The 115,343-nt window shown below is 44.2% G+C and carries 81 protein-coding genes and 4 tRNA genes (1 of these 85 running past the window's edge); 48 read left to right on the plus strand and 37 right to left on the minus strand.

What is annotated here, in order from left to right:
• Positions 1-43: 43 nt before the first annotated feature.
• From EAG18_RS03270 to alr, 17 genes are all read left to right on the plus strand, one after another.
• Positions 44-119 (plus strand) — tRNA-Gly (locus EAG18_RS03270).
• 206 nt (positions 120-325) lie between these two features.
• Positions 326-401 (plus strand) — tRNA-Gly (locus tag EAG18_RS03275).
• Positions 402-607: 206 nt separating this feature from the next.
• Positions 608-683: transfer RNA gene (locus EAG18_RS03280), tRNA-Gly, on the plus strand.
• Between the two features lie 206 nt (positions 684-889).
• Positions 890-1,231 carry a 30S ribosomal protein S6 gene (gene rpsF, locus EAG18_RS03285; RefSeq protein WP_010368810.1) on the plus strand — a complete coding sequence of 114 codons (342 nt, stop codon included), beginning with the start codon at positions 890-892 and terminating at the stop codon, positions 1,229-1,231.
• Between the two features lie 38 nt (positions 1,232-1,269).
• The gene (gene priB, locus EAG18_RS03290) at positions 1,270-1,599 is read left to right on the plus strand and encodes a primosomal replication protein N (RefSeq protein ID WP_088531731.1); all 330 of its coding nucleotides are present in this window, start codon (positions 1,270-1,272) and stop codon (positions 1,597-1,599) included.
• A gap of 11 nt (positions 1,600-1,610) precedes the next feature.
• A complete protein-coding gene (rpsR, locus tag EAG18_RS03295; RefSeq protein ID WP_002962753.1) occupies positions 1,611-1,838 on the plus strand; it encodes a 30S ribosomal protein S18 in 228 nt (75 codons plus the stop codon).
• A 35-nt stretch (positions 1,839-1,873) separates the two neighbouring features.
• Positions 1,874-2,326: a 50S ribosomal protein L9 gene (gene rplI / locus EAG18_RS03300; RefSeq protein WP_099640397.1), complete on the plus strand. Its 453-nt coding sequence runs from the start codon at positions 1,874-1,876 to the stop codon at positions 2,324-2,326.
• A gap of 324 nt (positions 2,327-2,650) precedes the next feature.
• Positions 2,651-3,061 carry a type IV pilin protein gene (locus EAG18_RS03305; protein ID WP_125250983.1) on the plus strand — a complete coding sequence of 137 codons (411 nt, stop codon included), beginning with the start codon at positions 2,651-2,653 and terminating at the stop codon, positions 3,059-3,061.
• Positions 3,048-3,506 carry a GspH/FimT family pseudopilin gene (locus EAG18_RS03310; protein ID WP_125250984.1) on the plus strand — a complete coding sequence of 153 codons (459 nt, stop codon included), beginning with the start codon at positions 3,048-3,050 and terminating at the stop codon, positions 3,504-3,506. The genes EAG18_RS03305 and EAG18_RS03310 overlap by 14 nt, the downstream gene beginning before the upstream one ends.
• The gene (locus tag EAG18_RS03315; protein WP_125250985.1) at positions 3,497-3,916 is read left to right on the plus strand and encodes a prepilin-type N-terminal cleavage/methylation domain-containing protein; all 420 of its coding nucleotides are present in this window, start codon (positions 3,497-3,499) and stop codon (positions 3,914-3,916) included. Before EAG18_RS03310 ends, EAG18_RS03315 begins: the two co-directional genes overlap by 10 nt.
• A complete protein-coding gene (locus EAG18_RS03320) occupies positions 3,916-4,395 on the plus strand; it encodes a prepilin-type N-terminal cleavage/methylation domain-containing protein (RefSeq protein ID WP_125250986.1) in 480 nt (159 codons plus the stop codon). The genes EAG18_RS03315 and EAG18_RS03320 overlap by 1 nt, the downstream gene beginning before the upstream one ends.
• A gap of 4 nt (positions 4,396-4,399) precedes the next feature.
• Complete coding sequence (locus EAG18_RS03325; protein ID WP_125250987.1) at positions 4,400-6,133, plus strand: polymer-forming cytoskeletal protein; 1,734 nt, start codon at positions 4,400-4,402, stop codon at positions 6,131-6,133.
• Positions 6,134-6,392: 259 nt separating this feature from the next.
• Positions 6,393-6,944 carry a sigma-70 family RNA polymerase sigma factor gene (locus EAG18_RS03330; RefSeq protein WP_125250988.1) on the plus strand — a complete coding sequence of 184 codons (552 nt, stop codon included), beginning with the start codon at positions 6,393-6,395 and terminating at the stop codon, positions 6,942-6,944.
• Positions 6,937-7,416 carry a hypothetical protein gene (locus EAG18_RS03335; protein WP_125250989.1) on the plus strand — a complete coding sequence of 160 codons (480 nt, stop codon included), beginning with the start codon at positions 6,937-6,939 and terminating at the stop codon, positions 7,414-7,416. The genes EAG18_RS03330 and EAG18_RS03335 overlap by 8 nt, the downstream gene beginning before the upstream one ends.
• 10 nt (positions 7,417-7,426) lie before the next feature.
• Entirely contained in the window at positions 7,427-8,365 is a 939-nt protein-coding gene (locus EAG18_RS03340) for a DUF4097 family beta strand repeat-containing protein (RefSeq protein WP_125250990.1), read from the plus strand.
• 123 nt (positions 8,366-8,488) lie between these two features.
• Positions 8,489-9,868 (plus strand): replicative DNA helicase, encoded by a 1,380-nt coding sequence (gene dnaB, locus EAG18_RS03345; RefSeq protein ID WP_125250991.1) that lies wholly within the window; start codon positions 8,489-8,491, stop codon positions 9,866-9,868.
• 19 nt (positions 9,869-9,887) lie between these two features.
• Complete coding sequence (gene alr, locus EAG18_RS03350; RefSeq protein WP_125250992.1) at positions 9,888-10,967, plus strand: alanine racemase; 1,080 nt, start codon at positions 9,888-9,890, stop codon at positions 10,965-10,967.
• A 32-nt stretch (positions 10,968-10,999) separates the two neighbouring features.
• Here alr and EAG18_RS03355 read toward each other — a convergent pair whose 3' ends face one another.
• From EAG18_RS03355 to EAG18_RS03370, 4 genes are all read right to left on the minus strand, one after another.
• A complete protein-coding gene (locus tag EAG18_RS03355) occupies positions 11,000-11,428 on the minus strand; it encodes a secondary thiamine-phosphate synthase enzyme YjbQ (protein ID WP_125250993.1) in 429 nt (142 codons plus the stop codon).
• A gap of 22 nt (positions 11,429-11,450) precedes the next feature.
• Positions 11,451-11,924: a chemotaxis protein CheX gene (locus EAG18_RS03360; protein WP_125250994.1), complete on the minus strand. Its 474-nt coding sequence runs from the start codon at positions 11,922-11,924 to the stop codon at positions 11,451-11,453.
• Between the two features lie 79 nt (positions 11,925-12,003).
• Positions 12,004-12,438: a zinc uptake transcriptional repressor Zur gene (gene zur / locus EAG18_RS03365; RefSeq protein WP_125250995.1), complete on the minus strand. Its 435-nt coding sequence runs from the start codon at positions 12,436-12,438 to the stop codon at positions 12,004-12,006.
• 72 nt (positions 12,439-12,510) lie between these two features.
• Positions 12,511-14,985 (minus strand): EAL domain-containing protein, encoded by a 2,475-nt coding sequence (locus EAG18_RS03370; protein ID WP_125250996.1) that lies wholly within the window; start codon positions 14,983-14,985, stop codon positions 12,511-12,513.
• 267 nt (positions 14,986-15,252) lie between these two features.
• Here EAG18_RS03370 and EAG18_RS03375 point away from each other — a divergent pair, with 267 nt between their 5' ends.
• From EAG18_RS03375 to EAG18_RS03435, 13 genes are all read left to right on the plus strand, one after another.
• On the plus strand, positions 15,253-18,174 hold the full coding sequence (locus EAG18_RS03375; RefSeq protein WP_185745544.1) for an EAL domain-containing protein: 2,922 nt from the start codon (positions 15,253-15,255) through the stop codon (positions 18,172-18,174).
• Positions 18,152-18,769 carry a biliverdin-producing heme oxygenase gene (locus EAG18_RS03380; RefSeq protein ID WP_125250998.1) on the plus strand — a complete coding sequence of 206 codons (618 nt, stop codon included), beginning with the start codon at positions 18,152-18,154 and terminating at the stop codon, positions 18,767-18,769. Before EAG18_RS03375 ends, EAG18_RS03380 begins: the two co-directional genes overlap by 23 nt.
• A 132-nt stretch (positions 18,770-18,901) precedes the next feature.
• Entirely contained in the window at positions 18,902-20,917 is a 2,016-nt protein-coding gene (locus EAG18_RS03385) for an amidohydrolase family protein (protein WP_125250999.1), read from the plus strand.
• Between the two features lie 986 nt (positions 20,918-21,903).
• Positions 21,904-31,830 (plus strand): non-ribosomal peptide synthetase/type I polyketide synthase, encoded by a 9,927-nt coding sequence (locus EAG18_RS03390; RefSeq protein WP_125251000.1) that lies wholly within the window; start codon positions 21,904-21,906, stop codon positions 31,828-31,830.
• Positions 31,830-41,657, plus strand: a complete 9,828-nt coding sequence (locus tag EAG18_RS03395; protein ID WP_125251001.1) for a non-ribosomal peptide synthetase — start codon at positions 31,830-31,832, stop codon at positions 41,655-41,657. Before EAG18_RS03390 ends, EAG18_RS03395 begins: the two co-directional genes overlap by 1 nt.
• A complete protein-coding gene (locus tag EAG18_RS03400) occupies positions 41,657-53,713 on the plus strand; it encodes a non-ribosomal peptide synthetase (RefSeq protein ID WP_125251100.1) in 12,057 nt (4,018 codons plus the stop codon). Before EAG18_RS03395 ends, EAG18_RS03400 begins: the two co-directional genes overlap by 1 nt.
• 32 nt (positions 53,714-53,745) lie before the next feature.
• On the plus strand, positions 53,746-54,714 hold the full coding sequence (locus tag EAG18_RS03405; protein WP_125251002.1) for a TauD/TfdA family dioxygenase: 969 nt from the start codon (positions 53,746-53,748) through the stop codon (positions 54,712-54,714).
• An 86-nt stretch (positions 54,715-54,800) separates the two neighbouring features.
• Positions 54,801-56,177, plus strand: a complete 1,377-nt coding sequence (locus tag EAG18_RS03410) for a serine hydrolase domain-containing protein (protein ID WP_125251003.1) — start codon at positions 54,801-54,803, stop codon at positions 56,175-56,177.
• Between the two features lie 266 nt (positions 56,178-56,443).
• The gene (locus EAG18_RS03415) at positions 56,444-57,004 is read left to right on the plus strand and encodes a DUF697 domain-containing protein (RefSeq protein WP_125251004.1); all 561 of its coding nucleotides are present in this window, start codon (positions 56,444-56,446) and stop codon (positions 57,002-57,004) included.
• Between the two features lie 78 nt (positions 57,005-57,082).
• Entirely contained in the window at positions 57,083-57,259 is a 177-nt protein-coding gene (locus tag EAG18_RS22115) for a hypothetical protein (RefSeq protein WP_167508250.1), read from the plus strand.
• Between the two features lie 153 nt (positions 57,260-57,412).
• A complete protein-coding gene (locus tag EAG18_RS03420; protein WP_125251005.1) occupies positions 57,413-59,074 on the plus strand; it encodes a cyclic peptide export ABC transporter in 1,662 nt (553 codons plus the stop codon).
• Entirely contained in the window at positions 59,071-60,150 is a 1,080-nt protein-coding gene (locus EAG18_RS03425; RefSeq protein WP_125251006.1) for a prohibitin family protein, read from the plus strand. Before EAG18_RS03420 ends, EAG18_RS03425 begins: the two co-directional genes overlap by 4 nt.
• Before the next feature lie 333 nt (positions 60,151-60,483).
• Positions 60,484-61,545 (plus strand): DUF6765 family protein, encoded by a 1,062-nt coding sequence (locus EAG18_RS03435; RefSeq protein WP_125251008.1) that lies wholly within the window; start codon positions 60,484-60,486, stop codon positions 61,543-61,545.
• Positions 61,546-61,588: 43 nt separating this feature from the next.
• On the opposite strand, the gene EAG18_RS03440 is transcribed toward EAG18_RS03435, so the two are convergent.
• On the minus strand, positions 61,589-62,335 hold the full coding sequence (locus tag EAG18_RS03440) for a hypothetical protein (protein WP_125251009.1): 747 nt from the start codon (positions 62,333-62,335) through the stop codon (positions 61,589-61,591).
• A gap of 656 nt (positions 62,336-62,991) precedes the next feature.
• Here EAG18_RS03440 and EAG18_RS03445 point away from each other — a divergent pair.
• A complete protein-coding gene (locus EAG18_RS03445; protein WP_125251010.1) occupies positions 62,992-63,237 on the plus strand; it encodes a helix-turn-helix transcriptional regulator in 246 nt (81 codons plus the stop codon).
• A complete protein-coding gene (locus EAG18_RS03450; RefSeq protein WP_125251011.1) occupies positions 63,221-64,252 on the plus strand; it encodes a type II restriction endonuclease in 1,032 nt (343 codons plus the stop codon). The genes EAG18_RS03445 and EAG18_RS03450 overlap by 17 nt, the downstream gene beginning before the upstream one ends.
• Here the strand turns inward: EAG18_RS03450 and yhdJ are convergent.
• From yhdJ to cutA, 7 genes are all read right to left on the minus strand, one after another.
• On the minus strand, positions 64,241-65,149 hold the full coding sequence (gene yhdJ / locus EAG18_RS03455) for an adenine-specific DNA-methyltransferase (protein ID WP_125251012.1): 909 nt from the start codon (positions 65,147-65,149) through the stop codon (positions 64,241-64,243). The two genes, EAG18_RS03450 and yhdJ, sit on opposite strands and share 12 nt — an antisense overlap.
• A 148-nt stretch (positions 65,150-65,297) precedes the next feature.
• A tRNA-Ile gene (locus EAG18_RS03460) sits at positions 65,298-65,374 on the minus strand.
• Between the two features lie 594 nt (positions 65,375-65,968).
• Entirely contained in the window at positions 65,969-67,315 is a 1,347-nt protein-coding gene (accC, locus tag EAG18_RS03465) for an acetyl-CoA carboxylase biotin carboxylase subunit (RefSeq protein ID WP_125251013.1), read from the minus strand.
• 20 nt (positions 67,316-67,335) lie between these two features.
• Entirely contained in the window at positions 67,336-67,809 is a 474-nt protein-coding gene (gene accB, locus EAG18_RS03470) for an acetyl-CoA carboxylase biotin carboxyl carrier protein (protein ID WP_125251014.1), read from the minus strand.
• Positions 67,810-67,828: 19 nt separating this feature from the next.
• A complete protein-coding gene (aroQ, locus tag EAG18_RS03475) occupies positions 67,829-68,290 on the minus strand; it encodes a type II 3-dehydroquinate dehydratase (RefSeq protein WP_125251015.1) in 462 nt (153 codons plus the stop codon).
• 195 nt (positions 68,291-68,485) lie between these two features.
• Positions 68,486-70,297 carry a protein-disulfide reductase DsbD gene (locus EAG18_RS03480; protein WP_125251016.1) on the minus strand — a complete coding sequence of 604 codons (1,812 nt, stop codon included), beginning with the start codon at positions 70,295-70,297 and terminating at the stop codon, positions 68,486-68,488.
• Positions 70,297-70,617, minus strand: a complete 321-nt coding sequence (gene cutA / locus EAG18_RS03485) for a divalent-cation tolerance protein CutA (RefSeq protein ID WP_125251017.1) — start codon at positions 70,615-70,617, stop codon at positions 70,297-70,299. The genes EAG18_RS03480 and cutA overlap by 1 nt, the downstream gene beginning before the upstream one ends.
• 129 nt (positions 70,618-70,746) lie before the next feature.
• On the opposite strand from cutA, the gene EAG18_RS03490 reads away from it, so the two are divergent.
• The 4 genes from EAG18_RS03490 to EAG18_RS03510 all read left to right on the plus strand — a co-directional run bounded on the left by EAG18_RS03490 (position 70,747) and on the right by EAG18_RS03510 (position 75,462).
• Positions 70,747-71,259 (plus strand): FxsA family protein, encoded by a 513-nt coding sequence (locus EAG18_RS03490; RefSeq protein WP_125251018.1) that lies wholly within the window; start codon positions 70,747-70,749, stop codon positions 71,257-71,259.
• Positions 71,260-71,415: 156 nt separating this feature from the next.
• Positions 71,416-71,703 carry a co-chaperone GroES gene (locus EAG18_RS03495; protein WP_010368755.1) on the plus strand — a complete coding sequence of 96 codons (288 nt, stop codon included), beginning with the start codon at positions 71,416-71,418 and terminating at the stop codon, positions 71,701-71,703.
• Positions 71,704-71,753: 50 nt separating this feature from the next.
• On the plus strand, positions 71,754-73,400 hold the full coding sequence (gene groL / locus EAG18_RS03500; RefSeq protein ID WP_125251019.1) for a chaperonin GroEL: 1,647 nt from the start codon (positions 71,754-71,756) through the stop codon (positions 73,398-73,400).
• A 1,576-nt stretch (positions 73,401-74,976) separates the two neighbouring features.
• On the plus strand, positions 74,977-75,462 hold the full coding sequence (locus EAG18_RS03510) for a DUF3016 domain-containing protein (RefSeq protein ID WP_275557220.1): 486 nt from the start codon (positions 74,977-74,979) through the stop codon (positions 75,460-75,462).
• 68 nt (positions 75,463-75,530) lie between these two features.
• On the opposite strand, the gene EAG18_RS03515 is transcribed toward EAG18_RS03510, so the two are convergent.
• On the minus strand, positions 75,531-75,824 hold the full coding sequence (locus tag EAG18_RS03515; RefSeq protein ID WP_125251022.1) for a prephenate dehydrogenase: 294 nt from the start codon (positions 75,822-75,824) through the stop codon (positions 75,531-75,533).
• Positions 75,825-76,009: 185 nt separating this feature from the next.
• On the opposite strand from EAG18_RS03515, the gene EAG18_RS03520 reads away from it, so the two are divergent.
• Positions 76,010-76,219 (plus strand): hypothetical protein, encoded by a 210-nt coding sequence (locus EAG18_RS03520; protein WP_125251023.1) that lies wholly within the window; start codon positions 76,010-76,012, stop codon positions 76,217-76,219.
• 95 nt (positions 76,220-76,314) lie between these two features.
• On the opposite strand, the gene epmB is transcribed toward EAG18_RS03520, so the two are convergent.
• The gene (gene epmB / locus EAG18_RS03525; protein WP_125251024.1) at positions 76,315-77,331 is read right to left on the minus strand and encodes an EF-P beta-lysylation protein EpmB; all 1,017 of its coding nucleotides are present in this window, start codon (positions 77,329-77,331) and stop codon (positions 76,315-76,317) included.
• Positions 77,332-77,373: 42 nt separating this feature from the next.
• Here epmB and efp point away from each other — a divergent pair, with 42 nt between their 5' ends.
• Positions 77,374-77,940, plus strand: a complete 567-nt coding sequence (efp, locus tag EAG18_RS03530; protein WP_125251025.1) for an elongation factor P — start codon at positions 77,374-77,376, stop codon at positions 77,938-77,940.
• 207 nt (positions 77,941-78,147) lie between these two features.
• The gene (gene epmA, locus EAG18_RS03535; RefSeq protein ID WP_125251101.1) at positions 78,148-79,122 is read left to right on the plus strand and encodes an elongation factor P--(R)-beta-lysine ligase; all 975 of its coding nucleotides are present in this window, start codon (positions 78,148-78,150) and stop codon (positions 79,120-79,122) included.
• Positions 79,123-79,172: 50 nt separating this feature from the next.
• Here the strand turns inward: epmA and EAG18_RS03540 are convergent, their stop codons facing one another.
• The 3 genes from EAG18_RS03540 to EAG18_RS03550 form a co-directional block, all read right to left on the minus strand.
• Entirely contained in the window at positions 79,173-80,399 is a 1,227-nt protein-coding gene (locus tag EAG18_RS03540) for a methyl-accepting chemotaxis protein (RefSeq protein WP_176032409.1), read from the minus strand.
• An 81-nt stretch (positions 80,400-80,480) separates the two neighbouring features.
• Positions 80,481-81,203 (minus strand): glycerophosphodiester phosphodiesterase family protein, encoded by a 723-nt coding sequence (locus tag EAG18_RS03545; protein WP_125251026.1) that lies wholly within the window; start codon positions 81,201-81,203, stop codon positions 80,481-80,483.
• Positions 81,200-82,063, minus strand: a complete 864-nt coding sequence (locus EAG18_RS03550) for a DMT family transporter (RefSeq protein ID WP_125251027.1) — start codon at positions 82,061-82,063, stop codon at positions 81,200-81,202. Before EAG18_RS03550 ends, EAG18_RS03545 begins: the two co-directional genes overlap by 4 nt.
• 109 nt (positions 82,064-82,172) lie before the next feature.
• Between EAG18_RS03550 and EAG18_RS03555 the strand changes: the two genes are divergently transcribed.
• The 5 genes from EAG18_RS03555 to rlmB all read left to right on the plus strand — a co-directional run bounded on the left by EAG18_RS03555 (position 82,173) and on the right by rlmB (position 89,765).
• Positions 82,173-83,267, plus strand: a complete 1,095-nt coding sequence (locus tag EAG18_RS03555) for a histidine kinase (protein ID WP_125251028.1) — start codon at positions 82,173-82,175, stop codon at positions 83,265-83,267.
• Positions 83,264-83,866, plus strand: coding sequence for a response regulator transcription factor (locus EAG18_RS03560; RefSeq protein ID WP_125251029.1), 603 nt, complete (start codon positions 83,264-83,266; stop codon positions 83,864-83,866). Before EAG18_RS03555 ends, EAG18_RS03560 begins: the two co-directional genes overlap by 4 nt.
• Positions 83,867-83,974: 108 nt before the next feature.
• Entirely contained in the window at positions 83,975-86,161 is a 2,187-nt protein-coding gene (locus EAG18_RS03565) for an ATP-binding protein (RefSeq protein WP_125251030.1), read from the plus strand.
• Positions 86,162-86,516: 355 nt separating this feature from the next.
• Positions 86,517-89,003 carry a ribonuclease R gene (rnr, locus tag EAG18_RS03570; RefSeq protein WP_125251031.1) on the plus strand — a complete coding sequence of 829 codons (2,487 nt, stop codon included), beginning with the start codon at positions 86,517-86,519 and terminating at the stop codon, positions 89,001-89,003.
• 21 nt (positions 89,004-89,024) lie between these two features.
• A complete protein-coding gene (rlmB, locus tag EAG18_RS03575; protein WP_125251032.1) occupies positions 89,025-89,765 on the plus strand; it encodes a 23S rRNA (guanosine(2251)-2'-O)-methyltransferase RlmB in 741 nt (246 codons plus the stop codon).
• An 886-nt stretch (positions 89,766-90,651) separates the two neighbouring features.
• On the opposite strand, the gene yjjG is transcribed toward rlmB, so the two are convergent.
• The 3 genes from yjjG to EAG18_RS03590 form a co-directional block, all read right to left on the minus strand.
• Complete coding sequence (yjjG, locus tag EAG18_RS03580) at positions 90,652-91,329, minus strand: pyrimidine 5'-nucleotidase (RefSeq protein WP_125251033.1); 678 nt, start codon at positions 91,327-91,329, stop codon at positions 90,652-90,654.
• A complete protein-coding gene (gene yjjX / locus EAG18_RS03585; RefSeq protein ID WP_125251034.1) occupies positions 91,329-91,862 on the minus strand; it encodes an inosine/xanthosine triphosphatase in 534 nt (177 codons plus the stop codon). The genes yjjG and yjjX overlap by 1 nt, the downstream gene beginning before the upstream one ends.
• Positions 91,863-91,959: 97 nt before the next feature.
• Positions 91,960-92,859: a phosphoribulokinase gene (locus tag EAG18_RS03590; RefSeq protein WP_125251035.1), complete on the minus strand. Its 900-nt coding sequence runs from the start codon at positions 92,857-92,859 to the stop codon at positions 91,960-91,962.
• Between the two features lie 135 nt (positions 92,860-92,994).
• Here EAG18_RS03590 and EAG18_RS03595 point away from each other — a divergent pair, with 135 nt between their 5' ends.
• From EAG18_RS03595 to EAG18_RS03610, 4 genes are all read left to right on the plus strand, one after another.
• A complete protein-coding gene (locus EAG18_RS03595) occupies positions 92,995-93,879 on the plus strand; it encodes a hypothetical protein (protein WP_125251036.1) in 885 nt (294 codons plus the stop codon).
• 23 nt (positions 93,880-93,902) lie between these two features.
• On the plus strand, positions 93,903-94,916 hold the full coding sequence (galE, locus tag EAG18_RS03600) for a UDP-glucose 4-epimerase GalE (protein ID WP_125251037.1): 1,014 nt from the start codon (positions 93,903-93,905) through the stop codon (positions 94,914-94,916).
• 353 nt (positions 94,917-95,269) lie between these two features.
• Entirely contained in the window at positions 95,270-96,376 is a 1,107-nt protein-coding gene (gene phnW, locus EAG18_RS03605; protein ID WP_125251038.1) for a 2-aminoethylphosphonate--pyruvate transaminase, read from the plus strand.
• A gap of 196 nt (positions 96,377-96,572) precedes the next feature.
• Positions 96,573-97,256 carry a hypothetical protein gene (locus EAG18_RS03610; RefSeq protein WP_125251039.1) on the plus strand — a complete coding sequence of 228 codons (684 nt, stop codon included), beginning with the start codon at positions 96,573-96,575 and terminating at the stop codon, positions 97,254-97,256.
• Positions 97,257-97,283: 27 nt separating this feature from the next.
• Here the strand turns inward: EAG18_RS03610 and EAG18_RS03615 are convergent, their stop codons facing one another.
• The 17 genes from EAG18_RS03615 to EAG18_RS03695 all read right to left on the minus strand — a co-directional run.
• Positions 97,284-98,231, minus strand: coding sequence for a helix-turn-helix transcriptional regulator (locus EAG18_RS03615; RefSeq protein ID WP_125251040.1), 948 nt, complete (start codon positions 98,229-98,231; stop codon positions 97,284-97,286).
• A gap of 27 nt (positions 98,232-98,258) precedes the next feature.
• Positions 98,259-98,867, minus strand: coding sequence for a VTT domain-containing protein (locus EAG18_RS03620; protein ID WP_125251041.1), 609 nt, complete (start codon positions 98,865-98,867; stop codon positions 98,259-98,261).
• 11 nt (positions 98,868-98,878) lie between these two features.
• The gene (locus EAG18_RS03625; RefSeq protein WP_125251042.1) at positions 98,879-99,601 is read right to left on the minus strand and encodes an SDR family NAD(P)-dependent oxidoreductase; all 723 of its coding nucleotides are present in this window, start codon (positions 99,599-99,601) and stop codon (positions 98,879-98,881) included.
• The gene (locus tag EAG18_RS03630; protein WP_125251043.1) at positions 99,602-100,303 is read right to left on the minus strand and encodes a hypothetical protein; all 702 of its coding nucleotides are present in this window, start codon (positions 100,301-100,303) and stop codon (positions 99,602-99,604) included.
• 101 nt (positions 100,304-100,404) lie between these two features.
• On the minus strand, positions 100,405-100,587 hold the full coding sequence (locus EAG18_RS03635) for a hypothetical protein (RefSeq protein ID WP_125251044.1): 183 nt from the start codon (positions 100,585-100,587) through the stop codon (positions 100,405-100,407).
• Positions 100,587-101,876: an FAD-dependent oxidoreductase gene (locus EAG18_RS03640; protein ID WP_125251045.1), complete on the minus strand. Its 1,290-nt coding sequence runs from the start codon at positions 101,874-101,876 to the stop codon at positions 100,587-100,589. The genes EAG18_RS03635 and EAG18_RS03640 overlap by 1 nt, the downstream gene beginning before the upstream one ends.
• 1 nt (position 101,877) lies before the next feature.
• Complete coding sequence (locus EAG18_RS03645; protein ID WP_125251046.1) at positions 101,878-103,458, minus strand: GMC family oxidoreductase; 1,581 nt, start codon at positions 103,456-103,458, stop codon at positions 101,878-101,880.
• Positions 103,448-103,861 carry a gluconate 2-dehydrogenase subunit 3 family protein gene (locus EAG18_RS03650; protein WP_125251047.1) on the minus strand — a complete coding sequence of 138 codons (414 nt, stop codon included), beginning with the start codon at positions 103,859-103,861 and terminating at the stop codon, positions 103,448-103,450. Before EAG18_RS03650 ends, EAG18_RS03645 begins: the two co-directional genes overlap by 11 nt.
• Positions 103,858-105,498 carry an AMP-binding protein gene (locus tag EAG18_RS03655; protein ID WP_125251048.1) on the minus strand — a complete coding sequence of 547 codons (1,641 nt, stop codon included), beginning with the start codon at positions 105,496-105,498 and terminating at the stop codon, positions 103,858-103,860. The genes EAG18_RS03650 and EAG18_RS03655 overlap by 4 nt, the downstream gene beginning before the upstream one ends.
• Positions 105,489-105,725, minus strand: coding sequence for a phosphopantetheine-binding protein (locus EAG18_RS03660; protein WP_125251049.1), 237 nt, complete (start codon positions 105,723-105,725; stop codon positions 105,489-105,491). Before EAG18_RS03660 ends, EAG18_RS03655 begins: the two co-directional genes overlap by 10 nt.
• A gap of 16 nt (positions 105,726-105,741) precedes the next feature.
• Positions 105,742-108,147 carry an aminotransferase class I/II-fold pyridoxal phosphate-dependent enzyme gene (locus EAG18_RS03665; protein WP_125251050.1) on the minus strand — a complete coding sequence of 802 codons (2,406 nt, stop codon included), beginning with the start codon at positions 108,145-108,147 and terminating at the stop codon, positions 105,742-105,744.
• Between the two features lie 645 nt (positions 108,148-108,792).
• Entirely contained in the window at positions 108,793-109,485 is a 693-nt protein-coding gene (locus EAG18_RS03670) for a UTRA domain-containing protein (RefSeq protein ID WP_125251051.1), read from the minus strand.
• A 92-nt stretch (positions 109,486-109,577) separates the two neighbouring features.
• On the minus strand, positions 109,578-110,126 hold the full coding sequence (locus EAG18_RS03675; RefSeq protein WP_125251103.1) for an HD domain-containing protein: 549 nt from the start codon (positions 110,124-110,126) through the stop codon (positions 109,578-109,580).
• The gene (locus EAG18_RS03680; protein ID WP_125251052.1) at positions 110,123-111,541 is read right to left on the minus strand and encodes an FAD-dependent oxidoreductase; all 1,419 of its coding nucleotides are present in this window, start codon (positions 111,539-111,541) and stop codon (positions 110,123-110,125) included. The genes EAG18_RS03675 and EAG18_RS03680 overlap by 4 nt, the downstream gene beginning before the upstream one ends.
• On the minus strand, positions 111,541-112,350 hold the full coding sequence (gene phnX, locus EAG18_RS03685) for a phosphonoacetaldehyde hydrolase (RefSeq protein ID WP_125251053.1): 810 nt from the start codon (positions 112,348-112,350) through the stop codon (positions 111,541-111,543). Before phnX ends, EAG18_RS03680 begins: the two co-directional genes overlap by 1 nt.
• 17 nt (positions 112,351-112,367) lie before the next feature.
• Complete coding sequence (locus EAG18_RS03690) at positions 112,368-113,714, minus strand: DUF5690 family protein (protein ID WP_275557222.1); 1,347 nt, start codon at positions 113,712-113,714, stop codon at positions 112,368-112,370.
• Positions 113,715-113,799: 85 nt separating this feature from the next.
• On the minus strand, positions 113,800-115,343 hold the 3' portion of the coding sequence (locus EAG18_RS03695; RefSeq protein WP_125251054.1) for a TonB-dependent receptor. Its footprint extends 1,252 nt past the window's final position; the window shows 1,544 of its 2,796 coding nt (coding positions 1,253-2,796); its start codon lies off the right edge, out of view; the stop codon is at positions 113,800-113,802.

Consider the following 115,343-nt stretch of genomic DNA (forward strand, 5'->3'; position numbering starts at 1 on the left):
ACCTAGCGTAGTTACCAACAAATCCAGAGCTAAATAATGTGATGCGGCACTAGCTCAGCTGGTAGAGCGCGACCTTGCCAAGGTCGAGGTCACGAGTTCGAACCTCGTGTGCCGCTCCAAACTTCTCAGTTTATATTCGACTGGAAAGATACAGAATATGATGTAATGCGGCACTAGCTCAGCTGCAGTAGGTAATCAACGCGACCTAGCGTAGTTACCAACAAATCCAAAGCTAAATATTGTAATGCGGCACTAGCTCAGCTGCAGTAGGTAATCAACGCGACCTAGCGTAGTTACCGACAAATCCAGAGCTAAATATTGTGATGCGGCACTAGCTCAGCTGGTAGAGCGCGACCTTGCCAAGGTCGAGGTCACGAGTTCGAACCTCGTGTGCCGCTCCAAACTTCTCAGTTTATATTCGACTGAAAAAATAAAGAATATAATGTGATGTGGCACTAGCTCAGCTGCAGTAGGTAATAAACGCGACCTTGCGGAGTTACCAACAAATCCAGAGCTAAATATTTTGATGCGGCACTAGCTCAGCTGCAGTAGGTAATCAACGCGGCCTTGCGTAATTACCGACAAATCCAGAGCTAAATATTGTGATGCGGCACTAGCTCAGCTGGTAGAGCGCGACCTTGCCAAGGTCGAGGTCACGAGTTCGAACCTCGTGTGCCGCTCCAACTCTTCTAAATTTCTATATTCATCAAACACTTCCTATTCGCTTTTAAAATACACACATATTCCACCAAATTTTTGCAATAAACTGATTGCTTAATTTTAGTTCGGCACGTAAAATACGCGCTCTTTCGGCCCTACTATTATCGTTCCTTGCCTTACCCCGACTGGCCGAAACGGGACAAGGCTATACTAACCGTAAGGAATATCCATGCGTCATTACGAAATCGTATTCATGGTTCACCCAGATCAAAGTGAGCAAGTACCTGGTATGATCGAGCGTTATACTGGTGCTATCACTGAAGCTGGCGGTACTATCCACCGTCTAGAAGACTGGGGTCGTCGTCAACTGGCTTACCCAATCGAAAAGCTTCACAAAGCACACTATGTTCTATTGAACGTTGAAGCACCAACTGAAGTAATCAACGAGCTTGAAACTTCTTTCCGCTACAACGATGCAGTGCTTCGTAACCTAGTTATGCGTACTAAAAATGCAGTAACTGAAGCATCTCCTCTTGCAAAAGAAGAGAAAAAAGAAGCAGCTTCTGCTTAATCGTTGTTGATTTCGGATTTGACTAACCTTTCGAGGTAATGGTGAGTACTCAGGTTGACCTGTATACCAATCAATATCTGCTCTCGGGCGTGATTTGTAAAACACCTAAATTTAGTCAAAGCCCAGCTGGGATCCCGCACTGTATATTTGTACTTGAGCACAAATCAATGCAGCTAGAGGCTGACCTAACTCGAAATGCCTACGTGCGTATTCAAGTGGTTGCCAGTGGAGAACAGTTCCGAAACCAAACTGAGCATTTATACGTTGGGCAAGCATTACAAGTTCGCGGTTTTATAAATCGCCACGAGAGCCGAAATGGCTTAAGTCAGCTAGTATTGCACGCACAACATATTGAAAGAATTAATTGAGGAAATTACTCATGGCACGTTATTTCAGACGTCGTAAGTTCTGCCGTTTCAAAGCGGAAGGCGTACAACAAATTGATTACAAAGATCTGGCTACTCTTAGAAACTACGTAACAGAAAGTGGCAAAATCGTACCTAGCCGTATCACAGGTACTAGCGCTAAATACCAGCGTCAGCTAGCAACTGCTATTAAGCGTGCTCGCTACCTAGCCCTTCTTCCATACACTGACTTACACAAGTAAGCAGCTGATTACTAGTTTTTAAAAGGTGTAGAGACATGCAAGTTATTCTACTAGACAAAATTGCAAACCTAGGTAGCCTAGGTGATCAGGTTAATGTTAAATCTGGCTTCGCACGTAACTTCTTATTCCCTAAGGGTAAAGCAGTTCCTGCAACTAAAGCTAACATTGAAACTTTCGAAGCACGTCGCGCTGAGCTTGAAGCGAAAATCGCTGAAGAGCTAGTTGCTGCACAGGCACGCGCTGAAAAACTAGAAGCACTAGCTGAAGTAACTCTAGTTTCTAAAGCGGGTGACGAAGGTAAGCTATTCGGTTCTATCGGTACTCGCGATATTGCTGATGCTATCTCTGCAGTAGGTGTTGAGGTATCTAAGTCAGAAGTTCGTCTACCTCTTGGTACTATCCGTGAGACTGGCGAGTTCGACGTAGCTATCCAAGTACACTCTGACGTTACAGCTACGATCAAAGTAATCGTAATCGCTGAAGCTTAATTTTTAATTAAGCCCAAAAAAGCCGTGTGTTTTTATACACGGCTTTTTATCACTTAATTGACCTATATTAAGTACCCCTTCAAAAAAATCATAATAATAATCTTAATCATACCAATTTCAGGTATGACATGGATGATCCTCTCGCTAACGGATACCTCTACAAACGAGGTAGTTCAGTTGTAATATGGTGTAATAAGTTTCTTTTTTAGAAACTTTGGCTTCATGTTATGTTTACATATTATAGGCTTGTCCTTTTCTTTGTCTTTTGTCTGTCATAAAGTAATTATAATGACAGCGCTATCAAATTGGTGGTGGAATATATAAATGCCTGTGAATAAAGGTTTTACATTAACTGAGTTGTTAATAGCAGTGGCTATCGTGACGATTACAGCAAGCTTTGCATATCCGTCGTATGTGCAATACGTTCAAGATGCAAATCGTTCTCAAGCACAGCAACAGTTGCTAGAAACTGCTGCTGTGATAGAGCGCATTTATAGTCGCAATGGTGGCTACCCTGATGCGGACTTGATGCCTAATTTGCCACAATCAGATCTGTATTCCTTTGCTTATATTCCGCTGGATAAACCTAATGGCGCTGTAGGTCAGTACCGAAACTTAAGCTATCGGCTCACCGCCACACCAATAGCAGGTAAGGCACAAGCAGCTGATAGATGTGGTGTGTTAAGTATTAACCATCAGGGAAACCAAGGAGCAAATAATAATGACTGTTGGTAAGTGTCGCCGCGGCTTTACCTTGCTTGAGTTGTTAATCTCTATGGCTATATTAGCCATTTTGGCTTCAGTAGCTGCACCTAGTTTTATTAAACAAATTCAACAAGATAGAGTGACCACTCATGCTAATGAATTACAAGCTATCTTTCGTTTAGCTAGGAGCGAAGCCGTCAGACGTGAACAACAAGTTGCTTTGGTTGTTGAAAGTGGTGATTGGGTAATTAAAACGACAGAAAATGGTCAGCTAACAGAAGTGGGTCGTTTTACGATTAAGCACAGCTCAATAGAAGTGTCGTTAGCCGAGCAAATAGTGCGTGAAAGTGGTGAGGTATTAGCGACAAATAACATACTTATTACAGATAACCTGACAAATACGCAGGACTACCGGTTGTGCGTACTGGTGAGCGGTCAGAGTTGGTTAGATGAGGCAGAGCAAAATTGCAGCTAAATAAAGGGTTTTCACTTATTGAGGTTGTGGTATCTATGTTAGTGGCAGGGTTGATGCTGCTAGGCCTTGCTGCAACACAATTAAAGTCACTGCAGTTTGCTTCCAATAGTTTTCAATACACTATGGCATTAATACATGGGCAAAATGCGATTGAAAGAATATGGCCTTTGCTGTGTGAGTTACAGCACAATAATAGTGATTTGACCACTGCAAACCCTTTGATCCAGCAACTACACCCAATTGATGATCGTTTTACGCTGATTCTGCCTGCGATTTATAGTAACAACATGCAGATTACGGTGAGCTGGCAGGACAACAGAGTAGACAATCCTGCAGAAAATCAAGTTTCTCTAACTGCTAGCTATCCAAATGTTGCGAATACATGCCCACCACCGCCTGGAGGTAGCTAATGCGCCATAAAGGATATACGCTGCTTGAGCTGATGATTGCTATGGTGGTTGGCCTGATATTAGTTACGGGAATCGCTGCATCTTATACATCCATTAAAGAGACTGTAACAACAAGCCAGCGACTTGCGGCTTCACAAGAAATCATTCGCTATACCAATCGGGTAATGATGCGCAGCATTAAACAGACACAAAGTATCCCTACAGTGTCTGCGACAGACATTCGTATCGACCAGTTAGCTGGTGTCCCTGCTTGTGATGGTAGCGTTCCATCAACTGATTATACTGAGCGTTACTTTTTACAAGGTGAGTATTTAGTATGTGACCGTGGCAACGGAGATGTGAATTTATTAAAAGGCGTGACAGGGTTGGCATTTACCATCAATGGCCAGCTGATCACGGTGACAATCCAAGGTAATCGTTTTCCTTTGCAGTATGGTGCAGGCATACAAATGAATTTTTACGCTGGATTAGGTAGCTAATACAATGAAACAACAACAAGGTTTTACACTAGTAAAGGTGATGCTGCTTGGTGGCATGGCGAGTGTTGTCGTATTTGCTTCTCTCAAGGAAGGTGTTGTACAAGAGAGATTAAGCGGTAATTTCCAAAAAGATATTAATGCCCGATTAGTAGCTGAGCAGGGGATAAGAGAATACCGCCAGCGATTGGAGCAGTCATTAATAAATAACCCGACGAGTGTTGCTCAATTGGTTGCTGGCGTTAGTACAACAGGTGATGGTGCCATCAATGACTCGCGTTTTAATATATCGGTAACCACAAGTGGTAATGAGTTCAGCGTTGAAAGTTTAGGTCAACGCTATGGTGAACATGCTAATCATAGATTAGTTGCACGCTTTGAGCTACAGCCAGCCCCAAAGGCATCTATTTTTCAAAATGCGGTAACAGGCTGTAAAGGTGTTAACCTGTCAGGTAGTGGCGCAGTAGACAGCTATGATTCATCAAAAGGCACTTACGAAGAAACCAAAAGCAACGATGGCGATGTGCATACTGTAGTTGGTGATGCTGATGTAGTGCTGTCTGGACATTCGCCAATTAAAGGTGATGTGCAAGCATCCGGGATAGTCTATTTAAAAGGTTCATCCCCGATCCTTGGCGATGTAAGATCGAATACTGGGGTGGATATTTCGCCTTCATCCAGTGGTATTCGAGTTGAAGGAAATGTCTATAGCCGTGGCTTTTTCAAACATAGAGGTGGAAAAATAACTGGCTATGTTCGCGCAATGGGAGATGCGCAAATGGAGTGGGGCGCTGAGATACTTAATCAGCAGGGGGATGCTTTTGACATCCAGTATGCCGATAGTGGTCAATTTAAAGATACAGGGCTACAGCTACAAGATGGAGTGCATTACTCGGATCCTAGGTTTAGGGTGCAAGATTTAGTGGTTGAGCCGGTAAAAGTCTATGACCCAGATTCTCCAGATTATGATCCGGCTAAGCCCAATAAAGAATGTGATCCGCTCGCTTTGCCGTTCAACATGAATAGTATTATCGATCCTAATAATCAATATACAGATTTACAGGTTGGCGCCCGACAGATCTTACACTTTAAGCCAAAGCAGGCGGTGTATGAGCGTAATGGCACTCATGTTTATGTCGCCAAAGAAAAAGCAATTTACTTATTTCAAGGCATTGATCAAAACTTAGGAGCTGCAACAGAACGCACTCAGCTAGCATTTCCATTTAAAAGTTTAAAGCTTGGTTCTGATGGTCAAATAAAGGTCTCAGGCGGTGATGTGATCTGGCTGGTTGATGGTGACATGACATTATCGGGGAATACCCAAATTTGGATCGAAAAAGGCAGCTCGCTCACTGTTTTTACTACGGGAAAAGTGTCAATTGGTGCAAGTGCAAAAGTAGTCGCAGAGCAAGAGGGGTTGACTGAGAGCGGATTACCAGTATTTAGTGTTTACTCCTCTTTTGATGAGCCAAATGGATTTGTGTTTAGCGGGGCCTCTTCTTTGTACGCTGCAATTTACTCGCCTTTGACTACTATCTTACTAAATGGCAGCGGTCAATTTTATGGGACAGTTCGAGGCGCTTCAATTACTGGTACTGGCGGCACAGGGATTCACTTTGACCAAGCACTGAAAAATGCAGGAATTGGTGTGCAGCCACCATCAGGTGGAAAGCCGAAGTTGATCTTCAAAGGCTGGCACTACAAACCGTATGAGGTTGAAGATCAAGAAGCATCAAATTGATACCATTCATTCGCATAAGCAAATTGGTATTATTTGAGTTGTTGCACATTTTTTTTATCTTTCTTTAAACCATTTCTCATTTAGCTTGCGTCTAAACCTGTACTTATACCAATTAGTCTTGATACTTGCTTAAAATAGAAAGTTTAGTTGAGCAATTTGGTATTAAAGAAAAAGCTGAAATGAGTAATTGGGCGTTGGTGGCTTTGTTTGTTTCATGTGATATGCGAAGATGAAGGTATCAACCCAAAGGAACAAACGCATGATAATTAATGCCAAAGCGGCATTTTCACAAGAACAAACTGATGCGCTAGTGGCTAGATGTCAACAGGGGGATCAAGGTGCATTCCGTGAGCTATTTGAACAGCACCACCGTCGAGTTTATGCATTATGCCTGAGATTGTTAGCTGAGCCTGCTCACGCGGAAGATGCTTGTCAGGAAGTTTTTGTGCAAGTGTGGCAAAAGATTGATCAATTTAAAGGGCAATCACAATTTTCGACCTGGCTCCACAGTGTGGCGAGTAATATTGCTATCAGCTACCTTCGAAAGCAAAAAAACTGGTTTCAAAAGGTGGTGAGCTTTGAACAATCGGGGCTTGATGAACAAGGTGCTGAGCAACTTGGAGAGCTAAACGGATTGGACAAACTGATTGTGAGATTACCTGAGCGTGCACGATTGGTTTTTGTATTACATGCCGTTGAAGGGTATCGCCACGAGGAAATTGCCAATATGTTGAATATGGCTGTAGGTTCGAGTAAATCGCAATATCACAGAGCCAGAAATCTATTACAGGAGTGGTACAACAATGACTAAACCATCATTTGATGAATTTATGCATACCGCACTGAATGATGAGCAGTCGCAGCCAGCACCGCAGCGCGATTTATGGCAAGGTGTTGAGCGCGCGATTAATCAAGCGCAGCCTGTGCAGTCGCCAAGACAAAGTAATTGGCAAAAGCTTTCTGGTATTGCCGCTTGCACTTTTGCGGGTCTTCTTGCTTGGCAAGTAATAATGAGTCAACCAAAGCAGGATTCATTGGCAAATATCAGTGCTTTTTTTGAGCAGCAAAAACAATCTTTGCTTGTGCAGTATGAGGCGCAACCAGCCCTAACCTCAGATTGGCAAACTCAGTTGCAAGAACTTGAACAAGCTGAGCAGGCTGTAAAGCTTGCGTTAAAGCAAGACCCTGAAAACGCTGCATTACTAAATATGCTTGCTCAGGTTTATCAACAGCAACTCGATTTAATTAATAAGGTTCATGAACCTCGTTGGCAACAAATTTAGGAGAACTAAAATGAAAGCATTAATTTTTGGCCTTGCAGCACTGCCAACATTGGTATTGGCTGGAGAATCTATCGATAAAGAACTGTCCATCCCTGCTAACGGCAAAGTTATTATTGAGAACCAACGTGGTGATGTCATCATTAAAACATGGGATAAAAACCTGTTTAAGGTGAGCGGCAAGCTTGATGATAAGGCCGAAGGCTATAAGTTAGAGACCTCGGGTGAGATCACAGAGTTTATCGTAGAAATGCCAAAACGCTACAATAGCTGGGGAACAGGTGGTGGCTCGAATTTAACGATTTATATGCCGAGTACCAGCGAGCTTGATTTTGAAGGTGTTATTGTTGATGTCGAAGCGGCGGAGTTAACCGCAGGAGCCAGTATCAAAACAGTGAATGGTAATATCAAAGTCAATAAGATCAGCGGCAAGATCTCACTAGAAACTGTAAATGGCGACATAGATAGCCAAGAGTTAAATGGTAATATTCAGTTTGAAACAGTAAATGGTGATATTGAGGATGTAGCTTCCAATGGGAAGCTGCGATTTAACGCCGTGAACGGTGAAATTAAAACGCAAACTACAGCAACGGAGATACGTCTAGAAAACGTAAATGGTGAAGTTGAGCTAAAAATGGCGGAGCTGAAAGATTTACGTTTATCGACCGTAAATGGTGAGATTAAACTCTACACCAACAAGCTTTTAGATAATGCGGCAATTAACATGGAGAGTGTGAGCGGAGACATTGCACTATATTTCCCAAGTGATGTGTCAGCTCGATTTGAAATAAATGCTCATTCAGGTGGACGCATAACCAACGAATTAAGCGCTGATGAGACAAAAAAAGCCAAATATGGCCCAGCCCGCTCTCTTGAGTTTGTATTAAACGGTGGTAATGCTGATGTTGAAATCGACACGGTCAGTGGCAATATTGAATTAAAACGAAAATAATCACGCATTATGGATACAAGCACTACAAAAGGCCAGAGTTTAACTAAACTCTGGCCTTTTGTAGTTTGCACTTGCAAGTAGACCAGATACAATAGAGGGCCTTCTCTTTTTCAATGTTGTGATATGGCTAAATCAGATCTACAAGTCGACACCTTAAAAGTTCCTCCGCACTCAATTGAAGCCGAGCAGTCCGTGTTGGGCGGTTTGATGCTCGATAATGAAGCGTTTGACCGTGTTGCGGAATTGGTGGTTTCCCATGACTTTTATACCAGAACCCACAAACTGATTTTTGAGGCTATGGAGAAGTTGGTAGAGTTAGGTCAACCTATCGATTTAATCACGATTTCTGAAAACCTTGAGAAAAACAACCAGCTAGAAACTATAGGTGGTTTTTCTTATCTGGCTGAAATTGCAAAAAATACCCCTAGTGCAGCAAATATCGACGCCTACGCGAGTATCGTACGTGAACGTGCGGTAGTGCGTGAAATGATAGGGGTAGCCAATGAAATCGCAGAGGCTGGTTTCAACCCTGAAGGACGTGACAGTCACGAGCTCTTAGATTTAGCAGAAAGCAAGGTGTTCAAGATTGCTGAGCAGCGCACCAAGAGCACTGAGGGACCACAAAGCATTCATAACATCTTAGAAAAAACTGTAGATAAAATTGAAGAGCTATACCAGTCTCCTCAAGACGGTGTTACAGGGGTAAGTACTGGATATGGAGATCTGGATAAGATGACTGCGGGTATGCAGCCTTCAGATCTTATTATCGTTGCAGCGCGTCCATCGATGGGTAAAACCACATTTGCGATGAACCTCGCTGAACATGCTGCGATGACGCAGGATAAGCCTGTACTGATCTACTCGCTAGAGATGCCCTCAGAACAAATCATGATGAGGATGCTTGCTTCTTTAGGTCGTATCAACCAAACCAAAGTGCGTACAGGGCAATTAGATGATGATGATTGGGCTCGTCTATCATCAACCATGGGGCTGCTAATGGAAAAGGGCAAGATGTATATTGATGATGCGTCGGGTCTTACCCCCACTGATGTACGCTCAAGAGCAAGACGTATTGCCCGCGATCATGGTGGGATCAGTATGATCATGGTGGATTATCTCCAGCTTATGCGCGTGCCTAGCTTATCTGACAATCGTACACTTGAAATTGCAGAGATCTCTCGTTCACTAAAAGCCCTTGCCAAAGAACTCCAGTGCCCAGTTATTGCGCTCTCTCAGCTTAACCGTACACTAGAACAGCGTGCAGACAAGCGCCCTGTAAACTCTGACCTCCGTGAATCTGGCTCCATCGAGCAGGATGCCGACTTAATCATGTTTATTTATCGCGATGAGGTTTACAACGACGATAGTCCCGACAAGGGAACCGCGGAGATCATTATAGGTAAGCAGCGTAACGGTCCAATTGGTAAGGTTAGGTTAACTTTCCAAGGTCAATACTCTCGATTTGATAACTATGCAGGCCCTGCAATAGACGACGAATATTAATCTTCAATTGAGTAGTAATATGCGATTAGCAAGTGCTGAGATAAATTTAACCGCGCTAAAAGAGAACTTGAAGTTAACACAACAGTTAGCACCAAACAGTAAAGTCATGGCTGTACTTAAAGCCAATGCTTATGGGCATGGACTTGTTAAAATAGCACAGCACCTCCAAGATGCAGATGCCTTTGCTGTGGCTAGAGTGGACGAGGCGTTAGCACTGAGAACGGGTGGGATCACAAAGCCAATTGTGCTGTTAGAGGGTTTTTTTGATCCCTCAGATTTACCTATTTTACTAGCCAATAACTTGCAAACCATTGTTCATGACATTTCTCAGCTCGAAGCCATTGAGCAGGCAAACCTAGATGCACCGCTTACGGTCTGGCTAAAAATCGATACTGGCATGCACCGCTTAGGGGTGGAGCCAGAAGAGTTTGAACACTTTTACTCTCGTCTTAAACGCTCTAAAAATGTGGCCGAACAAATCCATCTCATGACGCATTTTGCCTGTGCTGATGATACAAAAGATAGTAAAACACAAGAGCAGCAAACGCTGTTTGATACGTTAGTGTCTGGTAACAGCGCGCCACTATGCTTGGCAAACTCAGCTGGTATAATTGGTTGGCCCAGCTCTCACGGGAGCTGGATCCGTCCAGGACTTATGCTTTATGGCGTATCTCCGATGCTAGATTGCGTTGGTAACCAACATGGTTTACAACCCGTGATGCGATTGACCACCAAGGTTATCGCGATTAAGCGCGTTAAAGCCCATCAGGCAGTAGGCTACGGTGGACGTTGGCAAAGTGAGCAGGATACCTACCTTGCAGTAATAGGAATGGGCTACGGAGATGGTTATCCTCGTCATGCAAAGCAAGGTACACCTGTGGTGATCAGAAATAAACGTTACGGTATTGTCGGCTCTGTATCTATGGATATGATCAGTGTGAATATCGATAACAACGTAGATGATATTGCTGTCGGGGATGAAGTCGAGATGTGGGGGCCTCACTTACCGGTGGAAGAAATTGCACAATGTGCGGATACTATCGCTTATGAATTACTCTGTAATGTCACGCCCAGAGTCAGTTATGAATATATCACCTAAGCGATATTGAAGAGTAGGAGTTAAACTTCGTTTTAACTCCTTTGCCCCTGTAATGTGGCTACGATGCGTCTTGCACCACCGTAGTCGCGATGTTCCCCTAAATAGATACCCTGCCAAGTACCTAACCGCAAACAACCTTGATAAATTGGGAGCGTCACTTCGCAACCTAAGGTGCTCGACTTAATATGTGCCGGCATGTCGTCATCACCTTCGTAGTCATGGCGATAATAACTCTGTTTCTGCGGTACAAAGTGATTAAAGTGGCTCTCCATGTCCATACGCACTGTAGGATCTGCATTTTCGTTCACCGTCAGGCTGGCTGAGGTATGCTGAATAAATAGATGCAGCAACCCCACCTCATAATGATGTAATTCTGGTAGCTGGCTGATGATTTCATCATCAATTAAATGGAAGCCTCGATTACGAGGCTTTAGAGTTATTTGTTTTTGGATCCAACTCATAGACTACACAAACATCTTTTCGTCACTGGGCGAGCTTATCGAAGCTGACTTCAATATTGGCATTACCATCAGCAGAGGTAAAAGGCATAATGAGTTTAGGGCCATCACACTTATGGGTGATAGTATGCCCTGCACCAGATACAACAATAGGGGTTGCCATATCAAACTCATAACCCTTTTCGCCAAGTAAATTTTTGGCACCGCCAGTAACCATATTGGTGATTTCGCCAACCATATCAGTGACGTCTTCGTTTATTGAATCAGGTCGTTCACCAAGCATCCGCTCCATAATAGTCAATGCTAGGTTTTCTTCAAATGTGATGGAAAATGAGCCTTTTGTTTGTGGGCCAACCATACCAATTACACCCGAGACATCACCCTGTGCTACCTCATCTTTTTTGACTTTTGGCTTACCAGGGGTTAGCTCAGTTTGTGCCATAGTAGCTAATACATTGATAAGAGATGATAAAAAGGGGTTGATGAATTCTACATTCATATGGATTTTCCCTTACGCATTTTAAATAAATTTGTGTTGCTGTTTTTATTAAGTGTAGTGTTTTTTTATTCCACTGCACTTAATCTTTACAATTTTCGCAACGGCCATGAGCTTCTATGGTTTGCTCGGTGACTATAAACCCCGTTTCAGCTGCTAGGTTGTTTAGTTCATGAGAAATCGTATTAGAGTGTAACTCTTGAACGTTTCCACAGCTGTCACAGATCAGTAATTGCACGGGGTGCATATGGTCGAAATGATGGCAAAGCATAAACGCATTGGTACTTTCGATTTTATGGATAAAGCCCAATTCAGAAAGGAAATCCAGTGCGCGATAGACGGTTGCAGGCTTTGCTGCGGGCTCTGTCAGCTTTAGCTCTTCAAGGAGATCATAAGCACCTACACCACCTTGCTTTGAGGCTAGTAGTCGAAACACTTTCTCTCTAATTGGGGTAAAACGTGCACCACGGTTATCACATACTTGCTTGGCTTTGCTAACTAGTAACTCTATATTCATGATTTCAAATCCTTACACTGCCTTGCAATACTAACATATTATTTTTATTAGTCTTGTCTTTGCCCTGATAAATTATAACCGAGAATGTGCGATGACTTTTTTGTTGGTATTTTGGGTGCGAAAAAAAGCTTCAAATTGCTGTGCCGTTAATGGTTTACAAACTAAATAACCTTGTCCAAAATCACATGCCAACTGCTGCAACATATCAAGCTGTGCTGACGTTTCAACTCCCTCAGCAACGACTTTCATTGATAGGCTATGCGCCATGTTAATAATAGTAGTGACCAATGCCTGCGACTCTGTTGAGACGAGCATATCAGCAATAAAGCTTTGATCTATTTTAAGTACATCAAACGGATAATGACGCAGGTAATTAAGAGAAGAGTAGCCGGTGCCAAAATCATCAAGAGCAAGTTTAAACCCGAGTTCATGAAGCTGATCTAATGCTTGTTTTACTTGTGCCTGTCCAGAAATAAGCACTCCTTCGGTTATTTCTAATTCAATATCGTGACTGGCTATAGACCGATCATCAACAAGTAGGGCTATTTTTTGAATTAAATTTGGGTCTTTGAACTGCCTAGGCGAGAGGTTAATAGCCACTCTTAGGTTCGCCTGTAAACTCTTTTGCCACTGATTAACCTGTTGTATAGTCGTTGCCAGTACGAATAAACCAATATCTATGATGAGCCCATTTTGTTCGGCAATCGGGATAAATTCCGCAGGAGATACCGAGCCGAGGGTTTTACTATGCCAACGTAACAGCGCCTCTGCACCGAATATTTCACCATTATTAATGTTAAATTGAGGCTGGTAAAAAACTTCGAGTTCGTCCTCTGCCAATGCGATTCTTAGTGCTTCTTCTATGGCAATTTGTCGTGATAGCTTCTGGCTCATTTCTTGGTTGTAAAAACAATAACCATTACGACCGTTATTCTTTGCATTGTACATCGCGGTGTCTGCACAACTAAGCAATTCAGCGGGAGTGTCAGCATCAAGAGGATAGACAGCAACGCCAATACTGATTGAAATATTAAAGTCCCTATCATTGAGCTCAATGGGTTCATGAAATAACTTAACCAGCATATCGGCGACACAAGTAATATCAGAAACATGAGCAAAGCCATTCATCAATATAATAAACTCATCACCTCCCAGCCGGGCAACGGTATCTTGCTCCCGTATTGAAAGGGTAAATCTTTCTCCTGCTGCAATCAGGACTTGATCTCCGATCTCATGACCTAGAGTGTCATTGATCCGCTTAAAGTCATCTAAGTCTATAAAAAATACAACAGCCAGCGCTTCACTGCGCTGTGCCGTAGACAGCTGTTGCGTTAATCGCTCCATAGCTAAAAAACGATTTGGGAGATCTGTGAGTGAGTCATAAAAAGCATGATGTAAAATGACTTCTTCTTGCTTTTTCTTCTCGGTAATGTCACGAACTACAATAACGAGCTGATCGCTGTTTGGGATTGGAGAAAGCCGCGCCTCAAAGAGCTTGTTCTGACCGTCAATAGTCAATGGATATTCTATTTGTGTTAACTGATGCTGTTGAGTTGCAGAATTTATTGCTTGGTTAAACTGTCGAGCAGCATGATGAGGTAAAACATCAGCCATCTTTTTGTGAATGAACTGTTCTGGTGAAAGATACAGATCATCTTTTTTACTAGTGTGACACTCAATAATAGTGCCATCCGTATTGATGATAAAAAACAAGTCAGGTAAGGCATGAAAGACGCTTGTCATCAGTGCATGGCGACGCGCCAGTTCTTTGTTGGTTTGCAGTTGTTGTTGCCAGTTTTGCTCCAGTGTTTGCGCGGTTTTATTCAGTTGCTCAGCGAGTACTGCAAACTCACCTTGCCCAGTTATCTGCACACGGCTGGTGAGTGATTTGGTTGAAAGGTCGTGTCCAACATCAATCAGCCTTTTGATTGGTCTATGAATAAAGTAATGGGTAAAGCTTAATAAAGTCGCAGTCAGCAACACCAAAAACGCAATGAGCATACCTGCTTTGGCGGTAAATTGCTGTTTTAGAGAAGTGTAGATCTCGCTGACATCATAGAGTGCAACCAATCGGAGCACATCGTCTGAATCACTAACCGGGAGGATGGTAGACATCGGAATAACGGTAACAAAATACTGCTTTGCGGGAATATAAACAGTAACGAGGTCAAGCGCGTCTAACGCAGACGTCGCATTGTGTTCCTTAATGATGCGAGTAAATAAGTTAAAACCAGCTTCTGCCTGTGGATCAAGTTTTATTACTAAGTCATTTTTAACTATAAAAAGGGCTGCATATTTATCATCTGAGTAGTAATCCTCAAGGGTTAAGCTAACCTGATTTATATTGCCCTTGGCAAATTCAGTGGATAGGTGTTTACCTAAATGCCTCATGCTCTGTGTGAGTTGTGCTTGATATGTACTAAGTAACATATCTCTTTGGGTTACATAAGAATAAGCAATAATAAAGGAGGAGATCAGCAAGCCACAGAGTACGGTACCCCAAGTCAGAGTCTGTTTTAAGTTAATGGCAATAACTTTGTTATTCATGTACTTGCTCTTCTAGAGGAAAAGTCGCAAATATTTAAGTGCAGAATGGTCATTTATCCCGGCTATCGTTCCAAATTTACGAAGCTACACATTTGTATTAGGAGTGTAGTTTAATTATACGAAACCAGCTTAGGTTTTATGTACCGATACACAAGATAAAAAATAAAAAGCACTATGTTTGCTAGATAACAAAAACTTGCCTATCTTTTCAGGACATGAGAGCTCGAAGTTATGACGCCTCTATTTTATCTTCAAAGGAACGCAAGTATGGTTGATGGTACCAGTCATGAAGAAAAAATTACTCCAGAACAAGCCGCGCAATGTGCCCAAGAGCAGATCCAATACATAGGTTCTATTCAACCATACGGGTTTGTCATAGTCGTCGATATTGAAACGCAAAAAGTGATTACATATTCAGAGAATGTTGAAGAAATGCTCCGACATAACAAAGTAATCAACACTGGCGAAAAGATAAAAATAATGGGCTCATCTATGAGTGATTGGGCTGGTAAATTGGATCTAGATAGTATACCAGCTCATGGAGGGCACTTTCAGGTTGATATTCAAACTAGTAAATATAGTCTTGCAACAGAGTGGGAGTGTTTGGCGTCTCGCATTGGTCAGTGTCTCACACTTGAATTTCTGCCTCTTTGTAAATCTGAAAGTTCTCAAGAGATTCTCACTAAACTGGATAAGATGGTCAATAACATTAGGGGAGCCAAGAACTTATCCGAGCTCTGCGACTCGGTAGCTGAACAATTTCAACATCACACAGAGTACCATAGGGTGATGATTTATCGCTTTATGCCAGATGGTTCTGGAGAAGTGGTATCTGAAAGTTGTGCGGCAGGGTTTGACGTTCGTTTTTTAGGTATGCGTTTCCCAGCAGAAGACATTCCTAAGCAAGCAAGAGAGCTGTATAAAACGAATTCACTGAGAGTAATGGCTGATGTGGACGCAGTTCCTGTTCCGCTAGTGACAAACACACTTCCCGATGGCAGTGTTGTCGACCAAAGCATGAGTATATTGCGCAGTATGTCACTGATGCACGTTGCATACTTAAAAAACATGGGAGTCAAAGCAACGTTAAGCTCTGCACTGATGTATGAGGGAGAATTGTGGGGACTTATTGCGTGTCATCATTATGAACGAAAAGTTCCGCCAACATATATGGTTTCTCAGACAAAAATTTCTTGTGAGCTGTTTTCTGAAATTGCTTCTTCTTATCTAGCGCCATCTTTGAATATAGATTTGATGCAGAGGAAGCTAACAATAAAACATGAAATAGACCTGGCGTTTATTGGAAATAAAGCAGGCTCCCATGGAGATTTTCAAACTATTYTACAGCAGGCATTCCCACACTTAGGTTATGACGCTGTTGGGATTATTTTTGATGGAGACTGTGCTTTACAGTCTGTTGAAGATCAATCTGTTAGTCAGTCACAAGAGCTGAAATGGTATCAATCTATTCTTGAAGTGATTGAATCAAATCAAGAAGAGCTTTACGAGAGTTGTAATTTACAAAAAACATCTAACATAAGTATTAAGTTTAGCGAGTCAGAGAACGTGGCTGGTGTATTGGTACTGAGAAGTAAACTGATGCCAAATTTAATCGTATTCTTCGCGGCCAAAGAGCAAATAAGTCGGATAGCTTGGGCTGGTAAGCCAGATACGGTCTCTATTGTAATAAAAAATGGGGAAAGACATTTAGAACCAAGAAGTTCTTTTGCTTTGTGGAATCAAACGGTAAGAGGTGAATCGGAGCAGTGGTCGGAGTTAGACAAAGAGCTCATCCACTATGTATATGAAAAGTGCTTGGAGCGTGCGATTCTAATCAGAAACAATATGCAGCGACTAGAATTGTACAACTCAGCCTACCGAGATCCTTTAACCAAACTGCATAATCGGCGTTATATCGATATATATCTTGAAAATTTGCGATGTGGCCATGAAAAAGTTTTGGCTATCTCTCTGTTATTCATCGATCTAGATAACTTTAAGAGAATCAATGATTTTTATGGACACAGCGTTGGTGATGAGCTTTTAAAAGAGTCGGCTAGTCGGTTGCTGGAAAGTGTCAGAGCAAATGATTTAGTGGTTAGGATTGGTGGTGACGAATTTATCGTCATGATAGTACATAGTTTTGATGATATCGAAGTAAATAAGACGATAGCGGGGACTATCGCGACGAAATTCATCAAGGAAATCGCAAAGCCAGTTTCCAGTGGAGAGTGTCAAATGGTCACAACACCAAGTATTGGTATTGTGACCAAGCCCTTTGATGAATTTATATTGGAAGAGGTTATGCAAGATGCTGATATTGCTATGTACAAGGCCAAGCAAGCGGGAAAAAATAAGTACCATCAGTTTGACGATACTGACAAGCTTCAAGTCATGGAAGAGGGGCAGCTAGAAATAGAGCTTCGAATGGGCATAAAGCATAGGACGGTAGATGTCTATTTTCAGCCACAGTTCGACTTCAAAACAAAAAAGGTAGTAGGTACGGAAGTATTAGCTAGGTGGCATCATCCAACGTTAGGGTTTATTAGTCCTGAAAGATTTATCTCGCTGGCTGAAAAAGTTGGTATCATAAATGAACTTGGTAGCCTTATATTTGAGAAAGTATGTGAAACATTAAGGGAGTGGGCAGATAAATCTGGCAAGCCACTAGTGGGCACCTACTCTATTAACGTTAGTCTGCTCCAGCTTTTTGACCCCCAATTTACTGATAACTTAATCGATAGTACTTATAAATTCAATATTAATCCCAATTTAATCAGACTAGAAATTACTGAATCGATTTTTATTAGAGATTTTGAGCAAGCAATTAAAATTATAATAAAGTTGAAGAAGTATGGCTTTACATTTTCTCTTGATGATTTTGGGACTGGTTATTCATCTCTTAGTTATTTACAAAAACTACCTGTTGATGAAGTGAAAATTGATAAATCATTTGTTCTTACGATGACTGAGGATAATACTTCGTTAACTATGGTCAGTAGCATTATTGATTTATGTAAAAAGCTAAACTTGAGAATTGTCGCTGAAGGCGTTGAAAACTCAATGCAAGTTACGCTGCTTGAGGGATTTGGCTGCAATGTAGCGCAAGGCTTTTACTTTGGAAAGCCAATGCCAAGATTTGAGTTTTTTAATATGTTTATTGATAGTGAAAATTATGCCGCTTCATAGGAAACTACGCTTAGAGACCAAAGCTGCGCACGATAAAATTGAATTGGATAGTATTTTTTCTTATTACTTTTCTTCAGATTTAGATGGAGAAATGCTGTTGGGGATACTTGGGGAGATATATATTTTATATTTTCCTTGGCAGCAAAGTTTAAATAAATTCCATAATGTTTTTAATCTTCCTGAATTTATGAAAATTGACCTAGGTGTCGATCTCTTAACAAGTCTTGTTCCTCAAGTAAAGCTGTCAAGTGCAGTACCAGCGATACCAATACATGGCATCGAATCATACATTGGTTGTGTCTATGTACTTCAAGGCTCAAGGATGGGTAATGGGATGATTTATAAGCGGTTACTAAAAAATCCTAACTTGCCTCAAACTTTGCTCGTATACCATAAAAAACTTTCTTATTTACAAGCGGGGATAAGCTGGAGAGCATGGATGGAAAAGCTTGAGCGATTTTGTTTAGAACAAAACCTTGATGAAAATCGAATTACCCAAGGAGCATGTGAGTGTTTTGAGCTGCTGCACTTACACTTTGCTAAAAACAAGCAATCTATTCCTAAATTGAATCTGAATGAGCCTCAAGCAAAGTAATTTCTAGCTGTTGTCAAATTTAGTTACATAATTTTCTATTTAAATTAACGTAGCTATAGTTTTGAGTGACTCAAATGTTTACTCTATAAAAAGAATTATTGACTATAAAAATGGAAATTCAGGAATAATAAAATGACAAAAACTATAATAAAAAAACGTACCTTATCACTGCTAGTGGCAAGTGCGCTTGCAGCACAAAGCTGGGCAGCACTGGCTGAAACTATCACGAATAACGTGTACTCAGAAAAAGGATTGGCGGGAACGCTTACACAAGAAAAAATCGATGACCAAAACTACAAAGCAAAAATTGAATTTGGTTGGAATAACCGCCGTATCTTAATCGATGAAAACCTTACACTGAATGAGCAAGGCTTACCTATCAAGCTCAGCCTTCAAGGGCGTTCTGCATTTGGCTCAAAAATTGATGAGACATTTAGTTATAACCGTGGAATTGCGCAGTGGAAAAGTGTCAATGAATCCGGTATCAAAGCTGATGCAACGTTAGATTTTTACGTGCCATCTAACCTCCATCTCGCACTAGACAACGCCACAATGCGTTACGTGCTTAAAAATAATCAATATGAATTAGATGTATACCCCCAAGGTAAGATGCTGATTGAGAAGTTAAAAACACTCAAACTTGGAGACCAAACTGTGCACTTATTAGTGACCAGTGGTCTTAGTCTTACACCAAACTTTGCTTGGTACGACGATGATGGTAATTATTTTGCACAAACTTGGGGAGCAATGTATGTATTACGTGATGGTTTTAGTAAAGCACAGTTTGAGCAGCTTGAGACCATCCAAAAGCAAGCTGAACAGCAGCACCTTGAAAATCTTGCTAAGAAACTGACGCACCAAGTTCCTGAGCTTTTCATCGAAAATGTTGCGGTGTTTGATAGTGAACAAAAAAAGCTGCTGAAAAAACAAGATGTATTGATCCAAGATGGCAAAATTGTAGAAGTCGCTAATCATATTAAGAAGCCAAAAGGGGTGGCTAGTATTGATGGCAAAGGAAAGACTTTGATCCCAGGGCTTTGGGATATGCACGGTCATTTATCAAAAGAAAACGGCATCCTTAATATTGCCAACGGCGTGACCAGTGTTAGAGATATGGGTAATGAGCACGACAATATTATGGAGATTGAAGCGCTCTTTAATACTAATCAAGTATTAGGATCTCGTGTATATCGTGCGGGTTTTATGGATAAATACAGTGAAAACTCAGCGGGGTTGAGCGTTAAGTCGTTGCAAGAGGCGCTGGATACCGTCGACTTTTTTGCAGACAATGGCTATGTTCAAGTCAAACTGTACTCTTCAATAGATCCAAGTTGGGTGAAGCCTATTTCTGAACGAGCACATAGCCGAGGATTAAGGCTTAGCGGCCATGTTCCCGCCTTTATGACAGCTGAGCAAGCAATTGCAAATGGATATGATGAAATCCAGCATATCAATATGCTTTTCCTTAACTTTTTAGCTGGTGAAGAAGTCGACACCAGAACACAAAAACGCTTTTCACTAATGGGAGAGCAGGCTTCAGGCTTATCACTAGATAGTCCAGAGATGAACGCGTTCATCAAGCTACTCAGTGATAAGAAGGTGGTTGTTGATCCGACGGTATCGACATTTAGAAGTTTATTGATGTCAGAAGATCAAAAAGTCAATCCTGAATTTGCCGCTATCTCCGAGCATATGCCGATTGCATTTGCTCGCGGCTTGAAAGGGGCTGAGATGCATGTTGATGAGCAGTTTAAACTCAGTTATCAAGAGTCAGGCGAAGCGATGCAGAAAATGCTGAAAAAACTCTATGATGCCGGTGTGCCTATGGTACCTGGTACCGATAACATAGCTGGTTTTACCCTGATCCGAGAACTAGAGCTTTATGTTGATGCGGGGATCCCAGCTGCGGAGGTGCTGAATATGGCCAGTATCGAGAGCGCTAAATTGATGGGGGTTGCACATCAAACAGGCTCTATTGCCAAAGGTAAAGTAGCTGATTTAGTGTTGGTGGACGGCGATCCACTCAAGGACATTACAGCATTGCAAAAGGCAGCCTTGGTGATCAAAGGTGAGCAAGCCTTTAAACCTGCTGAAATCTACCGAGCGATTGGAGTGAAGCCATTTACTAGCGCGCCCTCACTAAAGTAGATAGTAATACCAATTTGACTTAATAGTTGCTCAATTTGAAGAAGTAAATCTGACGCTAACAGCATTAAAAATTTCTTATTTAGAACAACTAAATAGCAAAATTTTTGCCTTGCCTACAGGACATAGGTACCTCGGCGTGAGCAGGGCGCGGAAGCGGTGTTATCGACAAGATTTTCTCGCCCCAAAATAGACCACTTAATTAAGAAAATTGGTATAATCCAACGACTAAATAAACCAAGGCCAGTACAAAGATATGTGCTGGTCTTTTTTATTTACGCCTCAACTTGAACAAGTGTTACGACTAAATGGCATTCGTTAATCCTTCTGTTAGTTCCTCTTAATACGCTTTAGTTATAACGTGCGACTGGCCGCCGAGTAATCCTAGTTGAGTGTTTGATAGACTTTTCTATTGCAAAAATAAACCTCAAAGCGCAATAGCCTTTAAATATGTCATACAAAAATCTTAAAATTAACTGAGTGTAATCTAGTGTAATGAATAAATTTACTTTTTTGTTAATATATTGCTTTATTTATCAGTTTCTTGTGCTAGCCTTTTTTACTGATCACTCGTAGTTGGTGTGAAACCGCAGTCGTTTTCTCGTTGTGTTTGTTTTACCTGCTGTTGAAAGGTCTCATTTTTAAACTCTATTTGATTCTCTGAAGTCGTCAGTCTTTCTTGCTACTAGTAGTAAAAAAGTTGCCATATTGGTGTGTTAAAATGACAGTGAGTAATTACAGCGATGTTGTTGTGCTGCAAGCAAATAGCAAAAGGTGCTGTTGATTAACTTGGCTCGCGGTTTTAGCGGTTAGTTAACCTTTATAAATATACCCCACAAACGCTTCCCTGCTTATGTTAGGTACTGTGTTTGTTGTGGTTAAGTAATTGATTGGTTTTTTACAACGTTACTGATGGTTAACTGTCGCAAGCCAAATAGATATTGCTCGCGCTGTTGCCAAAGGAATCCCAACCAAGTTATGGGGATGGCATGAATACAAATATTGTTACTATACTCGCGGGTTTAGCGCGTACTCGATCTCAAGATATTGCCTATCAGTATTTTTACGATGAGGCACTACCAAGTAAAACCATTTCCTACCAAGAATTGCATACACGTGCAGCATCCATTGCTGAGGTATTGAGTGAATATTTTGAGCCGGGTGACAGAGCATTATTACTATACAACTCCGGATTTGAATTTATAGAAGCATTTTTTGGATGTTTATACGCTGGGATCATTGCGATACCGGTTTATCCTCCTAAGAAGAATCAAAACGTTGATCGTCTGCGTGCCATCATTGAAGACGCAGGTGCCAAAGGCGCGCTCACCAGTGAAAAAATCGATGAAATCGCCAAGCCATTGCTTAATGCTGAACCAAGCCTAGCGAAGTTAGCGCTATTTACTACTGATGACATTGCACTTAAATCGACTACTCAACAGTGGCCTCGTGCAGACATTCATGGTGGGCAATTGGCATTTTTACAATATACCTCAGGCTCGACGGGCACACCCAAAGGCGTAATGGTAACCCATGACAATATTCTTGATAATCAGGCGCTCATGAAAGAAGCGTTTGGTCATGATAACAACTCGTCGGTCGTAAGTTGGTTGCCTCATTTCCATGATATGGGACTCATTTTTGGCATTATGCACCCAATTTACATCGGTGCGACAGCCGCGCTGATGAACCCGGCTTATTTCCTGCAAAAACCACTGCGTTGGTTAAAGCTGCTTTCCCAAACCAAAGCTTTAACGTCAAGTGCGCCAAACTTTGCCTACGATCTGTGTGTGGACACTGTTAAAGACGAAGATCTTAAAGACTTAGATTTGTCCCATTGGCGCTCGGCATTAAATGGCGCAGAACCAGTGCGTGCCAGCACGTTAGAGCGTTTCTATCAAAAGTTTAAAGTGTGTGGCTTACAAAGAGAGAGTATCGCACCTTGTTACGGCATGGCAGAAACCACCTTATTTGCAACTGGTGGACGTCTTCTAGAAAAGCCAAGGATATTACGTATTGATGCGACCAAGCTACAGCAGGGTAAAGCCGAACGAGTCGCAGATGAAGATACAGTAGATGCGTTTTATGCGTTAGATGTGGCTGATGAACAGCAGCCTTATTACGCCGTATCTTCTGGTGTGAGTTGGGGCGAGCATAACATTGCGATTGTTAACCCAGAGTCTTTTGAAGCCCGCGATGATGGTGAAACCGGAGAGATTTGGGTAACTGGCCCAAGTGTAGCAAAAGGGTATTGGAATAACCCAGCGGCAACTGAGGCGACATTTCATGCCAGAATTAAAGGTGCTGACCAACGGGATTATCTGCGTACTGGTGATTTAGGCTTTATCCAGCGTGGGGAATTGTTCGTGACAGGACGCGCCAAAGACGTACTTATCTTCCGTGGTAAAAACTACTACCCGCAAGATATAGAGCTGACGGTGACAGAAGCAAGTGACAGCTTAGAACAAAATGGCGGCGCTGCGTTTTCGGTCGCCGCTAATGGCGATGAAGAACGTTTGGTGATAGTACAACAAGTAAAGCGTACCGCGCTTAGGAGGTTAAGTGCTGAGCAGGTACTGCAGCAGATCACCGCAGCGATCGTTGAGCACCACGGCATTACGCCTTATGACATCGTATTGATAAAACCCGGTCGCATTCATAAAACATCGAGCGGTAAAATTCAGCGCCAAGAGAACAAGCGTAGTTACCTAGCTGGTAACTTTGAAGCAATTGCGCGTGCCCAAGAAGCTGCTGTGCTACAGCAAGCTGAGGCGCCATCGTCCTCATCGTCACTACAACAAATTCAGCGGTTATTACGAGAGTTAGTCGCACAAGAAATAGATAAGCCCGCGCATAGTTTGGATATCGACGCGCCATTCTTAGCATTAGGTGTAGATTCGATGAAAGCGGTGCGGATCTCAGGGGAGTTAATGGAAGTACACCAGCTAGACCTTGAGCCTACGGTACTTTACGAATATCCTTCAATTCGAGAACTCGCCCAGTATTTAAGTCAGTTTAGTACGTTTGCTCAAGCTCTAGGGCAGACAGAGCTTAACAAGTCGAAAGGTGCCACTGAGCAAGCGAATAAGACGCAAGCCTCTTGCCAAATTGCACATATTGCGGATACAGATATTGCCGTGATTGGCATGGCCTGTCGTTATCCTTCAGCAAATGGATTAGAGGCATTTTGGCAGCTGTTATGTCAGCAAGGCGATGGGATCACCACGCCAGATCCTAAGCGCCAGCAGCTTTGCCCGAATCTCGAAGCCGACCGACTCGGTGGCTATTTAGAGAATGTCGATGAGTTTGATGCTGCATTATTCGGGATCTCGCCACTCGAAGCTAAGCATATCGACCCACAACATAGGTTACTGCTTCAAACGACTTATCACGCCATACAACATGCCGGTTACCAACCCGCCACGCTCGCTGGTAGCGATATTGGCGTGTATGTTGGTATATCACAAAATGACTACTTTTTATTGTCGCAACAACAGCAAAAAAGTACCGCGTATTTAGGTACAGGCACAGCACTGAGCATTGCTGCAAACCGTATTTCTTTTAGCTTTAATTTTACCGGCCCAAGTGTGGCAATTGATTCTGCGTGCTCGTCATCGCTGGTGGCGCTTCATCATGCAATTCAGGCACTAAGAAATAGAGAAACAAACGCGGCATTGGTGGCGGGCGTTAACCTTATTCTGAGCGATGATGTGACTAAGGCCTGTGAAAATGCACAGATGTTAGCAGCAGATGGTCATTGCAAAACCTTTTCACAGACAGCGGATGGCTATGTGCGAAGTGAAGGAGTTGGGGTGGTGATGCTAAAGCCGCTACAACAAGCCATGGCAGACAACGACCCGATTGTTGGTGTACTCAAAGGCAGTGCAATTAATCAAGACGGCCGTAGCAATGGTATTACCGCGCCAAATAGTGCCGCGCAACAGGCTGTGATCAATGCCGCCCTTGATAATGCCAAGATGCAGGCGAAAGATATCCACTATGTGGAAACCCATGGCACGGGTACGGAGCTTGGCGATCCTATCGAGATCACAGCATTAAACCGCACGTATGGAGAGCACCATAGTCGTCATAATCCGGTTATTCTCGGTGCGGTAAAAGCGAATATTGGTCACCTTGAGTCCGGTGCGGGTATTGCTGGGCTTATCAAAACACTACTGTGTTTACAGCATGGGCAAATTCCAGCGCAGCGTTATAGTGAGGTGTTAAACCCGCATATTCCATGGCAAAAGCTTCCGTTCATTGTGCCGCAAAGCACGCAGGCATGGCCTGTACAACAAGGGGAAATAAGAGCTGCTGGATTAAGCTCTTTTGGCTTTGGTGGTACTAATGCCCATGTGATCTGCGCACAAGCGCCTGCGCCTAAACCCTATACGCGAGCTGAAGTAACACCGCCTTCGTGTTATCTATTGCCTCTGGCTGCTAAATCAAAAGCGGCATTGCAACAACTCGCAGGTCACTATAGTGAGCGATTGTCGAGTTTGACTCCTCAAGCATTTGATGACTTCTGCGCACAAAATGCCGAGCAAGTGCCGCTTAAAGGTGTGCATAAAACGTTTAGTAGTGTGAGTAGAGAGGCACTTATTGCGCAACTGAATAGCCCTATTATTGCTGAACAGTTCTCGGCAAACACTCCACCAGAAGTCGCGTTTTTGTTCACCGGACAAGGTTCGCAATACCCCTTGATGGCTCGGTCTTTATATCAACACCATGCAGTGTTTCGCGGGCACTTAGATGACATTGACAATCTAGTTGGCGAGCGCTTTGGTGCCCGCCTGTTGGATGTGTTATTCGATGAAAAGTATAGTGAATTACTGGCACAAACACGTTGGACGCAAGTGAGCTTGTTTGCCGTCGAATATAGTGTGGCAAACTTATTGATACATTTTGGGGTAAAGCCATCTCAGCTGCTCAGTCATAGCGTTGGTGAGTATGCAGCGGCTTGTATTGCGGGTGTGTTCTCGCTTCGTGATGGCGTTGAGTTGATTGCAGCGCGTGGTCAACTAATGCATGAATTACCGATAAAAGGCAGCATGATCGCCGCAAGATGTGATGAAGTAGCCGCACGTAATTGCTTGAACGAGATTCAGGGGCAAGTGGTTATCTCAGCCTTTCATGGTGAGGCTGGGGTGGTATTCTCCGGTGCTGAGGAAGCAATCTCAGCCCTCAGTGACGTACTTGCAGCACAGCAAATTAAAGTAAAAGCGCTGCATACGGCAAACGCTTTCCATTCTCCACTGATGAACCCCATGCTAGACGCCTTTAGGAAAGTCGCTGAACAGGTTAGCTTTCAACAGCCTAAATTGCCTTTTGTTTCATCCATGACGGGGCAAGTAGAGACCGCACGCATTGCAACAGCTGAGTATTGGGTTGAACAAATTATGGCACCGGTTCGCTTTGTTGACTGTGTAACCGAGCTTGAGTCACTAGAGCATGGCTTAGCGATTGAGCTTGGTCCCAAACCTATTTTGAGTGGCTTAATACAAGAAAACAGTAATAACAAAGCGCTCAATTATGCCCATGTATTGCACCCCAAAGGCGATGACTGCATGAGGTTCGCCGAGTGTTTAGGCACATACCTCGATTTAGGCGGGGCGCTCGAGTGGCAACTGGTGTATGGCAATCGCCCGAGCGCTAGAGTGAGTTTGCCGCAATACCCATTTGATTGCAGCTCATACTGGATTTTTGGTACTGAACAATCACAGCCCGAAGCTCTGACAGTGGTAGAAGCGAGTGACCGTGATGCACAAATTCGCAGCTTTGTGCTCAATACTCTAGCGGGACTCTTGTCGATGCCCGCTGATGCTATCCAAACCAACCTCCCGTTGCTAGAAATGGGGGTTGATTCGTTGATGATCATGCAGGCTGTTAGAGTATATGAGCGGGAATTCGGTTTAGAGTTTAGTGTTCGCCAATTTTATCAAGAACTCAGCGATGTCGATAAGTTGGTGGCCTATATTCAACGCCATAGTGACTATCTCAAAACGCCGCAGGGTTCACAACAAGCTGGCAGTTTGCCATCACCTGTATCGGTTGCGACGGATACGCCAAAAGGTAGCGCTGTAGAGGCTGACAGCCATACTCTCGTTGCCATTTGTCAGGCGCAATTACAGGCGGCAAGCACAGTGACCAACGCTGAAGCAAGAGCTGCGTTAGAGGCCGTGGTGGGGCAGCAGTTACGCCATATTCAGGGCGTAAAAATTGAAAGTAGTGCAGTCACCACAACAGCAACTGTGGTGTCAAAAGCCCAGCTGAGCAGCGCTCAATCAGTATTACCAGGCGCACAGCAAAAACAAGTGCAGCGTGCCAATAGCAGCCCAGCTATACGCCAACATCTTGCTGCATTGAGTGACTCTTACATTGCGAAAACGCACAGTTCAAAAGCGCTAGTGAGCGAATATCGCGCACGCCTAGCGGACTGCCGTGCGTCGGCGGGTTTTAGACTGTCGAGCAAAGAGCTACTTTATCCGGTGTTCTCTAAGCGCTGTGAGGGCGCATATATCTGGGATATTGATGATAATCGCTATATTGATATCACCATGGACTTTGGTACTAACTTATTTGGTCATAATCCTGACTTTATCAAAGCTGCACTGGCGCAGCAGCTTGAAGCGGGTATGCAACTGGGGCTTGCAAGTCCTGATGCGCCAGAGGTCGCCGCACTTATCTGTGAGCTGACTGGGCTTGAGCGGGCATCGTTTTGTAACTCTGGTACAGAGGCCGTAATGACAGCGCTACGCCTAGCAAGAACAGTGACCAAGCGCGATAAAATTGTTCAGTTCTCAGGTGCTTACCATGGTCACTATGATGGTACTTTAGCAACTGAGTCGCCAGAGCAAGGCGTAGAGGCAATGTGTGCTGGAGTGCGCTACGGCGCAATCGCCGATAACCTTGTCTTACCTTATGGTGATGATGAAGCGCTTGAGATCATTACCCGAGAGGCGCAACATATTGCCGCGGTGATTGTTGAGCCGGTACAAAGCCGTCATCCTGAAAATCAGCCTTGGGCGTTTTTACGTAAACTTCGTACGCTCACTGAAGCACATGGTATTGCCCTCATTTTTGATGAAATGATCACTGGCTTTAGAGCACATCCTGGTGGCGTTCAAGGTTTGCTTGGTATTAAGGCCGATATGGCAACCTATGGCAAAATCGTCGGTGGAGGTATGCCTATCGGTGTGGTCGCAGGGGCCGCTACCTACCTTGATGCCATTGACGGAGGAAATTGGCAATACGGAGATGACTCTTACCCTTTGACCGATACCACGTTCTTTGCCGGAACTTTTTGTAAACACCCAATGACTATGGCAAGCGCCAAAGCGGTGTTGCAAGCGATTAAATCGCAAGGTCCAGCGTTACAACAAGGGATCAACGACAAAACCGCGGCATTTAAAGCACATCTCAATGCGTTTTTTGAAACCCATGATGTACCCATTCGAATAGAAGCGTTTGCCTCATTATTCCGTTTTCGCTTTTCGCAAAATCTTGATGTGTTCTTTTATGAAATGCTAGAGCGCGGTGTGTTTATCTGGGAAGGGCGTAACTGCTTTTTCAGCGCCGCCCATACAGATGAAGACATTGCAGCAGTGATAAACGCGGTTGAAGCCAGTGTACTTAGCTTAAAACGTGCGGGTTATTTTGGTGAAGCGAGCCAAAGTGATGACGATGCTGCATTTCCACTTAGCCTTAGCCAGCAACAACTATTAGCGATGGCGTTGACCTCAAGCGAAGGGGCGAGTGCATATCAATTGCAAGCGACGGTAAAACTCTCTGGTAAGCTCGAGTTAGCGCGGCTGCAACAAGCCGTTACCACGCTCTGCCGCGACTTCCCAATCTTGCGTTTTGGTGTTGATAGTGAGCGCTTAATGCAATATTGCCGAGTGGAAAAAGCCGAGCTACATGTTGAATCATGGAGCGAAGACGGCCAAGCAGCATTACACGCGCGGTTATCTGCACTACGTTATCAACCGTTTGACTTTGCAAAAGACCCACTTTGTAGAGTGACATTGTTGAGTGATGGCAAAGCGCAGCACTATCTAAGTGTGGTGGCCCATCATGTGATCTGCGATGGGCTGTCACTACAAATGGCGTTAGCAGCAATTGCTGAGCGCTACAATCAAAATGTAAAACAAAATGAGACGGCAAGTCGAGCAGTTTCCTTTAGCCACTACGTTGATAGCTTGCAGGCATATTCACATTCACCGGAAGCTGCCAAAAACCAAGCTTTTTGGCACCAGTGCTTAGCCAGTTCAACTCCGCTTGAGCTGCCAAAATCAACGATGGTGAGTGCGGCTTCATTCCAAGTTAATCAACTTACATTACCCATTTCATCGAATGCAATCCGAAATACTGAGATCCTTGCCCAGTCTTTACGCTGTGGGCAATTTGCAACCATGCTTGCACTGTATTGCTTGTGGTTACACAAGTTAAGCGGCCAGACGGTAATAAGTGTCGGTGTGCCGGTATCCGATAGGCAACGACTGGCATCACAGTTTGAGCCTGAGTTGCTCGACCGAGCGTTACTGGGCTATTGCACCAATATCTTACCCATTGTGGTTGATATAGCAGGCCTTAGCACTATCGGTGAGCTGGTACAGCGGGTGCAAAATATTTTACTTGATGCCTTTGAACATCAAACTCATCCATATGCAAGCCTTGCTGATGACCAGCTTATTCTACCTAGTACCTTGTTTAATCTAGATAAAGTTACCACTTTGCCGAGCTTTAACGGGCTGCAAGTTGAGGTGCAACCAAGTGTCGCTAAATTTGGCCAATTTGAACTGACGACAAATATGACCTGTATTGCGGGGCAGTGGTCACTGTTAGTGGAATATCACACTGCGCAATTTGATACTGAATTAATGACTCAGTATGTGGCTAAGTTTGTCCATTTGCTGTCGCAAGTTCAGAGTAGTACACCGATAGGGGCTCAAAATGAGCTGATGCAAAGTAGCGATGATGTGTATCGATTGGTTGAGTTGCCACTGCAACAAGAAAAATCGGTCAAAGTCGCGACGAGTTTCATTGAAACGTGGCAGCACAATGTGTCGCGTTGCAGCAAGCGGACAGCATTGGTAACGGATGATGTGAGTCTCAGTTATGAAGCGCTAGATGCGCGTGTTAACCAGCTCGCTCACTACTTGATGAAGCAGCAGGTAACGCCCAATAGTATCGTGGCAGTGGCATTACCTCGCAGGGCGGAACTGTTGATAGCACTTATGGCAGTAATGAAAGTAGGGGCGGCATTTTTACCACTTGATCTTACCTTTCCTGACGAGCGCATCGCGCATATTTTGCATGATGCCAAAGTGAGAGTTGTGCTGTGTGATGCCACCGGTGCGGAGTCTGCGTTATTCAATCATGGTGGTTTAAAGCGAGTCTGTATGGATAGCGATGCGGAAGAAATTGTCAAAAGTGCGACTCGTAGCCCAAGCTTACTAATTCAAGCTCAGCAGCGAGCGTACGTGATTTATACCTCTGGTTCTACGGGGTTACCCAAAGGCGTTGAGGTCAATCACGGGGCATTTGCTAATTTGCTTGCATCTATGTGTCGCGAGCCGGGGCTGGTGGCAGATGACCGCTTATTGGCTATCACCACGGTGGCATTTGATATTGCCTTGCTAGAATTGTTTGGGCCATTACTGGTTGGTGCGTCTGTGGTGCTGGCAAGTGATGAAAGTATTAGCGACCCAGCTGTGCTTGGCGCGCTTATCGAGCAGCAACAGGTAACTGTGATGCAGGCAACGCCAACGTTATGGCAATTACTGCTAAATGCAGCGCCAGCATGTACCTCTGGCATAAAAGTGTGGAGTGGCGGTGAGCCTTTACCTCAGGCACTAGCCGAGCAGCTACTCAGCAACAGTAAAGCGCTTTATAACTTATACGGGCCAACCGAAACCACGATTTGGTCGGCGGTGGCACATATCGATAATGCCGAAGAGGTAACCATTGGTAAAGCGATACAAAATACCAGCTTATTCGTGCTCCCAACCGAGGGTCATGGTGAAGGGTTACCTTTACCCGATGGCGTATGGGGCGAGTTATACATTGGTGGCAGTGGTGTTGCTATGGGCTATTTACATCAAGCAGAGCTGACCCAGCAGCGCTTTATCAATCATCAATTTAGCACCTCAATTAGCCGCCGTTTATACAAAACGGGAGACAAAGCGAGGCGTTTAGCTGATGGTCGCTTTGAAGTAAAAGGGCGCTTAGATAACCAAATTAAGCTCCATGGTCACCGCATAGAGCTTGGTGATATTAGCCATCACTTGGGGCGGATACTCAATAGCGGTGAAGTCGATGTTTGTGTGCAAACACTAGCAACAGGCTCTTGTCTATGTGGGTATATCGTTGATGATGGTGAGCTATCTACCGAGTGGTCTTCACCTCGGTTGCGCCAAGCGCTTGGTGAGTGGTTACCAAGTTACATGGTGCCTGAGCATTTTGTCTGGTTAAGTCAGTGGCCGATGACGCCAAATGGTAAGCGCGACCGAAAAGTACTGCCAAAGCCAGTGGCAGAAAAAGCCTCAGAAATATGCACCTTGGCTCCCCGCACTGAAACAGAAAAACAGCTGCACCAGCACTATATCTCGCTACTCCCTGTTGAGCAGTTGGGCGTCACAGCACGTTTTGTGGATAGCGGCGGCAATTCGGTGATTGGTATGCAGTTGGTATCGAGACTCAACCAAGCTTTCAATATTAAATTGACCATTGGCGACATCTTTGAGCATGCCTGTATTGCAGAGCTTGCCGAATGTATAGAAGCGCTGAAACAAGCCCATGATGCCATGGCGCTGGAAGCGCAAACTCCAAATGTAGAAAAAGTCAGTGATATTGTGAGCGATCGTGATTTGAGCGCTGCACTGAGTGATAAATCCATGACGGAGATGGACTTGTAATGATGGATAACTCTGCAATAAAACAGTGGTTAGATGAGCTTGATCGTCAACAGATTTATGTTTATTTACAGCAGGATAAATTAAAACTTAGAACACCGCTTGGGCAGGTGCCTGAGGGTATTCTGGATAAGATAAAGACGCACAAAACTACGCTTATCACCTACCTTCAGGGGCAACAAAAGCAATCTACCGCGCTATCTGCTGCGCAGCAAAGAATGTGGTTTATTGATAAGTATGAAGGAGGCACCGCGGCATACAATATGGCTGGGCTCGTTAAATTATCGCAGCCATTTTTAGTCACGGACATTGAACAAGCCTTGAACCGCTTGGTAGCTAAGCACGATATTTTAAGAGCAAGGTTTACCACGGTTGAAGGGAAGGTGGTTCAGCAAATTGAACCTGCTGAGGCGATGAAAATTACGGTGATGAGCGTTAATGAGGACGCGCTGCCCAATCAGCTGCCTGAGTCGATTAAACAGGCTGTGGGGTATCAGTTTGATCTTGCTAGTGAGTCGTTACTACAAGTGACGGCATTAGTGCGCAACTCTCACACCGCTTGTCGCTGGTTACTAATAAATATGCACCATATTATTAGCGATGGTTGGAGCGTGACTGTATTTATCAACGCACTGCTGTATGAGCTAACAGAGATGTGTGTTGAGCTTCCCGATTTACAGTATGTTGACTATGTGCACTGGGAGCAGCAATTAAGACAATCCCCAGACTATCAACAGCAATTGGCCTATTGGACTGAGCAGTTAGAGGCATTTACACCGTTTGAATTACCCACCAGCTATCCAAGAAAAAAAGAAAAGCAGTACCAAGGTGGCACAGTTCGTTGTTCGTTTAACGCAGAACAAATACAACGATTAGATAAAGCTTGCCACAGCGATGGCGTAACACATTTTACCGTCTTGCTTGGGGTGTTCTACATCTTGCTTTATCGTTACAGTGAGCAAGCTGATATTACCTTAGGGGTGCCGGTTGCAAACCGTCAGCAAAGTGAGTTTGAGGCTATGCTTGGCTGCTTTATTAATACCTTGCCATTGCGAATGCAGATAAACGGTGAACACTCCATGAGTGAGGCGATTAAGGCACTACAAGGTCAAGTGTTGCAAGGGCTTAGTAATCAAAACGCTGCCGTGGAAGACATCATTGAAGCGCTAGAGCTACCCAAATCCGCAGCGCATTCCGCCTTGTTCCAAGTGTTATTTAACTACAATGGTGTGGCCAGTAATAAGGTGTCGGTAAATAACCAATTAGAAGCCGAGTTAATTGCCCTAGATAATGGCACTGCGAAATTTGACTTAACCCTATCTGTTGATGATACAGATGATGCCTTTGTGTGTGACTTTGTTTATGCAACAGGGCTTTATAAGCATGTGCTTATTCAGCAATTTGCCGATGATTATTTGGCACTCGTCCAGTGCTACTGTGCTAAAGAAACGCTGCCGATTGACGACTTGGTGCTCAAATCAACGAACGTACCGACAAAGGCGGCGGATATTAATCACAACATCAACCAGCCGGCGCTGGTGCTACAAGCAATCAGAAATATAGCGCAAACTCAAGGTGATGCGATTGCAGTGGTTGTGCCAAGTACCAATGGCGAAGCATCACGCACCCTGACGTATCAGCAGTTGTATGCCCAAAGTTTGCAAATTGCCAACAACTTAGATGTTCCAGCGTCAATCATTGCGCTGATAACTACGGGTGATATGAGTGACATTGTCACTATGCTTGGCGTAATGCAAAGTGGCCGCGCGTATCTACCTATTGATGGCAATATGCCCACTGCAAGAGCGCTACAAATGCTAGGGCAAGCTGAGTGTAATACGGTGGTAGTAAGTGTCGAAACGCCTCTTTGCCAAGCGCTACATGAAGCTGACATCCAGGTTATTAAATATAGTGAGCTGAACCAAAACAAAGGAGCGCCGCAGCAAACTTATTCACCAAGTTTTGATGATAGCGCGTATGTGTTGTTTACTTCTGGCTCCACTGGTGTGCCCAAAGGGGTTGAGATCAGCCATGGCGCGCTGAGCCACTATTGCAGCAGTATTGCGGCGAGATTGAGTTACAACCAAGATACGCGAGCGGGCGTGGTCACAGGACTTGCCACAGACTTATGCTTAACGGCTGTGTATCCGGTGCTTACTCATGGCGGCACTGTGGTGCTGACTCTTGCAAACCAAGCCCCAGAACCTGCCCTAATCGCAGCCAAGTTAGTGGCTGAGCAAGTTAATTTGATTAAATTAACCCCTTCTTTTGCCGCGGTGCTTTTGCCTCAATTTGCTGAGCAAAAGCCCGCTATTTCGCAGTGGGTGTTAGGTGGAGAAGCATTAGGTGAGCAGCTTGTTGATAGCATTCGCGCGCTGACGCCCGCGGCGCGTATTTTCAACCATTATGGTCCGACGGAGGCTTGTGTTGGAGTGATTTGTCATGAAGTGACAGACAGCAAGCTAACCGGCCACAGTTACCCAATCGGCACGCCTTTGGCACATGTTACCACTTGTGTACTCAACAAACAGGGGAAGCTAACACCCGCAGGCATGCCCGGTGAGCTCTATATTGGCGGGCCGAGCCTCGCCAAAGGGTATATAAATGCGCCTTCAGAGACCGCAACTCAGTTTACAAGTAGCTTGCAACATAGTACCCAATGCACCCGTTTTTATCGCAGTGGTGATAGCGTTAGGCTGAATGCGAGCGGCGAGCTTGAATTTCTCGGTCGAATTGACAAACAAGCGAAAATTCGCGGTTACCGCGTTGACCTTAATGAAATAGAAGCTGCACTAGTAGCGCTTGATGAGGTATCGCAGGCAGCAGTCGTGGTGCGCAAGCTCGGCAAACAAGATGCCTTGGTTGCTTTTGTGGTAAGTGTTGATAGCAGCCAGTGCGCCGCAACTAATCTGCGCGAGGCGATCCGTCAAGGCTTGAAGCGTCGCTTGCCTGAGCCGATGATCCCAAGCTGGATAGAGCTTTGCCAACACTTACCCACCCTGAGTAATGGCAAGTCAGACCGCCAACAATTACAGTCTTTGGCATTAACTTCTCAAAGCCAAAGTAGTGAGGTGACAAGTGCGTTGCAGCGACAGTTAATTGCGCTCTATCAAACCTTAACAGGCGCACCAGAAGTGAGGCTGCACGATAGCTTTTTCAGCATTGGTGGTCACTCTTTATTGGCAATGCAATTGCTCAATGAGCTAAGAGCTCAGCTCTCAGTGGAGGTGAGCTTAAAGCAAGTATTTGCCAATCCGAGCGTATTTGAACTAAGTGAGATGTTGGCTAACTCTCAGTCGCAGTCGTCTTTACCAAGTCTACAGCCTGCGCCATCACAGCCCAATTATCCTTTGTCATTTGCACAGCGGCGCTTATGGTTTGTTGATCAACTGCAAGGACACAGCAACCAATATAATCTCCAGGGCATATTCCAATTAACAGGTAAGCTGAATGCTGAGGCCTTAGAGCAAGCCTTTATGACTGTGATTAAGCAACATCCGGTCTTGGCGTTTAATTACCATCAAAATGCGCAAGGAGAGCCATATCAAAGCGTTAATCTTGATGCTCGATTTGCCTTGGTTAAGCACGACTGGACTGATAAATCCGCTGAGCAACAAGCGCATGCGTTAGAGCAGGCTATCGCAGAAGATTACGCAACCAGCTTCGATTTAAGCCGTGATTTGATGCTACGCGCCAGTCTTTATCAGCAGCAAGCCACGCAGGCTACCCTTGTGATCACCTTACATCATATCGCAGCCGATGGTTGGTCTATTGCCTGTTTGAGCGAAGCGTTAGAACAGGCATACAAAGCCGCGCTCAGTGGCGACACCCCAACATTGCAAGAGGTGCATTATGTTGATTATGTAATGTGGCAACAGCAGCTGGAGCAGAGTTCGCTATGGCAACAGGAGCTCGATTATTGGCGTATGCAATTACAAGGTCTGCCCAAGGGGCATGAACTACCGCTTGATTACCGCAGAGAAGCAACAACTTCTGCGCGCGGCGCGTTAGTGATTGAGCCCATACCTGCAGCGCTGGTCAGTGCGCTTCGAGCGTATCAAACTCGCTCAGGGCAAACCTTATTTGTGTTACTGCAAACGCTATTTTCCTTGTGGTTAAGCCGCTTTTCTCAACAGCGCGACGTGGTTGTCGGGACGCCGGTATCAGGGCGTCACCTTAAAGCATTTGAAAATATGATTGGTAACTTTATCAATACCTTAGTGCTTAGGAGCAAGTGGAGCGAAGACACCACCTTTACCCAAGCGCTACAGCAAACTCAAGGCTTACTAAACGACGCGTTGCAACACCAACATATTCCCTTCGATGTGTTAGTGGATGAGCTAGACATTGAACGCTCAAGCACTCAACATCCGCTGCATCAAATCGTATTTCGGGTAAATAATCAGGTAAATGAAAACCTTACGCTAGAACAATTGGAAGTGACGCCTTGCCAAAGTAAAGTACGCGGTGCCAAACTAGATTTGGAAGTTGCAGTGATAGACGAGGGGGATGTACTCACCGTTGAATGGCTTTATGACAGTAACTTGTGGCAAGAAGCGAGTGTAGTTAGTTTCCATCAGCAGTTTTGTTATGTGTTATCGCAATGCCTTGCAGAGCCAAATGTCCCGTTGTCAGCATTGTCATTGTGGCCCGCTGAGCAGCAGTTAGCGTTATTAAAACAGCAGCAAAGTGTTGCAGTAGAAGTGACAGAGCAACAGCCATGGGTGGCTCAGTTTAGTCAAGCAGCTCTTCAGGCTCCACTACAGACTGCGGTGCGCATGGGGGAGTTCTCTTGTAGTTATCTCACCTTAGAAAAATGCGCGAATCAACTTGCTAATAGCTTATTAGAAATGGCATTTGCCGAGCAAAGTCGCATTGCTATTTTACTGCCACCTTCCAGTTACATGGTGGCTGCGGTGCTGGCAATATTAAAAGCGCGCCATATCTATGTGCCCATTCATCATGACACGCCAACCGATACCTTAGCCTACATCATGAATGATGCAGACATCGTATTGACGCTGGCACTAAGTGAAGATGCCGAGCGCTTGATTGAAGCCGGGAGTGACTTTTTGTTGCTTGATGATTTGTTTGAAGCCGAGGGGAATTTTGCGTTTTACGATACCAGTTTGTTGGTAGATGAAGACGCTGCTGCATTTAAAGAGGCCGAGCTTGCTTATGTTATTTATACCTCAGGTTCAACTGGGCAGCCAAAAGGGGTGCCCATTAGTCATAGCAACCTCAATAATTATCTGCGTTTTGCGTCTCAGCATTACCTGCCACAATCCGGCGATATAACCAAAGCTGTACTTAGTACACCGCTGGCGTTTGATGCGACGGTGACCGCCTTAGTGCCTATTTTAATGCGAGGCGGAGAGCTTGAGCTGCTTCCCTCGGGGGCTGAATTGTTGCCTGCATTACATGAACAGATTTTTGCCGCGACGGAAGCTAAATTATTCAAGTTAACACCAGCTCACTTACGCGCGGTATTGGCATTAAGTGACGCACAAACTTATAGCAATATTGCTCACCGATTTGTGGTTGGCGGTGAAGGGTTGAGCGCAGCCTTGGTTGATAAGCTGATGGATAAGCTCCCTAATGCTCAGTGGATAAACGAATATGGCCCAACTGAGGCAACAGTCGGCTGTAGTATCTATGCTGTAAGCCGTGAGTCGCGCCACTTGTTAGCGGGCCACGAAGAAGTGCCTATTGGTCATGCTATTGATAATATGACCCTTGCAGTGGTCGACGAGTTTGGCCAGCTGGCTTTACCTAATATGCCCGGAGAGCTTTGGCTTGCGGGAGATGGGGTGTGTGAAGGCTATATTAATCTCGCGAGTGTGACGCAAACACGCTTTGTTGAGCAAGCGGTGCCTGCGTCTGGTATTTCAAGCATGCGTTGGTATCGCAGTGGCGACAAGGCAAAGTGGCAGGCGAATGCGCGCGCAGAGGCTGACTACCTTTGTTATTTGGGGCGGTTAGATGAGCAAGTAAAACTGCGCGGCTACCGTATTTCTCTTGTGGCAATCGCCCATCAAATCGACGCGTTGGCGCAAGTAAAAAGCTGCGCTGTGAGTATTGATGAAGCGCAAGAAAGCTTAGTGGCTCATGTGGTTTTAAATGGTGATGCTAAGCTCACACTTGTGCAGTTGCGCCAAGCTTTATCGCAGTCACTGCCCAGTTACATGTTACCTGCCGCGCTGGATGTCGTTGCTGATATTCCGCTGACTGCAAACGCAAAAGTAGACAAGCAAGCATTACAGTTAGCCTATCAGGCACAGGCGAAAAGCCAAGAGGTCGCCGAGGTAATTGATGGATCTAAGCTCACAGACATACAACGTTATTTACTTGAGTTATATCGTGAGCTGCTACCGAGCCAAGTACTGAGTATTAACGACAGTTTCTTTGACTTAGGCGGGCATTCGCTGCTGGCCATTAAAGTGATCAGCCGAGTGCGCAGTGAGCAGCGGCGAGATATCACCTTACCACAACTCTTTGATGCACCGAGTATTGCAGCGTTTGCTGAAGTGATAACCGCAAGTTCGATGATTGCGCACAGCAATACCATTGAGCCGGTATCAAGAGCCCAAGCGTTACCCCTTTCTTTTGCTCAGCAGCGTTTATGGTTAATCGACCAGTTACATGAGCAAAGTCTGCAATACCATATGCCAGCGAGCTATTGGTGTGAAGGAGTCTTAGATATTGACGCTTTAACACAAGCGTTAAGCGCGATTGTTGCACGTCATGAAGTGCTCCGTACGGTCATCGTTCCTGCAAGTGGTGAGCACGGTGCTGTGCAGCAGGTTCGTGATCAAGTAGCCTGTCCTGTGGAATTAGTGGATTTGTCTGGGCTGAATAACGCAGAGCAACAGCTGCGTTGGCAAACATTGCTGCAACAATCACTCAGCAAGCCTTTTGATTTATGCCAAGACACTATGCTGCGCGTGATCTGTGTACAGTTTAGTCACAACCAATTTGGACTTTTGTTTAACATGCACCACATTGCCAGCGATGGTTGGTCAATGGCGCTGCTGGCGAAAGAATTTGTGGCGTTTTATCGGCACTTTAGTGAAACGCCAGCGTACCCCTTGCCAGAGCAATACGCTAAACCACTAGCGGTGCAGTATGCAGACTTTGCCTACTGGCAGCAAAAACAGCAAGATAGCTATCAGGCGGATCTTGCCTATTGGCAAACTCAGTTGCAGCAGTGTCCTGTTGTTCATGAATTACCGCTGGACTTTGAGCGACCACAAGTTCAGTCCCTAGATGGTGAGTGTATTCGCCATACCCTTACGACGTCGCAAGTTGAGGCGATAAAAGCGCATTGCCAAGCACAAGGGGTCACCTTGTATATGTGGCTGCAAAGTGCCTTTTCGCTGTTGATGCTTCGTCTTAGTCAAACGCAGGATATTGTCATTGGCTCGCCCATTGCCGGACGTGAGGTAAAAGAGTTAGAGGGATTACTGGGTTGCTTTGTGAATACCTTAGCTATTCGCACTCGCAAAGTGGGGTCGCCTTCATTTAACGATTGGCTAAGTGAGCAAAAGCAGGTGATTTTAGCGGCGTTTGCTCATCAGAGTTTACCCTTTGAACAACTTGTTGATGCCATTAATCCTCCGCGCAGCTTAGCGCATTCACCCGTGTTACAAATACTCTTTGCACTACAAAATAACGAACAAAGTGACTTCGAGCTACCTCATCTTAAAATCGAGCAACAGCTTGATCTTAATCCTGCAATGAAGTTCGATTTAGAAGTCAATGCACAAGAGTCGGGCAGTGAGATTGCGGTGCAGTGGAATTATGCCAAAGCTTTGTTTAAACACACCAGCGTGCAGGCGATGGTTGATGCTTTTGTAACCTTAATTGATGCTGCGCTCACAAGCCCTGAGCAAAGCGTAAATACCTTGCCATTAGTCGATAGCAAAACACTCAGCGAGCTAACGTCTGCCACGCAAGCACAGCCGCAATCTCCTTGGTTTATCAGCGATAAAATACAACATTTTGCTCAGCATAGTGCACAGCAAAATGCTGTACGAGATATGGCTGGCAAGCGGTTAAGTTTTGGCGAATTGGAGCTACATAGTAACAAGCTAGCGCGTTATTTGATTGAGCAAGGCGTAACAGCAAAGTCGCAGGTAGCAATAAGCTTAGCGCCAAGCTGTGAGCAAGTTGTGGCACTGTTGGCAATCTTAAAAGTTGGGGCTGTGTATGTGCCGCTTGACCCCAATGCACCGAGTCAGCGTCAGCACTATATATTGCGTGACAGTGAAGCGACTTGCCTTATCACCACCTCAGCGCTACTTCCAAACAGCACAGATCTCAGCTGCCGAGTGATGCTAATAGACACCGAGCAGGATTGGCAGAACATGCCTGTAGAGGCGCTTGCGCCATTAAGCGATATTGATGCGCCAGCTTATATGATTTATACCTCAGGCACCACGGGGCAACCCAAAGGCGTGATGATAAGCCATCGAAACTTGCACCTTTATCTTGAGCACGTGAGCCGCAGTTATGTCAAAAGCGATTTACATGAGAGTGTTGTCAGCACACCTTTAGCATTTGATGCGACAGTAACGAGCTTATGGGGCGCGCTGATTAATGGTCTTGGCGTTGTATTGTTAAGCGATGGCGGGCAGTTAATCACAGAGCTAAGTGAATGTTTAGCGCGCGAAGAAGCGCTGTTGTTTAAGTTGACACCAGCCCATTTGCAAGGCGTGCTGGCACGATTACAACCAAGCAATGCAGCGCACCACATTGTGGTGGGGGGAGAAGCCCTATCTAGCAGCGTGGTGGCTCAAGTTGGAGCACTGGTGCCACATGCTCATTTTTACAACGAATATGGTCCAACAGAAGCAACGGTTGGATGCTGTGTGTATCGCTGTAGTGGCCAAGATGCGGTTGCGCTTGCACAGCGATCACAGCGCTTTGTGCCAATTGGTAACGCCATTCAAGGCACTGATTTGGTGGTATTGGATCAGCATCAACAGCCTGTGCCTATGGGCATGCCCGGTGAGCTATACATCGCAGGCGATAATGTGGCTCAGGCGTATTTTGGGTTGCCTGAACTCAGCGCCAGTAGATTCGTGTCATTGTCTTTGATGAATAACTCGCAGCGTTATTATCAGACGGGGGATCAAGTGCGCTGGCTGCTAGATGAACAGGGCTGCCCTTGCGTGCTGCAGTTTATTGGTCGTCGAGACAATCAAGTTAAGCTGCGTGGTTATCGCATTGAGCTTGATGAGATCGCAGCTCAGCTTGAGCAACTAGATGTAGTGCAACAGGCACATGTGTTACTCAACGAAAGTAAAGATAATTTACTGGCCTGTGTGGTGCTAACGACGCCATCGCACAGTGATGCCATCTGTGAGCTTGAACAAGCGCTACAGACTCAGGTTTTAACCTCGTTAGCAGAGGTCCTGCCAAGTTATATGTTGCCTTACAAACTGTATGTATTGACTGCTATGCCGCTTACCAATAACGGCAAAGTAGACGCAGGAGCACTTGCACAACTGGTGCAGTCGCAACAGACGCAAGCGCTTACAGCACCTTTAGCTCCTATGACCGAGCTACAAACGCTACTGGCAGAAGTTTTTGCTCAAGTGCTCAATACTCAAGTTCGAGATATTAACAGTAACTTCTTTGAATTAGGGGGGCACTCTTTATCAGCAAGCCAAGCGGTTGCCTTAATTGAACAAGCGCTTGAGGTGCCCATTACCTTAAAAGTATTGTTCGAGCGGCCAAGTGTTCGTGCACTTGCAACTTGGTGTGAGATCCATCGAGCAGCCAAAGCAGCGGACGAAAACGGTCAGTCTGAGGAGATGTTTTTGTGATGAATGAACAGCAAAGACAGATAGAGGCATTGATCGCAGAAGCATTAGCAGCTGGCGTGACCTTGTATGAAAAAAACGGTGGCTTGGCATTTAAGCAAACCGCTGGGTTTCCTCCCCAGTTAAAACAGCAAGTAGTTGAATATAAATCAGAGATCATTGCCTACTTTCAGCAGCAAAGCCGTGATATGGCGAAATCTTCACCGCACATTATCGCGCAGCCAAATGCGGGGAAGGACTTACCGCTGAGCTTTGCACAAGAGGGGCTTTGGTTTATAGAGCAGTTGCAAGGCAGCAAGCAGTATTATATGCCCGCCGAGTTTTTGTTACGCGGCGAGCTTAATATTCCCGCAATGCGCAACGCTGTGCAAGATGTGGTGCTACGCCACGACATACTGCGCGCTAGGTTTGTAAAAAAAGAACAAGATGGCCAACCCCAGCTGCAAATAACGGATGATATTAGTGCGCCGTTCGAGTGGCTTGATGCCAGTGTAGCTGCTGAGGAAACAAGGCAAGCCTACATTGCTTCGCGCATCGCAGCACATCAAAACAAGCCTTTTGACTTGGCTCATGATTGTTTGCTTCGCGTGCTGGTGGTAAGTAATGGCGATGAGCATCACCTTGCTTTTAATATGCACCATATTGTCTCTGACGGGGCGTCAATGGCGCTACTTGCACAAGAGATAGAGGCTGGCTATTGCAAACACCTAGGCGCACCGTATACACCGCTTCCACCCATTCAGGTGCAATATAGCGATTTTAGCCAGTGGCAGCGAGCACAGCTAACACCAGAGCGTATCGAAGCACCACTGGCGCAACTAAAACAGCAATTTAGCGAATTAGCGCCGTTGCAGTCATTGCCTTGCGATTTTGTCCGTCCTGCGGTGCAGTCGTTAACGGGGAAAGTATATCGCCAAGCGCTTGATACGTCGTTATTTGCGGCGATCTCGACACAGGCGAAGTCGCTCCAGCTCACACCCTTTATGTGGCTACTCAATACCTTTATGTTGTTTATCGCAAGGCTTACGCAATCGCAGCAGGTAGTTGTAGGCACGCCAGAGCTTGGCCGTCATCATCCTGAATTAACACCGTTAATTGGCTTGTTCGTTAACACCTTAGTGATGCAAGCAAAGCTTGAAAGTGATATGCCATTTAGTCAATGGTTGCAGCAACAAAAAGACCTCAACTTAGCGGCGTTTGAATACCGCGATATTCCTTTTGATAAAGTGGTTGAAGCGATTGGCGCTCCACGAGATTTAAGCCACCACCCGCTAGTACAAATATTATTTACACTGGAAATCCGTGATGAGCGTGCTTTTACGCTTCCGGGATTATCGGTTCAAGAAGTGCAAAAAAAGCAGGCGGACAGCATCCCTGTAAAATGCGACTTAGAACTCAATGCGGTGATTGATGAGCAGGCACTTTATTTACATTGGAAGTTTGATAGCCATCTTTACACTGAAGAGACCATCAAACATTGGGCAAATTGCTTTCACACGCTGCTTCAAGCTTGTGTTACTGCCCCTCATACCGCAATTGGTGAACTTGCGTTACTGAACCAAAAACAGCAGCAAGCTTTAATAACGGGCGCGCAATGCCAAGGAGCAATTTGGCCTAAGCAAGACACCATCACCAGTTTATTCATGCGCTACGCCGAGCGCTTTGCCACACGCACTGCCGTGCAAGATAGCACGACTGTGCTGAGTTATCGTGAGCTCAATGATCGAGTCAATGCGCTGGCGATAATGCTGTTACAGAAAGGCGTCACGCCACGAACCATGTTGGTGGTGAGTGTATCGCGCAGCGTTGAGATGATAGTGACCTTGCTGGCAGTGCTTAGAGTTGGTGCTGCCTACGTGCCAGTAGATCCCGACTACCCGCAAGAACGCATTGAGTATATTCTGGGAGACGTGCAAAGCCCATGGCTGCTTTGTGACAACGCTACACAGGCACAGTTTAGTCAGCTTTCATACCAGCTAATTAATGTGTCACAGGCAGACCATCAGGCCAGCCGCGAAGCCCTCAAGCAGCTTGATGCTATTCAGATTGAGCCGCAAGACTTGGCGTATATGATCTATACCTCTGGCACCACAGGGAGACCAAAAGGCGTACAAATTGAGCATCGTCATGTGGTGCGCTTACTTCATGTAGAGCCCAACTTATTCGATTTTAATGAGCAAGATGTTTGGACCTTGTTTCATTCCTTCTGCTTTGATTTCTCTGTGTGGGAGATGTATGGCGCGTTACTCTTTGGTGGTCATCTTGTGGTTGTGGATAAAGCGACTGCGCAAGACACCCAAGCTTTTGCTCAGCTGTTGGTTGATGCCCAGGTTACGGTCTTAAATCAAACACCAAGTGCGTTTTACGCGCTACAAGCCACGCTACTCAACGACAGTCAACTGGCGAGTGAATGTGCAGCGCGGTACGTAATTTTTGGTGGTGAAGCGCTACAGCCGAGTAAGCTACACCCTTGGGCACAGCAGTTACCAAATTGCCAGTTAATCAATATGTATGGCATTACCGAAACCACGGTACATGTTACGTTTAAAGCGCTGGAACCTGCGGATCTGACGCTTGGCACCAGTAATATAGGTCGTGCTATTCCGACCACCAGCTGCTATGTACTTGATGACAAGCAAAGGCTCTTGCCGCAAGGTGCCGTGGGCGAGTTGTACGTAGGGGGAGAGGGGGTTTGTCGGGGGTATTGGCAACGTGACGAGTTAAACGCGACACGCTTTATTCAAAACCCATTTAGTGCAGCACCCGATCAGCGGCTATATCGCTCGGGAGATCTTGTTCGGCTAATGGCCAGCGGTGAGCTGAGCTATGTTGGTCGAATTGACGACCAAGTAAAAGTTCGGGGTTATCGTATTGAATTAGGCGAAATTGAAAACCAGTTGCGCCATCATCCCGAAGTGGCTGAGGTCACTGTGCTGTTAAATCGGCAAGACCCAGAAAATGTCTGGATTTGCGCCTTTGTGGTGTTACACAAACAGGTCGAGTTCGATGACATCACGTTAGTCATGCAGCAGTTTTTAAAACAAAATTTACCCGACCATATGTTGCCTGCCAAAGTGCAAGCGGTGGCAGCTATGCCACTGACCAGCAATGGCAAAGTCGATAAAAAAGCACTACTGCAGCAACTTGATACAAGCGTTAACGAAAACACTTATGAAGCACCGATTGGCGAGCTTGAAACCCAACTTGCAAGCTATTTTGCTGAGATCTTGCAGTGCGAATCAGTTGGTCGCTATGACGACTTTTTTAGACTCGGCGGGCACTCACTACTTGCTGCAAAACTGGCAAATCATATTCGCAAAACGCTGCAAATTGAGTTACCGCTGCAAACGATTTTTACGTACCCTACGGTGCAAGGTTTAGCGACAGCACTTGAAAAGCAAGACACGCAGCTAAGTACAATTGCTGTGGTAGATAAAACCAATGGTGTGGTGCTGTCTTTTGCTCAGCAGCGTTTGTGGACATTAGATCAAATGCAGCAGGGCAGCCAGCAATATCAAATTCAAGCGTTATTGGCGTTTTCAGGAAAGCTTGATCTGAGCGCATTCGAGCAAAGTTGGCAAAAGGTGCTGTCACGGCATCAGGTGTTGCACTCGGCTATTACCAACACCAACGGTCAGCCTAAACAGTACCTTGTGGCTTTGCCTGAGCATTTTGTTACGCTCATTGACGTCTCCACACAATCGCCGCTGTGGCAAAACTTGCTTTGGCAGCGCGCAGTACGAGACGACCAAGCACAGTGCTTTGATCTTAGTAAAGATCTAATGATCCGCGCAACTCTGGTTCGATTTTCATCAGGCTACCATCGCCTTATTGTCAACATGCACCACATTGCTAGTGATGCTCGCTCCATTGAAGTATTAATGCGAGAGCTTACGCAATTTTATGCCCATTGCGCCCAAGGCTGTGAACTTGCCCGTGACTTGATTACGCCACCTGAGGTGCAATACGCGGATTATGCTCATTGGCATCGAGCACAGTGTCAAGGCGCGCAGCAAAGTGCAGACATGAAATTTTGGTCAGCGCACCTTGTTGGTGCGCCACCACTGCATCAATTACCGCTCGATACGCCGCGTGGGCAGGCCATGAATAATAGCGCGCAAGCATTTAATCAGCAGCTAAGCGCAGAGACATGGCAACAGCTACAACAGCATTGCCAGCGCTTGGCAATAACCCCATTTATCTGGTTGCATAGCGCGTATGCGCTGATGCTCGCCAAGTTTAGCCAAGTGGATGATATTGTGATTGGTGCGCCATTTTCAGGGCGGCATCACCCACACGTGGAGCAGTTGATTGGCTTTTTTGTTAATGCCTTGCCTATTCGCGTGAGGGTCGATTGGCAGCAGAATTTCAGCCAACTACTCGATATACAAAAAGAGCAGATTGAACAAGTACATCAACATCAATCTTTGCCCTTTGAGCAGCTCATTGACCATCTTGGTGTTGGCCGAGAGCTGAGTCATCAAAGTGTTTTTCAGTTGAGTTTTGCGTTTAATCCAGAGCCACAGCACACACCAGAGTTTGTAGGCCTTAGCACGGAAGTTTTAACGTCGAAAAACATGCGTGCCAAGTTTGATCTTGAGCTCAGTGCAACAGTAAGTGGGCAAGGGTTGCGATTGCACTGGCTATACAACAGTGGACTATTTGAAAAAGAAACGGTGGCTAGCATTGCTGAGTGTTTTAACCTTGTGATCGCGCAGTTACTCACGCAGCCTGAGTGCCCGCTTGCGGACATAAAACTTTGCAAGGAGCAGCCGCTAGCGGATTATGCGATTTCAGGCAACTCAGCGCCGGAACACTTTGAGCAGTCAGTGCTTGAGCAAATTGAGCGACATATGGCAGAGCCTGCACAAGCTGAGCGAGTTGCGGTAATTGACACAAACTCAAATCAAACCTTGAGTTATGGTGAGCTTAATGAAAGAGCCAAGGCATTGGCGGCGCTGTTATTAAGCGAAGGGCTGCAATCAGAGCAGCCTGTACTTGTAGCGATGACGGGGAGCGCAGATCTCATTGTGGCGATGTTGGCTGTATTAAAAGCGGGTGGATGTTATGTACCTGTTGACCCTCATTACCCTCAAGCGCGAGTCAATTACATTGCCAAAGACTGCGGTGCAGCGCTGGTTTTAACCAAGTGTGAGTTTGCCGCTTGCTTTGAGGTAGCAGAGTCAGATGATAACCACATTGACGCTGAATATCGCTCGCCACATGTTATCTGTGTTGATGACGCTAACGTGCAAGCGCGCCTTGCGGCAATATCAATACCTCAGCAGTTTCCAAAAGTTAAAGCGGAGCAGCTAGCCTATGTGATTTATACCTCTGGCACGACAGGTAACCCCAAAGGCGTAATGATAGCCCACCAAGGGTTGGCGAATTTATGTGGTTGGCACCAGCGAGCCTTTGCAGTGGATAATCATAGTGTTGCAAGTCAAACCGCCAACCCTGCCTTTGACGCGGCAACGTGGGAGATTTGGCCTTATCTATGTGCTGGCGCGAGTTTAGTATGTGTGACAAAAACCGTGCTACAGTCACCGGCCGAATTAACAACCTGCTTCAATACATATCAAGTCACGCATAGTTTTATTGCAACGCCAATCGCTCAAGCGCTGCTCTCCGAGCCTTTGTTTAACCCGCAAAGCTTGCGCTATTTATTGGTGGGTGGCGATAAGCTCGGTGCGCTACAAGCAAAAGAATACGGATTTACCCTAGTCAATAACTATGGACCTACCGAAGCTTCTGTAGTCGCGACCTCAGGCGTGGTTGAGTTTGACGAACAGGTGCCAGATATCGGCTTACCCGTCGACAATAGCCAGCTATTTATTTTAGATCCACAATTGCGCGCTGTGCCTCAGGGGATGATTGGGGAGTTATATATTACCGGAGCGGGACTTGCTAGAGGGTATTTACATCAACCACAGCTTAGCGCTGAGCGTTTTATTGAGCTACAAGCCTCTCCATCGCAAACGGTACGAGCCTATAAAACGGGAGATTTAGTACGCCAGCTTAGCAACGGCCGTATCGCCTATATGGGTCGTAACGATGGACAAGTAAAGCTGCGAGGTTATCGTATTGAGCTGGCCGAAATTGAACAGCAAATTGGGCTGCTATCGGGCGTACAAGAATGCGCGGTTCAGATAACCACAAGTGCGTCAGGGCAACCACAGTTGCAGGCATTTGTGGTGGCAAATATTGAGCCTAAGGAGCTTCAAACCCAGCTAAAGGAAAGGCTACCAAGTTATATAGTGCCAGAGCACTTTGTTATGCTCGAAAAGCTCCCTTTGACGCCGCATGGCAAGGTTGACCATCGTGCCTTGGCAACACTTGGTAAAACGCAACAGACTATCACAGTAACCGAGCCGAGCACGGTCACACCACAGGCTAACAGCATCGTTGCTCAGTTATTGGCGATTTATCGGCAGGTATTAAATACGCCATCTATGACCGCTGAAGACGACTATTTTGCGTTGGGCGGCGACTCTATTTTGAGTATTCAAATCGCCAGTAAAGCCAAAGCACTCAAGTTACCAGTGAGTGCGACTGATGTGTTTACTTACCCCAGTGCTTCGGCGCTTGCAGCAAGACTTACCCAGCAAGATATTCACCTGTCGATAGGTAAAGAAAGGCAGCCACTGGTTGGTAAACTCGATAAGTTACCAATTCAGCATTGGTTTTTTGCTCAGCAATTTGCCAAACCCAGTCATTGGGATCAGAGTGTGTTGGTGAGTGTGGATAAATCCGTCACACCTGCGCAGCTTATGGAGGTTGTAAAATATCTGCTTACCCAGCACGACGCGCTACGCTTGGTGGTTGCGGATGAAAACACCATATTTGTACGTGATAGCATTGATATTCAAAAGGTATTTACGGCGCATACACTTGAGCGTGAGGTATGGCAAGCTGAGCTGAGCGAGTTCAGTGAACAAGTGCAGCAAGGTTTTGCGTTTACTAGCACGCCACTGTTTAAAGCGGTGTTATTTATTACGCCCGACAGCGAAGCCAATAATCGCTTGCTGTTTAGTGCACATCACTTGCTAGTGGATGGTGTCTCTTGGCGGGTATTACTTGAAGATGTGAGCCAGTTACTACAGCAGCAAATAAACAATGTGCCGTTGGAGCTTCCAGCCGCAAGCGCAAATTTGGCTGAACTTGCCGACTTTTATCGTGAACTTGCATCTAATGAGCGCGATTTGCACAAATGGCAGAAGGTGGCTGCGCTGGCTGAAAGCTCACACTTATTGGGCCTAAAAGATACAAGCGCGACTCCAACCATAGTCAAAGCTCGCCACACGTTATCAGCATCGCACACCCGTGCATTATTGGGATCTGCCAACACCAGTTATGGTACGACGGCGCAAGCACTGCTGCTCAGTGCACTTGCCTGGTGTGCGCAAAAGCGTGGTGCAGGCAGTGAAGTGATCATGCTAGAAGGGCATGGCCGCGAGTCACTGACCGAGGCACTGGACAGCAGCCGCACCATCGGCTGGTTAACGGCGCTCTATCCAATGCAGTTGTTTAGTAATGGCAGCCGCTTGCATGATGTGATTTGCAGTATCAAGGCAGAGCTTGAAAGGAGCGCTAAAGTTGCCAGTAGTTATGGTGCAGCTCGGTATTTACACCCAGAGCCAAACGTTCGCTCAGCGCTTAAGATTGATACCCGAGGCTTACTGTTTTTCAACTATTTAGGCCAGCTAGATACAGTTATTGAGCAACAAGGTTTGCTGGGAGATGCTCGTGAGTCGACTGGCACTTTGGTTTCAGAGTCAAACCTCAGCTACTTTGGAGCACAACTAACGGCGGCGGTTGTGGATGGTAAACTGGCGTTAACGCTGGAGTTTGACAGCCAGCGCTTAACATCTGAAGCGGCAGAGCGATTAAGTAAAGAGATACTCGAAAGTCTAATTCAGGTCATCGAGCATTGCCAATCTCAGCCTAAACGTCATTACACAGTCAGTGACTTTGTACTTCTCAGTGGCATTTCTGAGAGGCAGTTGCAGCGCATACTTGGGCAGGTTGAAGGGGAAGTTGAGGATATTTACCCCCTAACGGGTTTACAGCAAGGCATGTGGTTCCACAGTCAAACTGCACGTGAGGCGCACACTCAACGCACGCAGCCTTATATCGAGCAAGCCAGCTTATTGCTACAAGGTTGTGTGGATATCGAGGCGTTGAGTTACGCTTGGCAGCAATTGATTAAACAGCACAGCATATTACGCTCGGCCTTTATGGACGTTGCTGGCGAGCCGCTGCAGCTGGTTTATAAACATGCCGAACTACCGCTGAATCTGGTGCAGAGTGTCGCTATTGCAGATGCGCAATCGCATGTGGTGAAATCACAGGCCGAAGTGGAGCTTGCCGAGCCGCTTAAGCTCTCGCAAGCGCCTTGTATGCGGTTAAGCTTAATCGCTTTTGATGATGGCAATGTTGGAGTGGTGTGGACGTATCATCATCTTATTATGGATGGCTGGTCACTACCGGTATTATTTGCTGAATTAGTGGCATTTTATCAAGCTCGTTGCCAAGGTGAGTTACGCCCCATTGTAGTAGATAATTTCCGCGATCATATCGAATATTTGCATACGCATGTTGACCGCGACGAAGCGTTTTGGCGGGAGTATTTGGGTGGAGTTACCACGCCCACATTACTCAGCGAAAAGGTACTACGTACTGAAAATAAAGCGGCTAGTGTTAAAGAACTTAGTGTGACGTTACCGCAATCGCTGCTAGATGCTGTGACTCGCTTTACAAGCGAGCAAGGACTTACCGTCAATCAGTTTATCCAAGGGCTCTGGGCGTATTGGGTGGCAAGTTGCTGCAACGAACCGTATGCCTTATTTGGTCAAACTATTGCAGGTAGACCTACAGCGCTTAGTAGAATGGCGCAGCGCGTTGGCTTGTATATTAATACGCAAGCGGTTTATGTCGCGATAGATCATAATGCGCGTGTGAAAGATTACCTACAAGCGGTGAAGTCGCAGCTTACGGCATTGGCGCAGCACCCGCATACACCACTGACACAAGCTCATCAGTGGTCGGGTATTGACAACGACAGTCCATTATTTGATTGCTTGTATGTTTTTGAAAATTATCCGCAAGATCCGTTACAAAATAGCGCTGAGCTGCCATTCACGGCAATCACTTTGAGTGAAGTTGACGAAACACACTATCCATTGACTTTCGTGGTCGGCGTAGGGGCGGGGTTATCGCTCACGCTGAGCTATCAGCAGCAGTGCTTTGATGAGGTGTTTATCGAGCAAAGCCTTGCGGCGATGCAGCAGCTGATGTTAGCGGCGACACAACAGCCTGAGCAAACACTCGGAGAATTGTCTTGGCAGCCTCAACATATGCAGAATAGCAAGGCACTGTCTCTGCCCACTTTTGCACTGATGCAAGCGGCACCATATCAAACGCCAAGTTTACCTATTCAGCAATTATTTGCACAAATCGCTGCTGAATTTCCTGAGCATATTGCTATTCGTGAATATAGTAGCGTCTCTGAGGAGGCTCACTGTTATCACTATTCACAGCTGGATAAAGACGCCAATCAGCTCGCCCATTACCTTGCATCACGATTAGAGCTAAGTACACCCCCAGTTATTATTGGCCTGTGTTTAGAGGCGAATTATCAGCTTATTGTGGCTATGCTTGCGGTGCTTAAATTGGGCGCGGCTTATCTACCAATTGCACCAACACTACCTGAGTCTCGACGCCGTTTGCTGTTGCAAAATGCCAATGCAGCCATGCTGATTACTAAAACAGAATATTGGCAGGGTAGCTCGGAGCTGGTGGTGCCTCAAGTCGATTTAGATAGTATTCAGGGCGCTTTGGCCGAGCAGTCCAGTCGTTGCTTTACTGCGCCATGCCTGATTGACGACCTCTGTTACGTAATTTATACCTCGGGCACCACGGGCATGCCAAAAGGGGTGATGGTGGAGCATGCCAGTGTCGTTAATTATGTGCAGACTTTAGCTACACAATATGCGATTACGCCAAGCGACAATTACCTGCAATTTGCTAGCATGAGCTTTGATGTGTTTGCGGAAGAAGTCTTTTGTACTTTACTTCGTGGTGCAACCTTGGTGATGGCACCGACGGACGACATGTTAGATCCCAATAAACTGGCGCAATTAAGCCAAGATGCTGAGTTAACACTGATGAGTTTGCCAACGGCGTATTGGCATCAACTTGCAGCAACTTCAGTCACCCTGCCAGATTCGCTGCGGATCATCACCATAGGTGGCGAGCAAATGCAGATTGCCGCGCTCACCGATTGGCAGCAGCGCTACGGCGACCGTATTCGAATAATTAATGCCTATGGCCCAACCGAAGCAACCATTTCGGCAACGCTTAATGATGTCACGCACTTCAGCGGTGCACGCGTGCCAATCGGTCAGCCTATCGCGGGTTTGTCTTTATATTTACTCGATGAACAGCTTCGAGCGGTGGCCACCGGTGTGGAAGGCGATTTATACATTGCGGGTATTGGCCTTGCCAGAGGTTACCTCAATGACGAAGAAAAGACGCAGCAAGCCTTTATTATTGAGTCAAATAGCGGCCAGCGACTTTATAAAACTGGCGATCGCGCTTGCTGTTTAGCCTCAAATGAATTGTTGTATTTAGGCCGTGGTGATGACCAAGTCAAAGTGCGCGGCTACCGTATTGAGCTGGGAGAAATTGAGCGACAACTTCAGCTGCTAGACGGGGTTGCTAATTGCGCTGTGGTGGTGCGCGAAGATGGCAGTAACAACGCGCAACTGGTGGCATTTGTGCAGCCTGCACAGCAGACTGAAGTTAGCGCGGCTTCACTACGGGGGCAACTTGGAGCGGCTTTACCTGCTTACATGATCCCTGAGTTGTTCCAATCAGTTAGCCATCTGCCGCTGACAACCAACGGCAAAGTCGATCGCAAACAGCTCACTACGCTGGCCGGTTCATACACTCTATCGCAATCCCAGCACCAAGAGGCTAAGCAGGAAAGGCTCACCCCACTACAATCGCAATTAGCGCAGCAGTTTTCCCGTCGCTTGCAGGTGGATAGAGTGTACCTTGACGATAACTTCTTCAATTTAGGTGGTCATTCGCTATTAGCGCTGCGTGTAGTGGGTGATATTAATCAGCACCTACAACTCAATTTGCCGCTGTCGGCACTGTTTGAGCATCCAACCGTGCGTGGCCTCAGTCAGCATATACAAGTATTAAGAGAGGGTCTTGGCGAACGCGATGGCAAACCTCAATTGCTTGAAACCTTAGTGTGTTTGCAAGAGGGCGAGCTTGGGTTTACACCTGTGGTGCTGATTGCGGGAGCGGGAGGTTGGCTTATGGCATTTCATGCGTTAGTGAATGGGCTTGATAGCCGTATCCCCGTTTATGGCTTGCAACCAGAGGCGCTTGCCGAGGAGCTTGAGGCGCTAACCTCCATAGAACGCACCGCCGAGTATTATTTCAGTGTATTAGCTGGTGCAGAACTTGGTGAACAAGTGCATTTGGTCGGACATTCTTTTGGCAGCTTTATTGCCTATCAACTTGCCACTTTACTTGAGCAACAAGGTCGAATTGGCTGCTCGTTAACTGTGATTGATACGCCTGTCCCAAGCAATCCAGCGCTTAACTTGGATGAAACGCAAATTGCACAAATGATGCTGGATAATCTGGTGGCATTTTTCCGCCTTAGTGTCTCTGATGCTGAAATCAGTGCTTATCAACAAGGTGATGCAACAGCACGCATTGCTTCTCTCAATCGCTGGATAAAACAAGCTGGATTTAATTTTAGTGATACGCATCTACGTCACTTTCAACAAGTTTTTAGTGCCCAACTGCGAGCAAATATTGAGATGCGGTCTATGCTTAGCGACATCCCAATCTGTGTTGTGAAAACGCAGCAAACGCAAAAATTTGAAGGCCGTCCTGTGAATAAAGACATGGGGTGGCAACCATTTAGTCACTCTCTCTCTTGTTATGAAGTCAAAGGAGATCATTTGTCCTGCTTGCAAGCCGAGCAAGTGGGGCAGTTGGTTAACATAATTGAGCGCAACTATGTGTTGCACTAGCAAAAGTACTTACTTTTAAGGATGGGAAAACAATGGATCACGCACTTTCTTTGGAATTGGATCCGACAACGATTGCAGCAGACCCTCGGATACATGACTTATCTGAGGTTAAACAAAGCGGCATGGCATGGGTGAAAAGTCACGTTCAAGAGGTAAATAATTGGGTTGAGCGAGATGGTTTTGCACTACTGCGTGGCTTAAATATTGTGAGCACAAATCAGTTTAGCACCATACTTGAGACCTTATTTGGTGAGCGTTTAAGCCAGTATATTTATCGTTCTTCTCCTCGTACCGCGTTGAACAACAATATTTATACCACGACTGAGTACCATGCTGATCAAGTGATCCTTCAACATAACGAGAATGCCTATTCCAATGTGTGGCCGATGCGAATGGGGTTCTTTTGTGTGATCCCAGCAACCTCGGGAGGTTGTACCCCCCTTGCTGATAGCCGTGAAGTTTACCGTCATATTCCAGTTGAGCTAAGAGATAAGTTTGAGCGCTTAGGCGTGCAATATGTGCGTAACTACGGTGATATTGACCTACCTTGGCAAGAAGTTTTCCAGACCGAGAGTAAGACAGAGGTTGAGCACTATTGCCAACAAAATGAAATCGAATTTACTTGGCTTGATGATAAAAGGCTACAAACCAAGCAATGGCGTCCAGCGGTCATGCGCCATCCAATTAGTGGTGAAAAGGTGTGGTTTAATCAAGCTCATTTGTTTCATTGCTCAAGCCTAGACAATCAACTCAGTGCGCACATGCGTGACAGTATCGGCAGCGAATTTTTGCCACGCAATGCTTTTTTTGGTGATGGCAGTGAGATTAGCGACCAAGACATTGCCATGATTAACCACGTTTATCGTGACTTGACTTTTGCCTACCCATGGCAAAAAAACGATATTTTGCTATTGGACAATATGCTGTTTACCCATGGCAGAGAGGCCTATACAGGTACTCGAAAAGTGCTAGTTGGCATGGCGAAAATAGCCTCGGCTTAACTGGTTAATATTAATCTTTTCCAGTGGAAGCTGGGCAATAACACTTGTTAGTGGTTACGTGGTTGGCAATGTAAGGAATTTGAACAATGAAATGGCTAATACAACTGCGGCTAAGACTGATGATGCTATTTTGCATCACCCTAGCGCTTGCATCTTGTTTGCAGAAAAAAAGTATCGCGGATAATCACACCATCATGCCGAATCAATTAGAAATGATAGCAGCGGTGGTGAAAGAGTACTGCGATGCAAACCTTTTCTTTGGCACTATTTATATTACGTCAGTTGATAAAGTAATTTACCAGCATCACTGCGGGCCACAAAATATGCAGTATGATGTCGCGAACAGTGTGAAGTCGAAGTATCGCATTGGCTCCAATACCAAAGCGTTTTCGGCCGCTATTCTAATGAAGATGTTAGATGGTAAAGACTTACGGCAGGAAACCATTGGCGACCACTTGCCTTGGTATCCAGATAATCAATGCGCCGATGTGTCATTGCATCACCTACTTACCATGTCATCTGGGATCAATAACTACAGTGACAACGAAGCGGTGTACGACAACTATGGTTGGCGACCCTATTTATATGACTCAAATCTAGACCTTAACGGACCAGAAGACTTTAGTAATCGTTTTTGTACTTGTGGTGCTGAAGCGGGGCAAAGTGGCACTCCCTCGTTCACGCCTGGCAGTAAGTATGAATACAGTAACTGTAACTACTATCTTATTGGTAACATTATCGAGCAGTTAGCGGCGGGTAAACAGGGCAATATTGGTCGTGAGTATTGGTTTGCCAATATTGTTCAAGAGCAAATTCTAAACCCACTTAACATGACTGACAGTGGCTCATATAGCGCGATAGGTGTGTATTCGAATATGACCACAGGTTACATCTACAACCAAAACCAGTATTTACCTCTAGCGAATGGCCGTCCACCAGCTACTGGTGGGCCAGCCCCCTATGAAGATATTTTGGTTAATCCTTACAGTAATCCGCTAGTGCTTTACTCTGCCGGAGATTTATATTCGACCGTAGAGGATATGCACAAGTGGGATCAAGGGTTATATGGTACGCAGATCTTAAGTGATGCCCAAAAACTGGCAGCCTTTGCACCCTATTCCAATACCGGCAGTAGCACAGAGTGTGAATATTATGGTTATGGTTGGTTTGTAACCTATGTCGACCCTAACCAGTATGGCAAAGTAGCAAATTGCCCCGAAAACCCAGCAGACGCTAACCTTAGAATGTATGAAAAGTTTTTACAGTATTCAGGAAGTTACCCCTATTCATGGGTGACTAGTTTTACTCGTTTACTGGAACGAGATCAAAGCATCATGGTGTTTAGCAACTATGTAAAAGAAGGGATTGAGTCAGATTGTATCGCCAAGGAGATCCGTAACATTATCTTCTATAGTGATAAACACCGCACTGAGGAATGTCAGCAAGATTTAAATCAGGCATAACGCGGTGAGAGAAAACATCGAGCTCTGATGCTCGGTTAAACAAATTAATAGAACACCTGTGGTAGGTGGCAACGTTTCGCTCAGCTGTATTTGTGACACTGTGCAAATCCTTGGTTGTTCTTAGGTTTACTTCTTCATGATTAATGAAGGTAGTAAAGCCCATCTTTGAATGAGCATAGCTTGTGAAATTATGGGTGCTAGGGCAAGTGCCGTGTTGGCACTTGGTGGGTTCGACAACTGTTTAAGTAAATCATAGAGGATGAATTATGGCAGTGACAAAAACAGCGAAGGACGACAAGGTAAGCGAAGCGCCAGAACAACAGGAATCACAACTTGTTGCTGATGAGGATAGAGCAGCTGTTGCTCAGCTGATTGTCGACAAATACACCAAATGGTCGTTTGGCTCTGGGTTTATTCCCTTGCCTGCGGTTGATTTAGTGGCGTTGACGGGGATCCAAATGAAGATGATAGGCGAAGTCGCGAAAGTCTATGGTCAATCATATGGAGACAATAAGTTGCGTGGCACAGTAAGCGCATTGATCGGCGGCTCTTTTCCACAAACCTTAGGGGGCGCGGGACTAAGCAGCTTTTTGAAGGCGGTTCCTGTGCTTGGTACGTTAAGCGCAATCGCATTTATGCCTATAGTGTCTGCGGCATCAACACATGCAGTGGGCTCTACGTTTGTTCGACACTTTGAAAATGGCGGTACGCTGATAAACCTGAATTTAGCAAGTATGAAAGGGGATATCGCAGATATTGCAGCTAAGTATCGTGCAAATAAGGGAAATGCGGACGCAACCGCTACAGCGGATAAAGCCACAGTATAACGATACTGGCTGAAATAAACCGGCAGGCAACTGCTGGTTTATTTTCCGTTTGTCGTCAATCACAACTTGGAGCAACTTATGTTAATTGCGTTGTATTTAGTGTTATGTGTTTTAACTGGGTATTGGGGGCGTCACACCTTTGCGGGGCCGGTAGGATTCTTTCTCATCTCATTGATGTTCACGCCTGTTATAGGGTTGATTATTTTACTCGTTGGGCAAAGACGCAAACCATTGGCCGAGCAAGATGAAGAATAGCCATTTCTGTTGTCACGGCTTTAACTAGATATCAATATAACCAGATGTTTTAAAGCGATATTCTTTTGTTTTTGACCTGTGGTTTTTATTTTTAGGGACTATGCTTAATTGCATGCGCGGGCAGTAGCCCAATAACAATAAAAGATAATAATAATGGTATTGTACGAATTAATTCGCCGACATATTCAGATAAAAAAACGGACCTTTTTTGCACTTGGGTGTATTTCTGGTTTGGCTAATGCGCTGGTGCTTGCACTTATCAACAACGTAGCAGCCAATATTTCTGACATAAATAAAGAAAACCACATACTCTATTATCTTGTGTTGTTTTCACTCACTATTGCGATTTATGGTTTGACTCAGCAACGCTTAATGRCCAAGGCTGCACAAATGGTTGAGCGTGCCATAGATAAACTGAGGGTCGATTYATTTGAAAGCATTCGCCACACTGAGTTATCAACACTGGAAAAAGTTGGTAAGGAACGGATTTTCAATACGATAAGTAAAGAACTCCAGACCATATCTCAATCAGCGCAGCTTTTTGTGATCATCGGTCAGTCTATTAGTTTAGTATTCTTCACATCGCTTTATATCGCTTGGCATTCATTTGTAGCCTTTATGGTTATCTCAACACTTATCATGGTGGGTGCCAGTATACACCGCTTAAGAGCGAATGAGATTCAGCGCAACATGCGGATCTCCTTTGACAGTGAAAACCAGCTTATTCAGCGCTTATCTGATTTGCTTGATGGCTTTAAAGAAGTAAAACTGAGTGAGCCAAGAGCAGAAGACTTAGAGCGGGAATATCGTCGCGATTCTAATCGTGCTAGGCGAGCGAAGACAAAAACACAAACTCTGTTTGCAACAGACTTTATTTTGTCACAAATAACGTTTTTTACCGCAACCGGTGCAATGGTTTTTATTGTTCCTATGCTATCCGATGTCTATACAGATGTCGTGATCAAAGTCACTACTGCATCGTTATTTTTAATCGGTCCAATTACCAGCATTGTTGGTGGGATCCCAGTATTCACAACCGCAACCGAGGCGGCACAAAATGTCTTGGCACTAGAGCGTGATCTTAAAACGATAGCAGACCAACAGCATACCGAGAGGCTGAAATCTACCGAAAACCTCACATCATTTAAAGCCATTACTATGCAAGGCGCGTTTTATCAGCACCAGAAGAAATCCAGTGACCGCCCTTTTTCCGTAGGGCCTGTTGATATTACATTCGAGCAAGGGAAAACCACTTTTATTACCGGTGGAAATGGTAGTGGCAAAACCACATTTATTCGTATGCTGACAGGTTTATATGCGCTTCAAGGCGGACAAATTTTATTAAATGGTCAAGCTGTGACTGATGATAATCGGCTCGCATATCGAAGTTTATTCACCGCTGTCTTTGCCGATTTTCATTTGTTCCAGCAGCTCTATGGTATTCGTGATTTGAGTGCTCAAGAAATAGACAAGTGGTTAGACTTTCTGGAGATGCGTGCCAAAGTCAGTATTCAAGAAGGAGCGTTTAGTACCATTGACTTGTCATCAGGGCAGCGAAAGCGATTGGCGCTACTGAGCACTATTTTAGAAAATAGGCCTATTTACATTTTTGATGAGTGGGCGGCAGATCAAGACCCTATCTTTAGACGCAAATTCTACGAACAAGTGTTACCACGCTTAAAGGCTCGTGGTAACACGATTATCGCCATCACTCACGATGATGCTTACTTCCACTTAGCTGATACACACTTAAAAATGGAAGAAGGACAACTATTTACCCATCAAGATAGTGAAAGTAATGGAGTGCTATCATGAATGTTACTATCCCTGAAGATTTTGGTTTATATGCTGTTGGTGGTGTCGTACTGGCACTTATTCTTTCAAACTTGTTTATGCGGGCGTTAAAGCGCCATAAACCCAAATGGCATAAACGCATATTGTCTTGGCGCTTTCGTGCTGGTGTGACGTTACTAATTTTGCTTTTTATCGCCGTTGTTTTGGTCAAAGTTGTCTTTATAAAAATAGATTCAGGGCAGGTGGGAGTGATATGGAAGCGCTTTGGCGGCACGTATGTTGAGCACCCGTTTTATGAAGGGACAGTTTTAGTATACCCATGGGATACGTTGACGATTTATTCCAGCCGCTTCCAAACGACCACCACAGAGATCCATGCTATTACCTCTGAGGGACTGAGGATAAAAATGGAAATAACGGTGCGTTACCGCCCCGTCGTGGAGCATATTCCTTATTTACACAAGTTAGTTGGGGAAGACTATCTAGATGAAATTGTGATCCCAGAAGTTGCATCTGCGGTGCGCATGATTGTTTCTGACTATACCGCCGAGGAAGTATACGCAAATCAACGCTTAAAGATTCAAGATAAGCTGTTAAGCACTGTCCTGAGAGAGGTTCAGTTGCAAGAAAAAACCATACTAAAGCAAGAAAAGAGCGAGATGCAGGGGCATAATTTGGTAAATCTAGACGACATGCTAATTCGCCATGTAGATATTCCAGAAGGGGTGCATAATGCAATTATAGCGAAAGTAAACCAAATGCACTTGTATCAAGAGTACGAAATGCGCTTGGATGTTGCTGAAAAAGAAGCAGAGCGAAAGAAAGTTGAAGCCATGGGGATAGCTGATTTTCAAGAGAAGGTGAGTGGGGGGATCTCTGAAACTTACCTAAGATGGCGCGGCATAGAAGCAACCATTGAATTAGCCAAATCGAACAATGCAAAAGTGGTGGTTATTGGTAGTGGAAAAGATGGGTTACCACTGATTTTAAACACTGAAAATGGGGGAAGTGCTTTACCAGCTTCGGTGCAGCCAGTGGCAGGGGATCCGCAAAACCAAGAACCGCAAACCCCCAATGCTATTACTAAACCAAAATAATACCAATATTCTTAATTAGGTGGTCTATTTTGAGGCGAGAAAACCTTGTCGATAACCCCGCTACCGCGTCCTGTTATCGCCAAGGTACCTACATCCACGAAGGTAAGGCTAAAAATTTGCTATTTAGTTGTTCTAAATAAGAAATTTTTAACGCTATTAGCGTCAGATTTACTCCTTCAAATTGAGCAAGCATTAAGTCAAATTGGTAAAAGAGACCAAAGTGAGCCTCACTGCAATACGGTCGATCATAGCCTATCCTAGCCCTAAGTTAGTTACATTTTGATTCTCACGCACTACACTGTGTTGCGTGAGAAAAGGCAAGGATAATAAAAAATGCAAATTGATTTACACCATGGTATGACATGGGTTGTTGCCCGTGCTGCGGGATTCACTGAACAAGAAGCTGAAATTATTGCTCACGCGTCGCAATATGTAGACGATGCAACAAATTACGGTCATATCGAGTTTGATAACGGGGCTGCCTATGAGCGTATCGCTACCGCACATAAAATGCTTGATTATAAAAACCTCGACAGCCTGAAGAATATGAAAGTGTGGGTGCCTTTTCATTTTTTACCAGGCAATGGAGGGTTGCCCGCAGGACAAAACCCCTCCGGCAGTTTTATTCAAAAACTGGTCTGTAAACCGTATTCATATGTAGCAAAAGACATGATTACTGAATGTATAGCAGATAAGGCAAGGCCATATGGATTACATCGCCTAGGTATTACCTCTCATGTATTCATCGATACATGGGGCCATCAAGGGTTTGCTGGAATACAACATAAAGTCAATAAAGTTAATGAAATAAAAGACTTAAATGGCGAAGCGGAAGAAACATGGAGCGAACGTATCAGCGAATATTTTTCTGATATTTTTCAAGATGATATTCCAAGCCTTGGACATGGGCAGGCACTGTCTCACCCAGATCAGCCGCATCAAGTGTGGAGCTATATCAACGGTTTGGATGAGAAAGTGGTAAGAGATAACCCAAGCGATTTTCTGGTTGCTGCTGATGAGCTGTGCAAAGTCTATCAAGCTTATCGGGGAAAAGAGATAACAGGCTTGGGTGAGTCAGTAAAGCAAGAAATAGCAAAGTGCTTTATTGAATTTAATATGGATGATGGTGAAGTGCGCCACCAATTGTGGCTTGATTCAATCAAAACCGATAGATTTGGCCTAGGTGCATACACACTTACTTATATTGCCAAAGGCGAAGGGTCGTGGAAGCATCAAGCGCTAGGCACGACACGTGCTAAAGGTGATGACGATAGCTATCCATTTCGCCGTGAATTTTTAACTTCTAATTGGAAGTATTTTCATGATGCGGCTAAAAAGCATCGCCTCTGTGTAATTGATGATATTTTGCCCAGATATGGGATTTGTGTCAGCTAAGCTTCCGTAAAGTAAGTGCAGCTAGGCTGCACTATTCTTGTGTTTAAAATAGCTCGGAAGAAAGTTCACGGGATTGTGAGTTTTGGTTAATATGCCAAGTTTCGACGAGGCGAGTTGTACCACCTGAGTTTTTACAAATTAATTCTGTCACCAGTACTTTATAAAAACCACTGTATTTAGCCTCACCCGCAACATTTAAGACATCACTATAAAACCCACCTTGATGTCTTTCATTGAAAAATGTTGGGTTACCACCGACATAATTGGCCTTTCGGCACTGGCCTTGGTGCGAGTTGTTATTAATATTAATCAAGCCGGTATATTGAACATCTGCAAAATACCCAGGACCATTACTCGGCGTTTGCCAATCAGCCACTGTGATTTCACTGTGCCATGCAACGGCGGGAGCCTTAGGTATCTTGTGGTAGACTATCGCTTCTTCACCTGAAGGTAATGTGCAGCTGAGTTTAAGCGACTTTTCTGTTAGCTTATGCTCCGCAGGAATAGGACCAGAAATAAAGGGCGTGTTGAATGTCAGAGGAGCAATCAAATTGCCAGTTTGTGTATTAACCACTTCAAATTGATGGCACTCATCCACTGTTAGGCCACCTGTGAGTGCATTAAAGTACTCAGTTGTACCTGCACGAGCTGAGATAAAATCAACAGGTGCGCCCTGATACTGCGAATGATCTCCTGCACCATCCTGATCATAAAATACCTGAGTAGCAAAAACAGAAGTGGAACTACAAGCCAATACCATCGCAAGTAGTCGAGTGTTGAATGTAACCATAGTTTCTCCTTTACAGTTTTGTTTTTTATTCAGTTCCAATATAAGGTAAATGTAATTACATACAACTTTTTGATTTTTCAGGTTTTAGCAACTATCTAATTACTGCAACTGCAATCTGGATCGATATGTGAAGTGAGTATAAAGGCTTAGAACTTCACTAACGCTAGATGAGTGGAGTTCAAGTGGGTAGAGATTTGAGTTATTAGAGAGGAAGTGGACAGTATGTTGATGTGTGAAATCATTGCTATTCGCCAACATTGAGTAAAAAGCTTTATGCGCTTATGGCTCTTCCAGTGGTAAATTATGAGATGTGAAAGAATCTACTATTTTCTAGCCTCATTTTGGTGTTGTTGAAATGCCGAATATTGTTGCGGGTTAATCATAATTTACCGTTTTAAATTGCAGACTAAGCATTCGCTTTTTTGCAAAAACTATTTTTGATTTGCAGAATGTAGAGCTACCAACGCCTGTTTTTGAGCTTTTTTAATCATGCCGACCGGTGTTTATACATAGTGAGGTGACCAGCACTATGTGAAAAATGCTGTATTTAGCCTCACCCATCATCTTCATTACAAAATCCACACGTAATGTGACTTATAGTCCGTAGACACATTGTCTACATTGATAAATTATCCCTTTAGCATTAGAGGGTTATCATGAACGAAGAAAAAATTCTCCAAGTATTTGGACTACATATTAAAAGCTTGAGGCTAAAGCTAGGCCTTAGTCAAGAGGAGCTTGCTTCTCTGTGTGAGCTTGATAGAACATATATTAGCGGAATAGAGCGGGGCAAAAGAAATATCAGTCTGTTAAACATTTTAAAGCTTGCTGATTCTTTGCAGTCTTCAGCGTCAGAGCTCATGAATTTTAAGAGTAAGGATAATAATGACAAGCCCATATAGTCACTTTGTGGATGAATTAGCAGAAAAGCACGGTGTGAGTAAAACTGGATTATTAAAAAAGTTTCTTGAGTTTAAGACTCGAGCTGTAAGAGGGAATAGCAAATCTAGAAGAAATTGGGCCGCGGTTTATACGATATCCGTGATTTGTGAGGACTATGTGGCTGGACAAAAGAATGGCTCATCTTCCACATCTCTGCTGCGTAGGATTAGACAGAAGCCCTATGGAAGTAAACTTCAAAATCACCATCTGGATAACAGATTAAATGGCGAGTTTAAGAAAAAATACCGAACAGATTTAGAAATCATGGACATAGATGGTGCTAACCGGCAAGTATCAGAAGCTATTTTGGGTGAAGCTGGAGATAAACCTGAAGCCGTGGCTAAATTTGCGGTAGATGTGGTTGCTACATATGCGTCAATTATCGCGAAAATCGAGAATGACTTTTTAACTGAAATTTCATCCGCCAATACCCAGCAAGATATACTAAAAACAATAGTTAAGGCTTTCAATGCCACCTCAGATGCAAGAACTTTTGAAATTGTTTCTTTCGCTATCTTACATTTGTCTTTCAAGAAAATTAAAGCTTCATTCTCCACAAGCTCCGGTGAAATTGAGACTAGCCCATTAATGCTTTATAAAACTGGAAGAACTAACGCTAATGATGGAGGTATCGACTTTGTACTCAAGCCAATAGGAAAGTTTTTTCAAGTTACAGAAGGTATCGATTTCAAAAAGTACTTTTTAGATTTTGATAAGGTGAACCGGTTTCCTCTGAGTTTTGTGGTGAAGACAAGCTTAAGTGTAGATGAAGTACAAAGCCAAATTAGACTTAAGGCCAGCCGGGAAATGGATGAGCTAAAAGTGGAGCTTTATATGTCTTTATTTGAGGATATATATACCTTAAATGAGCTAAGTGATTACCTCCGACAACTTTCTACAGATAACAATTCAATTGAGCAGCTGAAACAAATTATTATCAACTGCTATAAGCTCGAGTTTGGTTTATCTGATTAAAGGGTTTTGCTGTGGCGAAGCACTTGTTTCAGCTTCTTTCTGCCTATTTTTTTTGGATAAATTGTTGGTCTTTCTTTTTTTCTCTTTTGCTAGCTCTTGCTCAGAATAATGGGATGGAAGCTCGAGTCTTCTAATTCCCATTTTCACGTATTCTTCATTGATCTCGATACCAATAAATTTACGATTGAAGCGCTTTGCAACAGCGCCCGTGGTAAAGCTTCCTGAAAACGGATCAAGGACGTAATCCCCTTCGTTTGAAGATGCTTTTACAATACGCTCAAGCAGTGATTCTGGTTTTTGGGTTGGATGATTTTCATACTCATCCATCTTGAACCTAACTCTTGGGAACTCCCAAACATTACCAGGGACTTTTTTCGTATTGTAAGGCTGAGGAGGGTTTTTTCGATAATCTATTAGCTGCCTTTTAGCGCCTGTTTTCGCCTCAACTAAYATATCTTCATGATTGAAAGTATAGTTTTTAGGGTGTTTAGTAAGCATTAATATCGGCTCATACATAGATCCAAAGTATGTCTTTGCTTGAACACCAGAGCTATCATAGCTCCAAATCACTCTGCTTTTTATAGTGAATAGTTTCCGACAGTAAATATCCAAAAAGGGCATATTTTCGGTACTATTCATTAAATAGAATGTTCCATTTGGCTTGAGTACTCTAAAGCAATCATCAATCCATTCGTAACACCATGCAAGAAAATCTTCTTCAGTCCACTTTTCCTTTAAACCATCGAAATCTTTGCCTATGTTATACGGTGGATCTGCGAAAATTAAGTTCACTGATTCGTCAGGAATTGCTTTTAAACCCAGCAGGACATCACCGTGAATAATCTTTTGATTTTCATCTGAAAAAGTTTGATTTATAACATCAAATCGAGCGGCCATTAGAATACTCAAAGGAACATAAAAGCGTGACGCATAGTCTACATTTTAATATATTACATAACAACTGAATTGAATATGGTACATAACGCTAAGGCGTTACCAAGTATAAAAACAGAAAGTGCTATTGATAGTAAACTTAGGGGTGAAATGGTGGCCCCACCTGGACTCGAACCAGGGACCTACCGATTATGAGTCGGGTGCTCTAACCAACTGAGCTATAGGGCCATTTTGTGTTTTTGCGCGTAACATTCGTCCATGAAGCTTGGTTCCGGTCTCGGATTCAACGCTCAGGGTCGCTGCGCTTATATCCCTTTGCTTCCTCGACGTAAACTTTCTTTGAAAGTTTACCCAACTGAGCTAAAGGGCTATTTTGCTTTGTGGTTTAAAGGTAAATCACTGAAAGCGCAGGCAGTATAAAAATTTTTAACAGGCTTGTCACTATTAAAACGAGAAAAAATCGAGATGAATGTACTGATTGCTTAATTATGAAGCAAAGTGGAGTGTGAAGTAGCTTTTGCAGTAGAGATAGAATTAATTTTAGCGTCAGAAAGTTCGTGCTTTTCTCGCTCGTCGAGGAGCGATGGCCGTAAAAATGATTGGCTTAGTTTAGCTTTTTCAAATGTTATGTCGATAGGAACGAACAAGCTTGTTCCTATTAGTATTCTTAAATTTATATTTTTAAGTGGTTACGCAGCCGCTACCGTCTTTCGAAGAAATTTCACTGATCTTTGCAGGGAGTAAGGTGTGAATAGGGTATTACTGTAACGCAGATAAAAGAAGCCGACGCAGTGTCGGCCTCTTTTAGGAGAACGAATTAGGTTATTGGTGCATGCCTAGTTTTTTCTCTAGGTAGTGGATATTCGTACCACCGTTTTGGAAGTTCTCGTCTGATAGAATCTTCTTGTGCAGCGGGGTATTGGTTTTAATCCCGTCAATTACTAGCTCATTCAGTGCGTTTTTAGCGCGAGCAATTGCAACATCACGGTTTTCACCATAAGTGATTAACTTACCGATCATTGAGTCGTAATGTGGTGGTACCGTATAATCCGCGTAGATATGACTGTCCCAGCGGATCCCAAGGCCACCAGCTGGGTGGAAGCGCGTGATCTTACCCGGTGAAGGAATAAAACTGTCAGGGTCTTCAGCGTTAATACGGCACTCAATTGCATGACCTCGGATCACCACGTCATCTTGTGTAATAGAAAGTGGTTGGCCAGCAGCAATCTTAAGTTGCTCCTTGATTAAGTCTACGCCAGTGACCATTTCTGTTACTGGGTGCTCAACCTGAATACGGGTGTTCATTTCAATGAAGTAGAACTCACCATTTTCGTATAAGAATTCAAATGTACCAGCACCGCGATAGCCGATTTCGATACATGCACGAGTACAACGATCACCAATGTATTTACGCATTTCAGCTGTGATCCCTGGTGCAGGTGCTTCTTCCACTACTTTTTGGTGACGACGCTGCATTGAACAGTCACGCTCACCTAAATGGATTGCATTGCCTTGACCGTCAGCCAGTACTTGTACTTCGATGTGGCGTGGGTTTTCTAGGAATTTTTCCATGTAAACCATACCATTGCCAAAGAATTGCTTGGCTTCTTGTTGCGTCAACGCAATTGAGTCAACCAGCTCTTTTTCGCTACGCACGACACGCATACCACGACCACCACCGCCGCCTGCGGCTTTGATGATAACGGGGTAACCAATACGCTTGGCAATCTGCATGTTGCGATCGTTATCTTCGGTTAACGGGCCATCAGAACCTGGCACGCAAGGAACACCCGCTTTTCTCATGGCTTCAATAGCAGAAACTTTATCACCCATTAAGCGAATCGTGTCGCCTTTTGGACCGATAAAAATAAAGCCACTTTGCTCAACTTGGTCGGCAAAGTCTGCATTTTCAGAGAGAAAACCGTAACCTGGGTGAATAGCAACGGCGTCAGTTACTTCTGCAGCTGCAATAATACGCGGAATATCAAGGTAGCTTTCACTTGCTGCTGGTTTGCCGATACAAATGGTTTCATCCGCAAGAAGAACGTGTTTTAGGTCTCGATCGGCTGTTGAGTGTACAGCAACCGTCTTAATACCTAGCTCCTTGCAGGCACGCAATACACGAAGGGCAATTTCACCTCGGTTTGCAATGACTACTTTATCTAACATAACGTTGACCTTCTGCGTAATTATTCGATGATGAATAGCGGTTGGTCGAATTCTACTGGCTCACCGTTTTCAATTAAGATTGCTTTAACCACACCAGCTTTGTCTGATTCGATTTGGTTCATCATCTTCATTGCTTCAACGATACAAAGCGTGTCACCAACATTTACTTTTGAACCTACTTCTACGTATGCTGCTGCTGTTGGAGATGAAGCTGAATAGAAAGTACCAACCATAGGTGACTTAACTTGGTGACCTGCTGGAGCTGCACTTTCTGGCGCTGCCGCTTCAGCAGCAGGTGCTGCAACAGGAGCTGCTGGTGCTGGTGCTGGTGCTGGTGCCGCAGGTGCTGCCATGTACTGTTGAGGTTGAGCGTAAACTGGTGCATTACTGTGGCGATTAATACGTACTGATTCTTCACCTTCTGTAATTTCTAGTTCTGCAATACCTGATTCTTCTACTAGTTCGATAAGTTTTTTGATCTTGCGAATATCCATACAATGACCCGCCTGTTAGTTAATTTGAGTTATTTTGTTTTCGCAGTTGCGCCAGTGCAGCATCGAGTGCTGCGCGATAGCCCAACGCGCCTAATCCACATATCACACCTTCCGCCACGTCAGAAAAATAAGACTTGCGGCGAAATGGTTCTCTTTTGTGTACATTTGTGATGTGCACTTCATAAAAGGGAATGTCTACACTGAGTAAGGCATCTCTAAGCGCAATGCTAGTATGTGTGAATGCGGCAGGATTGATAATAATCGCATCGCATTGTCCATACTGTGCATGAATGGCCTCAATAAGCTCTGCTTCACTGTTACTTTGAATGTGTGACAACTCTACTTGCTGATTTTGTGCATAGTCAGTGAGCGCATCGACAATCTCATTGAGTGTCTGCATACCATAGGTGCTGGTTTCACGACGACCTAACATATTTAAATTAGGTCCGTTTACTAATAAAATCTTTAATTTTGCAGACATTTTACGTGAACTTCCTTTAAGTAAAGCGTTAGACAAAAAATTGTACTGTATGGCTTGTTAACTTATGCCTAATTTCAGCAAATAGCAAATATTTCTCTATTTCGTCGAGTATTATAGAGAGTTCGCGGTAAATAGCAGCAAAATACTGGTCTAATGAGAAGGGTAAGGGAGCAAGGTAGCTTGCTCCCAAAATGGCTACTTTGCGTCCTGCTTAGCCTTGTCTAGGTGAGCTGCAAAGTCTTTTGCATCTAAAAAGCCGGTGACGCGATGTGCTGGCATCTCGTTGCCTTGGCTATCAAAAATTAAAATGGTGGGTAAGCCAAATACCGTAAACGCTTCCATGATCTCTTGGGTATTATCATTGGCTTTGGTTAAGTCGAGTTTTAATAACTCGTAGTCTTTAAACTGTGCTTGTACCTCGGGAGTTGGGAAGGTGTACTTCTCGAACTCTTTACAGGCCACACACCAATCAGCATATAAATCCACAATTGGCACTTTACCTTTAGCATTAGCCTCTGCAATGGCTACTTCAAGCGCAGCTAGGTCTGGCAGTAATTTAAACTTTTTTTCTGCCGATGCGGCTTCAGTTTGAGTGGTTACTGCATTAACTACTGGCTTAGGTGCTGGAAAAAAGCTGCTTTTTAAGGCAAATAAGCCAACGATAAACAAAGTGATAGCAAAACCCCACAGAGTAGTTTTACCTTTACTCGTTTGCAATTGGCTTTGCCAGTAATGTAAGTAAAGTGCTGTTGCAACGGCAAGGCCACCAGCCAAAGCAATGATCACGGTAGCATCAAGGATGCGCTCTAGCAGGATGAGTGGTACAAATAGCATCACAAAACCAAATAGCGTCTTGACCTGATCCATCCAGCCTCCTGCTTTTGGAAGTAACTTACCACCAGAAGTACCTAGCAATAATAGCGGTAAGCCCATGCCCAAACTCAGTGCATAGAGTGTTAGCGCACCGACAACATAATCGCCACTTTGCGCGACAAACAGGAGAGCACCAGACAAAGGTGCGGTGGTACAAGGTGATGCAATAAGGCCCGATAAGACACCCATTACAAACACACCCCAATAATTGCCGCCTTTTTGTTTGTTACTGAGCTGGGTGAGTTTATCCATCATGCTGCTTGGTAGGCGGATCTCGTATAGCCCAAACATTGATAGCGCGAGTGCGACGAACAAGATACTAAAGCTGATAAGTACCGCAGGATGCTGCAAGTAGCCTTGAATTTGGCCACCAAAGTAAGCAACAACAAGGCCAAGTGCGGCATAGGTAACGGCCATGCCTTGTACATAAACAAAAGATAAACTGAACGCTTTTTTAGTTGAAAGCCCCTGTTGACCTGCGATTAAGCTCGACAAAATAGGGAACATGGGGAACACACAGGGAGTAAATGCAAGCCCAACACCAAGACCAAAGAACGTCAAAATATTTGCAAGCAAGCTGCGCTGCATTAATTGCTCAGTAAAAGACAAATTGTCGTCATCCACAGGACGGCTTGTGTTTTGAATCTCAGCGTCTGTCTCTGGAGCTTTGTTTGATGTGGCTTTTGGCTGTTCTCCTGCAATCGTGCTTAACGGCACTTCAACGATTTCTGGTGGGTAACAAAGCCCAGCTTCTGCGCAGCCTTGATAGCGGATTTTTACAACCGCTCCAGGTTGAATATTATCGAGTTTAGAAATAACAGATAAATGATTGAAAAAGACTTCAGTGCGGCCAAAAAACTCATCCTCAATCATCACGCCTTTTTCTAACTCTGGCACTTTGATGTCGGCTTGTTTGGCGATGATTTGCAGATTTTTCTTATACAAGTAATAGCCATCAGCGATGTCCCAACCGACAAACAGTGTTTTTCCTTGTTGGTCAAAATCAAACTTAAATGCTTCGTTTACAGGTAAAAAGGTTTGTTGCTTTGGCGCTAACAAGCTGTCTAGCACAGCATTATTTGCCTGTGCTGGAAGCCATATTAACAGCGAAAAAAGAACTACTAAGAGTCGCATTACAATAGTACCTCGTCCATCCATTTAAAGTAAGCTAGGTTGCCACTAGTAACATCCACAACTTGAATTTCAGGGACATCATAGCTGTGAAGATCACGAATAGCAGCCATCACTTGCTCTAGTTTTTCGGATTTTGTCTTAATTAACAGCTTGGTTTCGCGCGCGTGCTCCACCTGACCTTCCCAAACATAAATAGATTCTATTTCTGGGATTAGGTTCACACACGCTGCGAGTTTTTGCTCTACAAGTTGCGCTGCAATTTTACGTGCTTCGGTAACGGATCCGCATGTAGATAAGACGAGTTTATATCTTATACCCATAGCTATTTCCATTTTAGGGTTGGTAATGGCATCTTAGCGGATAGCGCCTCTTTTCTAAAGCGTCTAACTTGCATCGCTTGAATTAAGACCTTAGCACCCATATTTATCTTTCGTAGATTTGGAGAAAGTATGTTTAGATTCTTATTTATTTTATTTATTGCCATTCCGATTATTGAAATTGCGTTGCTGATCCAAGTCAGCGAGGTAATAGGCGGCTTTGCGACGATTGCCCTTGTGATAGCAACCGCCATTCTAGGTGCGAGACTTGTCAAACAGCAAGGCTTGGGAGCCTACGTTAATGTTCAACAGCAGATGTCCCGAGGACAGTTGCCTGCTCAAGATTTGTTTACCGGCTTGTGTGTGATCATCGCTGGTGTTTTGTTAATGACGCCTGGGATCATGACCGACGTACTAGGGTTTTTACTGCTAACGCCCGCAGTTAGAAAAAAGCTGGCGCAGTCACTGCTGGCCCATGCCACCGTAAAAGTGCAAACAGGCATGCACTCAGGTCAGTCACCGTTTGCTAATCAATCACACGAAGAACGTGCGGAACAGCAGGAAGAAATTAGAGATCCATTTAAAAATCAATCGGGTAGAAATTCTTCAACAACGATTGAAGGTGAATACGAAAGAAAAGACTAAAATTTTTTAGTTTTTTCTCTTGGGTTTTAATTTGCCCATCCCCATAAATGAAAGCAATTAAAATTGCGTGTGTTAACCACAACCTGTGGATGTAACACCGCCTTAAAAAAGCATTATTTCTGTCATTGTTCAGAAACTGTTAGGAGAACTATATAAATGAACATTCGTCCTTTACATGATCGCGTCATTGTTAAGCGTCTTGAAGAAGAAACAAAGTCAGCTGGCGGCATTGTGTTAACCGGTTCTGCGGCTGAAAAGTCTTCACGTGGTGAAGTGGTTGCAGTAGGCAACGGCCGCGTGTTGGACAATGGTGAAACTAAAGCATTACAAGTAAAAGCGGGCGACACAGTGTTGTTCGGCTCTTACATCGAAAAGACTGAAAAGATCGAAGGTCAAGAGTACTTGATCATGCGTGAAGATAACATCTTAGGCATCGTAGAATAATTAATACTTTTTAGTTTAATCGACAACAGAATTTAAGAGGAATTTATAACATGGCAGCTAAAGAAGTTCGTTTTGCAGGTGACGCTCGTACAAAAATGCTTAAAGGCGTAAACGTACTAGCAGACGCAGTAAAAGTAACACTAGGTCCAAAAGGCCGTAACGTTGTTTTAGAAAAATCATTCGGCGCACCAACTATCACCAAAGACGGTGTATCTGTTGCAAAAGAGATTGAACTTGAAGACAAGTTCGAAAACATGGGCGCACAGATGGTTAAAGAAGTTGCGTCTAAAGCAAATGACGCAGCGGGTGACGGTACAACTACTGCGACTGTTCTTGCTCAAGCTATCGTTAATGAGGGTCTTAAGTCAGTTGCTGCTGGTATGAACCCAATGGACCTTAAGCGTGGTATCGACAAAGCAGTTATCGCTGCAGTTGAAGAGTTAAAAACGCTTTCAGTACCTTGTTCAGACGCAAAAGCGATTGCACAGGTTGGTACTATTTCAGCTAACTCTGACAAAGAGATTGGTGACATCATTGCTGAAGCAATGGAAAAAGTAGGTCGTGAGTCTGGTGTTATCACTGTAGAAGAAGGCCAATCACTACAGAATGAATTAGATGTAGTTGAAGGTATGCAGTTTGACCGTGGTTACCTATCACCATATTTCATCAACAACGCTGAAAAAGGCCAAGTTGAGCTAGATAACCCACATATCCTGCTTGTAGACAAGAAGGTTTCAAACATTCGTGAACTTCTGCCTACACTAGAAGCAGTTGCTAAAACAAGCAAGCCGCTACTAATCATTGCAGAAGACCTTGAAGGTGAAGCGCTGGCAACTCTGGTTGTAAACAACATGCGTGGTATCGTGAAAGTTGCTGCTGTTAAAGCGCCTGGCTTTGGTGATCGCCGTAAAGCGATGCTACAAGACATCGCTATTCTAACTGGTGGTACAGTTATCTCTGAGGAGATTGGTCTTGAGCTTGAGAAAGCTACGGTTGAAGACTTAGGTACAGCTAAGCGCGTGGTTATCACTAAAGATGATACAACTATCATCGACGGTGCCGGCGAGCAAGAAGCTATCGATGGTCGTGTATCACAGATCAAAGCACAAATTGAAGAAGCAACTTCTGACTACGACAAAGAGAAGCTACAAGAGCGCATGGCAAAACTTGCTGGCGGTGTTGCAGTAATCAAAGTTGGCGCAGCAACTGAAGTTGAAATGAAAGAGAAGAAAGACCGCGTAGAAGATGCACTACACGCAACTCGCGCAGCAGTTGAAGAAGGCGTAGTACCTGGTGGTGGTGTTGCACTAGTTCGTGTAGCAAGCAAGATTGAGTCGCTAACTGGTGACAACGAAGACCAGAACCACGGTATTAAAGTGGCACTTCGTGCGATGGAAGCACCACTTCGTCAAATCGTTTCAAACGCAGGTGACGAAGCATCAGTTGTTGTTAATGCAGTTAAAGGCGGTGAAGGTAACTACGGTTACAACGCTGCAACTGGCGAGTACAGCGACATGATTGAAATGGGTATCCTAGACCCAACTAAAGTAACGCGTTCTGCACTACAGTTCGCAGCATCAGTAGCTGGTCTTATGATCACTACAGAAGCTATGGTTGCTGAAATCCCGAAAGAAGAGCCAGCTGCTCCAGATATGGGCGGCATGGGCGGCATGGGTGGTATGGGCGGCATGATGTAATGCGACGAGAGTCGTCTTGTGCTAGTGTAACTTACTGATTAGTAGCATAATTGGCAGGTTGCACTCCCTTGTTTGAGCGTTGACAAAGCGCTCAACACCCCGTGTTCAGAGTTATCTGAGCCTTTAGAACACCAAAGGTCTACATGTTTATATAGGTGTTCGAGTTGAGCAATTACAGGATGTTATTGAACCAACTGACCTAGTTTCAAAATTAAGCTAACCTCTTGAAGAGGTTAGCTCTTTTCAAAACTAAAGTTGCACAGCACTTTATTGCTTAGGTTGCTACTTCAATAACAGCGCAGCGATATAAATTTTCTTTATAATTGCCTGACATACTTCATCTGCGATAAGGCTTGTGATTAAGTTAGCAGTAGCCAGGAATCGCACGATGAGGGTAACTTTATAGTGCAAAACTTACTAGCAATGTACCTCTATAACAGGCATCCTTTTCTGTGAGAATAAGGTGGTTTTGTTGAACGGCTAACCGGAACAAGGCTAGGTGGGCGAGTATAGTTAACGTAGGTGAACCACTGCAAACAACGTCAACCGCAATAAGTGAAATATTATTGTTACGATTAAACCAAAATGTATTTTTTCATCGGAGAATAGGTTGATAAAACACCATCGATGGATAAGTAGAGTTTAACCCAGTCGTCATCAAAGATATAGAAAGGCTGCCTGCTTTACTGGATAAGTGGGTAAAGGATGTCCGGCCGAATGAAGGCCTAATTGGAACCTACTGGACTGGGAGCTAGCCTTGGAACAAGCTTGTAGTTTCCTATTTTTGAAATTCTTGTCCCAAGTTAGTGTTAGTTATTTTGACTCTATTATCGAGCTTGAAAAATAAGTTTTAAATACCCTCAAGCTATAAAGCCAAATTAAAATAGTGAGATAAGGACAATAGAGTTTTCTGGGTTACTTTAGGAGTGAAGATTATGAAAAAGGTATTTATTTTTAATAAAAAGAAAAGCTGGTTTCATAGAGAACCGGATCTAGATGAACTAAATTTACAACTTAAAGAGTTACAAGATCAGGGTATCGAAGTTGATTCGATTACCCCCACCGTTAACTTATTAGGCAATATAATTTCGTACGTAATTATTCTGTCTTACCATCCCGACAAAATTACACTCTAGGCTCCTCGCTTCAAAACCCAGCTTCGGCTGGGTTTTTGCTTTTGAGCAATACAAGATATGTATTTAATACCAATCAAACTTAATACTTGCTCAATTTGAAGAAGTAAATCTGACGCTAAAAATTTCTTATTTAGAGCAACTAAACAGCAAAATTTTTGCCTTGCCTTGCCTTGCCTATGCGGATGCAAGTGCCTTAGCGATATCAGGACGCGGTCGCAGGGTTATCGACAAGGTTTTCTCGTCTTAAAATAGACTACTTAATTAAGATAATTAGCATAACTTTACTCGACAAAACTGAGAATATTTACCAATAACGTCGGTCTTACTATTATATTGATGAAAATGTAGCTAATTGTCACACTGCGTAAAAGGGTGTGATCCTGCTTTACTTCGTATTGATAAAGAGTAAGGTGGTGATAGAGCTTGAAGGAGATCTAAAGATGAAATTACCAATGACATTAGTTGCCCTGTTTCTGACACCATTATTTGTAAATGCAGGTGAAGTTTCGGTGACTTGGAAAGACTTTAAAGAGTACCGTGATGTGCGCCCAGGTAATGAAACACGTGGGTCCTTTTATGAGCGTGTGGAGAAGCAATTTACCAAGCATATGGAGGAGTTAGCTGAGCAGTTGCCGGAAGGTTATAAACTAGCTGTTAGCTTCGATGAAATAGACCTAGCTGGTGATGTACATTATGGAATATCAGATATTCGTGTGATAAAGCCGATCCATTTTCCGCGTTTAGAAATTAGCTACCAGCTAACGGATCAAGCAGGTAAAACTATTGCACAAGAAAACGCAGTAAAATTAAAAGACATGTCGTTTATGGATAGAATCAAACGCGGCTTAGATGAATCTTTTTATTATGAGAAGCGTTTGTTGACAGAATGGTTTGAAGACGACCTGATGAAAAAAGTGAGTTTATAAACGAACTTTAGGCGTTCTGTTTAGATAAGGTTGCACGCAGCGTTTTGGCTGCGTGTTTACGTATAGTGTTATTTAAAAGTCGCGAGTAGCTGCAATAGAGATTGGAGCTTTTTAACCACCAACGCCAGTTTTTGCTCGTCAATTTCTTCAGTTTTAGATAGACCTTCAACATCGGCTGCAACATCCAAAACATATGGCTTAAAGCGCTTAGCTTCAAACGTAAATCCCGCTTCTTCTGTAAATAGTGCTTTAAACTTACCGTGGCCTTGCTGTTGCAAGTCATCAAGCTTTTTATCCGCATCTAGTGCTTGGCGGTATACGATCTTGAGGTTTTCATTGAGTTTTTCGATAACGGCTTGCATGGTCAGTCCTAATCGCCCTACTAAAAGCGCTTATTTTAAGGGTTTCATTTACAAATGTCAGGTGTAAATCTACTCTTTTAAAGGTAGTAAAAAGGGATTGGAAATTTATCTCAAAATTTACCCTAAAGGTTTAGCTTTGTATGCCGATACCTTATCTGATCCATCAAAAAGTTAGGTAATCACTTATGAATATTTCCGGAAGTAACCTACCTGCTATGTCTGGAGCGAGTCAAAGTGGCGAAGTATACAGCGCTGCATTGGCAAAAAAGCAACAGAAAGCAGATGGACAAGCCGCGCTTGCTTTAATTGAATCTGCGGGTAACAGTGCTGCTGCACAAACACCTGCTAAATCAGTAACTGCAACGTTAGGCAACAACATCAACACATACGCTTAATTGCTATGGGTTGATGGCACGTTGTCTTCGGTTGTCCGATAGCTATGTGCAAAAGCAATCGGTGCTAGGGTCATTAGCACCGATTTTTTGCGCTCTTAACCGAGTAAATCTAGGTCAACCGGCGTTTTACTTGGCTGACCGCCAATCTCTCGCACTAATTTAGGCACTAAAAATCCTGGCAGCGTTTCTAAAAGCTCAGCCATAAGGGCTTTGGCTTCTGCTTCTTCAACATCGAAGTGGCTAGCCCCTTCTACTTTATCAAGCAAATGCAAATAATAAGGCAGTATATCCGCATCGAATAAGGCTTCACTCAATTGGGCTTGAGTTGCAGCATCGTTGTTAATTCCCTTGAGCAGTACAGCTTGGTTCAGTAAAGTCACATTTGCTTGTTTTAGCTGTTTCATTGCGGCTTTAAAGTGTTCGTCAATTTCATTCGGGTGGTTGATATGGTTAACCAAAATCACCTTTAAATGACTCTGTGCTAAACGTTGGCATAATGCCTCGGTTATTCTCGTTGGGATCACCACTGGTAGGCGGCTATGAATACGCAAACGTTTGATTTGTGGTATCGTCTCTAATTGTTCTAACACCCAAGCTATCATGTCGTCTTTGGCCATCAGCGGATCACCGCCGCTTAAGATCACCTCATTGATTTCAGGGTGGGTGCGTAGGTAATCAAACACTGGGGCTAAGGTGCGTTTATTGACCTGATTATCTTGATAAGGAAAGTGGCGTCGAAAGCAGTAACGGCAGTTGACCGCACAGCCGGTTTTGAGCATGAGTAATACTCGAGAGCGATACTTATGTAGCAGCCCCGGCACTGGTGCGTCTTGCTCTTCGAGTGGATCTTTACTAAATCCCGCTTCAGTTAAATATTCCTGATGTACCGGCAGCACTTGTAATAGCAAAGGATCGTAACGATCTCCGTGGCGTATTTTATCAATAAATGGGCGTGGTACTCGCATAGGAAACAAGCGCTTAGCTGCAAAGTCTCGTGCGTCAAAATGGTCTTGCAACCCTAGGATGTTAAGTAGCTCCTGTGGGTCAGTGACAACATTTGCTAATTCTTTTTGCCAGTTAGTCTGCAAATTTACTTCATTTATTTGTATCATTAGCAGGTTAATTACTCGAATATACGTAGATTAGAGGATACGATGGCGAATTATAGCACCAACGAGTTCAAGGGCGGTCTAAAAATTATGATCGATGGCGAGCCTTGTTCTATCTTAGAAAATGAAATGGTCAAGCCTGGCAAAGGACAAGCGTTTAACCGCGTTAAGATCCGCAAGCTTATCTCAGGTAAAGTATTAGAAAAAACATTTAAGTCYGGTGATTCAGTTGAAGGTGCAGACGTAATAGACACAGATCTTGCTTACCTATATACAGATGGTGAGTTCTGGCACTTTATGAATAACGACACGTTTGAACAAATCGCTGCGGATGAAAAAGCGGTAGGCGAGAACGTAAAATGGCTCGTTGAAAATGACGTTTGTACTATTACGCTTTGGAACGGCAACCCAATTGCTGTAACGCCGCCAAATTTTGTTGAGCTTGAAATCACCGAAACGGATCCTGGCCTGAAAGGTGATACCGCAGGTACTGGTGGTAAGCCTGCTACATTGAGCACAGGTGCTGTTGTACGCGTTCCTTTGTTTGTTCAAATTGGTGAAGTGATTAAAGTTGACACGCGCAGTGGCGAATACGTTAGCCGCGTAAAATAAATATCACATCAACCTATGTTGTTACACCATTTGTTTTAATACTTTCTTAATTTGAAAGAGTGATAAGCTGCAAAGAGTTGCCTTAATGGTAATAAAATGTGCTAGCTGCGCTATCAACAAGGCTTGTTGGTCTTTAAGTAAAGCGCTATATAAGACAAATAGGCATTGATAAATCCCAGCATTAGCTGGGATTTTTTTGGAGTAGAAATAATGGTAAATGATTGGCAGCCGAGCGCAAGCATAGAAACGCTAAGACATAGAGCCGCGATTTTAGCGAAAATACGGCAGTTTTTCGCAGCCCGAGAGGTAATGGAGGTAGAAACCCCAAGCCTCTCGCAGGCCTCAGTAACCGATCCCCATTTAGATACTTTCCATACACGTTTTGTTGGCCCAAATCATAGCCAAGGGTTGCCACTGTACTTACAAACGTCTCCAGAGTATGCCATGAAAAGGTTATTGGCAGCTGGAAGTGGCTCTATTTTTCAGCTTGGTAAAGCATTTCGTAATGAAGAGTCTGGTCGTCATCATAATCCAGAGTTCACTATGCTTGAGTATTATCAGGTGGGCTATGATGAATTTGAGCTAATGGCTGAATTAGATGAATTGATGCAGTATTTACTAGACTGTCCGGCAAGTGAGTCAATCAGCTATCAGCAGGCGTTTATTACCTACCTTGGGCTTGACCCACTAGCTATCTCTTTAAGCGACTTAAAAAAGCATGCCGAGCAGCGTGGTTATGGTGATATAGCCGCGATTGAGAATAACCCAGATACATTGCTACAGTTGTTGTTCTGTATGGAGATTGAGCCGCAAATTGGCCAACGTGTTCCGTGTTTTGTATATAATTTTCCGGCATCACAAGCAGCGCTTGCCAAGCTCAACCCGAAAGATAATCGAGTTGCTGGGCGCTTTGAGCTGTATTATCAAAATATGGAATTGGCAAATGGTTTTAATGAGTTAACCGACGCAGCCGAGCAGCGTGCCCGTTTTATGCAAGATAATCAGCTAAGAGCAGAAATGGGGCTTGATGCTGTTCCTGTCGATGAGCGTCTACTCGCAGCTCTTGATGCAGGCATTCCTGATTGTGCCGGCGTTGCGGTGGGAGTAGATAGATTGGTAATGCTCGCACTAAACAAAACGACCATAAGTGAAGTAATCAGTTTTGATGTTTCGCGGGCTTAACGCACCGCGAAACAGCTGGGGTAAGAGCAAATAGTGATCCTAAGTTTAGGCTATTTATGTGAAACAAACCGTTTCAGCTCTTTTTGGGTTGTTTCTGTAAGTTTTTGGGCGCTTTGACATTCAGCCAATGCACTATCTATTTGCGATTTTGAGTGCTGCCCCAGTTCAACAATTTGCTGCACAGCTTGATGGGTGTGCTTTTGTGTCTCTTCCAGTTGGTGCACTGCGCTGACAATTTCTTCCAATTGTGCTTGATTGCGTTCAAAATCATCACTCATTGAGATAAAGCCATTGGATGTCTCACTAATGGCTTTCTCGGCAGAAACCGAGTGTGAAATAAGTTGTTCTGATTCTTGATTGGTTTCGCCAACAAGTACGTTCATCTTATTGATAAAGTCACTAATTTGGCGTGTGGCGTCATTTACTTTGACGGAGAGTGCTCTTACCTCATCGGCAACCACGGCAAACCCTCGACCTGCTTCTCCTGCTCGGGCAGCTTCAATCGCGGCGTTGAGCGCAAGTAAATTAGTCTGATCTGAAAACTCTTCAACCATTTTTAGGATACTGCGGATATTTTCGCTGTTCTCTTTTAGCCCCAGCACCGTCGATGAAAAGTTACCAAGCAGTGTGGTGATTTGTTTTACTTCAGCTACCAATTTAGTGACGGTTTGTGATGAGCCTCTCACGAAGTGCAGGCTCTCTGTATTGGCCTGATATACTTGATCCGTATTGTGAACAATGCTTTGTAAGCTATGGCTAACCTGATCAGAGGCTGCAATGATGGTATCGCCCTGACTTAACTGCTGCTGACCGTAGCTTGCGGTACTTTGCATTGATGCTGTGACATCATGGTTGCTTTGGGTTGCAGCAGCAGCACTTTGATAGGTCTTTTCTAATAGTTCGCTTAAATGAGTGGTAAAAGAATTGTATTGCTCGCTGAGATCTCTAAATTCGTCAAATGTAAACTGAGGCAATTTGGCATCTAAATTACCATCTTGGCGGTTAATTCGCTCTAATGACTCTTTCATTGCTTGTACTGGGCGGACAATTAAAAAGCGCATGTAGAACACAGTAAAACCAAATGCTGCAATAATCACAATAGCTAGCAGCCAGAATGCGGCCAGACTGGCATCGGCGCTCACCAGCTCAGAATACAGCCAAATCAAGCTAATTATTTGAAAAAGCAGTAAAAACCCTAGGTTACCAACAATTTTACGAGTGAGTGTGAAGAAAAAGGTTTCTTCGATAAAATTATAAATGCGCATATATAAACTCATATTGGGCTCATCATTGTGCCACTTTATTTGTCTCAGTATAGATGAGCTAAATGGAATAACAATGCTAAAGCGATCAACTAGTTACTCTTTTGGAGTGGCATAAGCACCAATCCGTTGTAAATACATTTTTGTCTGGCATGGGTAATTGGTAAAAATACCATCTACACCATAATCAATCATCATATCTATGTCTTGTTGTTTATCGACCGTATAGGCAAATACCTTAAGGCCTCTAGACTTTGCATCCAACACATACTCATGGTTGATAAAATTCTTGTCCATATGAATGCTGTAAGCATGCAGTGATCCGGCAAATTGCGCATAGTGGATTGGAATAGAAGCGGTCAGTGCGCCAATTCTCACCCAAGGCAACTTTTGCTTCAACCATAGCAGTTGATGATGATCGAATGATGAAATGAGCAATTGCTCACGGTTGATAATACCCTGTTGAATATGCGCTTCAATGTAGGAAACAAATTTATCCAAACCAAAAGTATGCTTAAGCTCTAAATTAATATCAGTTCGCGTACCAATGGTAGTAAACACTTGTTGCAAAGTGGGAATTTTTTGTCCTTTACCCGCATCCAGCGTTGCTAAGTAAGCTTGGCTTTGTTCATTCACTCTGCCGACGCCATTTGTGGTTCTATCAAGCCAAGTATCATGAATAATCGCGTAATCATCTGCGCAGCTTTGCACATCTAACTCTATACCATCAACACCAATATCTAACGCTGCCTCTATAGCTGCAAGCGTATTTTCGGGGTAACTGCCACTGGCTCCACGATGCGCTAAGACTTGAATCATGCTTTTTTCCTTGTAATAGACCAAGTTTCAAAACAGGCTGCACTAACGACTAACAAGCCACCGAATAATGTTGTTAGCGTTAGCGTCTCGTGTAACAGAATATAAGCTAACAGTGTTCCATACAATGGCTGTAAACAAGAAATTAATCCGGCTGTGGTAGCAGATAAATGTCTTAAACTTGAGGCAAATAAAGCATGAGGAATAGCCGTAAATACAACCCCAGCTAGCAGAATGAGTGAAATGTTTTGCGGCGAAACGTGCTGTGGTGGCACGTCAACAAACGCAATGAGCAGCAAACAAGCTACCAGCGTTTGATACAGCATAGTGTGTGGCCCGCTATAGTGTGAAAAAAATTGTTTTTGTAATAGGTTGCGTAGTGCAAATAGCGCGCCTGAGAATATCCCAGTAATAATACCCAGTGTGACTTGATTACCAAGGTTAGCTTCAGGCACCAGTAAGTATATTCCCAGCAATACTGTAGATGCACTGATAATATCTTTGAGTTGTATTTGTTTGCGATTAAATAATGGCTCTAAAAATACAGTGATCACCGGGTAAGTAAAAAATGCGATGATCCCGATAGCAACGCCAGCCATTTGCATACCGGCAAAATAAGTAACCCAATGCAGCCCAACAATTGCGCCGAGCATAATCGCGACTAGATAATCTCGTTGATTGTGTAGTTTTATAGGCTGGCGTTGCAGTTTTAATAAAATAAGTAACACAATGAAAGCAATAGCTGCGCGATAAACAGTAATATCAAGTGCTGATAGTGAAATCAATTTTGAAAATAATGCTGTTCCACCAAACAATAAAACGGCACTATGGAGCGACAGTAAAGCGGATTGTTTCGGTTGCATAAAAAATTATTTTGGCTTTTTTTAGCAGTCTACAAGATTGCGAACACTTGTCACTCCACATCGAACAATAAAAGTAAAACAATATTAAAATAATGAGCGGGGGAACGTGGTGGCCATTACCACAGATCACACTTTAGTAGAAAAACGGCGCTCCTTTTGGGATGCCGGTCCATTGATATTCTCAATTTTTTATTTCTTTCCTTTGGCTTTTAGTTGGACACAAGAAGGGAGTGTTAACCTTCTCGCGCAGCTGTTGATTTATCTCGGATTTGTCTGGCTGTATTGGCAGAGTATTGCCAAAACCGGTATTGCTTTAATTACTCTTTTGTCACTGATGACGTTACTGTGTATTGTTGGCAGTTTGGCGACAACCGGTACTAGCTCGTTATTTGGTTTTGTTGCTTTTTTTTGCGGTTTTAGTTTACAGGGTAAATACAAAGTTTATGGATTTTTGGGGCTACTCATATCTATCTTGTTTACCTCCCATTTTATCATACCAGCGCATACGATTTACTTTTTAATGCCTGCCATTTGTGTTTCATTGGGGCTATTTATCTTTGGTTGGGTAACGCATAGAGAGCGAGTACATCGTCAGTTGCAGCGTCAAAGTGAGCAAGAGATAAAGCGCCTAGGTGCCGTTGCTGAGCGAGAACGAATTGCACGAGATTTACATGATTTACTCGGGCATTCATTGAGTTCTATTGCATTAAAGGCTGAGCTTGCCAGTAAGTTTGCTGCTGCACAGGCATACGAGCAAGCGCAATCTGAGGCCCTTCAGGTCGCTGAGCTTGCACGAGAAGCACTGAGCGAAGTACGCCAGGCCGTTACTGGTTATCATCAACTGGCATTAGACGCACAACTTCATATTATGGCCTCGCGGCTGAAAGATAAGGGAATTGCTGTGTCGCTAAACCTGAATGCGGTGGAAATAGATAAAGAAAAAGAAGCGAGCTTGTGTTTTTTTGCCAAAGAGGTATGTACTAATATTATCCGCCATAGCGATGCCGACAAAGTGAGTGTGCAACTGCAGCAAACGCAACAGAGTATATCAGTTGAAATTAAAGACAATGGTTCAGTGAAGAGTATTAAAGAAGGGAATGGATTAATGGGGATCCGAGCGCGTTTAAAGGAGTGTGGTGGTCAGTTGATTTATCACACAGAGCAAGGTGGATATTTTAAAGCTGTTATTGAGGTAGGTTCATGATCCGCGTGTTTATTGTTGAAGATCAAGCATTAATTAGAGGTGCTATCGTTGCACTATTGAGTTTAGATCAGGATATTGAAGTAATAGGAGATGCTGAAAATGGTCAGTTTGCCAAAGAAAAACTCAAGTCTTTAAGCCCAGATGTTGTGCTGACCGATATAGAGATGCCTCATATTACAGGACTTGAGCTTGCCCAGCATTTGCAACAAACACAGCCTAACTGCAAAGTGGTCATCATGACAACCTTTTCCAAAGCAGGCTACATTCGCCGCGCAATTACACTAGGAGTGAATGGCTTTGTTTTAAAAGAAGCGCCAAGCGAGTACCTACTATCAACCTTAAAAAAAGTGATGAATGGGCAAAAGGTCATTGATCCTGAGCTGGCTTTATATGCACTCGAAGATGCTGATCCTTTGACAGATAAAGAACGCAAAGCATTGCGATTAGCTGGAGAGGGCTTAAAAACGACGGAAATTGCAGCTCAATTATTCTTAAGTGACGGAACCGTAAGAAATTATCTTTCGGATGCTATCGCCAAATTACATGCGACAAATCGAATTGATGCAGCAAGGATCGCGAAGCAAAAAGGGTGGCTGTAAGGTATTGTAATAGCATATATTCACTTAATACTTCAAAATAATGTTAAGCAGTACTATACTGCGCTACTTCACAAAGTAATGATAATGTATTAATTTTGAGTGTTGTTGATGGATCCTAAATTCCTTATTCAAGTAACCGCAATTACCACGGTGGTTTGCACTGTATTTATGGCGGTAAACTGGTTTATTAATAAGGCTCTCCCAGGCACTCGAGATTGGCTGTGTTTTATTGCATTGACGGGGATTGGATGTGGGCTGCTGGCTGCCTATACATTACCCGTCACATTTTCTATTCTTATTCCCAATTTAGCCATAGCAATAGGTTTATTCTATCTTACTCGGGGTGTGGACGCCTTTTTTGCAGTTCAGAGTAACTATATGCCTTGGTATGTGCTTGGGGCTATCGGAATTCCTAGTTTTAGTTATTTCTTATACGTAGACTTTAATTTTATTGCACGGGTCATACTCAATTATTTGGTGTGGGCAATGGCAATGATTTATTGTTTAAGAGCGCTAAATCAAGGCCAAAAGTTGTTATCAAAAGACTTTACTGTGGCACATTGGGCATTTGGTTTATCTTGCTTTAGCCTGCTGTTGGTATTTACCTTCAGGGCTGTCATGTTAGGTAGCTACTCAGTAACAGATAGCTTAGTGTCAGCAAATTGGGTTAATCAATTCTTCTCCGTGTCAGTAAGCACTATGCCATTGTTGCTATGCTTTTCACTTTGTCTGTTGTGTAGTAGCCGCCGTGAAAAAGAATTGCAAAGCTTGAAAACGGCTGCTGAACAGTCAGCACAAATCAAAGGCCAGTTTTTAACCCTGCTAAGTCATGAATTAAGAACACCGTTAAATGCCATTGTTGGGCACGCAGAATCACTTAAAAAGGTTCCGCGTGAGCCTGCTCGTCATGCTGAACTGTGTGATGTGATAGTTCATGCTGCGATGTCGATGTCTGATTTAGCCAATCAAGTGCTGCTACAGGCAAAGGGCGAGTATGCAGCACAAAACCGCGTGCCTTTCTCCCTTTATAGTCTTGCTCAAGAGCTAGTACGTTTATTACAGCCCCTCGCATTAGCAAAGGGCCTGAGTTTGAAGGTGGAAGTCAAAGGTTTATATCCGCAGGATGTGCATGTTGTAGAGCAAGACACGTTAGCACTGATACTAAGAAATTTGCTTTCAAATGCGATAAAATATACCGACAAAGGGTGTATTACGCTAAGCCTTGAAGGCGCAGCTAGAGAAGACGATAAGCAAGCGATTCGGTTTGCTATTCGCGATACAGGAAAAGGCTTAACTGAGGCGCAAATAGAAAGAATTTTTGAACCCTTCGTCACTCTCGACAGCGAACAATCTATCTCACATAGTGCCGGGATTGGTTTGGCGCTATGTAAACAACTATTACATGGGCTAGCAGCTAACTTGGACGTAAAAAGTCAGTTAGGACAAGGAACTGAGTTTAGCTTTGAATTAACTTGCCAATGTAGTAACACGCCAATACAGCAAGGTCAGTTGAGTGCGGAAAAACTGCCATTGAATGTATTGGTTGTTGAGGATAATGCAATAAATGTTGAGGTGATCAGCAATTACCTAAATGATATGGTTACGCAGTTTTCTCTAGTTAAAAGCTTGGCAGAGGCTGAAGTTACTCTACTTGCGCATCATTTTGATATTGTTTTATTAGATATGCATTTACCTGATGGGCATGGCCTTGAGTGGTTCAAAACTCGATTTACTGAAATTGGTTTTACGAAAAAAATCAAAGTAATCGCGTTGACAGGTGACGGCGACCCTGAATTGAAAAGGCGATGCTTACAAGCTGGTATGCAGGATTGTTTAACAAAGCCGGTGATGCCAAGTCGTCTCTATGCGGTATTAGAAAGCTCAACGATCAAACAAGTTTCCTCCATTGAGCGCAACGTGTTGATTGACCGGCCTAAATTTTTAGAGCTTGTACACAGTGAAGCATCGGGAGTTTTAGCAACCAAACTGATGTACCTTGCAGATAGGTTTGAATATGAAATTGCCCAGATAAAGGGGTTAATTGAGCTAGATGTTCAGGACTTGGCAGCAGAAAAGCTGCATTATATCGAGGCCGAAGCGCAGAACTTTGGCATGATAAACTTAGTCGAACATATTCAAAGCTTACAGTCTCAGTTACTACAATCTGGTTCGACAATAGATTGGGATACACTCGCTGCTGTGGCTCGTCAGTCTGTTGAGCGTCTATTAGAGTTACATGCACAGCTGGTCACCCCACAGAGTCATTCAAATCAGGCAGTGAATTTATCAGCATAATAGGCTTCATCTAGTGTTATGTAGGTTATTTATTTTGTATGTTTTCATGCAAATAGCACTGTAGTTAAAGTGTAAGCTTTTGATATTATTAAACATAGGCAAGGTTGGTTTTTACATGAAAATGGGGGATATAACTTCACTCACTTTTCGGATGACTTAACCGATTTAAGCTATAACTCAAAAGGCTGGTTTTTAAATATCGTTGGTAAATTTTAGCCAAAGGCTTGAATCAATAATTATCATCAAGCCGATATATGAACTTATTTTGAATTCGCATACTGTGTTCACTGATAATTAATGCGAGTGCTGTTATTTTGGGTTAAAATAACAGCATAGCTTATTTAACAAGACAGTAATGCCAAAACAGGATCCCTATCTCGATAGAGAACAGCAAAAATACGACAACCCCGTACCCAGTCGCGAATTTATCTTAGAACACATTAAAAGCGCGGCCAAACCTCCTTCTTTCTCTCAACTGTGTTTCGACTTAAAAGTGCTAGACGAAGAGCGTCAAGTCGCACTTAAACGCCGCTTGCGCGCGATGGAGCGAGATGGTCAGTTACACTTCAATAAGTTCAAGTGTTACACCATTCCAAGCGATGATGGCTTAGTGAAAGGCCGTGTTGTTGGCCATCGTGACGGTTTTGGCTTTTTAGAAGTGGAAGGCGAACCCAAAGATTGGTTTATCACTAAGTATCAAATGGAGCGAGTGCTACATGGCGATTGGGTGTTAGCGAAGGTTGGCAGTCGAGGCTCAGGTGGTAAGGTGGAAGCGCGCATTGTTCGCGTACTTGAAAAAGAGCGTGCGCCAGTCGTCGGTCGGTATTTTGTTGAGTTTGGCATGGCGGTAGTGGTGCCAGAAGATCCGCGTATTACGCAAGATATTATCATAGTACCAGGTCAAGAAAATGGTGCTCGTCATAATCAAATGGTGCAGGTAGAGATCACTCAAAGCCCTAGCAAACAAATGAATGCAATGGGTAAAGTACTTGAGGTGCTCGGCGATCATATGGCGCCAGGTATGGAAATTGAGGTGGCACTTCGTAATCATGACATTCCTCATGAGTGGCCAAGTGAAGTAGAAGCACAAGTTGCAAACCTTGGTGAGTTTGTTGAAGAGTCAGCTAAACAGGGTCGTGTTGATCTGCGCGAGTTGCCGCTAGTAACCATTGATGGCGAAGATGCCCGGGACTTTGATGACGCCGTGTATTGTGAACGTAAAAAGTCAGGTGGCTGGCGTTTATGGGTGGCCATTGCTGATGTTTCTCACTATGTAGGTAAAGGCACCGCGCTTGACAAAGAAGCGATAGAACGTGGAAATTCTGTGTATTTCCCTGAGCAAGTTGTACCTATGCTTCCAAAGGTGCTGTCCAACGGCTTGTGCTCGCTAAACCCAAAAGTTGACCGTTTGTGTATGGTCGCTGAAATGACAGTGTCTGAAGCAGGTCGTTTATCTGGCTACCGCTTTTACGAAGCAGTGATGAACTCTCACGCCCGTTTAACGTACACCAAAGTTCATGCGATTTTACAAGGCGATGAAAAACTGAGGGCTGATTATCAGCCACTTGTGCCTCACCTCACAGAGCTTCATAACATGTATATGGCGCTCAAAGCGGCAAGGCAGGAGCGTGGTGCAATTGAGTTTGAAACTTTAGAAACGCGCTTTGTGTTTAATGCTCATCGGAAGATTGACTCTATTGTGCCTGTGGTTCGTAACGACGCTCACAAGCTGATTGAAGAGTGTATGATCTTGGCGAACGTGTCAGCAGCAAAATTATTGGAAAAACACGAAGCCCATAGCTTGTACCGTGTTCATGATGAGCCAGATCCTGAAAGGTTGAGCCAGTTTAGACAATTCTTGCAAGACTTGGGTATCGAAAGCCAACTGCCCAATGACCCTTCGCCTGAGGAACTGACGCAAGCGCTTGAGTCATTGGGAGATCGCCCTGAAAAAGAATTGATCCAAACCATGTTACTGCGCTCAATGAAGCAAGCGGTATATCAGCCAGAAAATATTGGTCACTTTGGTTTGGCATTAAAAGCCTATGCCCACTTTACTTCACCGATCCGTCGTTACCCAGATTTAGTCGTGCATCGTGCGATCAAAGGCATCTTGCAGCAACAAGAGCAACCTGTGAGTGGCGCTTATATTTATAACGAAGATGAAGTAAAACAACTCGGTGAGCAGTGCTCAATGACAGAGCGCCGCGCTGATGACGCGATCCGTGAAGTTGCTGATTGGCTTAAATGTGAGTTTATGCAAGACCATGTTGGTGATGAGTTTACTGGTGTGATCTCGTCAGTTACCAACTTTGGCTTATTTGTCAGGCTGGACGATTTGCAGATTGACGGTATGATCCATGTCAGCAATTTGGGTCATGAATACTTCCATTTTGATGCAGCTAAGCAGTGCTTGATTGGAGAGCATAGCCGTACTGTGTTTAGGTTGGGCGATAAGCTTAATGTAGTGGTTGCTTCGGTGAGCTTAGATGACCGCCGGATCAATTTAGCATTGGCCGAAGAAGGCCAACAAGACAGATACGCAAGACGAAGAAAGTCTGCAAAGGGGGCTGCTGGTAGTGTTCGTGCACAACTTAAAGCAGGCAAGATCCCTGAGACTAAACGCCGTGATGAGACTGACTCGGTAAGTGACAAAGATAAAGGGGCTGGAAAGTCTAAAAGGCGGAAGAAGACAACGCCAAAAGGTGAGCTTAAAAAAGCGAAAAAAGCCGGTACGCTGAAATCGAAAAAGAAATCGAGCAGCAAAAAAACGAAAGGGGCGAAAAGCAAAGCAAAACGTCCTGGTAAAAATGAAAGAAATCGCAGTAAAAAAGCACAATAAATCTAAAGCGGGAGCTTTAACGTGAGTAACGAATTAATTTTTGGCTTTCATTCAATCGAAGCCATTTTGAATAACGCGCCGGAGCGCTTATTAGAAATTTATGCACTGAAGGGGCGTGAAGATAAGCGCTTAAATCAAGTGGTCAATGAGGCCCGTAAGTTTGGTATTTCGGTGCAATTTATGCAGCGTAAAGCACTTGATAACAAAGCAAATGGTGAGCAACATCAGGGCATTATTGCTAATGTCAAAGGGGCGCGGGCTTTCAATGAAAAAGATCTTGATGACATTATTCAACGAGAAACCACACCGTTTTTCTTGGTGTTGGATGGGGTGACAGATCCTCACAACTTAGGAGCTTGTTTACGTAGTGCGGATGCAGCTGGTGTTCATGGTGTGATTGTACCTAAAGATAAGTCAGCAAAACTGAATGGCACGGCAAGAAAAGTGGCATGTGGTGCCGCCGAAACGGTTCCGCTCATTCAAGTGACGAACCTTGCCCGTACGTTGCGCGATATCAAAGAAGCAGGAGTGTGGGTGGTTGGTACCGCTGGAGAAACTGATACCGCCGTGTTTGATGCCAACCTAACAGGGCCTATGGCCATCGTTATGGGAGCCGAAGGTGATGGTATGCGCCGCCTAACACGTGAGCACTGTGATGAGCTGGTAAAGATCCCTATGGTCGGTAGCGTATCTAGCTTAAATGTGTCGGTTGCCACGGGTGTATGTTTGTTTGAAGTATTGAGACAGCGCTCGGCACTTTAATTATTTGATAAGCGCTGTTTAGAGCAGCGCATCTTTAAAGCGGTAAAAGCTCGCAAGGTAAACTTGCTCCTACACAAATTCGCTTTGGTAGGAGCCGATTTACTCGGCGAGCTTTTTTATAGCGCACAAGATAAGCGTATTCCCACATAAATTATCTTTGGTAGGAGCCGATTTACTCGGCGAGCTTTTTATAGCGAACAAGGTAAGCAAGTGCCCACACAAATTATCTTTGGTAGGAGCCGATTTACTCGGCGAACTTTTTATAGCGCACAAGATAAGCGTATTCCCACATAAATTCGCTTTGGCAGGAGCCGATTTACTCGGCGAGCTTTTTATAGCGCGCAAGGTAGGCAAGGTCCCACACAAATTAACTTTGGTAGGAGCTGATTTACTCGGCGAGCTTTTTAATAGCGCGCAAGGTAGGCAAGTGCCCACACAAATTATCTTTGGTAGGAGCCGATTTACTCGGCGAACTTTTTATAGCGCGCAAGGTAAGCGTATTCCCACATACAATTCGCTTTGGCAGGAGCCGATTTACTCGGCGAGCTTTTTATAGCGCGCAAGGTAGGCAAGGTCCCACACAAATTAACTTTGGCAGGAGCCGATTTACTCGGCGAGCTTTTTAATAGCGCGCAAGGTAAGCGTATTCCCACATAAATTATCTTTGGTAGGAGCCGATTTACTCGGCGAGCTTTTTATAGCGAACAAGGTAAGCAAGTTCCCACACAAATTATCTTTGGTAGGAGCCGATTTACTCGGCAAACTTTTTAATAGCGTGCAAGGTAAACTTGCTCCCACACAAATTAGCTTTGGTAGGAGCCGATTTACTCGGCGAGCGTTTTATAGCGCGCAAGGTAAATTTGCTCCCGCAAATAAGCGCTGGGTATTACCCCTTTAAAATGGCTTGTAGCTGCGCAAGTGACTTTACGGTATAGGTTGGCTTGATATGATCAGGACAAACTTTACCTTCGTGTTGCAGCCAACAGCTATCAATTCCAAAGCGGTTTGCACCTAAAATGTCACTCGCAGGCGTGTCACCAACCATTAAGACCTTAGATTTGTCAGGGTTACCTAGTAACGCTAAGGTGTGTTCAAAAATACTAGGATCTGGTTTGGCCTTACCCACCAGCTCAGAGATCACCACTTCAGAGAAACGATCTACAAGACCTGTATGTTCTAAGCGTTTTTGCTGAAGTGCGGCAAAGCCGTTGGTAATGATAGCCAAAGTGCACTGACCTTTAAGACTGTCAAGCAAGGCGCGAGCACCTGGCAGTGGCTGGCAAATCTCTGCCATCGCCGCTAAAAAACCAGCATTGAGGGTTTCAGGTGTCACATTGAGCTTTGTTGCCCAGCGTTTAAAACGAGTAACTTGTAATGTTTTAGCGTCAATTTCACCATTTTGATATTTTACCCAAAGTGGTGCGTTGAGGCTGTTATATTCCTCATAGTCTGCATCACTAAACACAACATCATAATGTGCAAATAGTTTTTGCAACCCGAGTTTGGCATTAAAACTAAACAAGGTTTCATCGGCGTCAAATAGAATATGGCTGTAGTGCGACATTATGGGTACATCTCAGGGTGGTTAAACGGTGCCATGGCAAGCAATAACGCTTGAGTATAGCTACTTTCTCTGGTGGCGAGGTGATTGGTCAGCAGTCCAATCGCACCACCTTGTTGTTTTATATTAGTAGTGTTGAATAGGTCGTCCATCACATGCCCGAGCTCTTCACCTTGTTCAAGGCGTGCGTAGACCGATGCCGGTAGCGGCAGATTGCAGCTGCGACCAATACTAGTACGAGTGTTATCCGCGATGACAACAAAAGCGAATGTCGCTGCGCCATACTCAAATTTGGCCGCGCCTCCTTCCATTGCACAATAAAAATCAGCTTGGTGATGCTGTTTAAGGTAAGTAACTCGGTTTTCCGCGCCTTCTCGTGTGGCCTGCTCACCTAAAGGTTGGTCAGCAACAAGGCTGGGGGCTGATATGCCCTGACAATCGATTTTGGCGTTGGGAAAGTACAGTGTAAAGATAGCTTTTGCAGCGTTGATTTTGACTGGGTTTTTAGACCCTACTAAAACGGTAAGCACGTCCATATTACAACTACTCGTAATGCCCTAAAAGACGTCAGTGTAAAGTGTGATATGGCGTGATGCAAGGAAGCTATTATTTCTTATCAAAAGATAAGCCAGGTTAAATCGGTAAATCGACAGGTGCCATATTTTCGAGAGCACGTTTTTTTACTAGCAACTCTTTAATCAGCGGAGTTAACACCAATTCCATCGCTAACCCCATTTTCCCTCCCGGTACTACGAGGGTATTGACACGCGACATGAAGCTGCCTTCAATCATTTGTAAATAGTAGGGAAAATTGACATCTTCGATACCACGAAAGCGAATAACCACAAAGCTTTCGTCCAACGACGGGATGTCTTTAGCACTAAAAGGGTTTGAAGTATCTACAGTGGGTACGCGTTGGAAATTAATATGGGTGCGAGAAAATTGTGGGGTGATATGGTTAATGTAATCATCCATTGAGCGCACGATTGAAGTCATAACCGCTTCTTTGGAGTGGCCGCGCTCATTGGTGTCACGAATAAGCTTTTGGATCCATTCAAGGTTGATGATAGGCACCATACCAATTAATAAATCTACATTACTAGCGACATCATATTCCGGTGTTACAACGCCACCATGTAATCCTTCATAAAACAGCATATCGGTATTGTGCTCTAACTCTTGGTAAGGCGTGAAGGTGCCCGGTAGTTGGTTAAATGGCACTGCATCGTCAAATGTGTGAAGATAACGGCGTACTTTTCCGTTCCCCGTTTCACCATAGCTTTTAAATAGCTTTTCTAGTGCTCCAAAATCGTTCGCTTCCTCACCAAAATAGCTAATGTGTTTACCTTCTTGTAGCGCTTCGCGACGCAATTTATCCATTTCAGGGCGAGTGAAACGATGAAAGCTATCGCCTTCCACGTATGCGGCCTTGGTATTTAGACTGCGGAATATGTGCTTTATCGCGCTTGTCGTCGTTGTAGTCCCTGCGCCTGAGCTACCAGTAATAGCGATAATAGGGTGTTTGTCTGACATTATTTTGCCTTAGCTTTCATCACCAGTTAATTCGATGTTACGCGAAGCAAAGTTTTTGGCAAGCTTTGCTTGAAGGCGAGTGTTGGGTATCATAGAGCAGCGATATAACGACAACGAAAAATCAAAGGAACATCCATGCTCTCTTCTATGCGTGTGAAGCTCGCGGTTGGCTTATTTGCCTTGGCATCTTGTTTACCGGCTTATTCTTCTATGCCCAAAAGCCAAATTTGGCTAGCTGAATTAGCTGAGCACTTTAGCGCAAAGCCAATTACTGACAATTCAGCGTATTTTAATCAGCCACTGGTAACCGACTCTGGAGTCTACTATACGGCAGAGGTAAGTACTGATGGTAAGAGCCAAACAGATCTGTTTTTCTATGACTTTCAAAGTAAACACACAACGAACCTGACACAATCCCCGGTCTCTGAATATTCACCCACACTTCACCCAAGTGGCGCAGGGTTAACGGCGATCGTGGTCGAAGCATCAGGCAAACAAAAGTTATGGTTCTATCCGTTTGATGATGCGCAGAAGCCAAGTCGAGTTTTTGAGCATATTGAGCCTGTGGGGTATCACGCTTGGGGTGATAACCAAGACCTAATCATGTTTATTTTAGGTGCCACTGAAAGCGCTCCACATACCCTACAATACACTGATATAAACGGCCATCTGCCACAAATTTTAGCTGAAGATATTGGCCGGAGTTTATCTTACAACCGTGCTCGAGATGTGTTTGCTTTTACCTATCAAGTTAATGGCTTGATGTGGTTCGCAACCTACCACAGACAAAGCGACCATATTCAGCGATATTTTGCACTACCAAGTCAGGTTCAGGACTATACTTGGTTAGACGATAATAAAGTGGCCTATGCACTGGATAATAAAATCTTTTATCGTGATTTAAATTCCCCTAAAAAAGTACATTTATTCAGAAATCTAAGAAGTTACTGTAAGACCTCAATTTCTCGTCTAAGTTTTTTTAACAACAAGCTGGCATTTGTCTGCCACAGTGAAGACTGATCACAACAAATATAGGAATAGATATGACGATTCTCGTAACAGGTGGAGCAGGGTATATTGGCTCTCACACTGTATTGGAGCTGCTTCAGCAAGGAAAAAAGGTAGTAGTTGTTGATAATCTTAGTAATTCTCAGCAGACTTCATTAGATAGAGTTTCAGAGATAGTAGGAAAGGAAGCCGCATTCCATCAAGGTGATATTCTTGACAAGGCATTTCTCGATAGCGTGTTTGCGCAATATGAGATTGAGGAAGTGATCCACTTTGCAGGCTTAAAGGCGGTAGGCGAGTCGGTACAAAAGCCTATTGAGTATTATCAAAATAACGTGCAAGGGACGCTAACACTGCTTGATGCCATGCGTGATGCTAATGTCTTTAAGCTTGTTTTTAGCTCATCTGCCACGGTGTATGGCGACCCTGCGAGCCTTCCTATTCGTGAAGACTTCCCTGTTGGCGGTACCACTAACCCTTACGGTACATCAAAGCTAATGGTTGAAATGGTACTACAGGATGTCGCAAAGTCAGACCCTCGTTGGGCCTTTGCTATTCTGCGCTACTTTAACCCAGTAGGTGCGCATGAATCAGGATTAATTGGTGAAGATCCAAATGGTATTCCCAACAACTTACTCCCTTACATCTCACAAGTTGCAGTTGGTAAGCTGGCGAGCTTAGGTGTGTTCGGTAACGATTACGACACCATAGATGGTACAGGTGTGAGAGATTATATCCACGTGGTCGATCTCGCCATTGGTCACTTAAAAGCGCTTGAAAAAATTGCAGTAGCAGCAGGTACGCATATCTATAATTTGGGAACGGGCAATGGCTACTCGGTACTAGAGATGGTTACCGCGTTTGAAAAAGCAGCGGGCAAAGCCATCCCATACGAAATTAAACCGCGTCGCGATGGTGATATTGCTGCCTGTTACGCCGCGCCTGAAAAAGCCAAGTCTGAACTTGGTTGGCAAGCCGAGCGTGGGCTTGATGCAATGATGGAAGACACCTGGCGTTGGCAAAGCAATAATCCAAACGGGTATAAATAACCTAAACTTGGGATAACAACTTGTTCTCTAGCAGCTGTTATCCCTTACTACTGCGTTAAATTTGCTTGCAATAGAGCTGCTATTGACGCACAAATTTGCCTTGTATTAAGAAATAACTTCTGGCTAGAGTGAGAGCACAGCTTTTGCGTTTAGTTATTTTAGTTAATTTACTAACTTCTTACCCCAAGTTCAGGTTAAATAACCTAAACATCTGTCGCTTTTCTTTGCCTTTTAGATCAAAGGCGAAGCTTCGAACGTCATCGCTACATAAATCTTAGTTTCATAAAACTGTCATGCCGTTGTCACCAAAACTCGGTTAAATAATCTGGTATAGACCAGCTTAGAGGCAAGTTATGAACAACGATTATTTACTCCTGACGCCAGGGCCACTTAGTACCTCTCGCAGTGTGAAAGAAGCCATGTTGCAAGACTGGTGCACTTGGGATGATGACTACAATCAAGGTGTGGTGCAAGTTATTCGCAGGCAGCTTTGTGAAATTGCGGTTGCGGATCCACAGTATCGTAATGACTACAGTGCAACCTTAATGCAGGGCAGCGGAACAGCAAGTGTCGAAGCGGCTATTGGGACTTTTATTACTAAGTCTGGCACTTTACTGGTTATCAATAATGGTGCCTATGGCGCGCGTATGATTGAGATAGCCAACTATCTAAATATTAATGTAATAGCGCTCAACTTTGTTGAAACCGAATTGCCACAACTTGAGCAGATCTCACAAGCGCTTGAGCAATACCCTGAGATCACCCATGTGGCAATGGTACACTGCGAAACCACGACGGGGATGCTGAATCCGGCGAAGCGCGTAGCTGAGCTTGCGAAACATCACAACAAAGTCATGATCTTGGATGCCATGAGTAGTTTTGGTGGTATTGAGATGGATATGCATGAGTGGCAAATTGATATCCTCATTAGCTCAGCAAATAAGTGTATTCAAGGTGTCCCGGGTTTTGGCTTTGTTATCGCAAAAACGGCACTGCTGGTTGCCTCTGAAGGACAAGCTCGTTCACTCTCGTTGGATCTTCACGCTCAGTGGAAAGCCATGGAAAACCACCACGGTAAATGGCGTTTTACCTCGCCAACGCATGTTGTCAGAGCCTTTGCCAAAGCACTAGAAGAATTAACCCACGAGGGAGGCGTTGCTGCGCGATTTAAGCGTTACAGCGAAAATCAAAAGCAGCTCGTTAGCGGCATGAAAGCTCTTGGTTTTGAAGCTTTATTACCAGAAGTCATGCACTCACCTATTATCACTTCTTTCTATTCACCAAGTGATGAAGGTTATGAGTTTAAACGCTTTTATGAAGCATTGAAGCAAAAAGGATATGTAATTTACCCTGGTAAAGTATCAAACGCAGATTGCTTTCGAATTGGCAATATTGGCGAAGTGTATGCCGCAGATATTAGTGGACTACTCAAAGCTATCGCACAGGCAAAATACTGGTAAACCGTTAGGGCAGGAGACGCTTTACGCGGCGGTTGCTATTGCCGAAGCTAAGTGCTGGTTCGCCGCCAGCGTACGGCGTAGGAGGTCGACTGCGGTTGGCTTTTCTCATTTGTATTTACAATAACGTGTAAATGGCGGATTTATTCAATAATTTTCATGGCCGTGCCCTTACATTGATAATAAAAGGAGCGAAACCATGAGTAGAATAAGTCTTTATTTGAAAAACAAAATGATAGTGCCGGTTGCGTGGTTAGCGGTTGCTAGCCCAATTGCCCATGCTGAGTTTTTACTAGGTGCCACATTTGGTGAAAATAGTAAAACCTACTATGTTAAACAGCAAGATTCCTTCTTATATAAAGCCAAAGCGACATGGCAAGCGGAGCGCTTTGAACTCGATATAGCGAAGGGGCATCCATCGCAGTTAGGTAAACTATTGATTGTAGACGATACCGTCTCAGCTTTTGACCTATCTGGTGAACTGATTTGGCAGGATAACAAAAAAGATACTGACAAGTTATGCCTGCCAGAACTTTTTGGTGAATTTATCAAGGCGCACGCCGAGCAATTACTTAATGGGGAAAAGCTAAAATGCTTAGGGCCAGTTTTAAAGGCTAAAAAGCTGGCGCCATTTATGGTGTCATACAAAGGTGAAAAGGCAGGAAAACACCGCTTTCAAGTAGGGCCTGGCTCACTCGGAATGTGGCTGTTTATGGACAGCGTTGATATTTACTTTAACGAAAATCTAAACCGTATCGTGTCTTATGCAGGCGTTACTCCGGCACCAGAAGATAAACGCAAAAAAATGGCGTATTTGGAGTTTAAAGGGGCGCTCGATAAAGATAACCAAGTGGCGCTCATCCGTAACTCCCCGTTATGGTAATACAAAGGTTATGCGTAGCGCTGTTAATCAGTCTATGTTGATGTGGGTATATTGCTTCGGTGACATACCCGTCCACTTTTTAAAAATGCGGCTAAAGTGAGCTTGATCTGAAAACCCGCATACAAACCCTACCTCTGCAAAACTGGTGTTATTTGACAATAACATTTGACTTGCCCTTTGGACTCTGACTTGTTGTAGCAACACGGCAAAGTTGGTATTTTTCTCTTTTAATCGTCGCTGTAGGCTGCGTGTAGAAAGCGCCAACCACTTAGCTACTTTTATGATGTTGATGTCTAATAGGCCTAACTTTACCATGGCCGCTTTGGTTTGCTCCTTTATACAGCCACCCGTTGGTGCAAATGTGCTGTCTCTTTTTGTCTTTGTGGTTTTGTCAGGTAAAGACCAATGGATAAACCAGTATTGCCCTTGGCAAGGCGCCAATGGCGTTGACACCTTGAGGCTTGGATAACTAAAAATAGCCGTTTGCGCATGAGGGGTTGGGCTTAGTGAGACAGGTTTACCTGTAACTTGATGCAGTAAAGCACAAAGCACACCCAAAACTGCTAAGTCCTCGGCACATGAGGGTTGAACGCTGGTTCTTGAACGATGGCGGATCTTTACGTAAGTGTCAGTAAAGTCGCAGTCAATAAAATGATTACTGTGTATATACTTTTCCAGCCGTTGCCATTTATGTATCAAAGATGTTGGTGAGCTTTGATATAGCAATGCGTTGCCAGTGGGGGTATCAAGGAGTGTTTCAACACCAATGGCAATTTTTAGCAATGTTTCTAGGCCATATTGTGAGGCAACATAGGACACAAACTCTTTTTTCGTTTCAAGGGGGACAAGTGCATGATTAAAGCCGTTATCATTTGAACAGCACCCAGCTGTAAGCCGATCTAACCCTGTTTGTAGCAAGTTTAACATGGTGCTGCTGGCAAAAGCGGCACTGCGGGGCGCTATATGATTATTCATCTTTTCTCTTTTTGTCCAAAGCTTTGGCTATTTATTTGATATAGGTTGCGTGACGTTTTGTTTTAACTGCTGTTGTTGGAAAGTAATTGTTTTGGCTATCTTCTTTCCGACCCAAGGTATTTTGGGTAACCAGTTTGGTGCACGTGAGACAATAAGAACGACGGCCGTGAACCACAGTAACTTGCCCAAAAACACGGTTGCAACAATCAAATACCCAGATATTCCAGCCAGTAAACTCAATACAACCATGGTTCTTGGCGGCGTTGGAAGTAGCGACATCAAGGCTAACGCGTATAGCCCATATTCATTAATATAGTGTTTAAATGTTTGCCACTTTTCAAAGTTAGCGGAATCCTGAGAAGGGATGGCACTTTGTAAAAAGCTTTCTAATATTGTGGCGAGGAGAATGAGGATACTTGACCCGACTGCTGCCGCAATTGCAAACATCAGTGCGATGGTCAGTATTTTTTTGGGTTGTAGCCAAGCCAGTAGCATGACCGATGTTTGAGTTGGTAATGCCGGAACAAAGAAATCACCAATTGATAAACCAGAAAGCACCGCGATTGCTTTAGGCTTTTTGCCATTTTCTGAAATCCAATTTAGCACCCTTCGTGCTAATGTCACTTTAGTCGTCATGGTTTCTATCCTTATGCTTTTAGCATGATATTTTCGATGGTATTGGGAAATAACTTTCTCAGTAACATCACAGCGCGCATTTTTCCTACTTTGATCTCTGCTTGACCTTTCAAAGCGCCAGCAACGATTTCCTCTGCTGCTTGTTCTGGCGTGATTTTTCCTTTGCCTCGACCTCTGGTCATGTCGGTATCCACTAACGGAAGAATGGCTTCACAGACCTTGATTTGACTCTGATGTAATTTGATTTGTCCACGAAAAGACTTACAAAAAGCCCGTAGTCCAGCTTTATTTGCACAGTATATTGGTGAGCTTTGCTTTGGTGCGATTGCCAACCCTGAAGTAACGAATACCCAAGTGCCGTTGCTACGACGGATATTATCGAACAATAATCGGGTGAGCATGATGGGTGCGGTAAAATTAATCTGGGTTTCTTGCTCAACTGAAATGACTTCATTATTTGCTACAAATAAATCCCTAGGCTGCTGCACGCCTGCGTTATGAAACACCATATCCAGAGCTTTTCCCTCTAAAGCGTTAGCTAAGGAGGTAAGCTGTGCTTGCTCAGATAAGTCGCATACATACCAGCTTACGTTTGGTTGCTTTGTTTTTGCGTTGGCCACTGAAGTGGCGCTGCTTCCAGTTGCAATAACCTCATAGCCTTTTGACAAGCATAGTGTCACTAATGCCTCTCCAACGCCGCGCGTACCGCCAGTTATTAATACCGTTTTTGTCATTTATAATCCCCTAAAAAAACCAAAGTCGATTGCCTTATCAAATCTCGCCAGTCCGAGATACTCAACGTACTTACCCTTTATATTTCGATCTCTCGGTTCTAACAGACCATCAATTTTAATCAGTCGCTGAGAACCTTTTTCATAATGAAAGTCAGTTGAACCAAATAGCAGACGCCAAAACCACTTTTTTGGTGTGACACTGATAACTGTGCTGGAGTCTGTGTCTTTTTTATGAAGTGTTATCCCTGTATGTGCTTGTACTTTGAGTACGGTGTAATCTAAGTGAATACGCTTGCCTTGCATTAAATCCTGCCAATGTTTTGCAATTTCGAATGGCACGCTTAGCAATGTGCAAGGTGAATTTGCAAATATGAGCGGTTTCTTTTTTTCGCTATGCTTAGTCCGATAGCTACTCAATACGCTAGTGCCTTTAAATTGGTTGACTTCTAAGTGGCCTTTTTCTTGTAAATGGGGCTGGGACATTTGCGCGCTAACCAGCCCGTGTTGTTGACACCACACAACCTCCTCAACGGCTATTTCTTCATCACTTGCACTTTTCCAGCTACGACGAGCCTTAAAATGGCCGCCCGTTAGCGCATCAATTTGTAAGCTGTATGCAAACATGGTGCGTGAATTGAGATGTTTTTTATTACTTACCTGTGCTGTAGTGAGCCAAGTTTGTAGGGAGTTCATTTCTGTCATGCTTTTTCCTTTTCCAGTGCTATTTATTTACTGTAATTAAAGGAAGAGAGAACTTATTGAATATTCGCGCCAGAAATAAAAGGAGGGAAACCCTCCTATTATCAAGTTTTGTTATTATTTAAATAGTACTTACTCAGATCGACACCACACATACCTCCTCCAACTTGTGGTGGTAACTTTACTTTCTTCTCCAGTAACTGATTGGCATGTAGGCTTGGACTTAAGGTGACCATTGCGCTACCCGTTGCCATCAGTTTGATAATTTTTCGTCTTTGTTGATCCATTAGGGGGTTTCCTTCATCACTAAATTGCTGACAATTTCGGCGGATAAAACAGCGGCACCGGCATGATCGCCCGGCGGGTAGGCTGTATGCCCGCCACGGAATATATGCTGACTGCCGGTTTGGTTAGATGGTTTGTTGCCATGCCAAATAAATGGCATGACCTGCGGCCATTGATGAAACTCATCAAAAAAAGATTGCGCATCGAAAAAGTGATGCTCAACTATGCTATCAGAAAGCTTAGGTAGCATTTTGTCTATACACGCAAGTATATAGTCGAGTAGTTGTTGCTGTTTTGCTTCGTCGAGATGTGTAATGCCTCTTGGTTGATAAAAAAACACATTTATCGCTGTATATTTGTTATCCGATGTTGGGTTTGGGAAAAAGTGAAATGGAAACTGAGCGCACCATTGCCCTTTATCTAACCTGTCCATCGCGTTGCCACCATCCTTTGGGTAGTGCAAGTAGGTATGATAACGGCTGTCAAAAGTATGGTTTTTTGTTAATAGGCGTAGCTGGCATAGCATCATTCCCTGTTTTGTATCGGGCGGATAAGCTTTGCTATGAGGGCGCGTGTCAATAACCTTTGCAGCAGAGATAGTGCTAACTTTCTGCGCCGTGTTCATTGTCACTTCAATATGGGCACCTTTTTCTTTGACCTCAGTCACCTTGGTATTTTTGAGCAAGGTCACGCCATGATCCCAACATGCTGCTACAAGATCACTAACTAATTGATTAGGTCCACCAACCGGCACTCCTGGGTTGTTATAGCCATATTTATATTCAGTTTCATAGGCCAAATACTTCAAATTAAAGTCGGCTGGGGAGGTGCCCATTAGGTAAGCTGGGATCTCAACAATATCTTTTATCCGGCCAGGCTTTAAATAGGCGTTAGTAAAGTCTGAAATAGTGACCAGCGGCGGTGATGTGCGGCGGAACTGCCATATACCTTTAAGTAAGGCTGCAAACTGCTGTGGCGATTTCATCAGTTTGAGAAGAAACATAAAGTCGATTGGGGTGTCTATCGTCTCACCTTCATAAAAGACTCGGCTTTTTTTCTTTTCAAATTGTGTTTTCACCCCTAACCGTTTTAGGCTATTTATCATGCCATTACCAAAATCGTTGCATGCTATGGTGTAACTATGGCCATTGACATCATGCTGACCACATAAACCACCAAACCTATCTAACTGCTCAATGAGAAAAACGTGTTTATTTTGCTGTGCGAGTGTGAGTGCAGTGCAAAGACCAGAAAGTCCTGCCCCTATCACGATGATATCTGGATTACTCATATTAATTATTTCGCTCCTGCCATTGTGCTACTATCTTTTCACAGCTTCGAAGTGCCAGTGCATGAATAGTGAGAGTAGGGTTAACGGAACTACCGGTGACAAATAACGATGCACCTCCAATATATAAGTTATTGACACCATGTACTTTGCCAAAGGAATTAGTGACTGAAGTATGGGGATTATTTCCCATTCTCATGGTGCCCATTGGATGTGCTTCAAACTCAGGGGAAATATGTACATTTGACGCATCTGCGGCATAAAGCACGTCGCGAATGCGGTGTTGTGCTGCTTGAAGTGCCATTAAATCGTTGGGAAGGTAGTTGTAGGTCACTTTAGCTAGTGGCATGCCATACTGATCATACTCTCCCTCAACAAGCGTTATTCGATTATCTGGTGAGGGTAGCCCTTCAATGAAAGAAAGTAGCATTAAGCTGTTATTGTATTCTTTCATTATTGCCTTGAGCTCATGGCCGTTCACTTGCACTAAAGGATCAAGCGCGGCGACACCAGCACCTGAGCCATTAAGGCTCAGTAATGTATACCCTCCAGAATAGCCATTGTTGGTTCTATCTTCACAGAAATCCAAAGACATAATGTTTCCCATATTATGTCCAACAGACATCCTTAAATCTTGACTAGTTGTTCCCAGCCCAATCGTGCCGAGGTGGCAGAAAAAGTGGCGACCCACTTGATCGTATTGATTTCCAATACCAAAARGATGTGCATCATTTGTAGATGAAAGCAGTAACCTTGGTGTCTCAATGGGGTTATTGCAAACAATAACAAACCGTGCACTGGCTTGATGACGTTCTCCTGTTGTTAAGTCCAAGTAGTTGACCGTGGAAATACGTTTACCATTTTGAGTTGTTTCTAATCGTGTCACCAAGGATTCGGTTTTTAGAGTTACTAGCCCTGTGCGCAAGGCCGGCTCAATCAGCACTTTATCCGCTTGGTATTTAGCATCGACACGGCATCCTGCTCGGCAGTGTCCACAGTGCAGACAAGAGGAGCGATTTTGATAGCTGACTGAATTGGTTGCAATACGCCCTGGCGCCCAGTTCATACCTAAGCGCTCAAATGCCTGCTTAAATAGTGTTGAACTTCTATAAAGATCAATTGGAGGGTTTGGTGGGGGTGGTGCTTTGGGTAAATCCCACGCTGTGGTGCTCCCCGATACCCCCATTACACGCTCCGCTTCATCATAATGTCTGGCGAGTGCTTTGTATTCAATTGGCCAATCTGCTACAGACGAAGACTGCGGAATTCCCCAGTTTGAGGCAAACTTAAAGTCATGTTCAAAAAAACGCAGTGCAACCGCTGTCCAAGCTAATGTCCCACCGCCAACAGCTTGACCTAGGTTGGGAGTGGCTCTAAATGCTTTACCTTCAACTTTGTATTGGTTGTTGTCCCAAAGTAGCTTAAATATCGCCAATTCACTTTCAAAAAAATCTTGTTTGTGATTGCGATAATGCGGGCCTTTTTCAATTGCTAAAATGCGCAGGCCAGCAGCGGCAAGTTTGGAAATGTAGACTGCACCAGCAGCCCCTGCGCCAACGACAATTGCATCATAATCAAATTCCATTTCGCTCTCCTTGTGACGTATATCCACCGGTATCAATAGAAGGGCCAGGCATGTTTATTGAAGCAGCCCCCTCAGGATGACCATAATAATTAAGTACACACATCACGCGAAATGGCACCCAAAAGCTGGAAAATTCTTCCTTCCAGCTAATCTCATTCACCAACATCAGTGCTTGTGCTTGAGAGACACCAGCGCAATGAATATTGAATAGCTGAAAACAAAATTGGTCTACGGCATCAAGTGATTCTCTAAAGCTTGATTTTTTAAACTCTGGCCAATATTCGTAAACTAAGGCTATCATCTCGGCGACTGGTAATTCCTTTGCCCCAACAGTATCTGATGTAGGGATCACGCCGACACAAAGGGCCTCAATGACTGAAATGTGTTTTTGATTCAGTTTCATGCGCTTGCCCTTGTTGTTCTTAACACCGCAATATCTTTATATCCGGTTTGAATATACTGATTTCTGGCTTTTGTTCTTTGGATCTTGCCAGAAGTAGTAACAGGAACCGCTTTGGTCGGAACCGCTATCATTTCATCTACTTTTAATGTGCTATGTGCAGCGATATGGGCAAATATTTGTTGATGAAGCCGCTCATGTAGGTGGACATGCTTTTCTTTTGATTCATACATCAATACCGTTTTTACGCTGTTGTTCATCGGTACAAAAAAGCATGCTACACGGCGAATAGGTAGCTCAGTAAGTTGTCGTACAAGCGCTTCGATATCATAGGGAAAAATATTTTCTCCACGAAGACATATCATTTCATCTTGACGGCCAGAGATAACTACCTGATTTGAAATAATGGCAGCAATATCTTTTGTAAATACATAACCTTTGGGATCGGTGATTGAGAGTTTCTTTCCATCAACATAAGCATGTTTTGCTATGCTATCTCCACGTAGCCACAACTCCCCAAACCCCTGCTTATCTTTATTTCTAATTTCTATTTCTAGACCATTTATAGGTTGTCCGTTGAGTATGACTTTTCTTTGATTTAGCAATACGGTTTCATATGGTGTATTGGGGCGTGAGACACTCACGCCTACCGTCGCTTCAGCAAGCCCATAAGAGGGCGATAGTGCCGTTGCGGCCAATCCGTAAGGAGATAGCACTTGGTACAAGTTTTCCATCGCTTGCACTGAAATGGGTTCGGCACCAATTGACCACCATTGCACTGAGGAAAGATCTAAATCCAACGCTGCTTGTTTTTGTACTACAGCTTTGTGTATATGCTCTAAGGCAAAGTTCGGCATGCACATAGAGGTTGCTTGGTGTTGAGCTACAAGCTGTAAAAACTTGATTGGCCGCTTTATAAAAGCCATGGGCAAGGTAATGATAAGATCATAACCTTGTAATAAGCACAGCATGAAATTACAAATTAATCCGTAGTCATGGTACAGCGGCAGCCAAGTTAGAAAGGTTGGTTGCTTGTTAGTCTGAGTCGCGCTGGCTAATGCTGCTGTATTTTCGACAATATTTCGATAGTTGATCACTATGCCTTTTGGCGCCGATGTGGAGCCGGAAGTGTATTGTATAAATGCTTCATCACTGTCAGCAAAAGAAGGTAATGTGATCGGTGAACTATCGGTCTCAAGGCAATCTGAAAATCCAGCAATATTAATAAATGTGATGTTTGCTGTCGTTAATTTATCAACGTCCCCTTGGCGACAAATAAAGTGCTCATGATGAGCTAGCATAGGCTCTACCCGAGCTGCAAATTGATTATCACCTGCGAGAGTTGCTGACGGTGGCATTGGCACCGGCACCGCGCCAATTTGTAATAGCGCAAACCAAGCAATAACAAACTCCTTGGTATTTTCTGCACAGAGCAACACCCGTGTTTTTTGTTTTATACCTAATGCGCTTAACATCGGAATGAATGTTCTGGCTTGTTGTGCAATTTCAAAATAAGTCAAAAACTCTTTGGTTTTCAAATCACTTTGATAAAAGTAGATCCCAGCCTGAGTTTCATTTAAGGCGGCAAGAAAAACTTCACGTGTTGGGGTTGAGCTTGCGAGCTGATAACTTAAGCGCATACGGATGACTCCTTCTCAATAAATAACGACAGCTTTTCGACAGTGCTAATAGACTGAAAGTCGACATCAGGAAGTGACAGGTCAAATGAATCTTCAAGGTCGGAAAGTAGCTGCATTATTTTTAAAGAATCCAGCCCTAAATCTTCAACTAATCTGCTTTGTGTGTGTACTTTGTTTTTGGTATATTTTTGTTCAAGAACAGCTAAAACTAATGTCTTAATCATCATGGTTATTCCTTTGAAGTTATTGGTTTATTTCTTGATATAAGCGAGTAAATTCGGCTATGGCTTTGTCAATATCAGCGGCTTCGTGGTTGGCCATCAGGCTAATACGAAATCCAGCTTCTTCAGGTGGAACTGCTGGTGGCATAATAGGGTTGACGTACACACCGCGTTTTAACAGGATGTTGTAGGCGGCAAATGCCAAGGTTCCATGCCCAAGGATCAGGTGAATAATGGGAACGTTTTCACTGCCTTGTACATTGAAACCAATGTGCTTTAATTTTTGAGATAGATATTGTGTTAACTCTTTTAATTTTTCTCTTCGCCGTGGCTCTTCTTTAAAGATGTTAATGCTCGCCAATACGGTTGCGCAGATACTAGCGGGTAAGCTTGCGGAGAAAATATGGCCGCTTCCGTGGTGCTTGATGTAGTCAATTACCTTTTTATCCCCAGAAACAAAGCCTCCTAACGCCCCAAACGATTTAGAAAATGTCCCCATGATTAAGTCGACGTCACTATCTAATCCTGAGGCAACTGCTAACCCCTCGCCATAAACGCCGACAACGCCCATCGCATGAGACTCATCCAGAAAAAGGCGGCTATTAAAGGTTTTTTTGATTGTTACTAGCGCATCAAGATCGGCTGTGGTGCCTTCCATGCTGAATACGGTATCGCTAACGATAAGCGATGGCCTATTTTGATTTCTTTGTAAAATTCGAGTGAGCTGTTGGTAGTCCTTGTGTGCATATACCTTGATTTGCGCCCCTGAAAGTTTAACTGCATCATATAAACTGCGATGATTTCTCTCATCCATCAACACCAAAGTATCTTTGTCTGCTATCGCAGAGAGTGCGCTGAGGTTAGTTTGGTAGCCGGTACTACAAAGCAAAGCAGCTTGCTTATTTGTCAGGTTTGCTAATGACTTCTCTAGTTTTGTATGTAAATCAAGCGTGCCATTGAGTAAGGGGGAGCCAGAACAACCTGTGCCATAGTGCTGGGTCGCAGTGGTTGCAGCTTCAATTAAGCGAGGATCAGTATTAAGACCTAAATATGAATTAGTGCCAAGTAATATAATGTCTTCATTTTTTTCATTCTTTATAGTGGAATATTGTCCACTATAAAACTCAGGGTAAAAGCCATAAAGACCGGCAAGTTTGAGTTGTAGATTATCGCTGTATTGCTTAGCTTTATGAAGTACATCTGTATGTGTAACACCATTAAGCAGTTGATGAATATAATCACGCCAGTATTGTTCATCTACTTCACTCTCGTTGCCCGCTTGATCTGTAAAGCTTAACTTCTCAGCGTGGTGAATATTATCCGTGAGGGTTCTTGCTAGGGCTTCAGATAACTCTGGATCATTTTTGTGTTTAATAAAAAATGCCTTTGGCTCGAGTGTCGCGCTTAGAAATAACTTAGGCGTATAATTGGTTATACCAAGTTCCAGACGTGCTTTTTTCAGCTCGATCATGCGCTTTATACTCAGCAGCGACGCCGCCCGGTATAAATTAGCTGCTTTATAATGTTCGAAGTTATAATCAACACCCCAATCAAGCATGATATAGTCATCATCGCCGATTAAGTTATACATAAAGGCGATTAATTTACCTTGATAGGTTAAGGTGATCACTTCACTGTTTTCTGGGCAGTTTAGCTGGGTCTGTAGAAAAAAATCAGCGGTTAGCTGCTCTCTACTGTAGTCTTTCGAGTTTTTATTTACGTTTTGCCACAGCCGCTCCATTTCCTTGCTTAGGTGTTTGAAGTCTTTGGTTACCTCAACTTTGATGCCAAACTTCTCTTCTAGCTTTAAAGCCGATCTCATTTTGTTTCTTGTTTTACTATTTTGAAAATCAAGGTACGCATCAAAAGTTGACCATTGATTATACAGTACGGCATTTGTAAAGCCTGAGCAGGGCAAGTAGCCGTATGGTTTGAGCAGTGTGGCGAGGTATTCTATTTGTGAGGTGGGAATATCTCTAATTAAAAAAAAGTCGTTATGACATTCTCTGCCGAGTACTTCCATGGATTCTATGGTTTTGATAAGAAACGCCTCAGCGCTGCATGGCGATTCAGCATTTGAGGTGCTCTCAAATCCATCCCCTATCATAGTAAATAAACCAAGCTCAAATACCTTGAAATCCATAAACTTGGGGAACCAAGTTTTGATAGGGGTGATTATCTCGCTAAGACTCTGATCTGTGGTTGCAAAGTCAAAATCAACGACATAGCAATTAGCTCTAGCTGAGGCATCATGACTTTGATGATGGATATAAAAGTGAGCAAGGTTATTGAGTTTAGACTGTTCGACAATGTTTAAAAACTTGTGATCTAACCCTGTCGATTTTCCTGCAGAATCCCACTTTTGTTCCTCTATTTCCGATAAGGATCGGTACACCGTTGTGACTATTTCTTGTTGTTTATTTTCCATTGTTGTTCCTTGGAGTTGCGGTCAATTAAGGAACAACTTTGTACGTATACTATTTTGTTTTTGGGTTTGTTTTTTTAATTGAATTAATTTTGATGGCTTTATGTTGCTGGTTTGTTTTATTTTTGTTTTTTAATTGTTTTTTTGCGCTGGTGTCGCCCGGGTTTTACTCCTATTTTTTATTTGATTTGGCTGGTGTGGGTACAAATATTATATAAAAAAGATAATAAGCTTTTACTTAGAATTTTTACTCTAGATTCAGCCTTGTTGCTAACAAGTAATTAGGAAGATTAAAAAGTCTGATTGAAATAATTTAAAACTAAAAATTAACAATAGTAATTTTTAGTTTTTTCTGATATTGATTTTTGGGGACAAAACAGTCCTGTTGTTCGGCGCTAATTCGAAAGGAAGAATATATCTATGTTCTGACCTTTTGAAAGTTGCCTCTTCAACGAGCATCTCGATGGCGTTATAGAGCCAGTATTCGGTGGAATAAATATATGATGTTTAATGGGAAAGATTGCGTTGTTAAAGTTGATCTAAGGGGTTAGACCCCCTCAAAGATCATTCATTTCGATGGCCTCATGATATCGATATTCAATGTAATGATAGTGTCTATCGTGTGATTAATGTGCAAAGGCTGCGGCGTTAGACGCCCTCGACGATCATTTCTATGGCGTCATGAAGCCAATATTCAATATTGTAATCCACCAAGACTTGTTCGGCGTCATAGCGGGCGCGCAGTACCTTTAAGCAAGGAGCACCGTTGTTCTTTTCTAGTTTGTCGGCAACATCATCGGGTAGTACTGTGACGCTTATTACGCACTGTTCAAAGCTGACGTCAACGTGGTAGTGAGTTGACATCACTTCCGTAATAGAACCATCCAGTGGTTGGTTGTGTAAGTCGGCAAAACGTTCGGCTGCACAATAGATCTGTTCCATCATTATTGCACGACCATCTAACGCGCGTACTCGAGTTAGTTCATACACCGGCTGGCCGTCAAAATGAGAGTGGCTAAACTCAGGCTCTATGGAAGGGGCATTAATTGCCACTACTTGAGTTGTTGGTGCAAAGCCTTGTTCAATGGCAAGGTGGTTAAAGTTTACTTTTTTAGCGGGGTGCCATTTGAGCTTTTCCGGCGTGACAAACCAGCCGCGACGCTTTTGGCTAAAGATAAGTCCTTCGGCTTCTAGTCGTGCTAGGGCTTCACGGACGGTGATCCGTGTTGAGCTAAATGTTTCTTGCAGCGCGCGCTCTGAAGGTAATTTGGCACCGGGCGTCATGCTGCCAGCGGCGAGCAGCGCTTGGATATGGTTTCGAATACGTTGATAAAGCAGCATAATTGAGTCGAGAAAACCTTTTGTGACAAGCTTACTATCGTTTTATGACAGGATAAATATTTAAAATTTGAGACTTGTAAACTCAGATTGGCCTAACTCGCCAAATAGGCTTCTATTTGGCTAAACCAATAACTGCTAGGCAAAACGGTTAAATTTGGATCTTTTCCTAAATCATCAAAACGACGCAGCGCGATAATGGCGTCCAATTCAGGTAGCTTGGAGAATGCCGCAAGTTCTACGCTGCTCATCTTTGCGCCTTGTCTTGTTAGTGTTAATTGGCTGGCAGGAGAGAGCATTTGGTAATACTTCTCATCCATACTGACCAGATAGCGTTTCGCATCTACGTGTTTGCGCACCAGTATTGTCACTGCTCGGTCAAAGCCAAGCTGAGTTAAATGATCTGCCCCTAAATCGCCATGATTGCTATATCCTTGTGGGGTAAAGTCCGGGTTATGCTGAGATTGAGCAACAAAATGGCCAATATCATGCAAAAATGCAGCGATTTGGGTCGCTTGATCATAACCACTTTCTTTCGCGAGGGTGGCGCATTGCTCAGCATGATAAATTTGGCTGCATGCCTCGTCATAGGTGGCATGACCATATTGCTCAAATAGCTGTTTTATTTGTGCAATGGCATTCACTTTATATACTCCTGCTTCACGTTCGGGTCTAATTTTGCTGCGCTGCCACTGAGCTTGCTTAGCCAAACATCGAGTTTATGCGGTGGCATGTTGTTATCCTCAGCGCTTTCTTTACGGCGAATAGCATTTCTCACCATTAAGGCGCCCGCGGTGCGAAATGGCTCGACGGGAAACTGTTTAAGCGTTTGGTTGACCAAGGCGCAGTGACGCCAGTCGTTATGTTGATTAAGCAGAATACTCGCTAAGATTTGCCCACCTAAATAGGATTGCACCACGCCGTTGCCTGAGTAACCACTGCCATAAAACACATTAGCTTGACCATTTAAATGACCAAAGAAAGGCATGCCAGAGACACTTCTATCAGAGGGGCCGGTCCAGGTTCTGTCTATCTCGAGCTGGTGATGTGCAAAGAAATGGCTAAATGAGCGTTCAAGAATCGCTTGATAGCGGCTAGCACGGTGAAAGGTGTCTGTCACTTGGTTATTGAAACTAAAATAATTCCCGCCTTTGCCGAGCATTAATCGACCGCTTGAGGTGGTGCGGTAGTAATTCACAAAAATGCGCGTATCAATCACCGGAGCACCGTGGTTCAGCCTCATTGCTGCAAGCTTTTCAGGCGCAGGTGTGGTGATCGCCATATCGCTCGAAACTAACACCACACTGCGAGAAAACTGCGGCAATAGGCTTGGCAGCCAAGCGTTAACCGCAAACACCAGCTGATTGGCTCTGATCTCGCCTTTGTCTGTGGTGATGGTGAGTGTGTCTTGGCCTTGGTGCTTTAGATAGTGGGTGTGTTCAAATACCTTGACCCCAAGGGTTTTTGCCACCTTCATCAGTCCACGCGCAAGCTTGGCGGGTTGAACACTACCCCCGTGGGGGGAGTAAATTCCTGCAAGGTTGGCATTAGATCCGGTTGCTTGTAACTGCGATTTACTTTGTGTTTTCCACGCATTAAGCTGGTGTTGCTCGAGTAGGGTGGTAATGGGGCCAAAGGCATTGCGCTGGCTGAGATTTGAAGCCGTATAGTAAGTACCATCAACGCGGCAATCACATTCAATCCCGTGTTTGCTGGTAAAGGCTTTAATGTCATGAACGGCCTGCTCCGACTGGCGCACCAAAAAGCAGGCTTGTTCTAGGCCAAACTCTTTAATTAAGCTGGCAAACTTAGTCGACCATGTCAGCATAGCTCCGCCATTACGACCCGAAGCGCCTTGCCCGCAGAGATCCTTTTCAATAATGGCGATATTCAGCTCAGGTTTTTGCTTTTTCAGTGTTATGGCTGTCCAAAGGCCAGTAAAGCCGCCACCTATGATACAAACTTGGGTATCCAACGCGCCATGAGGTGGCGCGCTTGCTGCGGCTTCAATATCGGCTTGAGTGATTGCTTCGTCAAACCAAAAAGGCTGAAAACGCATTACGGGCGCTCTCCACGTGCAATTCGAGCAGAAATATCCACCAAGACCATTTCGATGTCGGCTAGTGAATCAATCACATAATGCGCACCGGCTTCGCCGAGTTGCTGATAAGCACTAAGGGAACGTGCACTTTGCTCTTCGTGGCTGAGCGCAGCCCATTCTTCTTCGCTAAGCCCCACCGCATTACCTGTTAAAGCAAGTCCTACGGTCCACATGCCGGCATTTAATCCCTCGCTTATTCCCGGCGCGGAGTCATCGACTTTTACGCACCCAGACACGCGGTTAATGCCAAGTCGTTGTATGTTTTCTAACGCCATCCAGGGGCCTGGGCGAGAGCCAGCTGCACATTCATCACTGGCAACCACACAATCTGGCTGATAACCATAATCGGCAGCGGCAGGCACTAGTACGTCCATCACAGGCTTGGGATACCCAGAACAACTGCCAATCTTAATGCCTTGTTGTTGTAATCGTTTGATCACCGCAAGCACGCCCGGAATTGGGGCAGCTCGGTCGGCGACTTTTGCCTGTTGGAGCGGCATAAAGGTTTGATAAATATGGTCAACATCAGCCGTACTCGGTGCCTGACCAAATTGCGTTATCCAGCGGGTGCGAACGCTCTCCATTTGTAGCAAAGTATTAATGTGATCCCACTTGCCCATTCCCATCGGACCGCGTGCTTCAGCCAAGGAAATATCAAATTGATACGCCTGCTTAAATGCTTCAACAAAAATGCTGGTGGGGGCAATCGAACCATAGTCGACCACAGTACCTGCCCAATCCAAAATTAACGCTTCAATGTGTTTCATGTTGCTAAGACTCCTAGCTAGGAAATATGTGATGAAAGTGCCGTGGCGCGTAGTTGCGTTGACGACTTACGTGGTCGCTTTAATTTCACGGCAAAATAAATAATTGAACTCACTACGAGGGCGCTTGCGATAAACGCTACCCAATAGCAAGCCATGGTAAAAAAGTGCAGCCAGCTGAGCTCAGGTGTGGCAAAAGTTTTATAGAGCAAAATGCCCACTGAGCCGATGTAGCCCGCCGAATCCGCCAGATAAATCAAAAACCCAGCGTTCGCAGTCGAGCCAACTGCTGAGATCATGCGGTCAAACATAAAGCAGTTATAGGGGATATAACTGATGTAAAGACCAGCCCCCAGCAGCACCATCCACGTTTTAGGATCGAGACTTTGGGTTTGGTATAAATACGTACTGCCAGCCAGCAGTGTAGCCCCGAGTAAGACAAAGCCATGGTTGGTAAAAAATGCGATGCGGTTATTTTTAATTAACACCAATGCGGCAAGCGCAATGAGTACGATAAAGGCGATGCGGATCCCGGCATAAGCAAAAATCGCGGGTTCTTGCCCATACCCTAAGGCTTGCCAAATCTCGGCTGAGAAGTTATCTCTAAAGTCACGAAAGCCGGTAAAGAGTAAAAAGCTAAGCACCAGTACGGTTATTCCAAACCAATACTGTTTAAAAAACGCCATCCGGGCTTTGCCATCCATTGGCGCGCGCTTTTGTCGTAATTGTTCATCCTCTTGTGTCGGTTCAGGAATACTATTAAGACAAGCAACGCTAAGTACAAGCAGCGGTAGAAAAATCGCTCCGGTTGCCGCTGGCATCCACAGTTCAGGCACATTGAGTTCACTCACCAGCCATTTACCCACAGTTCTGACCAATCCAGAGGCAAGAATAAAAGTTACGCTGAGTACCGCACCTAAGATTTCGGTGGTTTTACGACCTTCTAAAAAGCTAAAAACCAAACCCCAAATCATGCCAAGGGAGAGGCCATTGGCAAACAGCCAAACCAGATTCCAGCCCGTAGGAGTGATGGCAAATAGCACCAGTGCGAGCTCGGCGGCTAAAATCATGGCCAAAATCGCACGGCCGCGATAATGATGCTGCATTTCAGCAATCACTTTAACGCCGATAAATTTCGCGCATAGGTAGCCAAATACTTGCGAAAGGATCAGAGCAATTTTAAAGCTAACAACCCAGCTCGGGTCATCAAAGGCTTCATAGGTATTGACCGAAAATGGCTTACGAAAGGCGTACATACAAAAGTAAGTCATAAACGCACTGGTCGCGGCAAATAGCACAAAGCCGATACCTTGGGCGTCCTTTAACCAGCGCGGGCGGGTGTTAAATAGGGTGATCTGCAACATCATAGGATCCTCGGTAATTCGAGGGCAATCCTTTGTGGATTGCCCGTCAACCGGTGTATACCAATCGGCTTAATCAAGTGAATTGGTATTAAAATTGGTAGTTAATGCCGACCATGCCGCGGATACCATAGTATTCCACCTGTAATGGGCGACCTTCCTCACCTTGGTAGTACTGCAATGCTTCATTGGTGAGGTTACTTAGCTCTAGGTAAACTAACGTTTGTTCGTTAAGTTGGTATGACGTTGTAAAGTCGACGCTGGTATTGGCGCCATAGTAGCTATCCGATTGGCTATCGCCGCCGTGCTCTTCGATATAGGCACCTTTATGATTAAGTGCTATTCGAGCCGCAAAGCGGGTGTCGTCGTAATACAGCGTAAAGTTGTAAAGCTCATTGGCCTGACGTGGAATGGCCACCTTTTCTGTGCGCTCTGGGATCTGCATTTCAGAATCCATAAAGGTCGCATTGGTCATTACCCCAAAGTTGCTCAACCTGTCAGAAATAAAACCAAGGTCGCGGTTAAACGCCAGTTCAATGCCCGCAAGCCAAGCGCTATCGCCGTTTTCAGGACGGATGATGGTCACGCCTTGCTTGTTGTTGTAATTGCCAACGCTGGTGGCTTGGAAGATTGGGTCTTGGATATCTTTGTAGAATACCCCCGCAGAGACCAAGCCAACGCGGTCAAAATAATGTTCCACCATCAAGTCGAGGTTATTTGAGTAGGTAGGGTCGAGCGCTGGATTGCCTGAGTTAAGCTGGTTGTCCTGCTCAAGGTAAGTTGCCCCTGGTGTTAATGAGCCAAAGTCAGGACGGGCAAAGGTGCGAGTGAGTGCTATGCGATAATTGGTATCGTCATTAGCACGATAGGTAACATGTAGTGCAGGTAAAATTGACCAATAATCATTGCTGTTGGTGGTATCAACAACTTTGTCTTCGTCGGCTAAGTAGGTGTAGCCAGACACTTTGGTATCGGTGCGGGTAACGCGTAAGCCACCTAATACTTCCCAGTTGTCGCTGGCGTGGTAAGTTGCCATACCGTAGAGCGAGGTGTGGGTTTCTTCAACATCAAAGTTTCTGCCCAGCGCTCCACCGTTGCTGATGAGTGCTGATTCACCCGCATCTAGCTTGAACTTATAGCGATTTTGCGTCCAAAACTGAGCAAGAGCATCGGTGGAAGCTACTTGTGACAGCTGCGTGCGATAATCAAACTTGGCTTCGCTTAGGTAATCGCTGCGACCGGGTTGATCGCTTAAGGCAAAGTCTGCAAGCGTTGGCGCTACGCCATATTGTTCGCTGTCCCACGCGTAAAACTCGTCGGCAAAGTCAGCTTTACGGACTTTATCGCGGTATTTTGCCCCAAACTTAACGGCTAGCTGGTTATTGTATTGCCAGTCAAAGTCGGCATTTGCCACAAGTCTGTCTTTTTCGTTGACGTAGACCTTGTATAGCTCAACCCAAGACAATTCCATTTTGCTTGGATCGATTGCAAAGCCCGGGGGGAAGTGATTACTTATGGCGTTCCAAGGGTCACTGCCGCCGTCTACTTGGTTGTAGGCATAATTTTTACCGGTATCGCGGTCTTCAAGTCCAACATATCCCACATTTTTTTGATCAAAACGGGCGACAAAATAGC

It is taken from the genome of Pseudoalteromonas sp. J010 (assembly GCF_003934235.1).
GTDB classification, from domain to species: Bacteria; Pseudomonadota; Gammaproteobacteria; order Enterobacterales; family Alteromonadaceae; genus Pseudoalteromonas; species Pseudoalteromonas peptidolytica.

Bases quoted from the DNA above. Each gene is read 5' to 3' on its own strand.
- zur (WP_125250995.1), bottom strand. From the start codon at position 12,438: ATGAATATAGAGTTACTAGTTAGCAAAGCCAAGCAAGTATGTGATAAC.
- EAG18_RS03690 (WP_275557222.1), bottom strand. From the start codon at position 113,714: ATGATGTTGCAGATCACCCTATTTAACACCCGCCCGCGCTGGTTAAAG.
- EAG18_RS03660 (WP_125251049.1), bottom strand. From the start codon at position 105,725: ATGATGATTAAGACATTAGTTTTAGCTGTTCTTGAACAAAAATATACC.
- EAG18_RS03680 (WP_125251052.1), bottom strand. From the start codon at position 111,541: ATGCGTTTTCAGCCTTTTTGGTTTGACGAAGCAATCACTCAAGCCGAT.
- aroQ (WP_125251015.1), bottom strand. From the start codon at position 68,290: ATGTCTGCAAAATTAAAGATTTTATTAGTAAACGGACCTAATTTAAAT.
- EAG18_RS03490 (WP_125251018.1), top strand. From the start codon at position 70,747: ATGTTTAGATTCTTATTTATTTTATTTATTGCCATTCCGATTATTGAA.
- EAG18_RS03445 (WP_125251010.1), top strand. From the start codon at position 62,992: ATGAACGAAGAAAAAATTCTCCAAGTATTTGGACTACATATTAAAAGC.
- EAG18_RS03565 (WP_125251030.1), top strand. From the start codon at position 83,975: ATGGATCCTAAATTCCTTATTCAAGTAACCGCAATTACCACGGTGGTT.
- EAG18_RS03615 (WP_125251040.1), bottom strand. From the start codon at position 98,231: ATGAATAATCATATAGCGCCCCGCAGTGCCGCTTTTGCCAGCAGCACC.
- galE (WP_125251037.1), top strand. From the start codon at position 93,903: ATGACGATTCTCGTAACAGGTGGAGCAGGGTATATTGGCTCTCACACT.
- cutA (WP_125251017.1), bottom strand. From the start codon at position 70,617: ATGGGTATAAGATATAAACTCGTCTTATCTACATGCGGATCCGTTACC.
- EAG18_RS03405 (WP_125251002.1), top strand. From the start codon at position 53,746: ATGGATCACGCACTTTCTTTGGAATTGGATCCGACAACGATTGCAGCA.
- EAG18_RS03590 (WP_125251035.1), bottom strand. From the start codon at position 92,859: ATGTCAGACAAACACCCTATTATCGCTATTACTGGTAGCTCAGGCGCA.
- EAG18_RS03435 (WP_125251008.1), top strand. From the start codon at position 60,484: ATGCAAATTGATTTACACCATGGTATGACATGGGTTGTTGCCCGTGCT.
- EAG18_RS03425 (WP_125251006.1), top strand. From the start codon at position 59,071: ATGAATGTTACTATCCCTGAAGATTTTGGTTTATATGCTGTTGGTGGT.
- EAG18_RS03310 (WP_125250984.1), top strand. From the start codon at position 3,048: ATGACTGTTGGTAAGTGTCGCCGCGGCTTTACCTTGCTTGAGTTGTTA.
- dnaB (WP_125250991.1), top strand. From the start codon at position 8,489: ATGGCTAAATCAGATCTACAAGTCGACACCTTAAAAGTTCCTCCGCAC.
- yjjX (WP_125251034.1), bottom strand. From the start codon at position 91,862: ATGGACGTGCTTACCGTTTTAGTAGGGTCTAAAAACCCAGTCAAAATC.
- EAG18_RS03400 (WP_125251100.1), top strand. From the start codon at position 41,657: ATGAATGAACAGCAAAGACAGATAGAGGCATTGATCGCAGAAGCATTA.
- rpsF (WP_010368810.1), top strand. From the start codon at position 890: ATGCGTCATTACGAAATCGTATTCATGGTTCACCCAGATCAAAGTGAG.
- EAG18_RS03545 (WP_125251026.1), bottom strand. From the start codon at position 81,203: ATGATTCAAGTCTTAGCGCATCGTGGAGCCAGTGGCAGTTACCCCGAA.
- EAG18_RS03520 (WP_125251023.1), top strand. From the start codon at position 76,010: ATGAATATTTCCGGAAGTAACCTACCTGCTATGTCTGGAGCGAGTCAA.
- yjjG (WP_125251033.1), bottom strand. From the start codon at position 91,329: ATGTCGCACTACAGCCATATTCTATTTGACGCCGATGAAACCTTGTTT.
- EAG18_RS03390 (WP_125251000.1), top strand. From the start codon at position 21,904: ATGAATACAAATATTGTTACTATACTCGCGGGTTTAGCGCGTACTCGA.
- EAG18_RS03510 (WP_275557220.1), top strand. From the start codon at position 74,977: ATGAAATTACCAATGACATTAGTTGCCCTGTTTCTGACACCATTATTT.
- EAG18_RS03665 (WP_125251050.1), bottom strand. From the start codon at position 108,147: ATGGAAAATAAACAACAAGAAATAGTCACAACGGTGTACCGATCCTTA.
- EAG18_RS03635 (WP_125251044.1), bottom strand. From the start codon at position 100,587: ATGGATCAACAAAGACGAAAAATTATCAAACTGATGGCAACGGGTAGC.
- EAG18_RS03305 (WP_125250983.1), top strand. From the start codon at position 2,651: ATGCCTGTGAATAAAGGTTTTACATTAACTGAGTTGTTAATAGCAGTG.
- EAG18_RS03320 (WP_125250986.1), top strand. From the start codon at position 3,916: ATGCGCCATAAAGGATATACGCTGCTTGAGCTGATGATTGCTATGGTG.
- phnX (WP_125251053.1), bottom strand. From the start codon at position 112,350: ATGAAACACATTGAAGCGTTAATTTTGGATTGGGCAGGTACTGTGGTC.
- EAG18_RS03625 (WP_125251042.1), bottom strand. From the start codon at position 99,601: ATGACAAAAACGGTATTAATAACTGGCGGTACGCGCGGCGTTGGAGAG.
- EAG18_RS03630 (WP_125251043.1), bottom strand. From the start codon at position 100,303: ATGACAGAAATGAACTCCCTACAAACTTGGCTCACTACAGCACAGGTA.
- EAG18_RS22115 (WP_167508250.1), top strand. From the start codon at position 57,083: ATGTTAATTGCGTTGTATTTAGTGTTATGTGTTTTAACTGGGTATTGG.
- EAG18_RS03655 (WP_125251048.1), bottom strand. From the start codon at position 105,498: ATGCGCTTAAGTTATCAGCTCGCAAGCTCAACCCCAACACGTGAAGTT.
- EAG18_RS03540 (WP_176032409.1), bottom strand. From the start codon at position 80,399: ATGAGTTTATATATGCGCATTTATAATTTTATCGAAGAAACCTTTTTC.
- EAG18_RS03410 (WP_125251003.1), top strand. From the start codon at position 54,801: ATGAAATGGCTAATACAACTGCGGCTAAGACTGATGATGCTATTTTGC.
- EAG18_RS03335 (WP_125250989.1), top strand. From the start codon at position 6,937: ATGACTAAACCATCATTTGATGAATTTATGCATACCGCACTGAATGAT.
- EAG18_RS03495 (WP_010368755.1), top strand. From the start codon at position 71,416: ATGAACATTCGTCCTTTACATGATCGCGTCATTGTTAAGCGTCTTGAA.
- groL (WP_125251019.1), top strand. From the start codon at position 71,754: ATGGCAGCTAAAGAAGTTCGTTTTGCAGGTGACGCTCGTACAAAAATG.
- EAG18_RS03610 (WP_125251039.1), top strand. From the start codon at position 96,573: ATGAGTAGAATAAGTCTTTATTTGAAAAACAAAATGATAGTGCCGGTT.
- rpsR (WP_002962753.1), top strand. From the start codon at position 1,611: ATGGCACGTTATTTCAGACGTCGTAAGTTCTGCCGTTTCAAAGCGGAA.
- rplI (WP_099640397.1), top strand. From the start codon at position 1,874: ATGCAAGTTATTCTACTAGACAAAATTGCAAACCTAGGTAGCCTAGGT.
- EAG18_RS03440 (WP_125251009.1), bottom strand. From the start codon at position 62,335: ATGGTTACATTCAACACTCGACTACTTGCGATGGTATTGGCTTGTAGT.
- EAG18_RS03670 (WP_125251051.1), bottom strand. From the start codon at position 109,485: ATGCTGCTTTATCAACGTATTCGAAACCATATCCAAGCGCTGCTCGCC.
- EAG18_RS03640 (WP_125251045.1), bottom strand. From the start codon at position 101,876: ATGAGTAATCCAGATATCATCGTGATAGGGGCAGGACTTTCTGGTCTT.
- EAG18_RS03355 (WP_125250993.1), bottom strand. From the start codon at position 11,428: ATGAGTTGGATCCAAAAACAAATAACTCTAAAGCCTCGTAATCGAGGC.
- EAG18_RS03415 (WP_125251004.1), top strand. From the start codon at position 56,444: ATGGCAGTGACAAAAACAGCGAAGGACGACAAGGTAAGCGAAGCGCCA.
- EAG18_RS03560 (WP_125251029.1), top strand. From the start codon at position 83,264: ATGATCCGCGTGTTTATTGTTGAAGATCAAGCATTAATTAGAGGTGCT.
- accC (WP_125251013.1), bottom strand. From the start codon at position 67,315: ATGTTAGATAAAGTAGTCATTGCAAACCGAGGTGAAATTGCCCTTCGT.
- EAG18_RS03330 (WP_125250988.1), top strand. From the start codon at position 6,393: ATGATAATTAATGCCAAAGCGGCATTTTCACAAGAACAAACTGATGCG.
- EAG18_RS03385 (WP_125250999.1), top strand. From the start codon at position 18,902: ATGACAAAAACTATAATAAAAAAACGTACCTTATCACTGCTAGTGGCA.
- alr (WP_125250992.1), top strand. From the start codon at position 9,888: ATGCGATTAGCAAGTGCTGAGATAAATTTAACCGCGCTAAAAGAGAAC.
- EAG18_RS03550 (WP_125251027.1), bottom strand. From the start codon at position 82,063: ATGCAACCGAAACAATCCGCTTTACTGTCGCTCCATAGTGCCGTTTTA.
- EAG18_RS03650 (WP_125251047.1), bottom strand. From the start codon at position 103,861: ATGAAACTGAATCAAAAACACATTTCAGTCATTGAGGCCCTTTGTGTC.
- EAG18_RS03595 (WP_125251036.1), top strand. From the start codon at position 92,995: ATGCTCTCTTCTATGCGTGTGAAGCTCGCGGTTGGCTTATTTGCCTTG.
- EAG18_RS03395 (WP_125251001.1), top strand. From the start codon at position 31,830: ATGATGGATAACTCTGCAATAAAACAGTGGTTAGATGAGCTTGATCGT.
- EAG18_RS03370 (WP_125250996.1), bottom strand. From the start codon at position 14,985: ATGAATAACAAAGTTATTGCCATTAACTTAAAACAGACTCTGACTTGG.
- rnr (WP_125251031.1), top strand. From the start codon at position 86,517: ATGCCAAAACAGGATCCCTATCTCGATAGAGAACAGCAAAAATACGAC.
- EAG18_RS03480 (WP_125251016.1), bottom strand. From the start codon at position 70,297: ATGCGACTCTTAGTAGTTCTTTTTTCGCTGTTAATATGGCTTCCAGCA.
- EAG18_RS03450 (WP_125251011.1), top strand. From the start codon at position 63,221: ATGACAAGCCCATATAGTCACTTTGTGGATGAATTAGCAGAAAAGCAC.
- phnW (WP_125251038.1), top strand. From the start codon at position 95,270: ATGAACAACGATTATTTACTCCTGACGCCAGGGCCACTTAGTACCTCT.
- EAG18_RS03325 (WP_125250987.1), top strand. From the start codon at position 4,400: ATGAAACAACAACAAGGTTTTACACTAGTAAAGGTGATGCTGCTTGGT.
- epmB (WP_125251024.1), bottom strand. From the start codon at position 77,331: ATGATACAAATAAATGAAGTAAATTTGCAGACTAACTGGCAAAAAGAA.
- EAG18_RS03620 (WP_125251041.1), bottom strand. From the start codon at position 98,867: ATGACGACTAAAGTGACATTAGCACGAAGGGTGCTAAATTGGATTTCA.
- EAG18_RS03340 (WP_125250990.1), top strand. From the start codon at position 7,427: ATGAAAGCATTAATTTTTGGCCTTGCAGCACTGCCAACATTGGTATTG.
- priB (WP_088531731.1), top strand. From the start codon at position 1,270: ATGGTGAGTACTCAGGTTGACCTGTATACCAATCAATATCTGCTCTCG.
- EAG18_RS03360 (WP_125250994.1), bottom strand. From the start codon at position 11,924: ATGAATGTAGAATTCATCAACCCCTTTTTATCATCTCTTATCAATGTA.
- EAG18_RS03515 (WP_125251022.1), bottom strand. From the start codon at position 75,824: ATGCAAGCCGTTATCGAAAAACTCAATGAAAACCTCAAGATCGTATAC.
- accB (WP_125251014.1), bottom strand. From the start codon at position 67,809: ATGGATATTCGCAAGATCAAAAAACTTATCGAACTAGTAGAAGAATCA.